At 62.8% G+C, this 114,505-nt stretch carries 95 protein-coding genes, 3 tRNA genes, 3 rRNA genes, 1 other RNA gene, 1 CRISPR repeat array and 1 riboswitch (2 of these 104 running past the window's edge); of the genes, 39 read left to right on the forward strand and 63 right to left on the reverse strand.

Going from position 1 to position 114,505, the window contains the following annotated elements:
* Positions 1-1,899, reverse strand: partial view of a DNA polymerase III subunit alpha gene (gene dnaE / locus KI612_RS17275; protein ID WP_226441300.1) — the 5' portion only. The gene continues 1,551 nt to the left of window position 1, outside the view; 1,899 of the gene's 3,450 nt are visible here — the first part of the coding sequence; its start codon is at positions 1,897-1,899; its stop codon lies beyond the left edge, outside the window.
* A gap of 105 nt (positions 1,900-2,004) precedes the next feature.
* Between dnaE and KI612_RS17280 the strand changes: the two genes are divergently transcribed.
* On the forward strand, positions 2,005-2,793 hold the full coding sequence (locus KI612_RS17280; RefSeq protein WP_226441301.1) for an enoyl-CoA hydratase: 789 nt from the start codon (positions 2,005-2,007) through the stop codon (positions 2,791-2,793).
* Here the strand turns inward: KI612_RS17280 and KI612_RS17285 are convergent.
* A complete protein-coding gene (locus tag KI612_RS17285) occupies positions 2,790-5,348 on the reverse strand; it encodes a bifunctional diguanylate cyclase/phosphodiesterase (protein WP_226441302.1) in 2,559 nt (852 codons plus the stop codon). The two genes, KI612_RS17280 and KI612_RS17285, sit on opposite strands and share 4 nt — an antisense overlap.
* Positions 5,349-5,541: 193 nt before the next feature.
* Between KI612_RS17285 and KI612_RS17290 the strand changes: the two genes are divergently transcribed.
* A complete protein-coding gene (locus tag KI612_RS17290) occupies positions 5,542-6,609 on the forward strand; it encodes an exo-alpha-sialidase (RefSeq protein WP_226441303.1) in 1,068 nt (355 codons plus the stop codon).
* Entirely contained in the window at positions 6,606-7,148 is a 543-nt protein-coding gene (locus KI612_RS17295; protein WP_226441304.1) for a hypothetical protein, read from the forward strand. Before KI612_RS17290 ends, KI612_RS17295 begins: the two co-directional genes overlap by 4 nt.
* Here the strand turns inward: KI612_RS17295 and KI612_RS17300 are convergent.
* Complete coding sequence (locus KI612_RS17300) at positions 7,126-7,929, reverse strand: response regulator (protein WP_226441305.1); 804 nt, start codon at positions 7,927-7,929, stop codon at positions 7,126-7,128. The two genes, KI612_RS17295 and KI612_RS17300, sit on opposite strands and share 23 nt — an antisense overlap.
* A gap of 224 nt (positions 7,930-8,153) precedes the next feature.
* On the opposite strand from KI612_RS17300, the gene KI612_RS17305 reads away from it, so the two are divergent.
* Entirely contained in the window at positions 8,154-8,525 is a 372-nt protein-coding gene (locus tag KI612_RS17305) for a cyclic nucleotide-binding domain-containing protein (RefSeq protein WP_226441306.1), read from the forward strand.
* Between the two features lie 21 nt (positions 8,526-8,546).
* On the opposite strand, the gene arfB is transcribed toward KI612_RS17305, so the two are convergent.
* The 5 genes from arfB to KI612_RS17330 all read right to left on the reverse strand — a co-directional run bounded on the left by arfB (position 8,547) and on the right by KI612_RS17330 (position 14,187).
* Positions 8,547-8,942 carry an alternative ribosome rescue aminoacyl-tRNA hydrolase ArfB gene (arfB, locus tag KI612_RS17310; RefSeq protein WP_226441307.1) on the reverse strand — a complete coding sequence of 132 codons (396 nt, stop codon included), beginning with the start codon at positions 8,940-8,942 and terminating at the stop codon, positions 8,547-8,549.
* A 68-nt stretch (positions 8,943-9,010) separates the two neighbouring features.
* Positions 9,011-9,637, reverse strand: coding sequence for a ParA family protein (locus KI612_RS17315; protein ID WP_226441308.1), 627 nt, complete (start codon positions 9,635-9,637; stop codon positions 9,011-9,013).
* On the reverse strand, positions 9,634-10,959 hold the full coding sequence (locus KI612_RS17320) for a TAXI family TRAP transporter solute-binding subunit (RefSeq protein WP_226441309.1): 1,326 nt from the start codon (positions 10,957-10,959) through the stop codon (positions 9,634-9,636). The genes KI612_RS17315 and KI612_RS17320 overlap by 4 nt, the downstream gene beginning before the upstream one ends.
* Positions 10,956-11,930, reverse strand: coding sequence for a quinone oxidoreductase family protein (locus KI612_RS17325; protein ID WP_226441310.1), 975 nt, complete (start codon positions 11,928-11,930; stop codon positions 10,956-10,958). The genes KI612_RS17320 and KI612_RS17325 overlap by 4 nt, the downstream gene beginning before the upstream one ends.
* Positions 11,931-12,045: 115 nt before the next feature.
* Positions 12,046-14,187 (reverse strand): UvrD-helicase domain-containing protein, encoded by a 2,142-nt coding sequence (locus KI612_RS17330; protein WP_226441311.1) that lies wholly within the window; start codon positions 14,185-14,187, stop codon positions 12,046-12,048.
* Positions 14,188-14,436: 249 nt separating this feature from the next.
* Here KI612_RS17330 and KI612_RS17335 point away from each other — a divergent pair, with 249 nt between their 5' ends.
* The 4 genes from KI612_RS17335 (at position 14,437) to holA (ending at position 19,992) form a co-directional block, all read left to right on the forward strand.
* Positions 14,437-14,778 carry a hypothetical protein gene (locus KI612_RS17335; protein WP_226441312.1) on the forward strand — a complete coding sequence of 114 codons (342 nt, stop codon included), beginning with the start codon at positions 14,437-14,439 and terminating at the stop codon, positions 14,776-14,778.
* A gap of 988 nt (positions 14,779-15,766) precedes the next feature.
* The gene (gene leuS, locus KI612_RS17340; protein ID WP_226441313.1) at positions 15,767-18,448 is read left to right on the forward strand and encodes a leucine--tRNA ligase; all 2,682 of its coding nucleotides are present in this window, start codon (positions 15,767-15,769) and stop codon (positions 18,446-18,448) included.
* A 12-nt stretch (positions 18,449-18,460) separates the two neighbouring features.
* The gene (locus tag KI612_RS17345) at positions 18,461-18,985 is read left to right on the forward strand and encodes an LPS-assembly lipoprotein LptE (protein WP_226441314.1); all 525 of its coding nucleotides are present in this window, start codon (positions 18,461-18,463) and stop codon (positions 18,983-18,985) included.
* Positions 18,985-19,992 carry a DNA polymerase III subunit delta gene (holA, locus tag KI612_RS17350; protein ID WP_226441315.1) on the forward strand — a complete coding sequence of 336 codons (1,008 nt, stop codon included), beginning with the start codon at positions 18,985-18,987 and terminating at the stop codon, positions 19,990-19,992. The genes KI612_RS17345 and holA overlap by 1 nt, the downstream gene beginning before the upstream one ends.
* Positions 19,993-19,999: 7 nt before the next feature.
* Here the strand turns inward: holA and KI612_RS17355 are convergent, their stop codons facing one another.
* Complete coding sequence (locus tag KI612_RS17355) at positions 20,000-20,257, reverse strand: hypothetical protein (protein ID WP_226441316.1); 258 nt, start codon at positions 20,255-20,257, stop codon at positions 20,000-20,002.
* A gap of 114 nt (positions 20,258-20,371) precedes the next feature.
* Between KI612_RS17355 and KI612_RS17360 the strand changes: the two genes are divergently transcribed.
* Genes KI612_RS17360 through KI612_RS17370 form a run of 3 tightly spaced genes read left to right on the forward strand, consistent with a single transcriptional unit; the run spans position 20,372 to position 23,295 of the window.
* Entirely contained in the window at positions 20,372-21,628 is a 1,257-nt protein-coding gene (locus tag KI612_RS17360) for a glutamate-5-semialdehyde dehydrogenase (protein ID WP_226441317.1), read from the forward strand.
* Positions 21,629-21,663: 35 nt separating this feature from the next.
* Positions 21,664-22,119: a bacteriohemerythrin gene (locus KI612_RS17365; protein WP_226441318.1), complete on the forward strand. Its 456-nt coding sequence runs from the start codon at positions 21,664-21,666 to the stop codon at positions 22,117-22,119.
* The gene (locus tag KI612_RS17370; protein WP_226441319.1) at positions 22,120-23,295 is read left to right on the forward strand and encodes an acyl-CoA dehydrogenase; all 1,176 of its coding nucleotides are present in this window, start codon (positions 22,120-22,122) and stop codon (positions 23,293-23,295) included.
* Here the strand turns inward: KI612_RS17370 and KI612_RS17375 are convergent.
* Positions 23,255-24,448 (reverse strand): MFS transporter, encoded by a 1,194-nt coding sequence (locus KI612_RS17375; RefSeq protein WP_226441320.1) that lies wholly within the window; start codon positions 24,446-24,448, stop codon positions 23,255-23,257. The two genes, KI612_RS17370 and KI612_RS17375, sit on opposite strands and share 41 nt — an antisense overlap.
* A 68-nt stretch (positions 24,449-24,516) precedes the next feature.
* On the opposite strand from KI612_RS17375, the gene KI612_RS17380 reads away from it, so the two are divergent.
* Positions 24,517-24,996: a methylated-DNA--[protein]-cysteine S-methyltransferase gene (locus tag KI612_RS17380; protein ID WP_226441321.1), complete on the forward strand. Its 480-nt coding sequence runs from the start codon at positions 24,517-24,519 to the stop codon at positions 24,994-24,996.
* Entirely contained in the window at positions 24,974-25,882 is a 909-nt protein-coding gene (gene xerD / locus KI612_RS17385) for a site-specific tyrosine recombinase XerD (RefSeq protein ID WP_226441322.1), read from the forward strand. Before KI612_RS17380 ends, xerD begins: the two co-directional genes overlap by 23 nt.
* A gap of 6 nt (positions 25,883-25,888) precedes the next feature.
* Here xerD and KI612_RS17390 read toward each other — a convergent pair whose 3' ends face one another.
* On the reverse strand, positions 25,889-26,224 hold the full coding sequence (locus KI612_RS17390) for a FlxA-like family protein (RefSeq protein ID WP_226441323.1): 336 nt from the start codon (positions 26,222-26,224) through the stop codon (positions 25,889-25,891).
* A gap of 167 nt (positions 26,225-26,391) precedes the next feature.
* On the opposite strand from KI612_RS17390, the gene ybaK reads away from it, so the two are divergent.
* Both ybaK and KI612_RS17400 read left to right on the forward strand, forming a co-directional pair.
* The gene (gene ybaK / locus KI612_RS17395) at positions 26,392-26,883 is read left to right on the forward strand and encodes a Cys-tRNA(Pro) deacylase (RefSeq protein WP_226441324.1); all 492 of its coding nucleotides are present in this window, start codon (positions 26,392-26,394) and stop codon (positions 26,881-26,883) included.
* Positions 26,884-26,975: 92 nt separating this feature from the next.
* Positions 26,976-27,851, forward strand: coding sequence for a ZIP family metal transporter (locus KI612_RS17400; protein WP_226441325.1), 876 nt, complete (start codon positions 26,976-26,978; stop codon positions 27,849-27,851).
* Positions 27,852-27,911: 60 nt separating this feature from the next.
* Here the strand turns inward: KI612_RS17400 and KI612_RS17405 are convergent, their stop codons facing one another.
* Positions 27,912-28,262, reverse strand: a complete 351-nt coding sequence (locus KI612_RS17405; protein WP_226441326.1) for a dihydroneopterin aldolase — start codon at positions 28,260-28,262, stop codon at positions 27,912-27,914.
* Between the two features lie 67 nt (positions 28,263-28,329).
* On the opposite strand from KI612_RS17405, the gene plsY reads away from it, so the two are divergent.
* Positions 28,330-28,926, forward strand: coding sequence for a glycerol-3-phosphate 1-O-acyltransferase PlsY (gene plsY, locus KI612_RS17410; protein WP_226441327.1), 597 nt, complete (start codon positions 28,330-28,332; stop codon positions 28,924-28,926).
* 435 nt (positions 28,927-29,361) lie between these two features.
* Here plsY and tsaD read toward each other — a convergent pair whose 3' ends face one another.
* A complete protein-coding gene (gene tsaD, locus KI612_RS17415) occupies positions 29,362-30,393 on the reverse strand; it encodes a tRNA (adenosine(37)-N6)-threonylcarbamoyltransferase complex transferase subunit TsaD (RefSeq protein WP_226441328.1) in 1,032 nt (343 codons plus the stop codon).
* A 137-nt stretch (positions 30,394-30,530) separates the two neighbouring features.
* Between tsaD and rpsU the strand changes: the two genes are divergently transcribed.
* From rpsU to KI612_RS17440, 5 genes are all read left to right on the forward strand, one after another.
* The gene (gene rpsU / locus KI612_RS17420) at positions 30,531-30,743 is read left to right on the forward strand and encodes a 30S ribosomal protein S21 (RefSeq protein WP_119490453.1); all 213 of its coding nucleotides are present in this window, start codon (positions 30,531-30,533) and stop codon (positions 30,741-30,743) included.
* Between the two features lie 160 nt (positions 30,744-30,903).
* Positions 30,904-31,350 carry a GatB/YqeY domain-containing protein gene (locus tag KI612_RS17425; RefSeq protein ID WP_226441329.1) on the forward strand — a complete coding sequence of 149 codons (447 nt, stop codon included), beginning with the start codon at positions 30,904-30,906 and terminating at the stop codon, positions 31,348-31,350.
* Positions 31,351-31,356: 6 nt separating this feature from the next.
* Positions 31,357-33,090: a DNA primase gene (gene dnaG / locus KI612_RS17430; RefSeq protein WP_226441330.1), complete on the forward strand. Its 1,734-nt coding sequence runs from the start codon at positions 31,357-31,359 to the stop codon at positions 33,088-33,090.
* Positions 33,091-33,142: 52 nt separating this feature from the next.
* Positions 33,143-35,122, forward strand: coding sequence for an RNA polymerase sigma factor RpoD (gene rpoD, locus KI612_RS17435; protein WP_404818063.1), 1,980 nt, complete (start codon positions 33,143-33,145; stop codon positions 35,120-35,122).
* 8 nt (positions 35,123-35,130) lie between these two features.
* A tRNA-Ile gene (locus tag KI612_RS17440) sits at positions 35,131-35,207 on the forward strand.
* 57 nt (positions 35,208-35,264) lie between these two features.
* Here KI612_RS17440 and KI612_RS17445 read toward each other — a convergent pair.
* Positions 35,265-37,547, reverse strand: coding sequence for a M10 family metallopeptidase C-terminal domain-containing protein (locus tag KI612_RS17445; protein ID WP_226441332.1), 2,283 nt, complete (start codon positions 37,545-37,547; stop codon positions 35,265-35,267).
* A gap of 58 nt (positions 37,548-37,605) precedes the next feature.
* Positions 37,606-37,695, reverse strand: a riboswitch (cyclic di-GMP riboswitch).
* A gap of 111 nt (positions 37,696-37,806) precedes the next feature.
* On the opposite strand from KI612_RS17445, the gene leuE reads away from it, so the two are divergent.
* The gene (gene leuE, locus KI612_RS17450) at positions 37,807-38,454 is read left to right on the forward strand and encodes a leucine efflux protein LeuE (RefSeq protein WP_226441333.1); all 648 of its coding nucleotides are present in this window, start codon (positions 37,807-37,809) and stop codon (positions 38,452-38,454) included.
* Positions 38,455-38,481: 27 nt separating this feature from the next.
* Here the strand turns inward: leuE and KI612_RS17455 are convergent, their stop codons facing one another.
* The 4 genes from KI612_RS17455 to KI612_RS17470 form a co-directional block, all read right to left on the reverse strand.
* Positions 38,482-39,621 (reverse strand): 50S ribosomal protein L11 methyltransferase, encoded by a 1,140-nt coding sequence (locus KI612_RS17455; RefSeq protein WP_226441334.1) that lies wholly within the window; start codon positions 39,619-39,621, stop codon positions 38,482-38,484.
* A 99-nt stretch (positions 39,622-39,720) separates the two neighbouring features.
* Positions 39,721-40,113: RNase P RNA component class A (gene rnpB / locus KI612_RS17460), an RNA gene on the reverse strand.
* Positions 40,114-40,224: 111 nt separating this feature from the next.
* Entirely contained in the window at positions 40,225-40,905 is a 681-nt protein-coding gene (locus KI612_RS17465; protein WP_226441335.1) for a class I SAM-dependent methyltransferase, read from the reverse strand.
* A 156-nt stretch (positions 40,906-41,061) separates the two neighbouring features.
* Positions 41,062-41,532 (reverse strand): Lrp/AsnC family transcriptional regulator, encoded by a 471-nt coding sequence (locus KI612_RS17470; RefSeq protein WP_226441336.1) that lies wholly within the window; start codon positions 41,530-41,532, stop codon positions 41,062-41,064.
* A 173-nt stretch (positions 41,533-41,705) separates the two neighbouring features.
* On the opposite strand from KI612_RS17470, the gene leuA reads away from it, so the two are divergent.
* Complete coding sequence (gene leuA, locus KI612_RS17475) at positions 41,706-43,397, forward strand: 2-isopropylmalate synthase (RefSeq protein WP_226441337.1); 1,692 nt, start codon at positions 41,706-41,708, stop codon at positions 43,395-43,397.
* Positions 43,398-43,473: 76 nt separating this feature from the next.
* Here leuA and KI612_RS17480 read toward each other — a convergent pair whose 3' ends face one another.
* The 7 genes from KI612_RS17480 to rsmI form a co-directional block, all read right to left on the reverse strand.
* Positions 43,474-44,109, reverse strand: coding sequence for an EXORDIUM family protein (locus KI612_RS17480; protein WP_226441338.1), 636 nt, complete (start codon positions 44,107-44,109; stop codon positions 43,474-43,476).
* Positions 44,110-44,193: 84 nt separating this feature from the next.
* Positions 44,194-44,640, reverse strand: a complete 447-nt coding sequence (locus KI612_RS17485; RefSeq protein ID WP_226441339.1) for an acyl-CoA thioesterase — start codon at positions 44,638-44,640, stop codon at positions 44,194-44,196.
* A complete protein-coding gene (locus KI612_RS17490) occupies positions 44,621-45,436 on the reverse strand; it encodes a DUF3025 domain-containing protein (RefSeq protein WP_226441340.1) in 816 nt (271 codons plus the stop codon). The genes KI612_RS17485 and KI612_RS17490 overlap by 20 nt, the downstream gene beginning before the upstream one ends.
* On the reverse strand, positions 45,433-45,870 hold the full coding sequence (locus KI612_RS17495) for a hypothetical protein (RefSeq protein WP_226441341.1): 438 nt from the start codon (positions 45,868-45,870) through the stop codon (positions 45,433-45,435). Before KI612_RS17495 ends, KI612_RS17490 begins: the two co-directional genes overlap by 4 nt.
* An 11-nt stretch (positions 45,871-45,881) precedes the next feature.
* Positions 45,882-46,913 (reverse strand): dihydroorotase, encoded by a 1,032-nt coding sequence (gene pyrC / locus KI612_RS17500; protein WP_226441342.1) that lies wholly within the window; start codon positions 46,911-46,913, stop codon positions 45,882-45,884.
* A gap of 59 nt (positions 46,914-46,972) precedes the next feature.
* Positions 46,973-47,530 (reverse strand): SRPBCC family protein, encoded by a 558-nt coding sequence (locus tag KI612_RS17505; protein ID WP_226441343.1) that lies wholly within the window; start codon positions 47,528-47,530, stop codon positions 46,973-46,975.
* A gap of 40 nt (positions 47,531-47,570) precedes the next feature.
* Complete coding sequence (gene rsmI, locus KI612_RS17510) at positions 47,571-48,407, reverse strand: 16S rRNA (cytidine(1402)-2'-O)-methyltransferase (RefSeq protein ID WP_226441344.1); 837 nt, start codon at positions 48,405-48,407, stop codon at positions 47,571-47,573.
* Here rsmI and KI612_RS17515 point away from each other — a divergent pair.
* Genes KI612_RS17515 through KI612_RS17540 form a run of 6 tightly spaced genes read left to right on the forward strand, consistent with a single transcriptional unit; the run spans position 48,406 to position 52,541 of the window.
* A complete protein-coding gene (locus KI612_RS17515) occupies positions 48,406-48,780 on the forward strand; it encodes a YraN family protein (protein WP_226441345.1) in 375 nt (124 codons plus the stop codon). The genes rsmI and KI612_RS17515 overlap by 2 nt on opposite strands.
* Positions 48,758-49,123, forward strand: a complete 366-nt coding sequence (locus tag KI612_RS17520) for an HIRAN domain-containing protein (protein WP_226441346.1) — start codon at positions 48,758-48,760, stop codon at positions 49,121-49,123. Before KI612_RS17515 ends, KI612_RS17520 begins: the two co-directional genes overlap by 23 nt.
* 42 nt (positions 49,124-49,165) lie before the next feature.
* Positions 49,166-49,756: a phosphoheptose isomerase gene (locus tag KI612_RS17525; RefSeq protein WP_226441347.1), complete on the forward strand. Its 591-nt coding sequence runs from the start codon at positions 49,166-49,168 to the stop codon at positions 49,754-49,756.
* Positions 49,756-50,418, forward strand: a complete 663-nt coding sequence (locus tag KI612_RS17530) for a BON domain-containing protein (RefSeq protein WP_226441348.1) — start codon at positions 49,756-49,758, stop codon at positions 50,416-50,418. The genes KI612_RS17525 and KI612_RS17530 overlap by 1 nt, the downstream gene beginning before the upstream one ends.
* A gap of 27 nt (positions 50,419-50,445) precedes the next feature.
* Entirely contained in the window at positions 50,446-50,829 is a 384-nt protein-coding gene (locus KI612_RS17535; protein ID WP_226441349.1) for a DUF6394 family protein, read from the forward strand.
* Positions 50,830-50,843: 14 nt separating this feature from the next.
* Complete coding sequence (locus tag KI612_RS17540; RefSeq protein WP_226441350.1) at positions 50,844-52,541, forward strand: potassium channel family protein; 1,698 nt, start codon at positions 50,844-50,846, stop codon at positions 52,539-52,541.
* Here KI612_RS17540 and KI612_RS17545 read toward each other — a convergent pair.
* From KI612_RS17545 to KI612_RS17555, 3 genes are all read right to left on the reverse strand, one after another.
* On the reverse strand, positions 52,538-54,349 hold the full coding sequence (locus tag KI612_RS17545) for a TRAP transporter large permease subunit (RefSeq protein ID WP_226441351.1): 1,812 nt from the start codon (positions 54,347-54,349) through the stop codon (positions 52,538-52,540). The two genes, KI612_RS17540 and KI612_RS17545, sit on opposite strands and share 4 nt — an antisense overlap.
* 240 nt (positions 54,350-54,589) lie before the next feature.
* Positions 54,590-55,597, reverse strand: coding sequence for a TRAP transporter substrate-binding protein (locus KI612_RS17550; protein WP_226441352.1), 1,008 nt, complete (start codon positions 55,595-55,597; stop codon positions 54,590-54,592).
* A gap of 18 nt (positions 55,598-55,615) precedes the next feature.
* On the reverse strand, positions 55,616-56,518 hold the full coding sequence (locus KI612_RS17555; RefSeq protein ID WP_226441353.1) for a TRAP transporter TatT component family protein: 903 nt from the start codon (positions 56,516-56,518) through the stop codon (positions 55,616-55,618).
* A 225-nt stretch (positions 56,519-56,743) separates the two neighbouring features.
* Between KI612_RS17555 and KI612_RS17560 the strand changes: the two genes are divergently transcribed.
* Complete coding sequence (locus KI612_RS17560; RefSeq protein WP_226441354.1) at positions 56,744-57,889, forward strand: GGDEF domain-containing protein; 1,146 nt, start codon at positions 56,744-56,746, stop codon at positions 57,887-57,889.
* On the opposite strand, the gene KI612_RS17565 is transcribed toward KI612_RS17560, so the two are convergent.
* The 10 genes from KI612_RS17565 to KI612_RS17610 all read right to left on the reverse strand — a co-directional run bounded on the left by KI612_RS17565 (position 57,886) and on the right by KI612_RS17610 (position 66,336).
* Positions 57,886-58,308, reverse strand: coding sequence for a nuclear transport factor 2 family protein (locus KI612_RS17565; RefSeq protein ID WP_226441355.1), 423 nt, complete (start codon positions 58,306-58,308; stop codon positions 57,886-57,888). The two genes, KI612_RS17560 and KI612_RS17565, sit on opposite strands and share 4 nt — an antisense overlap.
* A 1-nt stretch (position 58,309) precedes the next feature.
* Positions 58,310-59,065 carry an SDR family NAD(P)-dependent oxidoreductase gene (locus tag KI612_RS17570; RefSeq protein WP_226441356.1) on the reverse strand — a complete coding sequence of 252 codons (756 nt, stop codon included), beginning with the start codon at positions 59,063-59,065 and terminating at the stop codon, positions 58,310-58,312.
* Positions 59,066-59,070: 5 nt separating this feature from the next.
* Positions 59,071-59,595 carry a DUF3833 domain-containing protein gene (locus KI612_RS17575; RefSeq protein ID WP_226441357.1) on the reverse strand — a complete coding sequence of 175 codons (525 nt, stop codon included), beginning with the start codon at positions 59,593-59,595 and terminating at the stop codon, positions 59,071-59,073.
* Positions 59,592-60,839 carry an MFS transporter gene (locus tag KI612_RS17580; RefSeq protein ID WP_226441358.1) on the reverse strand — a complete coding sequence of 416 codons (1,248 nt, stop codon included), beginning with the start codon at positions 60,837-60,839 and terminating at the stop codon, positions 59,592-59,594. Before KI612_RS17580 ends, KI612_RS17575 begins: the two co-directional genes overlap by 4 nt.
* A gap of 6 nt (positions 60,840-60,845) precedes the next feature.
* Positions 60,846-61,430 carry a chalcone isomerase family protein gene (locus KI612_RS17585; protein ID WP_226441359.1) on the reverse strand — a complete coding sequence of 195 codons (585 nt, stop codon included), beginning with the start codon at positions 61,428-61,430 and terminating at the stop codon, positions 60,846-60,848.
* Positions 61,423-62,619 carry an SAM-dependent methyltransferase gene (locus KI612_RS17590; RefSeq protein WP_226441360.1) on the reverse strand — a complete coding sequence of 399 codons (1,197 nt, stop codon included), beginning with the start codon at positions 62,617-62,619 and terminating at the stop codon, positions 61,423-61,425. The genes KI612_RS17585 and KI612_RS17590 overlap by 8 nt, the downstream gene beginning before the upstream one ends.
* Positions 62,616-63,383, reverse strand: a complete 768-nt coding sequence (locus KI612_RS17595; RefSeq protein ID WP_226441361.1) for a DUF1365 domain-containing protein — start codon at positions 63,381-63,383, stop codon at positions 62,616-62,618. Before KI612_RS17595 ends, KI612_RS17590 begins: the two co-directional genes overlap by 4 nt.
* Before the next feature lie 241 nt (positions 63,384-63,624).
* Positions 63,625-64,932, reverse strand: a complete 1,308-nt coding sequence (locus KI612_RS17600) for an NAD(P)/FAD-dependent oxidoreductase (RefSeq protein WP_226441362.1) — start codon at positions 64,930-64,932, stop codon at positions 63,625-63,627.
* A gap of 24 nt (positions 64,933-64,956) precedes the next feature.
* A complete protein-coding gene (gene folE2, locus KI612_RS17605) occupies positions 64,957-65,757 on the reverse strand; it encodes a GTP cyclohydrolase FolE2 (RefSeq protein ID WP_226441363.1) in 801 nt (266 codons plus the stop codon).
* 21 nt (positions 65,758-65,778) lie between these two features.
* Entirely contained in the window at positions 65,779-66,336 is a 558-nt protein-coding gene (locus tag KI612_RS17610) for a glutathione peroxidase (RefSeq protein ID WP_226441364.1), read from the reverse strand.
* Between the two features lie 107 nt (positions 66,337-66,443).
* Here KI612_RS17610 and KI612_RS17615 point away from each other — a divergent pair, with 107 nt between their 5' ends.
* Positions 66,444-67,352: a MerR family transcriptional regulator gene (locus KI612_RS17615; RefSeq protein ID WP_226441365.1), complete on the forward strand. Its 909-nt coding sequence runs from the start codon at positions 66,444-66,446 to the stop codon at positions 67,350-67,352.
* A gap of 130 nt (positions 67,353-67,482) precedes the next feature.
* Here KI612_RS17615 and rrf read toward each other — a convergent pair.
* From rrf to KI612_RS17640, 5 genes are all read right to left on the reverse strand, one after another.
* Positions 67,483-67,596, reverse strand: a 5S ribosomal RNA gene (gene rrf, locus KI612_RS17620).
* A gap of 106 nt (positions 67,597-67,702) precedes the next feature.
* Positions 67,703-70,583 (reverse strand): 23S ribosomal RNA (locus KI612_RS17625).
* Between the two features lie 206 nt (positions 70,584-70,789).
* Positions 70,790-70,865 (reverse strand) — tRNA-Ala (locus tag KI612_RS17630).
* 96 nt (positions 70,866-70,961) lie between these two features.
* Positions 70,962-71,038 (reverse strand) — tRNA-Ile (locus KI612_RS17635).
* Positions 71,039-71,100: 62 nt separating this feature from the next.
* Positions 71,101-72,638: ribosomal RNA gene (locus KI612_RS17640) — 16S ribosomal RNA — on the reverse strand.
* The 16S, 23S and 5S rRNA genes sit together here with 2 tRNA genes alongside, the layout of an rRNA operon.
* A gap of 421 nt (positions 72,639-73,059) precedes the next feature.
* Here KI612_RS17640 and rfaE2 point away from each other — a divergent pair.
* Positions 73,060-73,548, forward strand: a complete 489-nt coding sequence (gene rfaE2 / locus KI612_RS17645) for a D-glycero-beta-D-manno-heptose 1-phosphate adenylyltransferase (protein ID WP_226441366.1) — start codon at positions 73,060-73,062, stop codon at positions 73,546-73,548.
* A 45-nt stretch (positions 73,549-73,593) separates the two neighbouring features.
* On the opposite strand, the gene KI612_RS17650 is transcribed toward rfaE2, so the two are convergent.
* From KI612_RS17650 to KI612_RS17665, 4 genes are all read right to left on the reverse strand, one after another.
* The gene (locus KI612_RS17650) at positions 73,594-75,489 is read right to left on the reverse strand and encodes a potassium transporter Kup (protein ID WP_226441367.1); all 1,896 of its coding nucleotides are present in this window, start codon (positions 75,487-75,489) and stop codon (positions 73,594-73,596) included.
* An 85-nt stretch (positions 75,490-75,574) separates the two neighbouring features.
* A complete protein-coding gene (locus KI612_RS17655; RefSeq protein WP_226441368.1) occupies positions 75,575-76,423 on the reverse strand; it encodes an HDOD domain-containing protein in 849 nt (282 codons plus the stop codon).
* Between the two features lie 89 nt (positions 76,424-76,512).
* Positions 76,513-76,980: a single-stranded DNA-binding protein gene (gene ssb, locus KI612_RS17660; protein ID WP_226441369.1), complete on the reverse strand. Its 468-nt coding sequence runs from the start codon at positions 76,978-76,980 to the stop codon at positions 76,513-76,515.
* 12 nt (positions 76,981-76,992) lie between these two features.
* Positions 76,993-78,201 (reverse strand): MFS transporter, encoded by a 1,209-nt coding sequence (locus KI612_RS17665; RefSeq protein WP_226441370.1) that lies wholly within the window; start codon positions 78,199-78,201, stop codon positions 76,993-76,995.
* Positions 78,202-78,460: 259 nt separating this feature from the next.
* On the opposite strand from KI612_RS17665, the gene aspA reads away from it, so the two are divergent.
* The 6 genes from aspA to KI612_RS17695 all read left to right on the forward strand — a co-directional run bounded on the left by aspA (position 78,461) and on the right by KI612_RS17695 (position 85,717).
* The gene (gene aspA, locus KI612_RS17670) at positions 78,461-79,885 is read left to right on the forward strand and encodes an aspartate ammonia-lyase (RefSeq protein WP_226441371.1); all 1,425 of its coding nucleotides are present in this window, start codon (positions 78,461-78,463) and stop codon (positions 79,883-79,885) included.
* A gap of 42 nt (positions 79,886-79,927) precedes the next feature.
* Positions 79,928-81,232, forward strand: a complete 1,305-nt coding sequence (locus KI612_RS17675; protein ID WP_226441372.1) for a dicarboxylate/amino acid:cation symporter — start codon at positions 79,928-79,930, stop codon at positions 81,230-81,232.
* Between the two features lie 103 nt (positions 81,233-81,335).
* The gene (locus tag KI612_RS17680; protein ID WP_226441373.1) at positions 81,336-82,088 is read left to right on the forward strand and encodes a sulfite exporter TauE/SafE family protein; all 753 of its coding nucleotides are present in this window, start codon (positions 81,336-81,338) and stop codon (positions 82,086-82,088) included.
* A gap of 30 nt (positions 82,089-82,118) precedes the next feature.
* Positions 82,119-83,990, forward strand: a complete 1,872-nt coding sequence (locus tag KI612_RS17685; protein WP_226441374.1) for a sensor histidine kinase — start codon at positions 82,119-82,121, stop codon at positions 83,988-83,990.
* Positions 83,983-85,317 carry a sigma-54-dependent transcriptional regulator gene (locus tag KI612_RS17690; RefSeq protein WP_226441375.1) on the forward strand — a complete coding sequence of 445 codons (1,335 nt, stop codon included), beginning with the start codon at positions 83,983-83,985 and terminating at the stop codon, positions 85,315-85,317. The genes KI612_RS17685 and KI612_RS17690 overlap by 8 nt, the downstream gene beginning before the upstream one ends.
* Positions 85,318-85,459: 142 nt before the next feature.
* Positions 85,460-85,717 carry an addiction module protein gene (locus KI612_RS17695; protein WP_226441376.1) on the forward strand — a complete coding sequence of 86 codons (258 nt, stop codon included), beginning with the start codon at positions 85,460-85,462 and terminating at the stop codon, positions 85,715-85,717.
* A gap of 464 nt (positions 85,718-86,181) precedes the next feature.
* On the opposite strand, the gene KI612_RS17700 is transcribed toward KI612_RS17695, so the two are convergent.
* The 11 genes from KI612_RS17700 to KI612_RS17750 all read right to left on the reverse strand — a co-directional run bounded on the left by KI612_RS17700 (position 86,182) and on the right by KI612_RS17750 (position 102,549).
* Complete coding sequence (locus KI612_RS17700; protein WP_404818064.1) at positions 86,182-86,430, reverse strand: transposase; 249 nt, start codon at positions 86,428-86,430, stop codon at positions 86,182-86,184.
* Positions 86,430-87,467, reverse strand: a complete 1,038-nt coding sequence (locus KI612_RS17705; protein ID WP_226440294.1) for an IS630 family transposase — start codon at positions 87,465-87,467, stop codon at positions 86,430-86,432. Before KI612_RS17705 ends, KI612_RS17700 begins: the two co-directional genes overlap by 1 nt.
* Before the next feature lie 38 nt (positions 87,468-87,505).
* Positions 87,506-92,902: direct repeats of the CRISPR family, unit length 29 nt; unit sequence GGGCCTATCCCCGCGAACGCGGGGGAACC.
* 67 nt (positions 92,903-92,969) lie between these two features.
* Positions 92,970-93,266: a type I-E CRISPR-associated endoribonuclease Cas2e gene (cas2e, locus tag KI612_RS17710; RefSeq protein WP_028995711.1), complete on the reverse strand. Its 297-nt coding sequence runs from the start codon at positions 93,264-93,266 to the stop codon at positions 92,970-92,972.
* On the reverse strand, positions 93,238-94,131 hold the full coding sequence (gene cas1e, locus KI612_RS17715; protein ID WP_226441377.1) for a type I-E CRISPR-associated endonuclease Cas1e: 894 nt from the start codon (positions 94,129-94,131) through the stop codon (positions 93,238-93,240). The genes cas2e and cas1e overlap by 29 nt, the downstream gene beginning before the upstream one ends.
* Entirely contained in the window at positions 94,125-94,862 is a 738-nt protein-coding gene (gene cas6e, locus KI612_RS17720) for a type I-E CRISPR-associated protein Cas6/Cse3/CasE (protein WP_226441378.1), read from the reverse strand. Before cas6e ends, cas1e begins: the two co-directional genes overlap by 7 nt.
* On the reverse strand, positions 94,859-95,572 hold the full coding sequence (gene cas5e / locus KI612_RS17725) for a type I-E CRISPR-associated protein Cas5/CasD (RefSeq protein ID WP_226441379.1): 714 nt from the start codon (positions 95,570-95,572) through the stop codon (positions 94,859-94,861). The genes cas6e and cas5e overlap by 4 nt, the downstream gene beginning before the upstream one ends.
* 1 nt (position 95,573) lies before the next feature.
* Positions 95,574-96,773, reverse strand: a complete 1,200-nt coding sequence (gene cas7e, locus KI612_RS17730) for a type I-E CRISPR-associated protein Cas7/Cse4/CasC (protein ID WP_226441380.1) — start codon at positions 96,771-96,773, stop codon at positions 95,574-95,576.
* A 21-nt stretch (positions 96,774-96,794) separates the two neighbouring features.
* On the reverse strand, positions 96,795-97,379 hold the full coding sequence (gene casB / locus KI612_RS17735; RefSeq protein WP_226441381.1) for a type I-E CRISPR-associated protein Cse2/CasB: 585 nt from the start codon (positions 97,377-97,379) through the stop codon (positions 96,795-96,797).
* Positions 97,366-98,955: a type I-E CRISPR-associated protein Cse1/CasA gene (gene casA / locus KI612_RS17740; protein WP_226441382.1), complete on the reverse strand. Its 1,590-nt coding sequence runs from the start codon at positions 98,953-98,955 to the stop codon at positions 97,366-97,368. The genes casB and casA overlap by 14 nt, the downstream gene beginning before the upstream one ends.
* Before the next feature lie 20 nt (positions 98,956-98,975).
* Complete coding sequence (cas3, locus tag KI612_RS17745) at positions 98,976-101,585, reverse strand: CRISPR-associated helicase Cas3' (RefSeq protein WP_226441383.1); 2,610 nt, start codon at positions 101,583-101,585, stop codon at positions 98,976-98,978.
* Positions 101,578-102,549, reverse strand: a complete 972-nt coding sequence (locus KI612_RS17750; protein WP_226441384.1) for a helix-turn-helix transcriptional regulator — start codon at positions 102,547-102,549, stop codon at positions 101,578-101,580. The genes cas3 and KI612_RS17750 overlap by 8 nt, the downstream gene beginning before the upstream one ends.
* 319 nt (positions 102,550-102,868) lie before the next feature.
* On the opposite strand from KI612_RS17750, the gene uvrA reads away from it, so the two are divergent.
* Positions 102,869-105,694, forward strand: coding sequence for an excinuclease ABC subunit UvrA (gene uvrA, locus KI612_RS17755; RefSeq protein WP_226441385.1), 2,826 nt, complete (start codon positions 102,869-102,871; stop codon positions 105,692-105,694).
* On the opposite strand, the gene KI612_RS17760 is transcribed toward uvrA, so the two are convergent.
* From KI612_RS17760 to KI612_RS17780, 5 genes are all read right to left on the reverse strand, one after another.
* Complete coding sequence (locus KI612_RS17760) at positions 105,674-107,005, reverse strand: GGDEF domain-containing protein (protein ID WP_226441386.1); 1,332 nt, start codon at positions 107,003-107,005, stop codon at positions 105,674-105,676. The two genes, uvrA and KI612_RS17760, sit on opposite strands and share 21 nt — an antisense overlap.
* Before the next feature lie 4 nt (positions 107,006-107,009).
* Positions 107,010-107,804, reverse strand: coding sequence for a substrate-binding periplasmic protein (locus tag KI612_RS17765; protein ID WP_226441387.1), 795 nt, complete (start codon positions 107,802-107,804; stop codon positions 107,010-107,012).
* A gap of 138 nt (positions 107,805-107,942) precedes the next feature.
* A complete protein-coding gene (locus KI612_RS17770; protein ID WP_226441388.1) occupies positions 107,943-111,329 on the reverse strand; it encodes a UvrD-helicase domain-containing protein in 3,387 nt (1,128 codons plus the stop codon).
* A 16-nt stretch (positions 111,330-111,345) separates the two neighbouring features.
* A complete protein-coding gene (locus tag KI612_RS17775) occupies positions 111,346-112,188 on the reverse strand; it encodes a putative RNA methyltransferase (RefSeq protein WP_226441389.1) in 843 nt (280 codons plus the stop codon).
* A gap of 43 nt (positions 112,189-112,231) precedes the next feature.
* A protein-coding gene (locus KI612_RS17780) for a PD-(D/E)XK nuclease family protein (protein ID WP_226441390.1) crosses the window boundary here: on the reverse strand, positions 112,232-114,505 show its 3' portion. The gene runs 402 nt beyond the window's last position; 2,274 of the gene's 2,676 nt are visible here — the last part of the coding sequence; its start codon lies off the right edge, out of view; the stop codon is at positions 112,232-112,234.

Here is a 114,505-nt window from a genome sequence, read left to right on the forward strand (position 1 = left end):
TTCGAAACGGTCGGGGGCCAGCTTCTTGAGCAGCTTCTTCATGCCCTCCGATTCGACCTGGAAGATCGCCGTCGTATTGGCGTCTTTCAGGATCTGGTAAGCGGCCGGGTCGGTGAAGCCGAGGCTCATCAGGTCGAGCTTCTCGCCGGTCATGCGGCGGATGTACTCGACGGCGAGCTCGATAATGGTCAGATTTCGCAGACCCAGAAAGTCGAACTTGACCAGACCGACCTTCTCGACATCGTCCTTGTCGAACTGCGACACCGTGGACGCATCGCTGCCGGTCGCCTGGTAGATCGGGCAGAACTCGGTAATCTTGCCCGGTGCGATCAGCACGCCGCCGGCGTGCATGCCGACATTTCGCGTCAAATCCTCGAGTCGACCGGCGAGGTCGAACAGCTCGCGGATGGTTTCGCCGTCGCCGTCGCCTTCCATCATTTCCTTGAGCTGCGGCTCCTGCTCCAGCGCCTCGGCCAGCGATACCGGCTTGTTCTGGACGATGGGGATGAGCTTGGAAATGCGGTCGCACATCGAGTACGGCAGGCCGAATACCCGGCCGACGTCGCGGATCACCGCCTTCGAGGACATGGTACCGAAGGTGGCGATCTGGCTGACCGCATCCTCGCCGTAGTGTTGACGCACGTATTCGATGACGCGCCAGCGGTTGTCCTGGCAGAAGTCGACGTCGAAGTCGGGCATCGAGACCCGCTCCGGGTTCAGGAAGCGTTCGAAGAGCAGTGCGTAGGCGAGCGGATCAAGGTCGGTAATGAGCAGGCTGTAGGCGACCAGCGAACCGGCACCGGAACCCCGGCCCGGCCCGACCGGCACGCCGTTTTCCTTGGCCCACTTGATGAAGTCCGCCACGATCAGGAAGTAGCCGGGGAAGCCCATCTGCAGGATGGTGTTGCATTCGAACACCAGACGCTCGTCGTACTCCGGACGGCGCTTCAGGCGCTCCTCCGGGTCCGGATAAAGCTGTTCGAGACGGAACTCCAAACCCTTCTTGGCTTCTGCGACGAGGAATTCGTCGATGGTCATGCCTTCCGGAATCGGGAAGTTGGGCAGGAAGTTCTTGCCCAGGGTCAGCTCGATATTGCAGCGCTTGGCGATTTCCAGCGTGTTTTCCAGGGCTTCCGGCAGATCGGCGAAGAGTTCGGCCATCTCGGCCTGGGTCTTGAAATACTGTTCTTCCGTGTAAATCTTGGGCCGCCGGTGATCGCCCAGCACGTAGCCTTCGGCGATGCAGACGCGTGCCTCATGCGCCCGGAAGTCATCGCGGTTCATGAACTGGATGGGGTGCGTCGCGACCAGCGGAATGCCGGTCTCGCCGGCCAGATCGGCCGTCTGCTGGACGATGGCTTCCTGCTGCGGCTGACCGTAGCGCTGCACTTCGAGATAGAAGGCGCCGGGGAAAATCGCTTCCCAGGCCTTGGCGCGCTCACCGGCCAGATCGAAATTGCCGTTGATCAGCGCTTCGCCAACATCGCCGAGATGCGCACCGGACAGCGCGATCAGGCCATCGCAGCCGATTTCCGCAAACCACTCGCGGCGGATTTCGGCGCGGTCGCGCCGGCCTTCGACGAGGTAGGCCTTGCTGAGCAGTTCGCACAGTTGCTGGTAACCGGCACGGGTCCGCACCAGCAGCAGCAAGCGATAGGCATCCTCGGGCGATTCCGGGTTGGCGATCCAGACATCGGCGCCGGCCACCGGCTTGACGCCCTTGCCGCGCGCGCCGCTGTAGAACTTGACGAGACCGAACAGGTTGGCGAGATCGGTCAGCGCCATGGCCGGCATGCCATCGCCGGCGGCGCGCTTGACGGCGTCGCCGATGCGGACGATGCCGTCGGTCACGGAGTATTCGGAATGGAGGCGGAGGTGGACGTAGCGCGGCGAATTCATGGGCGCAATTTTACCGCGCCGGGCAGCCTCCTCCGGTCTGCCAATTACATTTTCTCCGGGCATCGGCTAGATTAGCGAACCCGAATAAAAACCATGGAGACCCAGATGACCGCTGCAGAACCCCTCGTCCTCCGGCACGACCGCGCCGACGGCCTGACCACGCTGACCCTGAACCGTCCGGGCCAGTTCAATTCGCTGTCAAAAGAGATGTTGACCGCCCTGCAGGCCGAGCTCGACAGCATTGCCGCCAACGACGCCGTGCGTGTCGTCGTGCTCGCCGGTGCCGGCAAGGCCTTTTGTGCCGGCCACGATCTCAAGGAAATGCGCGCCAATCACAGCAAGGAATTCATGCAGGCGCTATTCAAGCAGTGCGGCGACCTGATGCTCAGCATCACGCGCATGCCGCAACCGGTGATCGCGCGCATTCACGGCATCGCCACCGCCGCCGGCTGCCAGCTGGTGTCGATGTGCGACCTGGCGGTCGCCGCCGATGTCGCCCGCTTTGCCGTCTCCGGCATCAATGTCGGGCTGTTCTGCTCGACGCCGGCAGTCGGCCTGGCGCGCAATCTCGGGCGCAAAAATGCCCTCGAAATGCTGTTGACCGGTGAGTTCATCGACGCGCTGGAAGCCAGGGCCAAGGGCCTGGTCAATCGCGTCGTCCCGGCCGACGCGCTGGATACGGAAATCGAGCGCCTGGCCGGCAGCATCATTGCCAAGAGTGCCGTCGCCGTACGCATGGGCAAGGGGATGTTCTACCAGCAACTGGAAATGGGCCTGGACGAAGCCTATGCCTATGCCGGCGAAGTCATGGCCTGCAACATGATGAGCGCCGACGCCGGTGAAGGCATCGACGCGTTCATGCAGAAACGCCAGCCGGTCTATACCGGCGCTTAAGCCGGCCGCTGCCAGTCCACCGGCAGCAAGTCGCGGGCCGGACGGCCGATGTAGTAACCCTGGGCGCACTGGATTTCAAGCTTGACCAGTTCGTCCAGGACCTCGGCCGACTCGACGTACTCGGCCACCACCGTGATGCCCATCTCGCGCGCCAGCGAGCGGATGCTGGTGACGAAGGTACGGTCCTTCTCGCTGTTCAGCATGTTGGCGATGAAGTCACCCTCGATCTTCAGGTAGTCGATCGGGAAGCGGCGCAGGTAGTGGAAGGACGAGAAGCCTGAACCGAAATCGTCGATCGCCAGCTTGAAGCCGTCGGCCTTCAGGTCGTTCAGGAAGCGTTCGAGCACGGCCAGGCTCTTCACGGTATCGCGCTCGGTAATCTCGAAAACGATGTTGTGCGGCGCAATGCCGCTCGCCTCGATCAGGCGGCGCAGGTCGCGGGCAAATTCCTTGAGCACCAGCGCGCGCGGCGACAGGTTGATGAAGATTTCGCCGGCATGGCCGCGGGCGGCCAGCGTGGTCAGCGCCTGTTCGATGACCAGCATGTCGAGGCGATGGATGACCCCCATCTTCTCGGCAATCTCGACGAATTCGTCGGCCCGGATGACATCACCGTTGAGCTCGATGCGCGACAGCACCTCGTAGGCCACGATGCGGTTTTCCGCCACCGCAAGAATCGGCTGGAAGAAGGGCACGACGCGGCGCGCCTCGATCGCTTCGAGCACCATGACGCTCTTCAACGAAATGTCGCGGAAGATATCGACGACGTCTTCCTGGGTCGGAATCGCGACCTGATCCTTGCCCGCCGCCTTGGCGCGATACATCATGTTGTCGGCAAAAAGCAGCAGGTCCTTGGCGCTGTCGGCATGATCCGGATAGACGGCCAGGCCGATCGAGGCCGTGCCGCGCAAGCGGATGCCATCCGGCGTCATCACCTCGATTGCCTCGATCGCCATGCGCACGCGCTCGGCCACCATCGCCACGGAGTCGGCCGCCGCTTCCGGCAGCAGGGCGACGAATTCGTCGCCGCCATAACGCGCCAGGATGTCGCCATCACGTAGCGCCGCCTGCACCTGGCGGGCAAAGTGCTGCAGATAGGTATCGCCGACCGCGTGGCCGTAGTTGTCATTGACCAGCTTGAAGTTGTCGAGGTCGATCAAAAGCAGGCCGAAGCTGTAGCCGTGGCGCTGGGCACGGCCGATTTCGTAGGTACTCAGTTCCCAGAATACGCGCTGGTTGAAGAGATCGGTCAGCGGATCGCGCGTCGCGTAATACTCGAGATCGCGCGTGTATTTGTAGATGGCCTTGACCGAGCCGACAACGTTGAGCAGCGTGGACAGGATGCTTTCCATGACCAGGTAGCGGGTCTCGTCCTCGAGCATGCCGGCATGCACGCCGATACCGACGATGCCGCCGATCTTCGGCCGGTCGACAAAGAAGGATTTGACGCGCACGGCCACCTCGGCCTCGCTCAACTCGACCACCGGCGCCGTCGGATCGGCGACGTGATGGTGGATATTGCAGGCGCCGATATCGGCAAAAGTCGGGACGTTCTTCAGCTCGCGGCGGATATGGCGCTCCATCATCGCCCGCGTCTCCGGCGAGGTCGGGCCGCGCCAGAAGATTTCCAGGTCGAACAGCTCGTCGTCGATCTTGAATACCGAGAACAGCGTATGCGCCGTAATCACGCCATTGATCTCGGTGAGCAGGCGGCCGACGTAATCGCGCCAGTCGCGCACCACTTCGGAGGTGATGACGAATTTCTCGAGCAGGCCGATCTCGAAGGTCAGGATGTCCTTGTCGACGGCAATCGCGCGCAGCTTTTCGAGCAGGCGGCCGAGGGCGGCAACGACACGATTGAGTTCGACGAAGCCGAGATCGGTCTTGTCGAGCGCGATATGGCGCAGGTCGCCAACCGCATTGACCTGCTCGAAGCCGGCCAGCAGCCGCCCGACCGAGCCTTCGATGCGACGCCCGACCCACCACACGGCGGCCAGCGCAAGCAGACCGACGATGGGCAGCAGCACCGCGAAAGCGAGCATCAACTGGTGCCGCGCATCGGCCAGCAGGCCGGCGTATTCCTGGCGCACTTCGACGGCTCCGAGCACCGAACCGACCTCGGCATTGGTATGACACCCCAGGCAGCGCGTTTCGGCGACCAGCGGGTAAACGTGGCGGGCATAATCGAGGGTATCGCGCCGCAAGGGCTGACCATTGGCGAAGACGCTGCGCAATTCGTCGTCGAGCGGCGGCTGCTCGATCTCTTTGTAAAGGGCCTCGACCACCGGGCCGCGATAGATCTGCACGGTCAGGCCGCTGTCCTTGCCCGATTCGGCCATCGCCGAGAGGAAGGCCGTCGCCTGGCTGCGCTGCCAGCCCTGGCTCATCAACTGGTACATCGAGGCAAAGGCAATCCGGCTGGTTGCCTCCGAGGTACGCGCCGCGTTGGCCCGCACCAGACTGTCGAAAACCCGCTCCAGCGACCAGTAGGCGCCACCGAAAAACAAGGCGGCGACAACCGCCGACGCCGCGAACAGAAAATGTTTGATCCGCATGATCCATGCCTTGTGTTGATAGCGTGATTATCCCGGAATTGATAGCGTCACAAATTCGCAATAACCCGTAATTCCACCGGCAATAACCGGTAATTCACACTAGCCGCTAGAATCGGGCAATCCTGTTCGGCCTCTTTCCGATGACGCAGCCCCAACACCTCGTACTGCCTAGCCCGTGAGCCCTGCGCAACCCATGCTCCGCTGGCTGGCTGGCGCCCTCTTTCTCGGCGCGCTGGGCGCTGCCGCCTGGCGCATGCCGCAGCCCGCGGCGCTGACTTTTGCGCCGCCGCCCGAGGCCCGGCAGCAGCAACTGCCCACCCTGTTTTTGGCACAAAATCTGCCGTCGACCGCCGAGACCCCGCGCCACGCCAGCCTGACCGAGCTCCCCGGCGGCCGCCTCGCCGCCGCCTGGCTGACCGGCGACGACGACAATACCGGCATCTGGTTCAGCACCTTTGGCCGCGACGGCTGGCGAGCCGCGCGCCGCATCGCCAGCCGCGAAAGCACGGCGGGCGGCACTTTTGCCTGGAGCAGCCAGGTCGGTCGGCCGCTGCTCCACGCCGAGGGCAGCTGGCTGCATCTCTGGTACGCCAGCCACAACCCGCTCGGCGGCATTTTGCTCAATCACAGCCAGTCGACCGATGGCGGCGCCACCTGGTACAAGCCGAGCCGCCGGCCGACCTCGCCGCTCGCCGGCAGCGGCGGCGAGCCGGGCGGACCGCCGCTATTGCTCGCCGATGGCGGGCTGCTCCTGCCGCTGGCGCGTGAATTCATGACGGCCCGCGGCGAATGGCTGCGTCTGGCGGCGACCGGCGAGGTGATCGGCAAACAACGTCTGCCGGCGGCAGCACCGGCCAGCATCGCCCTTGATGCGCAACAGGCCCTCGCCGTGCTGCGCGCCGCCGGGCAGGACCAACTGGCCGGCAGCCAGGATGGCGGCCAGACCTGGCAGAACGTCGCCGCGCTGCCCGGGCTCGCCCCCGCCGCACCGCTCGCGCTGCTCCGCCTGCACAGTGGCAAGCTGCTGCTCGCCGGCCAGACGCCGTCGGGCACGCTGATGCTCTGGCTGTCGGACGACACCGGGCTGACCTGGCGGGTGAGTCGCACGCTGGAACAGGCGACCGACGCTACTGCCGATCTTGCCGAACCGGCCCTGCTGCAGGCGCGCGATGCGCGGATTCATCTGCTTTATCGCGGGCCGGCGCAGCACCTGCACCATGCCGTCTTCAGCGAAGCCTGGCTGAACGGGGGTAAGCCATGAATCTGCCGGCCGCTTACGGTCTACTCGCCCACGCCGTCATTTTTGCCGCGCTGTTCGCGCTCATCCCGTTTGGCGAATTCCGCACCCGCGCCGTGCTGACCGCCAGCATCACGGCGCTGCTCGCCGGCATCGCGCCCTTCCTGCATGGTGTCTTCGGGCCGCCTTCGCTGACCCTGTTGCAACTGGCCATCCTGCAGATTGCCGGGCGCACACCATCGCCGCTCTCGCATCGAGCGGCACTCGGTCTACTGGTTTTTGCCCTGTGTTTTTATCCGCTGGCGCTGGGCTGGGGGCCGTTCGACCCCTACGCCCTCGGCTACCAGCCGCTCGCCCTGCTCGCCGCACTGCTGCCGCTGGGCGGCCTGCTCTTCTGGCGCCGCCAGAGCCTCTGGCTGTTCATCCTCGCAGTCGACCTCGCCGGCTATGCCGGCGGCCTGTTCGCCAACCTCTGGGACGCCCTGCTCGACCCCTTGCTGCTCCTGCTCGCGCTGGCCGTCGTGGTGCGCCGCTGGCGCGCTAGCGGGTCAGCGAATCGCTGATCAGCTTGCGGATATTGCCCGCCTCGAAGGGCTTGTCGCAGATCGCCGAAACACCGGCGCGCTCGACCGCCGCCAGGCGACCCATATTCTGCTCGCTGGTCACCATCAGGATGGGCACGGTGTTCTGCCAACTCTGCGTGCGGATGTACTCGGTCAGCTCGCGGCCGTCCATCTCCGGCATGTTGTAGTCGGTGATCACCAGATCGACCATGGTTTCCTGCAGCAAATCGACCGCCTGCTTGCCGTCGACCGCCTCGGTAATGCGCTGAATGCCCAGTTCTTCAAGCAGCCGGCGCAGGTGGTGGCGCGAAGCCATGCTGTCATCGACAAGCAGCACGCGCAGGCTCTCGACTTCGGCGATATCCATGTCTTCCGGCGGATTCAGGTAGTCGGCGGCGGCATACAGGGCGCGCGACAACTGCTGCTCGTTGAAGGGCTTGGCGACGATGCTGCAGGCGCCCGACTGGCGCACCGGCTCAAGCACCTGCGGCCGCGTCTCGCTGGAGACGAGGATGAAAGGGATGGTTTCCAGATCGGGATCGCCGCGCATCGCGCAGACCAGTTCGGTACCCGCCATGTCCGGCAGGTAGAGGCTGCTGATCACGACCCGGCCGACCGCAGCATTTTCGGTCAGTGCAGCGAGCGCCGCGGCAGCGCTGTCGACGACCTTGATCTCGATGACGCCCTGATGTTCGAGCATGCGCGTGACCAGATTGGCCTGCATGTGGGAAGGCTCGACGAGCAGGACGGACAGGTCAGCCAGCGAGGTAGTCATTGCCATGCGCACACTCCGGAAAGCGGGGTAATGCACGCACTATAGCAGCCGGCGGGCGGCAAGGCGCTCGCCTGGTTTCTCGAAGAATTGGCGAAAAAGGACGAAATCGAGGCGTTGACCGCCCGGCTGTGAAGGAACTTGCGCCAGAAAGCATTGAAGCAGCGCGATCGCGGGAGGAAAATGGCGCATTGCCTTTTCCCCCACCCGCTGTCCATAACAAAGAGACAACCATGATCCCGATCGAACTTTTCTCGCACAAATCCGAAACCGTCCATGTCGCCGCCGGCGAAGCGCTTTTTCGCGAAGGCGATGAAGGCAGCCTGATGTACGTATTGAACACGGGCAGCGCCGAGGTCTTCATCAAGAGCCGTCTGGTCGAGACACTCGAGCATGGCAGCATCGTCGGCGAGGTCGGGCTGGTTTCACCGGGGCCGCATTCGGCCAGCGTCATCGCCAAGACCGACTGCGAGTTTGTCGCCGTCGATGAAAAGCGCTTCCAGTTCCTCGTCCAGCAGACGCCCTTCTTCGCGACCCGGGTCATGCGCATCATGGCCGAACGCCTGCGCGCCACCGACAGGTTGCTCGACGCGGCAAACGCCTGAACGGCGAATGCCGGCGGCGCATCAAAACTCGATCTTGCCCCGCCCCTGCTTGATCGCGCCGCGCTTCACCTTGCTTTCCAGACGCCGTTTCTGCGAGCCGTAGGTCGGTTTGGTGGCGCGGCGCGGGCGCTGCACGGTGGCGGCGGCTTCGACCAGTTCCTGCAGGCGGGCCAGGGCGGCAGCGCGGTTCTTTTCCTGGGTGCGGAATTCCTGCGCCTTGATGACCAGCACGCCGTCCTTGGTCAGGCGCTGGTCGCCGAGGGCGAGCAGGCGGGCCTTGACGGCGTCGGGCAGCGACGAGGCGGCAATGTCGAAGCGCAGGTGCACGGCACTCGACACCTTGTTGACGTTCTGGCCGCCGGCGCCCTGGGCGCGCATGGCGCTGAATTCGATTTCGCCGAGCGGGATGTCGATCATGTTTTTGCTTTCCGCCACCGGTCGACCGGTGAAAAATGGCCTTTTTGCGGCGTTGACCGGCTGGCGCCCTAGTCGGCCTCGACCCAGTCGATGATCGCCCGCCACTGCTCGAGATCGCGCTCGGCGCGCGACGGCGGCAGATCGAAGATGGTCATGCCGGCCGCCGTGGCCTGGACGTAGGTCTGCGTGTCGCGCAGGTAGGCGAGCACCGGCAGGTCGAAGGTGGCGAAGAATTTTTCCAGCTCGCCGGCGGCGCGGGTGCGGGCATCGACGCGCATGCCGATCACGGCGACATCAGCCTTGCCCTTGCGCACGGCCTTTTCCGAGAGCAGCTCGGTGAGGAAATGGCGCGTCGCCAGCATGTCGAACATCGACGGCTGCACCGGCACGATGACGCGCGTCGACAGCTTGAGCACCTTTTCCAACAGCTTGCCGTGCAGGCCGGCCGGCGTGTCGAGCACGACATGGCTGGTGCCCTTGGGCGGGCGCGCAATGTTGTCATGACCGATGTCCCAGGTATCGATGCTGGGCAGCTCGAAGGGGCGGATCGCCAGCCATTCGCGCGAGGATTGCTGGCGGTCGATGTCGCCGAGCATCACGTCATGGCGTTTCGAGGCGAAATAGCCGGCCAGGTTGGTAGCCAGCGTGCTCTTGCCGGAACCGCCCTTGGGATTGGCGACGAGAAAGGCTTTCATGCGGTCTTTTCCAGTTTGTGCAGGGCCTGGCGCACCAGGTTGACGTGTTCGCGCAGGGTGTAGACGAGGTCGGTGAAGCCGAGCGGCACGTGCAACTGGCTGGCTTCGTCTTCCAGCGTATCGAGGCGCAGGCGGTATTCGCCGGCTCGCTCGATATCGGAATGCTGCTTGATGTCTTCCTCGAGGAATTTCAGCTCGCCGTAGATGCGGAAGATCTTCGAACGCACGCGCCAGGTGTAGATCGCCGGGGCGATCTTGAGCAGCGGGATGAGCAGGGCGATGATCGGCACCAGCAGCACGATCAGGCGGTCGATCAGCACCGCCAGCCAGAACGGCAGGTAGCGCTGCAGGAAGGGCGAACCGGACTTGAAATAGCGCGCCGCGTCGGGCGACAGCGGCAGCATCTGGTCCATGTAGGACGGGAACTCGCCGGCATCCTGGAAGAAGCCGGACTTGCCATGCACGTCGCTGAGCGCCTGCAGGAGCAGGGTTTGCAGCGCCGGATGCAGGTCGTCGCGGATGATCAGGTTGGCAGTCGGCGCCAGCACCTTGATGTCTTCCGGCGGATAGTCGCGCACCAGGTCGGCAACGCCCTGCGGCAGCGTCAGCCGGGTCAGGAAGGGAAAGCGGCGCTGGTAGGCGTTGGCCTGGGCGAAACTCATCAGGCGCACGCCGGGCGAGCGCAGCAGCACCTGCACCACCGGCGCGCTTTCGGCGGCAATGATGAAGGCGGCGTCGATGCGGCCCTGCTGCAGTTCTTCGGCGGCCTTCAGGCCGGCGACCGGCACCAGGTTGCGGCCGAGCGGAATTTCGTTGGCGACCAGCAGTTGCTGCGCCAGCTGGCGCACGCCGGAGCCTTCCTGGCCGATCGCAATGCGTTTGCCGCGCAGGTCGGTCAGGCGGTCGAGCTTTTTCTCGCCGCGATAGAACACCCAGACCGGCTCGTAGAACAGGCTGCCCAGCGAGAGCAGGCCGGAATCGTCTTCGGCATCCGGATCTTCCTTGGGCGGCACGACACCGCCCTGGACGAAACCGATCTGCGCCTCGTCATTCTTGAGACGTTCGAGATTTTCCAGCGAGCCGGCCGAGGTCTTCACTTCCAGCGTGATGCCGTTCTTGGCGAGGATCGCGGCGTAACGGTTGGCGAACTGGTAGTAGGCGCCGGACTCGCTGCCGGTGGTGATCACGATGTGTTTGGGCGGAGCCGGCTCGACGAACTGGTAGGCGACGACGAAACCGATGCCGACGATCAGGAAGATCCACCAGGCGGTGGCAAACAGGTCGCGCAGCGACAGCAGACTGGCTTTGATCCTGGCCATCATGGAAGCAGTATGGTGGAGCCGGTAGTGCGGCGGGCTTCCAGGTCGCGATGTGCCAGTTCGGCGTCTTTCAGCGCATAGCGCTGGTTGACTTCGATGCGCACGCGGCCGGAACCGACCATCGCGAACAGCTCGGCGCCCAGCGCCTCGAGATCAGCCCGCTTGGCGGTGTAGTTCATCAGCGTCGGCCGGGTCACGAATAGCGAGCCCTTCTGCGACAACAGCAGCAGATCGAGCGGCGGCACCGGACCGGAGGCATTGCCGTAGGCGACCATCATGCCCATAGTCCGCAGGCTGTCGAGCGAGCCGATGAAGGTGTCCTTGCCGACGCCGTCATAAACCACCGCGACACCTTCGCCGCCGGTGATCTCACGCACGCGCTGGCTGAAATTCTCGCTGCTGTAGTCGATGACGTGGCCGCAACCGTGCGCCTTCGCGAGTTCGCCTTTGGCGGCGGAGCCCACTGTGCCGATCACCGTCGCACCGAGCGCCTTCGCCCACTGGCAGGCGATCAGGCCGACGCCGCCGGCGGCGGCGTGAATCAGCACGGCATCGCCGGGCTGCACGCGGTAAGTCTTGCGCAGCAGGTAGGCGGCGGTCAGGCCCTGCAGCATCATCGCGGCGGCCGTTTCGAAGGAAATCGTGTCGGGCAGCTTGAGCAGGCGATGCGCCGGGATGTTGCGCACTTCGGCATAGGCGCCGACCGGGCCGCCGGCATAGGCGACGCGATCGCCGACCCGGAGATCCGTCACGCCGTCGCCGAGCGCCTCGACCACACCGGCGCCTTCCAGGCCAAGCCCGGCCGGCATGATCTGCGGATAGAGGCCGGTGCGGTGATAGACGTCGATGAAATTGAGGCCGACCGCGGCATGGCGGATGGTCGCTTCGCCCGCGGCGGGCGCCGGGACAAGGACTTCCTCCCAGCGCAGGACTTCCGGACCTCCGGCCTGATGGATGCGTATGGCGTGGGGCATGGGGATCTCCGCGTTATCTTTTTTCAAGACAGCGAGATTATCACCCTGCCGATCTGCGATCTAGCGCGGTCGACGCCTGAAAACAGGCATTTTTCCGGCGTCGACCGGGTAAAAATCAAACCGGCGTCAGCTTGGCGTACTCCAGGGCCAGCCATTTCATGCCGGCACCGCCGAAATTGACCTGGACGCGCGCATCGGCGCCGCGCCCTTCGGTCGATACGATGACGCCGAGACCGAACTTGGCGTGCTCGACGCTCATGCCGATGCGCAGGCCGCCGCTGACCGGCTCGGCATAGCCGCCGCCGAACTGGCCGAAGGCCGGTACCGATGACGCCGGCTCGGCCTTCTTGTTGAGCTTCTTGAGCAGGTTTTCCGGGATTTCGTCGAGGAAGCTGGACGGCACGCAGTAGCGCGTCTGGCCGTGCAGCATGCGGGTCTGGGCGCAGGTCAGGTAGAGACGCTGGCGGGCGCGGGTCACCGCGACGTACATCAGGCGACGCTCTTCCTCCAGCCCGTCGCGCCCCTGGTTCACCGAATTCTCGTGCGGGAACAGGCCCTGCTCGAGACCGGTGATGAAGACGACGTCGAATTCCAGGCCCTTGGCGGCGTGCACCGACATCAGCTGGACAGCCTCCTGGCCTTCGCCCGCCTGATGCTCGCCAGCTTCGAGCGAAGCCAGGGTGAGGAAGGAGACCAGCGCGCCGCCCTCGCCGATCGCGCCTTCGTCATCGACGAAGGTGGCGGCGGCATTGATCAGTTCGTCCAGATTCTCCAGCCGGTCCTGGCCTTCCTTCTCGGTGCGGTAATGCTGTGCCAGACCGGACTTCTCGATGACATGCTCGACCACTTCCGGCAACGGCAGGCCTTCCGTCTCGACACGCAGTTGCTCGACCAGGCGGATGAAGGCACCGACTGTCTGGCCGGCCTTGCCGGTCAGCGAAGCGGCCGCGTTGTAGAGGCTGGAATTCATCTGGTGCGCCGTGGCCTGCAGGTTTTCCAGCGAACGGGCACCGATGCCGCGCGTCGGGAAATTGACGACGCGCAGGAAGGCGGTGTCGTCGTCCGGGTTGCCGAGCAGGCGCAGGTAGGCCAGCGCGTGCTTGATTTCCTGGCGCTCGAAGAAGCGCAGGCCGCCATAGACCTTGTACGGCACGTTCTTCGTGAACAACTCGTTTTCGAGCACGCGCGACTGGGCGTTGGAGCGGTAGAGCAGCGCGATCTGGGTCGGCGAAATGCCGTCGCGCACCAGTTCGCGGATTTCCTCGACGACGAAGCGCGCCTCGTCGAGGTCGGAATAGCCCTCGAAACAGCGAATCGGTTCGCCCTCGCCGGCGTCGGTCCACAGGTTCTTGCCGAGGCGCTCGCGGTTGTTCTTGATCAGCGCATTGGCGGCGGCCAGGATGTTGCCGTGCGAGCGGTAGTTCTGCTCGAGGCGGATGATGTTGTCGCCGGCGTATTCGCGCTCGAAATCGCGCATGTTGCCGACCTCGGCGCCACGGAAGGCGTAGATGCTCTGGTCGTCGTCGCCGACCGCGAAAACCTTGGCGCCGCCACCGGCCAGGAGTTGCAGCCAGGCGTATTGCAGCTTGTTGGTATCCTGGAACTCGTCGACCAGGATGTAGCGGAAACGCTCCTGGTAATGCCGGCGCAGCGGCTCGTTGCGCTGCAGCAATTCATAACAGCGCAGCAGCAGTTCGGCGAAATCGACGACCCCCTCGCGGTTGCACTGGTTTTCGTACTCGGTGTACAGCTCGACGCGCTTCTGCGTGAAATTGTCGTAAGCCTCGGCCTGCGCGGCACGGATGCCCTGCTCCTTGTGCGCATTGATGAAATGCACCAGTTCGCGCGGCGGATATTTCTCGTCATCAATATTGAGGTTCTTCAGCAGGCGCTTGACCATCGCCAGCTGGTCGGCCGTATCGAGAATCTGGAAGGTCTGCGGCAGGCCGGCTTCGCGGTAGTGCGCACGCAGCAGGCGGTTGCACAGGCCGTGGAAGGTACCGATCCACATGCCGCGCGTGTTGATCGGCACCAGCGCTGCCAGGCGCGCCGTCATTTCCTTGGCCGCCTTGTTGGTGAAGGTCACGGCCAGCAGACCGTGCGGTCCGACCTGGTTGGTGGACATCAGCCAGGCGATGCGCGTGGTCAGCACGCGCGTCTTGCCGCTGCCGGCGCCGGCCAGGATCAGGGCATGCACGGGGGGCAGCGTAACGGCCTGCAGCTGCGGGGAATTCAGGTTGGCGAGGAGATCGGACATGACTCGATTTTCAGTCGGAACTACAGGCGCTTCAAGCGCCACGAAATACCACTTGGATAATTGGTATTACCAATTTGTTGCAATTGTGCAACGCAGCAATTCTCACCTAACGTTTTTTTACGCACGATGAAAACCGCGCAAGTATACTTGGCAAAAAATATATTGCAGTGCACAAAACTTTTTGCCCACAAGGCAATCGAAGCAACTAGTGGTCACCCCCCACGAGAATGTAATAAAAGGAGTAACAGCATGAAAGCACCAAAAATACTGCCCTGGATCGCCCGCAAGGCCGGCATCAGCGACGAGCTCGCACTCAAGCTGTGGCGTCGCGCCGTCTCGGAAGCAGAACACATCACCGGCAAGACCGAAGGCTCGGAATACTGGGGCCTGACCGTCGAACGCTTCCTCTCCATCGTCGAGAACGAAGTCGGTGGCACACCGCAATACGCCCTGACCCCGGCGCCGCAACTGTCGTGGATGTGGCACCACCAGACCCGCATGTCGCTGCTCTCGCTGGCCGCGGCCGAGAATGCCTACCGCTTCTGGCAGACATCCTGGGAAACGGTGTACCCGCAAAAAAAAGCGGCCTGACCGGACGCCGCTGAAACCGGTCGCCGGTTGGCGGGAGCGTGCAGGCTCCGGCTGACTGCGGCGGTTTCTGTAGTGGTTGTTCGGTCTTGATGGACGCCGGCGTCCGGGGGAAGAGTCTTGATGACCGCCCCCGGAGGCTGGGAGTTCATGGGTTGATGGCTTATTCCTGGGCGGTCGACCTTGGTTTTATAGCGATTTTTCCGGGCCTTGACGCTGTTCGTCTCGGCTACGGGAGATGTTGTCCTTGTTTGGCGGCTGGGTTCCGCCTTGCGGGCGGGCATACTTTCTTTTGCTTCGCCAAAAGAAAGTAGCCAAAGAAAAGGCGACCCCAGGCTACGCGGTCGGCTGCGCCGACTCCCCTGCGCTACTCGAAGTGCCGGGCGGCTGCGGAACTCGGCCCTGCGGGCCTCAGACAGTCCTCGCCGACTTCCCCCGGCCCTTCTCCGTTGCTCGGCGCTCCACATGGGGACCCGGAAAGACGTCGCCGCCGAACCGGTGAAAATGGTTTTGGCCTGTTTCAAGCGGTCGACCGCTAAAAAACACCCTTTTTGCTTTTCCAGGGCAGAGCCGTTGTTCCGAGACACCTTTCGGGTCCCCCTGAGAGGCGCTGAGCAACGCAGGACGGCCGGGGGCCTTCGGCTTGCGTCTGTCTGAGCCGCAGGCGAGTTTAGCAAGCCGCCCGGACGGCCGAGTAGCGCAAGGAACCGGGCAAAGCCCGGCGCCGACCCGGGGGTCGCCTTTTCTTTGGCTACTTTCTTTTGGCGAAGCAAAAGAAAGTACGCCCGCGCCGCAGCGCGGAAAGCAGCGGTTAAGCGCGCAACGCTGCCCGCCCGCAAGGCGGAACACAGCCGCAAAACAAGGGCAACTTCTTCCGGAAGCGAGACACAACGGCAGCCCCCAACAGCCAAACAAGCCCCCTCCCCCCAAGCGCCCCCCGCCCCCAACCGGTATAATCCCGCCCTTATTCAACGATTTTCAGCGGAACCCCATGCAGGACAAATACACCCCGGCCGATATCGAACGTGCAGCCCAGAGCCACTGGAACAAAACCGGTGCCGCCCGCGCCGTCGAGGACGCCACCAAGCCCAAGTACTACTGCCTTTCGATGTTCCCGTATCCGTCGGGCAAGCTGCACATGGGGCATGTCCGCAACTACACGATCGGCGACGTGCTGTCGCGCTTCCACAAGATGCAGGGCTTCAACGTGCTGCAACCGATGGGCTGGGACGCCTTCGGCATGCCGGCCGAGAATGCCGCGCTGCAGAACAACGTGCCGCCGGCCGGGTGGACCTATTCCAACATCGACTACATGCGCAAACAGCTGCAGTCGCTCGGTTTCGCCATCGACTGGGAACGCGAATTCGCGACCTGCACGCCGGAGTATTACCGCTGGGAACAATGGCTGTTCACCCGCCTTTATGAAAAGGGCCTGGTGTACAAGAAGCTCGGTACCGTGAACTGGGACCCGGTCGATCACACCGTGCTCGCCAACGAACAGGTCATCGACGGCCGCGGCTGGCGTTCCGGCGCGCTGATCGAGAAGCGCGAGATCCCCATGTACTACATGAAGATCACCGCCTACGCCGAAGAACTGCTGGCCGAGCTCGACAACCTGCAAGGCTGGCCCGAGCAGGTGCGCCTGATGCAGAAGAACTGGATCGGCAAGAGCACCGGCGTGCGCTTCGCCTTTCCGGTCGTGGCCTCCGGCGCAGCCGCACCAACCTCCCCGCCCCTTCAAGGGGAGGGGTCGGGGGTGGGGATGGGTTCTGCTGACGACGCCAACGAAAAGCTGTGGGTATTCACCACCCGCGCCGACACCATCATGGGCGTCACCTTCGTTGCCGTCGCCGCCGAGCATCCGCTGGCGCAGCGCGCAGCGGTGAACAACCCGGAACTGGCCAATTTCATTGAAGAATGCAAGAAGGGCGGCGTTGCCGAGGCCGACATCGCGACGATGGAAAAGAAGGGCATGCCGACCGGCATTTTCGTCACGCATCCGCTGACCGGCGAGCAGGTCGAAGTCTGGGTCGGCAACTACGTGCTGATGAGCTACGGCGACGGTGCGGTGATGGCCGTGCCGGCGCACGACGAGCGCGATTTCGCGTTTGCGCTGAAGTACAACTTGCCGATCAAGCAGGTCGTCGCCGTCGAAGGTGAAACCTTCAGCGACCAGGCCTGGGCCGAGTCCTACGCCGACAAGGTCAAGGGCAAGCTGGTCAATTCCGGCAAATACGACGGTCTCGGCTACGAAGCCGCCGTCGACGCCATCGCCGCCGACCTCGCCGCCAAGGATCTCGGCGACAAGAAGGTGCAGTTCCGCCTGCGCGACTGGGGCATTTCCCGCCAGCGTTACTGGGGCTGCCCGATCCCGATCATCCATTGCAAGACCTGTGGCGACGTGCCGGTGCCGGACGAGCAATTGCCCGTCGTCCTGCCCGAGAACGTCGAGATCACCGGCGCCGGTTCGCCGCTCGCCAGGATGCCCGAGTTCTACGAGTGCAAGTGTCCGAAGTGCGGCGGCGACGCCCGCCGTGAAACCGACACCATGGACACCTTCTTCGAGTCGTCCTGGTACTTCCTGCGCTACGCCTGCCCGGACAACACCACGGCCATGGTCGACGAGCGCGTCGCCTACTGGTGCAAGGGCGGCATCGACCAGTACATCGGCGGTATCGAGCACGCCATCCTGCATTTGCTGTACTCGCGCTTCTTCACCAAGCTGATGCGCGATGTCGGCCTGATCGGCGACTTGGGCGAGCCCTTCGCCAACCTGCTGACGCAGGGCATGGTCGTCGCCCCGACCTTCTACCGCGAACTCGACGGCGGCAAGAAGCAATGGATCAACCCGGCCGACGTCGATGTCGTCACCGACGAGAAAGGTCGCCCGACCGGCGCCACCTTGCGCGCCGACAGCCTGCCGGTGGTCATCGGCGGCACCGAGAAGATGTCCAAGTCGAAGAACAACGGCGTCGATCCGCAGGCACTGATCGACCAGTACGGCGCCGACACGGCGCGTCTGTTCATCATGTTCGCCTCGCCGCCCGATCAGTCGCTGGAATGGTCCGACGCCGGCGTCGAAGGCGCCTACCGCTTCCTGCGCCGTTTGTGGAAGACGACTTACGACCACGTCCAGGCCGGTCTGGTCGACGCGAAAATCGAGCAAAATTCGTTGTCGACCGCCCAGGCCGACCTGCGCCGCAAGCTGCACCAGACCATGGGCAAGGTGGCCGACGATTACGGCCGCCGCAAGCAGTTCAACACGGCGATTGCCGCGGTCATGGAACTGTTGAACGCCTACGACAAGTGCGAGCTGTCCGACGCCACCGGCCGCAAGCTCGCCCAGGAAACCCTGGAAAGCATCGCGCTGCTGCTCTTCCCCATCGTGCCGCACATCGGCCAGGCGCTCTATGCCGAGCTGAAGCCGGGCCAGGATGCCGGCAACCAGGCCTTCCCGAAAGCCGATCCGGCCGCGCTCAAGCAGGATGAAATCGAGCTCATGGTGCAGGTCAACGGCAAGCTGCGCGGCTCCATCCGCGTTGCCGCCGAGGCCGACAAGGCGAGCATCGAAGCCGCCGCGCTGGCTTCCGAAGGCGCCGTCAAGTTCATGGAAGGCAAGCCGGCCAAGAAGGTTGTCGTCGTGCCCGGCCGCCTGGTCAACATCGTCGTTTAAGGAAAAACCGCCATGCGCGTCCCGTTCAGGCTACTGCTCGCAGTGATCATCGCCGCCGTCCTCACCGGCTGCGGCTTCCACCTGCGCGGGACGGTCAGCGGCAATCTGCCCTACAAGACCTTTTACATCGCGCTGCCGGACACCTCCGAAATCAACGTCTGGCTGCAGCGCTACATCAAGGCGAGCGGCAATACCGAAATCGTCAGCGATGCGCAGAACGCCGAAGCCATCTTCCAGCAGGTCAGCGACGGCCGCCAGAAGACCATTCTCAGCGTCAATGCCCAGGGCCGCGTGCGCGAATACCGCCTGCAGATGAATTACACCTTCCGCGTCGTCAATGCCAAAGGGCAGATTCTCGTTGCCCCGAGCGAGATCAACCTGATCCGCGACATTACCTACAACGACTCCGCGGTGCTCGCCAAGGATCTCGAAGAAGCCATGCTGTGGCGTGACATGAACACCGACCTGGTCAACCAGATCATGCGCCGGCTGTCGCTGATCAAGCCGAAGAACCCGGACCAGGAAGAAGACGAGTAATGCTGCTGCGCGGCGAACAGCTCGCGGCGCACCTCGAACGCGAGTTGCGCCCGCTCTACGTGCTTTATGGCGACGAGCCGCTGCTCGTCATCGAGGCGGCCGACGCCATCCGCGCCCGCTCGCGCCAGATGGGCTACAGCGAACGCGAAGTGCTGACCGTGCTGCCGCAATTCGACTGGGGCCAGTTGCTCGCCGCCGGCGGCAACATGTCATTGTTCGGCGACAAGAAACTGATCGACCTGCGCATTCCCACCGGCAAGCCGGGCAAGGAAGGCAGCGCGGCGCTGCAGCAGTGGTGCCAGAACCTGTCGATGGACAACCTCCTGCTGATCACCCTGCCCGAACTCGACTGGCGCGAGGAAAAGGCGGTCTGGTTCACGGCCCTGGTCAATGCCGGCGTCGCGATCAAGCTGATGGCGCCGCCGCTCGCCGAACTGCCGGGCTGGATTGCCGGTCGCCTGCGCCGGCAGCAGCAGAGCGCCGATGGCGAGAGTCTCAAATTCATCGCCGAGCGCGTCGAAGGCAATCTGCTCGCCGCGCACCAGGAAATCCAGAAACTCGGCCTGCTCTATCCGGCCGGGCAGTTGAGCGCCGCACAGATTCGCGATGCCGTGCTCAATGTCGCCCGCTATGACATCGAAGGCCTGCGCGAGGCGCTGCTCGCCGGCGACATCGCCCGCCTGACGCGGACGCTGGACGGCCTGATGCAGGAAGGCGAAGCGCCGCCGCTGGTGTTGTGGGCGATGAGCGAGGAAATCCGGGCGCTGACGATTATTCGTGCCGGCATGGATGCCGGCCGGCCGGTCGATCAACTGCTCAAGGATGCGAAAGTCTGGGGACCGCGCGCCAACCCGGTGAAAAAGGCCTTGCAGCGCCTGTCGACCGCTGGCCTCGAAGCCGCACTGCGCCACGCCGGCCAGATCGACCGTCTGGCCAAGGGCATCGGCCAGGGCAACATCTGGGAAGAATTCTTGCGACTGGGCCTGCGCCTGAGCACCGGCCGCTAGTCGTTCATTACTTGCCGGCGGCCTGTTTCGCCACCTCGGCCACGTCGGCCGGCTCGTCGGGATCCAGGTCTTCCCAGATACAGGTGTGCTCGCCGCGCACGTCGTGCAAGCCCGGTTTGGGCGTTTCCTGCACCAGGCATTCGCCCCGGCACTCGTCGGAAACCACCACCACTTTCATCTCAGCATCGACCTGGCGTTCGCCATCCCAATAGCTGCATGTTGCGCAAACCTTGACCTCGTTTGGCAATATCAATTTTTCTGCCATCTTGTCCTCGATGGAAACCTCGTTGTCGTAGCGAATAAGAGTTTACCCGGTTCCGGAAGTTCCCTGTTGTTTGTCTGGCTATAATGTTTCTTTGCGCTGAAATCCCGGAACATCATGGACATCAAGGAATACATGCAGACCGTGGGCCGCCAGGCCCGCACCGCTTCCCGCCGGCTGGCCGGTGCGACGACGGCTGAAAAGAATGCCGCCCTGCTCCACATTGCCGCCGCCATCCGTCGCGAAAGTGCCGCACTGGTCGCCGCCAATGCCGAAGATCTTGCCGCGGCGCGTGCCGCCGGCCTCGAAACCGCCATGCTCGACCGCCTGACGCTGTCGGCCAAGGGCGTAGAAAGCATGGCCGAAGGCGTCGAGCAGGTCGCCAAGCTGCCCGACCCGATCGGCGAGATGACCGACATCAAGTACCGTCCGTCCGGCATTCAGGTTGGCAAGATGCGCGTGCCGCTCGGCGTCATCGGCATCATCTACGAAGCCCGCCCGAACGTCACCGCCGACGCCGCTGCGCTGTGCCTTAAGTCCGGCAATGCCGCCATCCTGCGCGGCGGCTCGGAAGCCATCCGCTCCAACCGCGCCATTGCCGCGCTGGTCCAGGAAGGCCTGCAAGCGGCCGGGCTGCCGGCGGAATCGGTGCAGGTCATCGACACCACCGACCGCGCCGCGGTCGGTGAGCTGATCACCATGCGCGAGTTTGTCGATGTCATCGTGCCGCGTGGCGGCAAGGGCCTGATCGCCCGCCTGCTCGCCGAAGCGCGCGTACCGATGATCCAGCACCTCGACGGTAACTGCCACGTCTATCTGGAAGAAGAAGCCGACCCGAACAAGGCCCTGCGCATCGTCGAAAACGCCAAGACGCAGCGCTACGGCACCTGCAACACCACCGAGTCGCTGCTCGTCGACCGTTCGGTCGCCGCCATGCTGCTGCCGCCGATTGCCCACATGCTGACCGGCAAGGGCGTCGAAATCCGCGGCTGCGCCGAAACCCTGGCGATCGTGCCGAATGCCGTCGCCGCGACGGAAGAGGATTACTACACCGAGTACCTGGCACCGATCATTTCGGTCAAGGTGGTGGCCGGCATCGACGAAGCAATCGCTCACATCAACCAGTATTCGTCGCATCACACCGAAGCCATCGTCACCGACAACCATCCGAAGGCGATGCGCTTCCTGCGCGAAGTCGATTCGGCCTCGGTCATGATCAATGCCTCGACGCGCTTTGCCGACGGTTTCGAATACGGCCTGGGCGCCGAGATCGGCATCTCGACCGACAAGATCCACGCGCGCGGCCCGGTCGGCCTCGACGGCCTGACCAGCCAGAAGTGGGTCGTCCTCGGCGACGGTCACGTTCGCGCCTGAATAATCCACAAAAACAATATTCTGGAGAAAGCAGCATGACCATCACCTGGACGCCCGACCTGAACACGGGCATCGACATCATCGACCACCAGCATCGCCGCATCGTCGACTTCATCAACGATCTCGAAGCCGCGCAGGTTCTTGGCGACAAGAAGCAGATCCGGCAGGTGATCTACGACTGCGTCGATTACACCCTGTCGCATTTCGCCTTCGAGGAAAGCATGCAGGAAGAGGCGGGCTACCAGTACTGCAAGCCGCACAAGAAGGTGCATGAACTGTTCACGCGCAAAGTCACCGAGTACCAGGAACGCATGGAGCTGGGCGACGATGTGGCCGAGGAGTTGCATGCCATGCTCGCCCGCTGGCTGGTCAACCACATCAAGCGCGACGATGCCGACTACGTCAGCGTGGTCAAGGCCAACATGAAGACCGAAACCCCGCCGACCGAAGCAAAGAAGCAAACCGGCTGGTTCCGCAAGCTGTTCGGTTAAATGAGCCAGGCCGCCTTCAGCTGGGAAGATCCTTTCCGCCTCGACAGCCAGCTCGCCGCCGACGAGCGCCAGGTGCGCAATGCGGCGCAGAGCTTCGCCCGCAAGGCGCTGGCGCCGCGCATCCGCGATGCTTTCCGGCACGAGACGGTCGACCCGGCGATTTTCCGCGAAATGGGCGCCATGGGCCTGCTCGGCTCAACCTTGCCGCCGCAGTACGGCGGCGCCGGGCTGAACTACGTTTCCTACGGCCTGATCGCGCGCGAAATCGAATACATCGACTCGGGCTACCGCACCATGCTCAGCGTGCAGTCCTCGCTGGTCATGCTACCCATCTTCGCCTTCGGCAGCGACGAGCAGAAAGAGAAATACCTGCCCCGCCTCGGCCAGGGCGAGTTGATCGGCTGCTTCGGCCTGACCGAGCCGGACTCCGGCTCCGACCCCGGCAGCCTGAACACGCGCGCCCGCGCCGTGCCCGGCGGCTGGAAGCTGTCCGGCAGCAAGAACTGGATTTCCAATGCGCCGATTGCCGACGTCTTCATCGTCTGGGCCAAGGACGATGCCGGCAAGATCCGCGGCTTCATCCTGGAAAAAGGCATGGCGGGGCTGTCGGCGCCGGTCATTCACGGCAAGGTCGGGCTGCGCGCCGCGATCACCGGCGAGATCGTCATGGACGAAGTCTTCGTCCCGAACGAGAACCTGCTACCCGGCGTCAGCGGCCTGAAAGGGCCGTTTACCTGCCTCAACTCGGCGCGCTACGGCATCGCCTGGGGTGCCCTGGGTGCCGCCGAAGCCTGCTGGCACACGGCGCGGCAATACACGCTGGAGCGCAAGCAATTCGACAAGCCGCTCGCCGCCAACCAGCTGATCCAGAAAAAGCTGGCCGACATGCAGACCGAAATCGCCCTCGGCATCCAGAGCGTGCTGCGCCTCGGCCGGATGATGGATGACGGCAGCGCCGCGCCGGAAAACGTCTCGATGCTGAAACGCAACTCCTGCGGCAAAGCCCTCGACATCGCCCGCACGGCGCGCGACATGCTGGGCGGTAACGGCATTTCCGACGACTTCGGCGTCATCCGCCACCTGGTCAATCTGGAAGTGGTCAATACCTATGAAGGCACGCACGACGTGCACGCCCTCATCCTCGGCCGGGCCCAGACGGGAATTTCGGCCTTTTGAGCACGTAGACCGCCAGGCAAAAGCCTGCCGCCAGCAGCAGGGCGGCAGGCAGTTCAAACCGGACCGGCTGCAGTAGCGGCAAATACTGCGTCGCCAGGGCAATGCGGGCAAAACTGCTGATCGCCAGCACGGCAAAAAAGCTGCCCATGAACAAGCCCTCCGCCCCCCGCCTGCCATCTACGCCAGCCTGCTCCATCAGTCCGCCGAAGACCATGGCCCACCCCGCTCCGGTCAGCAACTGCAGGCCAATCAGCCCGGCCAGCCCGCCGCTCAAGCCGGCACCATAGCTGGCCAGCGCGGTCAGCAACAAACCGGCCGCAACCACGGACCAGGCGGCAAAACGCTTGACCAGCGCGGACACGGCCAGCAGCGTCGCAAAGAATCCCAGCCAGAGCAGCGGCATCAACCAGGGCAGGCTGTCCTTGCCGACATGCAGCAAGTACAAGGGCGCGGCATTGACGAAGGCATGCACCTGGAAACCGAAGGCAGCCAGCCCGAGAACCGCCAGCAGGGGCAGGTAGCTCGCAAACGCAACGGGCTGCTGCCCATCATCTGCCTCGAGATCAGGGGGAACAGGCGCAAGCCGCAGCAGGACCAGCACCGCCCCCAGCAGGGCCAAGCCGGACAGGGCAAAAACCAGTTGCGGATCAACCCCTTTAAGCCACAACCCGAGGAAAGGCGAAAGCGCCGAAGCCAGCGCCATGCCGCCGGCGTAGCACAAGACCAGTTGCCCCTGCTGCGCCGCCTTGGCCCGCTTGGCCAGCAACACCATCGTCGGCGCGCGCACGACCGAAGCCGAAATGACCCAGATGGCGAGCACCAGCAGCAACAAGCCCGGCGACACAGGCGCCAGCGAGGGCAACAGGAGAAAGGCCACGGCCGACAGCGAGGTCAGCCACAGAAGCAGGCGGGCCAAGCGGCGATAAGTATCGGCCATGCGGTCCGCCGCAATGCCGAAGGCAATGTCCATCGCCGCAAAAATCAACTGGTCGACCATCAGCAACCAGGGCAGCCAGCTCGCCGCGAGCCCCGCCCCTTTGAGCAAATCCGGCAAATAGAGGGCGTAAACCGTCCAGCCCAGCGTGAAGAAAAACTGCACGCCCGCCAGGGCCAGGCCGCGGCTCAAACTGTTTTTCCCTGTGGCTACGCTCATGGCTTTCTCATTTCAAGGTCGCTACCGGCGCATGATAATCTAGGCGCCCACGCTGCCAAGGGGCTGCCATGAGTTCCGTTCATTATCAAGCCATCGTCGCCGCCCCCGGTTTCTGCCTCGGGGTGCAATGTGATGCCGACGAAATCACCGGCATCGATTTTCTCGAACCCTGCCCGGCGCAGGAAGCAGGCAGCGCCCTGGCCGCCGAAGCGGTGCGCCAGCTGGAAGCCTATCTGGCCGATCCGGCGTACACCTTCAACCTGCCGCTGCGGCCGGCCGGCACCAGTTTCCAGCGTCGCGTCTGGCAACAGATCGCGGCGATTCCCGGCGGCCGGACCCAGACTTACGGTCAACTGGCAAAAAACATCAAAAATGCGCCGCGTGCCGTCGGCCAGGCCTGTGGTGCCAATCCCTACCCGGTCGTTGTGCCCTGCCACCGCGTCATTGCGACCGGCGGCGGCCTCGGCGGTTTTGCGCGTGAGCGCGGCGGCTTTCTGCTCGACGTCAAACGCTGGCTACTGCAGCATGAACACAGCCTCCCCGGCTGATCTCGCCGAGATCGACAATTTCTGCGACGCCCTGTGGCTGGAAGACGGGCTGGCCAGAACGACGCTCGACAGCTACCGTTCCGACCTCGGCCGCCTGGCGCTGTGGCTGGCCACGCACAGCCACGAGGCCCTGCTCGATTGCCGCGACACGACGCTCACCGGCTTCATCGCCGACCTGTCGCGGACAACGCGCGCTACCTCGCAGGCACGCTACCTGTCCACGCTGCGCCGCTTCTTTCGCTGGCAACTCGGGCGCGGCCGCATCTTTGCCGATCCGACCCTGAAGCTGGCCAACCCGGCCCGACCGTCGCGCCTGCCCAAGGTGATGTCGGAAAAGCAGGTCGACCACCTGCTTGCCGCGCCCGACCTCGATACGCCGCTCGGCCTGCGTGACCGCGCCATGCTGGAAACGCTCTACGCGACCGGCCTGCGCGTTTCCGAACTGGTCAATCTGAAAATCCATGAAGTCGGCTTCAACGAAGGCGTCATCCGCGTCCTCGGCAAGGGCAGCAAGGAAAGGCTGGTACCGCTCGGCGAAGTCGCCATCGACTGGCTGCAGCGCTATCTCGACGAGGCGCGCAACGACATCCTGAAGAACCAGCAAAGCGAAGCCCTGTTCGTCACCGGCCGCGGCGGCGCCATGACGCGTCAGGCCTTCTGGCAGTTGATCAAGCGCTATGCGCTGCAGGCCGGCATCGACCCGGCCAAACTGTCACCGCACGTACTGCGCCACGCCTTCGCCACCCATTTGCTCAACCATGGCGCCGACCTGCGCGTCGTCCAGCTGCTGCTCGGCCATGCCGACATCACGACAACACAGATCTACACCCACGTCGCGCGCGAACGGCTGAAGAGCCTGCACACGCTGCATCATCCGCGCAGCTGAACGTTCTCAGGCATAAACGTCGACTTCAGTGCCAAGTTTGTCATCGGCCGACCTGGCCGGTGCCGCGGCAGGCGACTGCTCGCTGCTTGCTGCTGCCTTGTCCGCCTCCTGCTTCTGCAATTGCGCAATCCGCGCCTGCAAGACCTCGATCTGTTGCTGGATCAGTTCGGCCTGCTTGGCAGCGTCTTCCGAGTCGCTCTCCTGCAATTTGGCCAATTTCTTTTGCAATGCGGCAATCTGCTTTTCCAGCGCGGCTATGCTGTTCGCCGAACTGCTGCCACCCGCACTGACAGGACTGCTGCCACCACTCCCGCTATTGGTAGGAACGCTGATATTGCTCATGCTGTTTCTCCTGATTGATGGATCTGCTCCTGTTATCGGCCGGCACCGCGAAAAACTTGGCAGCTGAAACGGTAAATCCACGTAAAGACAGGTAAAGATGGCCGCTCAGCGGTCGACCTTGTCCGACGCGGTAAAATCAGCCGTCGCCCGCATCCACCGAACTCGCCATGAGCAAAACCGAACACGCCCCCGAAACCCAGGCCACCAAGTTCCTGAAAGCGCACAAAGTCGCCTTCTCCAGCCACCTCTATGCCTACGAGGAGCATGGCGGCACCAAGGTTTCGGCGCGCGAACTCAACGTCGACGAGCACGCCGTGGTCAAGACCCTGATTTTCGAGGACGAGAACGCCAAGCCGCTGATCGTGCTGATGCACGGCGACTGCAAGGTGTCGACCAAGGAGCTGGCACGCCAGGTTGGCTGCAAGAAGATCGAGCCGTGCAAGCCGGAAGTCGCCAACCGGCACAGCGGCTTCCTGGTCGGCGGTACCAGCCCGTTCGGCACCAAGAAGGCGATGCCGGTCTTCATCGAGAAAACGATCCTTGACCTGCCGCTGATTTACATCAATGGCGGCCGCCGCGGCTACCTGGTCGGCATTCATCCGCACGACATCCTGCGCACGCTGGCGGCCAAGGCAGTGGACGCGGCGCTGCCGGGCTGATTTGCTTTGGCAATGACTGCCATTTAATCAATCAACTGGAGCTATGGCGACGCAACCCATAAAGTGACACTCATCGAACCAGGAGTGCCAGCATGAGCCAGATCGTCATCCAGCATTACGCCCGCCCCGCCGCCCGCCGCCATTTGTGGGTCGGCCTCGCCATGGCCGGCATCGCCGTCGCTTTCGGCATCGAGCAGATCGCTTTCTGGCTGGCCGCCCACCCGATGGCCGCCAAGGGCCTCGAAGCCAGCCTGTTTGCCGGCCTCGCCACCGGGCTCGGGGCAATTCCGGTGCTTTTCTTGCGTCGACCGTCCGAGCGACTGATGGCGCCGATGCTCGGCCTGGCCGGCGGCATGATGCTCGCCGCCAGTCTTTTTTCCTTGCTCGTGCCGGCCGTGCAAAGCGTCGCAGCCAGCCCGGCTGCATGGCCGCTCGGCGTCGTCACCGCGCTGGCCTTCATGGCCGGGGTCGCGCTCATGCAGCAGATGGACCGCCGCACCCAGCACGCCCACGTCGAGAGCATAGACAGCAACAGCGCCTTGCCGCGGGTCGGCCTCGTGGTTGCCGCGATCGCCTTGCATAACGTGCCGGAAGGGCTTGCCGTCGGCGTCTCGGCCGCCGCCGGCGCCGATCACGGGATGACGCTGGGCATCGCCATCCAGAATGTACCGGAAGGCTGGATCGTCGCCAGTGCGATGCTGGTGCTTGGTGCGACACCCTTGCGCGCCGCCGCAATTGCGCTCGCCACCGGCCTCGTCGAGCCGCTCGGCGGCTTGCTCGGTGTCGTCGCCAGCAGCCTGGCCGGCGAAGCCTTGCCGCTCGCCCTCGCCGCCGCAGCCGGGGCGATGCTCTGGGTGGTCAGCCACGAATTGATCCCGGCCTCGCACAAGCCGGGTCGCGAAGCCGCCGGCACCGCCGGGCTGGCCGCCGGTTTCGCGATCATGACCGTACTCGCCGCGGCATTCTGAGCGCGACAAAAAAGGCCCAGCGGTCGACGTCGACCGCTGGGCCTTTTTGCTTGCTGTCTTTTAGAGCGAGCGCTCGATGATCACGCCGACGCGCTTGACGCCCGGCATCATGCCGAGCTTGGCAATCGAGACGCGCACCCAGTGCACGGCGAAGGTTTCCAGGATGTAGCTGGCGACATGTTCGGCCAGCGCCTCGATCAGGTTGAAATGGCTGCCCGCCAGATCGCTGCGCAGGCGCTCGACGACCACGGCGTAGTCCACGGTATCGCGGATGTCGTCGCTGGCGCCGGCCGAGACGGTCGACACGCCGATTTGCAGAGAAATCTCGACCGTCTGCGACATGGCCTTTTCGCGCGGATAGATGCCTATCCACGTCTCGGCGCGCAGTTCTTCGATGAAAATGATGTCCATACGGGAGTCGAAATGCCTTGGCAGTGTAAAATCCGCCGCGATTGTACTCCAGCCGGGATATCACCTCATGCAAACCGCACTCGCCATCCTTGCCGCTTATCTGCTCGGCTCCGTTCCCTTCGCGATGATTTCCTCCAAGCTGTTCGGCCTCGCCGACCCGCGCACCTACGGTTCGGGCAATCCCGGCGCCACCAACGTGCTGCGCAGCGGCAACAAGAAGGCGGCACTGTTCACGCTGCTCGGCGATGCGCTCAAGGGCTGGGCCGCCGTCTTCGTCGCGCAGCAATACGGCCTGAGCGACAACATGATCGGCCTCGTTGCGCTGGCCGTCTTCCTCGGCCACCTTTACCCGGTCTTCCTCAAGTTCAAGGGCGGCAAGGGTGTCGCCACCGCCGCCGGCGTACTGATTGCGCTCGATCCCGCGCTCGGCCTGGCCGTACTTGGCACCTGGCTGTTCGTCGCCTTCGCTTCCCGCTATTCGTCGCTCGCCGCCGTCCTGGCCGCCGCCCTGGCGCCGGTCTATGCGGCGCTGCTGCATGGCGCTGCGCACCCGAGCATCGTCGTCGGCATCATCGCCATGGCCCTGATCGGCAAGCACTGGCAGAACATTCAGCGCCTGCTCGCCGGCCAGGAGTCCAAAATCGGCAGCAAGAAGAAGGCATGAAACCCAAGCGCTTCCGCCCAAAAGCAATGCCGGTTCGCCGGCATTTTTTTTCGCCCACAACAATAGCTATAGGACATCGATAGCATTCGATCTATTGACTGGATGAATCAACGACCGCCATCTAGACTGCAGGCATCAGGTCAGAACGACCTGCTTTCAGCCAAGGAGGCCACCATGATTACCCGTTTCATTGATCGCTGGTTCGACGAACTTGTCGCCTGGGAACCCTGCATCGACGTGCTCGCCACGCTGCCCGACAATTTCTGAACCGTTTCGACACCTCGCGCCGGATGGCGCGCCACACCATTTCTGGAGAAATCTGATGGGCCGCAAATGCTGCAAGTCCAACCCGCCGTGCAGCAATTGCCCGAAACGCCACAAGAAAAAGGGGAAAAAGGCGGGCGCAGCGGTCGACACCGCGGCATGGCCGATTTTCTACTGCGCCGTCGCCGACATTTCCATCAGCGGCCAGCGCGGCTGCACGGCAAAGCTGCCGGCTTCCTTGGCCGGTGTGCCGGACTGCAGGCGCAGGCAACCGGCCAGCGCGATCATCGCGCCGTTGTCGGTACAGAATTCCAGCTCCGGGTAATAGACGCGGAACTGTTTGCGTTTTGCCTCGCGGTCGAGCGTCGCCCGCAACTGCTTGTTGGCACCGACACCACCGGCCACCACCAGCTGTTTGAGGCCGGTCTGCTTCATCGCCTTCAGCGACTTCTTGACCAGCACCTCGACGATGGCTTCCTGGAAGGCACGCGCCGCGTCGGCCTTGAAGGATTCGGTGAGCGACTCGCCCTGCTCGCGGACCAGTGTCAGCACCGCCGTCTTCAGGCCGGAAAAGCTGAAACTCAGGTCGCCCGAATGCAGCATCGGGCGCGGCAGGCTGTATTTCTCCGGATCGCCCTGTTCGGCCAGCTTCGAGAGCAGCGCACCGCCCGGATACGGCAGACCAAGCATCTTGGCACTCTTGTCGAAAGCCTCGCCGGCCGCATCGTCCAGGGTTTCGCCGAGCAATTCGTATTCGCCAACGCCAGTGACACGCATCAATTGCGTATGACCGCCGGAAACCAGCAGCGCGACAAACGGGAAGCTCGGCGGCGTGCTCGATAACAAGGGCGACAGCAGATGCCCTTCAAGGTGATGTACCGGGATCGTCGGCTTGCCGATGGAGAGCGCCAGGGCTTCGGCAAAGGCGCAGCCGACCAGCAGCGCGCCCGACAAGCCGGGACCGCGCGTGTAAGCCACGGCATCGACCTCGGCCAGTTGCCGGCCGGAGCGCACCAGGGCCTCGCGCAGCAGGGGCACGACGCGCCGGATGTGATCGCGCGACGCCAGTTCCGGCACGACACCGCCGTACTCGGCGTGCATCGCCACCTGCGAATGCAGGGCATGCGACAAAAGGCCGGCTTCGCTGTCGTAGAGGGCGATTCCGGTTTCGTCGCAGGAGGATTCAATACCGAGGACTAGCATGGGTGCGCATTTTAACACTTGGAACTCAAAGGTCTTTTGCAATATACTGCTCGGCTACCCGCAAACCAGCGGAAAAATTTTGCGCGCACTGCCTTCTACTTGACCTGGCAGGCGCCTAACGGAAGGGGGTGATTTATATGCCAAACATTCGTGTCAAGGAAAATGAGCCGTTCGAAGTTGCCATCCGCCGCTTCAAGCGCACGGTTGAAAAAACTGGTCTCCTGACCGAGCTGCGTGCCCGTGAGTTTTACGAAAAGCCCACCGCCGAACGCAAGCGCAAGTTGGCTGCTGCCGTCAAACGCCACCACAAGCGTATTCGCAGCCAGACCCTGCCGCCGAAACTGTACTGATCCAGTACGGTGAATGCCGCACCAAAGAGCCGCCAGCCTCAACAGCCGGCGGCTTTTTTATTTAAATTCAGGATCCAGGATCCAGTCATTAGGATCGAGCAAAGGCAAAACCTCGCGCTTTTACTCGATCCTCGATCCTCATAACTAGCAGCTAAAAAAAATGAGCCTCAAAGCACGCATCACCGAAGACATGAAATCGGCCATGAAGGCCAAGGAAACCGCCAAGCTGGCCGCCATTCGCCTGCTGCTCGCCGCCCTCAAGCAGAAGGAAGTCGACGAGCGCGTCGAACTTGATGACAACGCTGTCATCGCCGTCATCGAAAAGCTGGTCAAGCAGCGCAAGGACAGCGTCAGCCAGTACGAAGCTGCCGCCCGCCAGGATCTGGCCGATGCCGAAAAGGCCGAAATCGCCATCCTCGGCGCCTACCTGCCGGAAAAGATGAGCAGCGAAGACACCGCTGCCGCCGTGGCCGCTGCCGTCGCCGCAACCGGCGCCAAGGGCCCGGCCGACATGGGCAAGCTGATGGCTGTCCTGAAGCCGCAACTGGCTGGCAAGGCCGACATGGCGGAAGTCTCGAAACTGGTAAAAGCCGCACTTGCCGGTTAAAGCGCGATGATCCCGGATTCGTTTATCCAGGATCTGCTGGCCCGGATCGACATCGTCGATCTGGTGGACGGCTATGTGCCACTCAAGAAGGCCGGCGCCAATTACGCCGCCTGCTGCCCCTTCCACAACGAAAAATCGCCGTCCTTCACGGTCAGCCCGACCAAGCAGTTCTACCATTGCTTCGGCTGCGGTGCGCACGGCACGGCGATCAGTTTCGTCATGGAATACCAGGGCATGGGCTTCGTCGATGCCGTCAAGGAACTGGCCAGCCGCGCCGGCATGCAGATGCCGGAAAGCGAAGGACGCGGCTTCAATGATGAAAAGCCCGGCCAGACCCGCGCCCTGATCGAAATCATGGCGCGCGCCGCGCAGTACTACAAGGATCAGCTCAAGGCTACACCGCGCGCCATCGAATACTGCAAGAAGCGCGGCCTGTCCGGCGAAATCGCCGCCCGCTTCGGCATCGGCTACGCGCCGGACGGCTGGCAGAACCTGCAAGCCGTCTTCCCGAACTACAACGCCGACGAACTGAAGACTGCCGGCCTGATTATCGAGAACGAAGCCGGCCGCCGCTACGACCGCTTCCGCGACCGCCTGATGATTCCGATCATCAACCAGAAGGGCGACATCATCGCCTTCGGCGGGCGCATCATCGACCAGGGCGAGCCGAAATACCTGAACTCGCCGGAAACGCCGCTCTTCGAGAAGGGCCGCGAACTGTTCGGCCTGCCGCAGGCCCGTCAGGCATTGCGCGATACCGACACCGCCATCGTCACCGAAGGCTACATGGATGTCATCGCGCTTGCCCAGAACGGCGTCGGCAATGCCGTCGCCGCGCTCGGCACAGCAACCACGGCGACGCACGTAAACAAGCTTCTGCGCCAGGTCGACCGTATCGTCTTCTGCTTCGACGGCGACAACGCCGGCCGCAAGGCCGCCTGGCGTGCCCTCGAAAACTCGCTCGAAGCCCTCGCCGACAACAAGCGCCTCGGCTTCGTCTTCCTGCCCCAGGACGAAGACCCGGACAGCTACATCCGCACCCACGGCAAGGAAGAATTCGACCGCCTGGTCATCCAGGCCATGCCGCTTTCCGACTTCCTGCTGCGCGAACTCGCCCAGCGCTGCGACCTGACCAGTTCGGAAGGCAAGGCACAGCTGATCTACGAAGCCAAACCGCTGCTCCTCAAACTGCCGACGCCGCTGTTGCGCCTGCAACTGGTCAAGCGCCTGGCCGAGGCAAGCGGTTTTGCCCAGAGCGAAGTCGAGCGCCTGTGCGACCTCAAATCCTACACGCCCGCTGCGCCGGCCAAGGCCCGTCGCACCGCGCCGTCGCTGACCCGCAACCTGCTCCGCCTCGTGCTGCACAAGCCGCAACTGGCCTCGCAACTGCAGGTCGATTTGCTGCCCGACACACCGGAACGCCCGGCGCTGATCCGCCTGCGCGAACTGGTCAGCGGCGCCAGCCAAGAGGCCAGCAGCTACGCCGCACTGCGCGAACGCCTGCGCGGCATGCCCGAAGAAGCGCTGATCGAAAATGCTGCAGCGGAACTTCTCGGCCAGCCCTTTGACGAAGCGGAGTCGGAAACGGAATTTCGCGACACCCTGGAGAAACTGCAGGAAGGCGGCCAGAAAAAGGCCTTTGCCGAATTGCAGATCAAGGCACAGCAGTTTGGCGTCGCCGGACTGAGCGCCGCCGAGAAACTGGCTTACATCCAGTTCCTCAGCAACCGGGGAAAATGAAGCTAAGTTATGGTAAAATCGGCGGTTTTCCGCATTTTAAGGGATCGTGTTCATGGCCAAGGCAAAAGATACTGCTAAGGAAGCCCCCAAGGCTCGCGTCAGCAAAGCCAAGGAGAAAGCAGCCGAAAAGGCGCTGCTCGACGGTGCAATAGCAGAAACTCCGGAACCCCTTGACGCCGAAGCGCGCAAGACACGTCTCAAGGCCCTGATCAAGCTCGGCAAGGAACGTGGTTACCTGACCTACGCCGAAATCAACGACCACCTGCCGGACGACGTGGTCGACGCGGAAAGTATCGAAGCCATCATTTCGACTTTCAGCGAAATGAGCATCCAGGTGTTCGACGAAGCCCCGGCTGCCGAAGACCTGCTGATGTCCGACACGGCTGCAGCCGCGACCGACGACGAAGAAGTCGAAGCGCAGGCCGAACAGGCACTGTCTACCGTCGACTCCGAATTCGGCCGCACGACTGACCCGGTCCGCATGTACATGCGCGAAATGGGCTCGGTCGAACTGCTCACCCGCGAAGGCGAAATCGAAATCGCCAAGCGCATCGAAGAAGGCCTCAAGCACATGGTCCAGGCGATTTCCGCCTGTCCGACCACGATTGACGACATCCTCGAAATGGCCGCCAAGGTTGAAACCGAGGAAATGCGCATCGACGAACTGGTCGACGGCCTGATCGACCCGAATGCCGTTGAAGCCGCGCCGGCCGCCCCTGAAGTTGCCGAAGAAATCGAAGAAGACGAAGAAGATGCCGGCGATGACGAAGAAGGTGGTGGCGCAGCCGCTGCCGTTTCCGCCTCGCTGCTGCAGCTGAAGGTCGACGCCCTCGAGCGTTTCGACATCATCAAGGGTCTGCACACCAAGATGCAGAAGCTGTTGCACAGCAAGGGCCCGCAGGACAAGGCCTACCTCAAGCTGCAACAGCAGATTTCCGACGAGCTGATGAACATCCGCTTCACCTCGCGCTCGATCGAGCGCCTGTGTGACAGCGTGCGCGGCATGGTCGAGCAGGTGCGCGGCTGCGAGCGCAAGATCCAGCAAATCTGCGTGGACCGCGTCAAGATGCCGCGCCCGCACTTCATCCAGTCCTTCCCGGGCAACGAAGTCAATCTCGACTGGGCCGACGGCGAAATCGCTGCCGCCCCCAAGACCTACGTCGCCGTCCTGACCCGCAACGGCCCGGCCATCAAGGAAGAACAAAAAAAGCTGCTCGCCCTGCAGGACCGCATCGGCATTCCGCTCAAGGACCTGAAAGACATCAACAAACAGATGTCGACCGGTGAAGCCAAGGCCCGTCGCGCCAAGCGCGAAATGACCGAGGCCAACCTGCGCCTGGTCATCTCGATCGCCAAGAAATACACCAATCGCGGCCTGCAGTTCCTCGACCTGATCCAGGAAGGCAACATCGGCCTGATGAAGGCGGTGGACAAGTTCGAATACCGCCGCGGCTACAAGTTCTCGACGTATGCCACGTGGTGGATCCGCCAGGCTATCACCCGCTCCATCGCCGACCAGGCACGGACCATCCGCATCCCGGTGCACATGATCGAAACGATCAACAAGATGAACCGGATCAGCCGCCAGATCCTGCAGGAAACGGGTGCCGAACCCGATCCCGCCACGCTGGCCAAGAAGATGGACATGCCGGAAGAGAAGATCCGCAAGATCATGAAGATTTCCAAGGAGCCCATCTCCATGGAAACCCCGATCGGCGACGACGACGACTCGCATCTCGGCGACTTCATCGAAGACTCCGGCACTCTGGCTCCGGCCGATGCGGCGATGTACTCCAGCCTGCGTGGCGTCACCAAGGAAATCCTGGACACGCTGACGACGAGGGAAGCTAAGGTCCTGCGCATGCGTTTCGGTATCGAAATGAACACCGACCACACGCTGGAAGAAGTCGGCAAGCAATTCGACGTCACCCGCGAACGCATCCGCCAGATCGAAGCCAAGGCCCTGCGTAAGCTGCGCCACCCGAGCCGCTCCGACAAGCTGCGCAGCTTCGTCGACACCAACGGCAACTAAAGCTTTCCGGGCCCGTAGCTCAGTTGGTTAGAGCAGAGGACTCATAATCCTTTGGTCCACGGTTCAAGTCCGTGCGGGCCCACCAAACAAAAAGCCATCCTTGCGGATGGCTTTTTTCTTTCCGGCAATCGCCGGGAAAATGTCAGATCAGCACGCAGGCGTGTGTCAGTTGCGTGGTTATGCCGATCAGTTGCACTTCAAAATCAGCCTTGGCGTCGCCGTTGGTATCGGCCATCAGGACGCCGGATTTGAAGCACAGGTCACCGGCAACGCCGGTGAAGCCGGCATCGGCCCAGTGCAGGCTTTGGTTGTTGGGCAGGGTGACGCCGGTGAGCAACTGGGTGAGGTCGATGCGGTCGCCCTGGGCGACGCTGAAGTCATAGACGATGTCGCGTGTCGCACCAGCCGAGGAATCAGTCACGCCAAGGAACCTGAAGATATCGGCACCGATGCCGCCGGTCAGCTTGTCGGCTCCCTGACCGCCAATCAGGATGTCGTTGCCGGCACCACCGTTCAGGATATTGCTGGCTGCATTGCCAACCAGGATGTTGACCAGATCGTTGCCGGTGCCGGTGCTGGCGACCAGACCGGTCAGCGTCAGATTCTCGACATTGGCAGACAGGGTGCAACTCACCGACGAGAACACGTTGTCCACGCCCTGATTCAGCAGTTCAACGATCTTGTCGTTTGGATTGTCGAGCAGATAGGTATCGTTGCCCAGCCCGCCAATCAGCGTGTCCGCACCATCTCCGCCATCAAGTACATTGTTGGCGGCATTCCCGGTCAGCGTATTGTTGAGCGCATTGCCCGCACCGTTGACCGCTGCCGTTCCGGTCAGCGTCAGATTTTCGATATTGGCCCCCAGAGTCTGGCCGAATGCCGACAGGACTGTATCCATACCTTGCCCGACCAACTCGACAACAACATCGCGGGTGCTGTCGAGAAGGTAGGTGTCGTTACCGATACCGCCGGCCATGGTGTCGTTACCGGCACCACCATCCAGCAGATTGTTGCCACTGTTGCCGATCAGCGTATTGTCCAACGCGTTGCCGGTGCCATTGATCGAGGCCGTGCCGGCCAGGGCAAGCTTTTCCACGTTGCCGGTCAGGGTATAGCTGACTGCCGACTGCACCAGGTCAGTACCCTGCCCGACCTGCTCGATGACGACATCCAGCGCATTATCGACGACATAGATGTCGTTACCCAGGCCGCCGGCCATGATGTCGGCGCCCGCCAGACCATTCAGGATATTGTCGCCGGCATTGCCGAGCAGACTGTTGGCGACGGCGCTCCCGGTCGCATTGATATTGGCCGAGCCACTCAGCACCAGATTTTCGAGATTCGCCCCCAGGGTCAGCGAAAGCGAAGCAATCACGGTGTCGTTGCCCTGTCCGGCCAGCTCGATGGCCTTGTCCTGCAGATTATCGACAACATAAGTGTCATTGCCCAGGCCACCGGTCATGCTGTCGACGCCAGCGCCGCCATTGAGGATGTTGTCGGCCGCATTGCCGATCAGGATGTCATTGCCGGCACCGCCAACGGCATTTTCGATCACGACATTGCGGGCGATCGAGATGTTGTTGGTCATTGCATCGCAGTTGGAAAAACTGCCGGCAACCAGCGAAATGCGTGAAGCACCGGCAAAGCCGGAGAGGTCGAGCGTGTCGTTGCCGGCCGCATCATAGATGCAGAGTACCGGATGGGCGTTGGCGGCAAAGTCGAAAACCGTACCGGTCAACGTGCTGTTAAAGCCATAAACGGTATTGCCACTGCGCGTCGAGGTATCGACGCCGTAAAGCGCCTGCAGCGCCATGATGTCGTTCATCATCGGCGTTTGCGCGTAGTGCACCTTGTTGTCGCCGGCAATCCAGTCGGAGCCGGTCTTGGCTGCGGTGAAGTAAGACATGATGGTGTATTGCTGGCTGTCCTGCATGTACACCGCGCTCATCTCGTAAGTCGGTGAGCCACCGTTGTAGGCACCGGGATGCGACAGCCCGAGGGCATGGCCGATTTCATGGCCGATCGCCATGCCGCCCCAGTCGCCCAGCGTCGGATTGACCAGGTTGTTGGTGCCCGAGTTGCTACCGTAAGCCGGATTCAGATAAACGCCGGCACCATAGCTGCTGGGGTAATACGAATAGGCGTAAGACGGGGCAGAACTGTTGGCCAGCGTGATGTTGGCCTTCGCACCATCGGCAATGCGCACGATGGAAGCACCGACCACATCATCCCAGGCACGCATCCAGTAATCGGTCATCGCCTGCTGGCTGGCCGTGGCATGCGAAAAGCCGGCGCTCTCGGGTGCGGCAGCCGAAATGCTGGTCGGAAAATTGTAGGTGATGACGCTGCTGTGCCATGCGGCACCACCCGTATTGGTCAGCGAAGTGACAACCTGGGCATCGTTGTAAACCGGTTTGGCGGCCATCGTGAATCCTCAAGGCAAGGAAGACGAATGGCGCAAAGCGAGCAGGAGAAGCATCCATCCTGGCAACCCGGCGAACCTGACATCTCGCGATGCGGTAGTCCCGTGGCTTTGCGTCACCGCCTTTCGAACGGTTTTGCATTTAACTGATATATGCGACAACTTTAGCACTTTTTACATTATTAAAGCAAGCCCGGACAGATCCCCCCCCATATGGTCACCTGGACTTGTAAAATCCACTTTTACCGCACGGGGCAAACCCATGTTCTACGGCATCACCGATCTCGCCACCTTCGTCCTGGGAACCATCGCCATCGTGCTGCTGCCCGGGCCGAACTCACTGTACGTGATGACAATCGCCTCGCGCCTGGGCATTGCGAAAGGCTACCAAGGTGCCTGCGGCATCTTTGTCGGCGATACGGTGCTGATGATTCTCTCGGTGACCGGGATTTCGTCGCTGTTGCAAACCACGCCGGCCCTGTTCATGGCGCTCAAGTACGCTGGAGCCGCCTATCTTGCCTGGCTGGGCATCAACCTGCTGCGGGCGGCCCGGCGCACCTGGCGCGGCGCCGGCAAGGCGCAGCTGGAAACGACAACGCTGGAAACCGCGCGGCCATTTCGCACGGCCTTGCTGATCAGCCTGACCAATCCCAAGGCCATCCTCTTTTTCGTGTCCTTCTTCATCCAGTTCGTCGCCCACGACTATCCGCACCCGGCCTTGTCCTTCCTGATTCTCGGGGTGATTGTGCAGATCCTCAGCGCGCTTTACCTGACCGGACTGATTTTCGGCGGTACGCACCTGGCGCGGCATTTCCGCGAACGGCAACGCCTGGCGGCAGTCGGCAACCTGGCGGTTGGCGGCCTGTTCATCGGCTTCGGCATCAAGCTGGCGAGCGCGACGCTGGGCTAAGGCTGCCGGCACCATCGCCGGAGCGGACTATGCGCCCGCCAGCCCGAGTCGCCACAAGGAGGTGACCTCGGCGGCGCGCGCCGCGTGCAGCGGGTCGCTCGCGTCGCGCGTCTTCGGGTGTTGCGGGCGGGTGTCAAGGCGATCGATGACGCGCAGGCCGCCGGCGGCAATCCAGCCCTGCAGTTCTTCGCGCGAGCGCAGGCCGAGGTGTTCGGCGAGATCGGAAAGAATCAGCCAGCCCTCGCCGCCCGGCGTCAGATGCGCCGCCAGGCCGCCGAGGAAGCCGCGCAGCATGCGCGAATCGGGGTCGTAGACGGCGTATTCGATCGGCGAACTGGGCTGCGCCGGCACCCAGGGCGGGTTGCAGACGACGAGCGGGGCGCGGCCTTCGGGGAAGAGATCGGCTTTCTGCAACTGCACCGCAGCGGCCAAGCCGAGTTTTTGCACGTTTTCCGTGGCGCAGGCCAGTGCCCGGTCGTCCATGTCGGTCGCCACGACCTGCGCGACACCACGGCGGGCGAGGATGGCGGCGATGATGCCGGAGCCGGTGCCGATGTCGAAGGCGAGCGCGCAATCGGCCGGCAACGGCGCGCGCGCGACCAAGTCGACATATTCGCCGCGCACCGGCGAGAAAACGCCGTAATGCGGGTAGATGCGGCCTTCGACGGCAGGCACCGGGATGCCCTTCTTGCGCCATTCGTAAGCGCTGATCACGGCCAGCAGTTCGCGCAGCGCGACGACGCTCGCCGCGCCGTCCGGTTCGCCCCAGGCGGCGCGACAGGCGTCTGCAGTTTCCTGGGCGCGGCGCAGCGGCACGCTGAAATCGCCGGCCACCGGCACGAGCAGGCGCGCCAGCAAGGCAGCGCGTTCGCCCTGCGTCTGGCGATGCCGGGCGAAGGCTTCGGCCGCGGTTTTTGCCGGTTTGCCGCGCCCCGCGCCGAAACGACGGTCGGCGCGCTTGCTCAGCGCTTCCATGAGATGCCGGGCATTGACCCAGTCGCCGCGCCAGAGCAGCGCCGTGCCGGCCTCCATCTGGCGGTAGGCGGCATCGGCCGAGGTGCGATCATCGGCAATGGCAACGGTGGACGGCGCCGCCAGAGCGGCTTCGGAGCGCCAGACGGCGCGCTGGGTTTGGCCGGCTTCCGACCATACAAGAGTGGCATTCATGGCGGCATTGTAAGCCCAGGGCCGGAAACGGCTTTGCCCGTTTCCGTACGGTCGACCGCTGCGGCCGGGCATTTTTCACCGCAACGATCAAGAAAGAAGTTGGAAAGCCGGCCGATAAGCCGGGTTCTGTTCCCCCCTTGCGGGGTTCGGCAATCATTCCTCTAGGCCTGCCATTGCTGACAGGCTCAAGCAACCTACCCGGAAGCAGCGCGGGCCACGCCTAGTGCTTCCCTATTTGGTCTTGCTCCGGATGGGGTTTGCCATGCCGTCCGCCGTTACCGTGGACGCGGTGAGCTCTTACCTCGCCGTTTCACCCTTACCTGATCTCCTTGCGGAGCCATCGGCGGTTTGTTTTCTGTTGCACTTTCCGTTGCCTTGGGTCTTGCGACTTATAGCACCCAGTCGTTAACTGGCATCCTGCCCTGCGGAGCCCGGACTTTCCTCCCGGCAGCGAAGTTGCCCCCGCCGCCCAGCGATTGCCTGGCCGACTTTCCAGGCGCGGATTATACGCACCCCGGCGTCGGCCCGGCCGACTATCGCGCCGCCGGGCGGTCGACCGCAAAAAACAGTGCATTTTCATCTTGCGCAGCAAGCCCGCATCACTCAACTGCTCAGCGCATCGCCGACCCGGTCGACGCGGCGAAAACGCAGGAAATGCCCCTTGTAGGCTTCGCCGTCGGCAAAGATGCAATCGGCGCTGCTTTCGCTGTAGAGATAGCCCTGACCGGCCATGGCTCGGCGAAAGGCCGGCCGGTTGCCGCGGTTCGGGTCGACGATCAGCACTTCCGCCCCCGCTGCTGCGTGGCGCTCGATGAAGGCGGCGAGCACGGCCGGCTGGTCGCGCTCGTAGAGCAGGTCGCTGCCGATGATCAGATCGAATTTGCCGAGCCCGGGATTGGCCGCCGCCCAGTTGCCGTCCTCGTACTTGAGCGGCCCGAGATGGTTGAGCAGCCGGTTCTCCTCGAGAAAGAGGCGGCTCAGCGGATGGCAGTCGCTGGCCGTCATGTCGCCCTGGCGACGATGCACGACCAGGCTGGCCAGGCCGAGGCCGGCGCCGATTTCGAGAATGCGCTTGCCGGTCAGCGCGTAACTGTCCATGACCCCGGCCAGCACCCGCGCCGAGGGCCAGACCTGCCCGAACAGGGACCAGCTGGCCGAGGAGATGCCGAGCCCGGCGGCCTCGCCGAGCGGATCGTCGAATTGCTGACTGTCGAGCAGCGAGCGGATCAGGTAATCCGTGCTGCCGACGCTGATCGTCTGGTAGCGGACCTGGTAGTCGGCCATGGGCATTCCTCCCGGAACAAGGCGTGGTGGCGAATCAGAAAATGTTCTGATCGAACGGGCACGACGCTTGGGGAAGTGGAATGCGGGCCGAAGAGGCAGTCGCTGGGACGGGCCGGCAAGCGGCCTGACGTCAGGGTAACACTTTGCCGGGCCGAATCACTCGGCAGGCAAGGGCAGCGCCGTACGGTCGACGACCTTTCTGAGCACAAAACTGGAATGCACGCCGGTGACACCCTGGATGCGGGTGATCTTGTTGAGCAGCAGATCCTGGTAGGCATCCATGTCGCGGATTACCACCTTGAGCTGGTAATCCGACTGCTGGCCGGTGATCAGCAGGCACTCCAGCACTTCCGGGATTTCTGCAATCGTCGCCTCCAGGTTGGCGAAGCGCTCCGGCGTGTGCTGGTCCATCGAGATGCCGATCAGCGCCATCAGCGACAGGCCGAGCTTCTTGGCGTCGAGCAGCGCGCGGTAGCCGGTGATCAGGCCGGCCTCTTCCAGCGTGCGCACCCGGCGCAGACAGGGCGACGGCGACAGGCCGATGCGGTCGGCCAGATCCTGGTTGCTGATCCGGCCGTCCTGCTGCAACAGGGCGAGAATCTGGCGGTCGTAGCGGTCGAGTTGCATGATATTTCCGGCTTTTTCAACAAGTAGAAATATTAATTCAATAACTAAAAATATAGCGCAATTAAATTGCCAATTACATGCAAAACAAGGCAAACAACGCAAGCACCTGCCGCGCCTTTTTCCGTAACATGACGTCCATCGAATCAATGCTTGCCGCTACAGGAGCTGTCATCATGTTGCCCAACCCCGCCGCCAAATACACCGCTTTTGCCCCCATCCAGCTCGTCGACCGCCAGTGGCCGAGCCGCGTCATCACGACGCCGCCGATCTGGATGAGTACCGATTTGCGCGACGGCAACCAGGCCTTGTTCGAGCCGATGAACGCCGACAAGAAGATGCAGATGTTCAAGACGCTCTGCGCCATCGGCTTCAAGGAAATCGAGATCGCCTTCCCGTCGGCTTCCGAAACCGAATTCGGCTTCGTGCGCCGCCTCATCGAGGAAAAGCACATTCCCGACGACGTCACCATCGAAGTGCTCACCCAGGCCCGCGAACACCTCATCCGCCGCACCTTCGAGTCGCTCAAGGGGGCCAGGCAGGCCATCGTCCACGTCTATAACGCGACCTGCAAGACCTTCCGCGACAACGTGTTCGGCATGAGCAAGGATGAAGTCGTGGCCATGGCGGTCGACGCCGTCAAATTGATCAAAATGCTCGCCGACGAACTCGAGCGTACCGACGGCACGAAGATCACCCTCGAATACAGCCCGGAACTCTTCACCGCGACCGAACTCGATTTCGCCAAGGAAGTCTGCGACGCGGTGACCGCCGCCTGGGGCGCGACGCCGGAGCGCAAGGTCATCCTCAATCTCCCGACCACGGTCGAGATCGCGACACCCAACATCTACGCCGACCAGATCGAGTGGATGCACCGCAACCTCGCCCGCCGCGACAGCGTCATCATCAGCCTCCACCCGCACAACGATCGCGGCACCGCCGTCGCCGCCGCCGAACTCGGCCTCATGGCCGGTGCCGACCGCGTCGAGGGCTGCCTTTTCGGCAACGGCGAGCGCACCGGCAATGTCGACCTGGTCACCGTCGCGCTCAACATGTACACCCAGGGCGTGCATCCCGGCCTCGATTTTTCCGACATCAACGCCGTCGCCCGTACTTTCGAACACTGCACCCAGCTCCCGATCCATCCGCGCCACCCGTACGTCGGGGATCTCGTATTCACGGCCTTCTCCGGCTCCCACCAGGACGCCATCAAGAAGGGGTTTACTGCTCAAGAGGCAGTCGAGCAATGGGCGGTGCCCTATCTCCCGATCGATCCGGCCGACGTCGGCCGTTCCTACGATTCGGTGATCCGGGTGAATAGCCAGTCGGGCAAGGGCGGCATCGCCTACCTCATGGAAACCGAGCACGGCGTGGTCATGCCGCGCCGCCTCCAGGTCGAGTTCTCGGGCGTCGTGCAGCAGCACACCGACACGCATGGCGGCGAAGTCAGCGCCGACGACATCTGGAACCTCTTCGCGAAAAACTACCTCGACAGCGTGGCGCCGGTGCGTTACCTCGGCCACCATCTCTTCGAGCACGGCAGCGCCCAGGGCATCCGCCTCAATGTCGAAATCGACGGCACGCCGCACTTGCTCACCGGCGAAGGCAACGGCCCGATCAACGCGACGGTGCACGCCTTGCAGAGCGCCGGCATCCGGATCCAGGTGCGCAGCTACGAAGAGCGTTCGATGGTGCCGATGGGCGAGGACGGCAATGCCCGCGCCTGCGCCTTCATGGAAATTGCCGGCAACGGTAGCGGCGACTGCTACGGCGTCGGCATGGATGCCAACATCGTCACCGCCTCGATCAAGGCCTTGCTCAGCGGCATCAACCGGATCGGCGTCGCCCGCAACGAACAGGCCGCCTGATCGGGTCAGACAAAAAAGGCGGGGCGGTCGACATGACCGCCCCGCCTTTTTTCACGAGCATCGTGCCGAGGTAGCGTCAGCCAGCCCGACAGCCCAGATTGGACAGGCAGAGGAGTTGTACCTGCTGGCCTTCCTTGCATTCGAACAGGAATTTCTCCTTGCCGCTATTCAGGCCTTCGACCGCCGGCCGGCCGAGCGGTGTACAGCGCAATTCGGGCAGTTTCTGCCGCGCCGTGTAATCATTTTTCGAAACCGGATAAGCACGGGTTTTCTCGACGATGGCCGTTTCGCGCTCCATTGCCACCAGATCCTCACCGGTTGGCTCCAGCTCGGCTTCGATCTCGCGCGGCAGCAGGTTGTACATTGCGCCGGTCAGCGGATCGACAATCACCATGCCGACAAAGCCGCCGAGCAGCAGGTTGCCGAAATACCAGCCGTTCAGCGAAGGATTCACTTCCAGCGTCTTGTTCTGGTAGCCCGGCTTGGTGAACTTCACCTTGTAGGCGTGCGGACTGAAATAGCCGGCACCACGCACCAGGTTGACCGTCCCCTCGGTTTCGCCGCTTGCCACCTTGCGACCGTAGGTGTCGGTAACCACGAACTTGGCGCCCGGCGTGGCACGAATCGCCACATCCTGGGTCGATCCGGAAAAAATCGATGCACATCCCGACAGCGCCAGCGCGGCGAGGACTATCGTTGCCCGCATTTTCATGAAACTCCCCTGTCTGCATATTGGAAAAACCGCATTATCGGCATTTCCAACGTCATCAACAAATGACTTTTGCTTAATTCCTCATCATGCAAAGGCCAGGGCGTGCAGCACGTCGGCCTCGCTGGCGACAATCTCGAAGGCCGCACGCAGGATTTCGGGAATCGGCAAGGGGCGACCGCTCTTCAGATCGACATAGCTCCAGCGGGTTTCGGCGCGCGCCAGGATGCTGCGATCGGCGTCGCGCAGGAACAGCGTGCGGCGCAAGGAATTGCGCTTTTCCAGGTCGGCGACCCAGGTGCAGATGCGGATTTCGTCATCGAGCAGCGCCGGCCGCAGGTATTCGATGAAATGCGAACGCACGTACCAGGAAGCGCCGGCTTCGAGATAACGCGGTAACGGCCAGCCCTGCAGCGTCGAGTGCTCGATCGCCACTTCCTGCATCCAGCGCAGGTATTCCTGGTTATTGACGTGGCCATGTACATCAATGGCATCGTTGCCGATCTGCATGGACTTAACGTGGATGGCCGGCATCGGTAGCCTCCTGATTTTGGCTGTTTTTGCGGCGTCGACCGGGGCGGAATTGCCAGGTGTCGGCGTAATAGGTCGGGTCTTCGCTGGCCGGGGTGAGGCCGGGAATACCGAGCAGCGGCAGCGGCTGGAAATCGCCGGGACGGGCATAACGCCCGCTCGCCAGATCGTTGGCCAGGCGGGCATCGAGGGCGGCCAGCAGCGGCTCCAGCGGCTGCGCCAGGAAGTCCGGCGCGACGTCGTAGAGAATCGCCTTGGCGGTCAGGCCGCGATAGGGATCAAGCAGGGCCTCGTAAGTCGCATGCCCGAAGACAATGAAACGCATGGACGCGATGACGGCGGCACGCTGCTCGACGAACAATTCCTGCCACTGGAAATTGCGCAGCAATTCGAGCAATTCCGGCCGGCTCGACAGCACGGCGATGCCGCATTCATCGAAATGGGTCAGCGCATCGCGCACCGTGCCGCGCGCCGCTCCGGCCGGCGTCATCGCGCCGACATGGCGGGCGCTGACGGCGATCTTGGTCAGCGGAAAGGTCAGCCAGACCAGCGCGTTGAAGAAGTCATGCCAGTTGTCGGGCCGCGTCTCGACCTCGCCGTTTTCCCAGATCCGGCATTCGTAGACCAGGCCATCGGCCTGCGGCGGCACAAAGCGCACCGGCCGGCCATTGCCGACAAGAATGGGGAAGCGTTCGGCCAGTTCTGCGACGGCGCCGGTGGCCGGGCCGGGCGGCAACAGGTCCAGCCAGCGACGCAGCGGCTCGAACAGCGCGCCGCTGCAGCTTGAATCGGGGCTCACTGCGTGGCGCTGGCTTCGCCGCTTTCTTCCTTGACGAAGACCAGCTCACCCTTCTTGACCTGGAAAGTGCCTTTCAGCTCGCCCATGCCTTCGGCCGGCTCTTCGCTGAGCTTGGCAAAGCCTTCGCAGGTCTGCGTCTCGGTCACGAACATCCGCTTGCCGACCTTGATGATGAAGGCGCCGGACGGCACCTGGTACACCTCGACCTTGCTCACCGGCGACCCGGTACCCAGGCTATGCCGGCGCATGCAGGACGGCATGCGCGACACGACCAGGAAGAGATCGACCTTGCTGTCCCAGAACAGCGGCTGCTCGCGGATCAGCGACAGCACGTGCTCGCGGGTGTTGTCGATTTCATACGTCGCGCCGTCATTGACACAGGCGGTGAGCAGCGGTGCCGCCAGCAGCGGCAGAATCAGATGACGCAGACGCATGATGTTTTTCCTCAGAGCATTTTCCAGGACAGCGTTTCACCGGCACGCAAGGGCACGATGCGCTCGTCGCCAACATAGGGGTAATCGGCCGGCACCCTCCAGTCCTGCCTGACCAGCGTGATCTTGTCAGCGTTACGCGGCAGGCCGTACCAGTCCGGACCGTTGAAGCTGGCGAAGGCTTCCAGCTTGTCGAGCGCACCGGCCTGTTCGAAGGCCTCGGCATAGAGCTCGATCGCGGCATACGCGGTATAGCAGCCGGCGCAACCGCAGGCAGCTTCCTTGGCGCCCTTGGCATGCGGCGCCGAATCGGTGCCGAGGAAGAACTTCGGACTGCCGGAAACGGCCGCGGCAAGCAGCGCCTGGCGATGCGTTTCGCGCTTCAGCACCGGCAGGCAATACCAGTGCGGCCGCACGCCGCCCAAAAAGATGGCATTGCGGTTGTAGAGCAGGTGATGCGCGGTGATCGTTGCCGCAACGGTAGACGGCGCCGCAGCAACGAATTCCGCCGCATCCTTCGTCGTGATGTGTTCCATGACCACCTTGAGCTTGGGAAAGCGCTGGGTCAGCGGCAACAGCACGGTATCGATGAACACCTTCTCGCGATCGAACAGGTCGATCGCCGGATCGGTGACTTCGCCATGCACCAGCAGCGGCAGGCCGACGCGCTCCATCTCGGCCAGCGTGGCGTAAGCCTTGGCAATGTCGGTCAGGCCGGCGTCGGAATTGGTCGTCGCCCCGGCCGGGTAAAGCTTGACCGCCTTGACGAAACCGGAGGCAGCCGCCCTGGCAATCTCGCTGGCCGGCGTGTTGTCGGTCAGATACAGCGTCAGCAGCGGCTCGAAAACCGCGCCGGCCGGCAGTGCCGCGACGATGCGGTCGCGATAGGCGGCGGCCTGCTCGACGGTGGTGACCGGCGGCTTGAGGTTGGGCATGACGATGGCGCGGCCGAACTGGGCGGCGGTGTGGGCGAGAACGGAAGCCAGGGCTTCGCCATCGCGCAGGTGAAGATGCCAGTCGTCGGGGCGGGTAAGAGTGATTTGCATGCGGGTTCTCGAAATGACTTTTCGCGATTTTAGCAGGCCGCGCGGCTCCAGACCCTTGCCTAGTTCGGGCGCGGGTAACGACGCAGCATTTCCGCGGTCATTTCGCGAAACTGCTCTTCAATTTCGTGGCGCACGATGGTCGCGCCGAACATCCGGGCCAGCACGGAATCGGGCACGGCTTCGGCGTGGTAGCGAATCTCGACGCCATCGGCCACGGCCTTCAACTGCGCTTCGCTCGCCATGCGCTTCATGCTGCCGGACAGGCTTTTCGCGAGAATCCGCTTCTTCGGTTCGAGGCGGATTTCGCGCTCGGACTTGAAGGGCAGCGAAAACGGCCCGTACTCGATGACGCCATCCTGATGCACCCACAGGGTATTTTCCTCTCGGCGCACGACGCTGCTGCCCTTGAGGTTGCCGACAAAGAGCGCCATGTGCTCGAAATCGGTCAGCACTTCCCAGGCCTCAGCCTGGGAGACGGGTGCCGTGATCGTCGCATCGACCACGAAGGCCTCGCCGATCTGGGTCACGGTTGCGACGATCACCGGCTCGATGCCCAGGGCTGCACCACAAGCCAGCGACAAGATGAGCAGAAGGATGCAGGACAAGCGGGAGAACATGGCTTTTCCTCTCAAAAACGGGGTTGACCGCTAGCGGCGCTCAGTCCTTGAGCGCCAGCGCCCTTTCATAAAGTGCGTTCTTGGCGGCGCCGGTGATCGCCGCCGCCAGTTTGGCGGCCTGCTTGACCGGCAAACCATCGGCAAGCAACAACTTGAGCACCCGCTCGCCTTCGCCGTCATCGGCATTGGCCGGGGCGCCGGACACCATCAGCACGAACTCGCCGCGCTGGCGGTTGCTGTCTTCCTTGAGCCAGTCGAGCGCAGCGGTCAACGGGCAGGAATGGATGGATTCGAACATCTTGGTCAGTTCGCGCCCGATCACCAGCGTGCGCTCACCGAGCACCGTCGCCAGATCGGCCACGGTTTCCAGCACGCGGTGCGGCGCTTCGTAGAAGACCAGGGCGCAGGGCTGGTCGCGCAAGTTCTCGATCGCCTGCCGGCGCTGACCTCCCTTGGAAGGCAGGAAACCGTAGAACAGGAAATGCTCGTCGAGCAGGCCGGAGCCGGACAGCGCCGTGGTCGCGGCGCACGGGCCGGGCAGCGGCACGACCGTACAGCCGGCGGCGCGTACGGCGGCGACGACGCGTGCGCCGGGATCGGAAATACCCGGCGTGCCGGCGTCGGAAATCAGCGCCACGGCTTCGCCGGCCTGCAGTTTGGCGACGATCCGTTCGGCCGCTTCGTGTTCGTTGTGCTGGTGGGCCGGCAGGGTGCGCGCCTGCGAACCGAGCTGCTTGAGCAGCGGGCCGCTGTGCCGCGTGTCCTCGGCGGCGACCCAGGGCACCGTGCGCAGGATCTCTTCGGCGCGGCGCGTCAGGTCGGCCATGTTCCCGAGCGGTGTCGGGACGACATACAATACGGCATATTCTTTTGTCATGTTTATTGGCATGCAGGCAAAGACCAACGATACCACCACGACCCGCGGCCGCGAAGCCGAAGCGCTGGCGGCGCAGTATCTGACACGCCATGGCCTGCGCATCATCGCGCGCAATTTCCGCATTCGCGGCGGCGAAATCGACCTGGTCTGCCGCGACGGCCGGACGCTGGTCTTCGTCGAGGTCCGCCTGCGCAGTCGTGGCGATTTCGGTGGTGCGGCCGCCAGCATCACACCCGACAAGCAGCGCCGCATCATTCTCGCCGCCCGCCACTATCTGGTCGGCCAGGGCGACTGCGATTGCCGCTTCGACTGCGTGCTGCTCGACGGTCAACGCCTCGAATGGCTCAAAAATGCGTTTTCTGCTGACGCTTAGCCTGCTCGGCTGGCTCGGCCTCGCCAGCGCCGGCGGCATGCGCCTGTTGCTGCAAAGCTCGCCGCTGGCCGGCAGCCAGTATTACGCCTTCGCCGAATTCTGGCCGCAAATGCGGGTCGGCGATCGCCTCGAGCTGATCCGCGAACCGGACAACCGGCACGATGCCAACGCAATCCGCGTCGAATGGCAGGGTCACATGATCGGCTATGTGCCACGCGCCGGAAATCGCGTCATCGCCGAAGCGCTCGACGCCGGCGAGCGGCTGAGCGCCCGTCTGTCGTCTGTAAGCGACAACAAAAATCCGTGGCGCCGCCTGGCATTCGAAGTCTTCATCGAGCTGTAAGGTAGAATGCTGCGATCAACTGCCCTCATACCGCCGAAAAATATGGATCTGATTGCCCGCGTCACCAAGCATTTCGAAGACAGCGCCCACACCAAGCTGAACGCCATCGAGATGATGGCCGCCCCGATTGCCGCGGCGATTGAAACCCTGACCGGTTGCCTGATCAACGGCGGCAAGATTCTCGCCTGCGGCAACGGCGGCTCGGCCGGCGATGCGCAACACTTTGCCGCCGAACTGATCGGCCGTTTCGAGGCGGAGCGCCAGGAACTCGCGGCGATTGCGCTGACCACCGACAGTTCCATCCTGACTGCAGTCGGTAACGACTACGGCTTCGACTACATCTTTTCCCGCCAGGTGCGCGGTCTCGGCCATGCCGGCGACGTGCTGCTGGCGATTTCGACTTCCGGCAATTCCGCCAACGTCATCGAAGCCATCACGGCCGCCCACGACGCCGACATGCACGTCGTTGCGCTGACCGGCAAGGGCGGCGGCATGATCGGCGAAATGCTGCGCGACGACGATATTCATCTTTGCGTGCCGGCCGACCGGACGGCGCGAATTCAGGAAACCCACCTGCTCGTCATCCATTGCCTGTGCGATGGCATCGACGCGCTCCTTTTGGGAGTTGAATGATGCAAAAAACGAAACTGAGCCTGGCTGCCGCCACCCTGATCATCGCCCTGCCCATGCTGCAGGGCTGTGTGCCCGCCGTCATCGTCGGCGGTGCCGCGGTCGGCGTGATGAGCGCCAGCGACCGCCGTTCGACCGGCACCCAGGCCGACGACGAAACCACCGAGTGGAAGGCGGCCAACCGCATTCCGGTCCAGTTCAAGGACGGCTCGCATGTCAATTTCACGTCCTACAACCGTAACCTGCTGATCACCGGCGAGGTGTACAACGAGGATGGCAAGCAGGCGATCGGCGAAGCCGTGAGCAAGATCGAAGGCGTGCGCCAGGTGTACAACGAGTTGCTGGTCGGCCCGACCACCTCGCTGACCGCGCGCAGCAACGACAGCTTCATCGACTCCAAGGTCAAGGCCCGCCTGGTCGACTCGAACCAGATTTCGGCCAACCACATCAAGGTTGTCACCGAACGCGGCACGACCTACCTGATGGGCATCGTCACCGAGCGTGAAGCCAAGGTTGCGGTCGCCGTTGCCCGCACCACCGATGGCGTGCGCAAGGTGGTCAATGTGCTGGAAGTCCTGTCCGATGACGAGATCCGCCGCATCGACAACAGCGCGCTCGGTTCGCGCAGCCGGCCGCCGGCTTCGGCACCGGTTGAAAATCGCTAAAAACAAGACGTCGACCGGGAGAGGATCATGAATCTGGAAAAAGTCATTTTCGGTTTTTTCATCGTCCTCGCCGCGACGCTCAATTTCGGCTTCTTCATCGGCGACATCGAGCGTCCGGAACTGCACCACGTCTATGAACTGGCCGCGGCGCTGGTCGTCAGCCTGATCGCCACGGCGCTCAAGTTCGGCGACCGCACGCAGATCGGCGCCATCCACCTGTCGACCAGCCTGGTCGCCGACCTGCAACTGGTCGCCGCCGCCATCACCTGGACCATTGCCGTGCATGTCACCGGCGAAGGCATGACCGCCTCGGTCACCTCCAGCGTTGTCTCGCTGTCCGGCGGCGCCCTGTTCGCCAACGTCGTCTCGGTCATCATCCTGATCGTCGAAACCGTGATGTTGCGCCGCTGAAGCGGAGCGCCACGGTGAACAGCGCTTTTTTCCTCGTTTTGCGGCGCATGCGGGCGCCGATCATTGCCCTGATCGTCATCTACGCGATCGCCGTCTTCGGCCTGACCCTGGTCCCCGGCGTCGACGCCGAAGGCCATCGCGCACCGCCGCTCAGCTTCTTCCACGCCTTCTATTTCGTCAGCTACACGGCAACGACCATAGGCTTCGGCGAAATTCCCGGCGCCTTCTCCGATGGCCAGCGGCTGTGGGTCACCTTCTGCATCTACCTGACCGTGCTCGGCTGGTCGTATTCCGTGGTCACGCTGATCGCGCTGCTGCAGGACAAGGGCTTCCAGAACACCCTGACCAGCAACCGCTTCGCGCGCCGCGTAATGCGCCTCAAGGAACCCTTCTACCTGATCTGCGGTTGTGGCGAGACCGGCAACCTGATCTGCCGCACCTTCGACCAGACCGGCCAGGCCTTCGTCGTGCTCGAAAAGGACGAACTGCGTGTCCAGGAACTTGACCTGCAGGATTTCAAGACCGACACCCCCGCCCTGGCGGCCGATGCGCAACACCCCGAAACGCTGTTGCTGGCCGGCCTCAAGCACCCGAAATGCCGCGGCGTGCTGGCCGTCACCAATGACGAGGAAGCCAATCTCGGCATCGCCATCACGGTTCGCCTGCTCAATCCCGGCATTCCGGTCATCGCCCGCGCGCGCAGCGAGTCCACCAGTGCCAACATGGCCTCCTTCGGCACCGACCACATCATCAATCCCTATGTCCGCTTCGCCGAGCATCTGGCGCTGGCCGTTGCCGCGCCGGAGCGTTTCCGCCTCATCGAACTGCTCACCAGCCTGCCCGAATCGCCGCTGCCCGAGCCGCACCGGCCGCCCGGCGGGCACTGGATACTGTGCGGCTACGGCCGTTTCGGCCAGGCCCTGGGCAGCCGCCTGCAGCAAACCGGCATCCACCTGACCATCATCGACCCCAAGGCGGCAGGCGCCGACCGCAGCATCGCCGGCGACGGCACCGAAGCCGCCACCCTGCGCCAGGCCGGCATCGAGCGCGCATCCGGCATCATTGCCGGCAGCGACAACGACATCAACAACCTGTCGATCGCCGTCACCGCCAGTGAACTCAATCCGCAGCTATTCGTCGTGGCACGCCAGAACCACACCGCCAACGGTGCACTGTTCGATGCTTACGCTGCCGACTTCACGATGGTCCCGAGCCGTATCGTCGCCCAGGAAGCCATCGCCATCCTGAGTGCACCGCTGCTCGCCCGTTTTCTTGAACGCCTGCGCAACGCCGATGAAAGCTGGAGCCAGTCGCTGGGCGAGCGCCTGCAGGCACTGTGTGCGCCGCTGACCCCGGCCATCTGGGACATCCGCCTCAACATCAGCGAAGCGCCGGGCGCTTACCGCGCGCTGATGCGCGGCAGGGATTTCCGGCTCGGCGACATCCTGCGCGACGGCAGCGAGCGCGAGCGGGCGCTGCCCATCCTGCCGCTGTTGCTCGAACGCGGCGAAAACATCATCGTGTTGCCCGACGAACGCTACAAGCTACAGGCCGGCGACCAGCTGCTCTTTGCCAGCTCGCTCGCCACCCAGCGCAACCTGACTTGCACGCTGCGCAACGAGAACGAACTGGCCTACGTGCTCGACGGCGAAGAATCGAGCAGCTGGCTGTGGCGCAAACTGCGCCGCAAGGGCGCCGGGCAAGCTTCCTAAATCAGGCCGAACAGGCCGGGCAACCAGATGGCCAGCGCCGGCAGCAGCGAGATGACCAGCGCCCCGCAGAACATCGCCAGCAAGGCCGGCAATACTGCCCGCGCCACCTGGCGCAGGGGCTTGTCGAACATCGCCGAGGCAAAGTAGATATTCATACCGGCCGGCGGGCAGAGAAAACCCATCTCGATGTTGGCCAGGAAGATGATGCCGAAATGCACCGGGTCGATGCCGTAGGCGAGCGCCACCGGCAGCAGCAGCGGCACCAGCACGACGATGGCCGCAAAGATTTCCATCAGCGCCCCGGCGAGCAGCAGGAAGACATTGAGCGCAACAAGGAAGGCCCACTTGTTGGGCAATACCGCCTGCGCCCAGTCGATGGCGCGATCCGGGATACCGGCATCGACCAGGTAATTGGTCAGGCCGAGCGCCATGCCGAGGATCAGCATGATGCCGCCGATCACCTGCACGCATTCGACCAACGCCCGGCCGACGCCGCGCCAATCGAGTTCGCGGTGGAAGAATGTTTGCGTCAGCAGCGCGTAGGCTGCGGTCAAGGCGGCACTTTCGGTCGGCGTGGCGAAGCCGCCGGCCAGCGAACCGATCGCCACCACCGGTGCCAGGATTTCCCAACGCGCCGCCCAGGCGGCCTGGCGGGCAGCGCTGAAATCCGGCCTTTTTACCGCGTCGACCGCTACGCCCTTGAGAAAGCCGCCAACCACGAGCAGGAAGAAAATCATCACCAGCGCCGGCAGTACACCGGCCAGGAACATCGTGTTGATCGGCACGCGGGCGATGATCGCGTACATGATCAGCGGCACCGACGGGGCGAGCAGCACGCCGAGCGCGCTGGCACTGGTCACCAGGCCGATGCCGCGCTGTTCGGGAAAGCCGGCCCGCGTCAGCAGCGGCAGCAGCAAGCCGCCGAGGGCCAGGATGGTGACGCCGCTGCCACCGGTCAACGCGGTAAAACAGGAACAAAGCAGCGCGCCGGCGATCGCCGTGCCGCGCACGCCGCCACCGAACAGCGCGGTGAATAAAGTTCCCAGGCGTGCCGCTGCACCGGTCCGGGCGAACACCAGACCGGCCAGCGTAAACAACGGCAAGGCCGGCAGCGAAGGATTGACCGTGATCTGGTAATGGCTGAGCGGCACCGCGGCGAGCGGCTGGCCTTCGCTCCAGAACAGCGCCAGCGCCAGACCGCCAAGCACGGCAAAGACCGGTGCGCCGCAGAACAGAATGGCGAGCAGCCACACCGCAAACGGCCAGAGCGGCAGCGTTTCGCCATCGAAATGCGCGGCAAACAAGGCGCCCAGCAGCGGCAGCAGCACGGCCGGCAAGAGGCGCAGCCAGCCGGTCGACGCCATGCGCCAGGCCATTTTGCCAGCCAGCAGCAGAAAGCCGACCGGCATCGCAAGCTGGAAGAACCAGCCGGGAATCTCGTAGGCGATGGCATGCGGCACCGCCATTTCGCTGGCCACGAAAGTCCAGCTGGCTTGCGCCAGCATGCCGCCGAGCAGGGCCGAACTGCCCTGGGCAAACCAGCGGGCGGCCCGCCTCAGCGCCGGATTCTTGCTGCCGGCCAGACCGGCGCCGAGCGAAGTCAGATGGCCGCCGCGTTCGGCGACCAGCGCCCCGAACATGGCCAGGACCAGCCCGAGATGCTGGACGAAGAGCGGCGCATTGGCGATGCCCTGACCGAACAGCGGGCGCAGCAGCATTTCGGCCAGCGGCAGGAGCAGCATCAGGCCGAGCGCGCCGGCCGCGAGCAACGCATCGAAGGCGCCGAGCCGGCGCAGCAGCGGCATCATCCTTGAAACCCCAGTTGGACGCGGCTGTTGGTGCGTTTGGGCGGGATGGCCGGCGCGAAGCGACGCCGCGGCAGGCTCATGCCTGCAAGAAGGAGCGACAAAGCCGGGCGCCCGCCCGGACGTGCCAGCGGCCGCGTAGCGCTCTCACCTGTTGGGTGAATCACCTCGAAGGCGCAAAAGTCAGTGCCCATGCAGCTCGCCAGAGATGGATAAGCGGTCAACTGAGGTTTCAAGGATCACTTATTTCTTGCCGGCGCGGAAGGCTTTCAGATGGCCGACCACTTCGTCAAAGGTGGTGGCCGGCACCAGCTTGCCGCGAATCTGCGGGTACAGCTTGTCGGCCAGCTCGTTCCACTCCTGCATTTGTCGGGGATTGGGCTGGTTGACCGTCAAGCCGCGCTTTTTCATCGCCTCGACCGCCTCATCAACCTCTTGGCGCGCCTTGCTGCGGATCTGGGCACCGGCCCTGGCGCCGGCTTCGCGCACCACGGCCTGCGCTTCCGGCGTCATTTCATCCCAGGCCTTGCGGGTGATGACCAGGGCGCCGACGATGGGCGCCCAGTTGAGGTCGAGCATGTTCGGGGCGCTGTTGTAGATCTGCGTCGCCAGCGCGAAATACGGCGTGGACGGCACGGCATCAATCATCCCGGTCTGGATGGAGGGCAGGATGTCGCCGGTTTCCAGCGGCACCGGCGTATAGCCGAGGCGCTTCATGATTTCCTGCTGCTCGACCTCGCCGCCCCAGGCAAAGAACTTCATCGCCTTGTAGTCGTCCGGACGGAAAGCCGGCTTTTTCGAGAAGAAGCGCACCCAGCCGGCATCGCCCCAGGCGAGCACGACAAAGCCCTGGTCGAGGAATTTCTTCTCCATCGCCGGACGCATCTTCTCGCGCACGTAATCGACTTCCTCCCAGTTGCGGAACATCAGCGGCATGTTCTGCAAGGCGGCAATCGACGGCTCGATCTCGCGCAGGCCGACCACCGAGAGCAGCCCGCCCTGCAACTGGCCGATGCGCATGCGGCGCACCATGTCGGTCTCGCCGCCCTGGCTGCCGTCGGGGTAGACCAGATATTTCGCGCTGCCGCCCTGTGCCGTGCGCCAGGCTTCGCCGAGTTCCATCAACTGGCGGTGATACAGCGAATTCTTCGGGGCCAGGGTGCCGATGCGCAACTGCTTGTCGGCGGCAAAGGCGCTTAATGCAAGCAGGCTGGCGAGCAGCAGGGCGGCCAGTTTTCCGGGTGTTTTCATTGTTTTCTCCGTCGCGTTTCAGAACAGGTCGTCGGCTTTTTCCAGCAGCCAGGCTGCGCGCCGGCGCATGACTTCGTTTTGCATGGCCAGCGGGCTGTCGGGCGCATCCTTGATGGCCAGGGCCTGGCGCAGCAATTGTTCGAACAGGGCGCGCTCGCCGGCCGGCTGGGCATGGCCTTCGGCCTTGGCGAGCAGCGCCCCGGCACTGCGCCCGGCCGACTGCGCAATTGCCTGATCAAACAAGGCCAGGGCGCGGGCCGGACTGCCGCCCGGACGCGCCACTTCAAAAGAGGCAAGCAGGCTGGTCAGCGAACCCTGCCCCCAATCCGGATCGCTCGCCCAGGCCAGTTGGGCCAGACGAACGGCGAGCGGCAGATCGGCGACGACTTCGGGATCATCCTTGCTCAGCGAAATCCAGCCGCCCCAGGAGGCCGCCGCCCAGTAGGCGAGACCGACCTCTTCCGGTTTCAGGCGCGGCCAGTCCTCCGGCTGCGAGCTGGCCAGCCGCCGGACAAAACCGGAATTTGCCAATTCCAGGGCGTTGACCGCATGGCGCTGCGCCCGCTGGTAGAGACGGGCCGCGCGCTGGCGCATGCGCTCGGCGCCCTTGCTGTCGACCGACTCCAGGCGATCCGCCTCACTGGCGACAAAGGCATAGGCGTACTGGGTGAAGCCGCCCGCCACCGACTCGGCCAGTGCCAGGTGGCCAGGCTGCTGCTGCAATACCGATTCCGACAGTTTCAGATAGAAAGGCGCCGCATCGCGCGCCAGTTCGAGATCGTTTTCGCTGACCCGCCCCTGCCCGGCCAGCGCATCGGCCATACTGCCGACCACCAATTGGCGCGGCGTACAGCCGGCCAGCAACAGCGACGCCAACACCGCCAGCAGCAGGCCAGCCAAGCGGCGCGCTGGCGCAATCATGGGGATTCGAGGGTAACAGGCCATAGGCGCAGCACCTTAGCCGGCACTTGTTACAACGGGATGACGCACTGCCCTCCGGGCAAGTCGGCAAAGCGCCGGATTCCCTTGTCACTCCAGCCATGCAAGGTGCCAAGCTTTGCTGGCCAACGGGCGCTTTCTGATTAGAATGTCTGTCATGTGTCTTGGCGCACACAACGCTGGCCCGCCACCTGGAGACTTGTCGTCTTGAGTCAAACACCCCGCATTGAAGCGGCCCTGTTCCGCCACTTGCTCGATAACGCCGCCATCCCGCTGATCGGCAGCGGCATCGGCAGCCTGCTGGTGGCCTGGGCCCAGTACGGCATGCTCCCGGGCAAGCTGGCGCTGGCCTGGCTGGCGGCTGTCTATCTGACCATCGGCCTGCGCCTGCTGATCATCCGGCATTACCGGGCGCGTCAGGCCAAGACCGAGCCGAGCCCGGCTGAAGCAATGCGCTTTGCGCTCAGCGTCGGTCTGTCAGGAATCGTCTGGGGACTGGCCGGCCTGTTCCTGATCGACACTTCGCCGATCGGCATGGTGGTGACGATCACTGCCATCCAGGCCATGGTGATGGGCGCTGCGCTGACCCTGAGCGCCTTCCTCCCGGCTTTCTACGCCTTTACCGTGCCGGCGATGCTGCCGCTGATCGTCGTCCTGGCCAGCCGCGGCGGTACGGCCGACATGGCACTGGCGCTTTACAGCGCGATCTTTCTGATCCTGATCATCGGCAATGCCCGGCACTTCAACAACACCTTGCGGCAAACCTGGCAACTCAGCTTCGACAAGGAAGACCTGGTCAGCGCCCTGACCAAGGCGCACGACCTGCAATCAACGCTGGCCCAGACCGACGGGCTGACCGGCATTGCCAACCGGCGCCGCTTCGATGCCGCCCTGCAGCAGGAAATCTCGCGTCACCAGCGCTCAGGCGGACAACTGGCACTGCTCATTCTCGACGTCGACCATTTCAAGAATTACAACGACACCTACGGCCATCTGGCCGGCGATGCCTGCCTGCAACGCATCGCCCAGGTGCTCGGCAAGCACCTGCACCGCGGCACCGACCTCGCGGCGCGTTACGGTGGCGAGGAATTCGCCGGCATCCTGCCGGCCACCGAACTGGCCGGCGCTCTCTGGCTGGCGGAACAGATCCGCAGCGATGTCGAGAAGCTCAATATCGAGCACGCCGCCTCGGCCAATGCCGACCACATCACCGTCAGCATCGGCGTTGCCAGCCTGCCCGGCCGCCAGCTCGGCGCACCGGGCGAACTGATCGATCTCGCCGACCAGGCGCTGTACGCCGCCAAGCAGGACGGGCGCAACCGGGTAGTCAGCGCACCGGAAAAGCCGGCTTAGGCCGCCAGCATCCGGCGCAAGCCACGCATCAAGGTGCCGATGGCTGGTAACTTCATGTACAACTCCTCGGCCGTGTCCCAGTAATCGCGGTGATAACAGACCTTGCCGGCGGCGTCGAATTTGAGATGCGACACACCGCGCATGAGCTGGGTTTCGCCCTTGCCCCAGCGCTTCACCCGGAAGCAGAACTCCCAGACCAGCATGGCGCCGTTCGCGTCGACGACTTTTTCGGTAACGCTGAAACGCGGTGCGTCGACCTGCGTGAACATGTGCATGAAAATATGCTGGATCGCTGCAATGCCGCGCACCTCGTTGAACGGGTCCTTGAACCAGGCATCGTCACTGTAGAACTCGGGAAAGCGCGCCACACTGGCTGGCGAAAAATCGTTGTAGAACTGGATCAGTGCATCGAGTTGCATCTCAGCCTCCGGTCAGGCGGCGCATCAGCGGGAAATACCAGGCGTAGGGCAGGCTGGCGAAAAATTTCATCAGGCGGGTAAAACGTTTCGGATAGTGGATTTCGAAATTGCCCGTTTTGAACCCGTCGACCGTGGCGCGCGCCGCCTGTTCGGGCGTTTGCAGGGCCGGCATGCTGAAATCGTTCCTGGCGGTGAGCGGCGTCGCGACGAAGCCGGGATTGATCAGCCAGACACCGATCCCCTTGGGCAGCAGGTCGAGATGCAGCACTTCGGCAAAATGGATCAGCGCCGCCTTGCCCGGCCCGTAGCAAAGCGCCTTGGGCAGGCCGCGATAGCCGGCGACGCTGGCCACGAAGGCGATGCCGCCGCCCGGCTGGAGATCGGCCAGAACGGTCGCCGCCAGACGCATCGCGCCATTGAAATTGACCTCGACGACACGCTCGGCGACCGCCAGATCAAAGCTGTCGGCACGCATCGGCACGTAGTCGCCGGCCAGATAGACGACCAGATCGACGCCGCCCCAGGCGGCGATCAACGCCTGACGAGCCGCCAGCAGACTGGCCGCATCGGTTGCATCGCAGGGCAGCAGCAAGGCATCGCTCAGGCCAAGGGCCTGCAATTTTTCCCGACCGCGTGCGGAGAGCGCCAGGCGTGCACCACGCCCGGCCAGTTCGCGGGCCACGGCCGCGCCGATGCCGCTCGAAGCGCCGACCAGCCAGACGCGCTTGCCGTGCCAGTCGGTGATTTTCGGGTTCATGGCGCTTACGGCCGCTTGACGAAGGTCAGTGTCACCTCGCCCAGGTTGAAGCCCCATTTCGACATGTAGGAGCGATTCATCATGACTTTGTCGTCCATCAGGAACATCCAGTCGTCGAAATCGACGTTATAGACCTTGCCATCGACCGGCAGCGCCAGCACGTAGCGCCAGCGCAGCGCATTGCCGGCAACTTCGCCAATCGCCTCGCCGACGACATCGTCGGCCGTGCCGCGGAAAGTCCCGTCGGCCTGTTTGACCAGGGTCCAGACACGGCGCGAGGTCGTGCCGTCCGACCATTTGAACTGCTCGTCGAGGACGCCGGTATCGCCGCTCCACTTGGCGTCGATGACGACCTGGAAGCGTTTCTTGACCTCGCCCGAGCGCCCCTGGAACATGCCCCAGGCGTCGAGCGTGCCGTTCAGATAAGTCTTCAGATCGAGGGCCGGCTGTTCGGCGCGGTACTGTTCGACACCGGTCGAGGCACAAGCGCTCAGGCCAAGGGAAAGGGCAACGGCAGCGAGTAGTTTCATGATTGAAGCTCCAAAGAGGTACGCCAGCGCCAGAGCAGCGCGCCGGCCAGCAACTTGAAGGCGAGCGGCAACAGGGCGTAAGCGAAAACAAGGGCCGCCAGGCCGGTACCGCCACCCGGCACATAGCCGAGGGCACCGATCAGCGGCAGGGAAAGCCCGGCGGCGAGCGCCAGGTTGAGTTTGGCAACCAGATTCCACACCCCGAAGCAGGCGCCGGCCTGGCCCTGGCGTTCGCCAAGATCGGCGGCAATCGCCACCGGCAGGGCGAGGTCGGCGCCGAGCGCCAGTCCGGAGGCCAGGCAGATCGCCGCGAAAGCCCACAGATCGCCGGGGCCGAGCAAGCTGGCACCGGCAAAGGCGGCAATTGACAGCGCAATCGCCAGCAGCCAGGCGACGACCCGGCCATGCCGCGCTGCCAGTCGCACCCAGAGCGGCAGGGAAGCCGCCCCGGCGATGAAATACAGGGCGAGCAGCGGGCCGCTCGCCGCTTCGGCCTGCAACACATCGGCCACGAAGAACAGGAAGAGCGTCGCCGGCAGCGCGGCGGCGATGCCGTTGGCGACAAAGACCAGCAACAGACGGCGAAAAGCCTGCTCGGCAAAGACCCGGCGCAAGCTGGCCAGCAACGGCTCGCGCGACATCGGCGCCGCCGGCCCAGCCGGCACGCCGTAGAAACTGACCGCCGCCGCGAGCAGCAGAAGCGGCGGCAGCAGCCAGCTCAGGCGGGCGATGCCTTCGTTCATGCCGGCAGCCAGCACGGACGGCAAGGCGGCAGCGAGCACCACGCCGAGCAGCCCGAAGCCCTCGCGCGCTGCGGTCAAGCGTGTGCGCAGGCCGGAATTGCTGCCGACGTCGGCGCCCCAGGCCTGGTAGGCGACGGTCGCCGCCGAGAAACCGAGATAGGTCAGCGCCAGGGCCCCGAGCAGCCAGAGCGCGGCGCCCTCAGCGGGCGGATTGAGCAAGGCGACGAAGCCCAGCCCGAACGGCAACAGCGCCAAAGCCAGCATGCGCCGGCGCGGCACCCTGTCCGCCAGCCAGCCCAGCCACGGATCGATCCCGGCATCGAGCAGACGCGCTCCGAGCAGGATCAGACCGAGCAGCGCCAGCGACATGCCCGTCACCTCGGCATAAAAGCGCGGCACATGCACATAGATCGGCAAGGCCGCGAAGGCCAACGGCAGGCCAAGCGCGCCATAGGCGAGGATGCGAGCCGTGTTCATCGGCGCCCGGCCTGGTGTTGGCATGCGAACTCAGCCACGGTCGCTGCCCCGCTGCAGCAGGGCCGCCCGCAGATCCGGCGCGCTGGTGCGGGCATCGAGCCAGATGGCGAAGAAAGCGCGGGCGAAGGCCGCTTCGTCGATGCGGCCGAGCAGACGTCCGTTGAAGTGAAAAATCGCGCTGCCCGCACGGTATTCGCCGATGATCGCATCGCCCGGCCGGACATCCGGAAACAGCCCGGCCATCAGCCCGCCCCAGCGGGCCAGCGTCGCCTCGTCGGCCAGGCCGAGCTGGCGGATTTCCTTGACGCTGGCTTCGGCAATCGCCGCGCCGGCGATGTTGCGCTTGTAGGTCAGTTGCAGCGCCAGCGGCGGACGCAGCGGATCTTCACCGGCCCACAGGCTGGCCGCATAGACGAGAAAGCCGAAGCGACGGAATTCGCCGCTGCCCCAGCGTTGCAGGCCGGCGGTCGGATCGGTCGTTGCCCAGGCGGCAAACGGCGCCCCGGCCAGGCCGAGCAGCAATTCACGGCGGCGCGCCGAGGCCGGCCGGTTTTGGGCGATTTTTGCCGGTTGACCGTCGGCCAGCGGTGCGCCGGGTGCCACCAGGCTAAGCATGCGCAAGTTCAAACTGGACGACATCGACGTTCCCGGCCAGGAAGCCGGCCTCGCAGTAACAGAGATACATGCGCCACAGACGGCGGAAATTTTCATCGAAACCGAGCTTCTGGATTTCCGGCCATTTCGCCTCGAAAGCCAGCCGCCATTCGGCCAGCGTGCGGGCGTAATCGAGGCCGAAAGCGTATTCGCCCTGCACGCGCAGCCCCTGCTTCGCCGCCGCAGCGCGGAAGGCCTGACGCGAAGGCAGCATGCCGCCGGGAAAGACGTATTGCTGGATGAAATCGGTGCCGCGCCGGTAGCTGGCGAACAGGTCGTCGCGGATGGTGATGCTCTGGATCATCGCCTTGCCGCCCAACTTCAGCGCGCCGGCCACGGTCTTGAAATAGCCCGGCCAGAAACGCTCGCCGACCGCCTCGAACATCTCGATGGACACCACGTGATCGAACTGTTCGCGGTTGTCGCGATAATCCTGCAGGCGCAAATCAGCCTGCGGCACGCGCTGCTGCGCCCAGGCCAGTTGCGCCGGCGACAGCGTCAGGCCGGTGACCTGCAGGCCCGAATCGACGGCCAGTTCGGCGAAACCGCCCCAGCCGCAGCCGATTTCGAGCACTTTCTGGCCGGTCCTCGCTTTCAGATGATTGAGGATGCGCTGGTACTTGGCGTGCTGTGCCATTTCCAGCGAGCCATCATCGACCTCACGATAGATCGCCGCCGAATAGCTCATGCTCGGGTCGAGCCAGAGCTGATAGAAATCGTTGCCCAGATCGTAGTGGGCCATGATGTTGCGCTTGCTGCCGGCCTTGCTGTTGCGGTTCAGCCAGTGCCGGACACGCGCCGCGAGCAGGTTGCGCCACGAGCCATAGACCGCCTTTTGCAGCACGGCGCGGTTCTTCGCGAGCAGCGCCAGCAGGCCAGTGACATCGGGCGAATCCCAGTAGCCGTCAAGATAGGCTTCGGCCAGGCCGATGTCGCCACGGGCCAGGACCATGGCGAAGGTCGCCTCGTCATGCACCTGCATGCTGATGCCGTGCTCGCCATCGCCAAACAGGGCGCAGGAGCCGTCGGGCAGGCGGATTTCGAGCAAGCCGCCGGTCAACTTTTCCAAAAGCGCAAAAACCAGGCGGGTATCGCGGTTGGCATGGGCTTGGGTGTGGGTGCTGCCGCGCAGGGTCAGAGTATTGTTCATTTGCTTGATTCCGGAAGAGGTTGGGAAACACGGGCGCCGCGAAACGGCACCCCTTTCGCCCAGAGCTTCAGGGCTTGCCAGTGAATGCGGAAAATCACGCCGGCAGTGAGGAAAGGCATGCGCAGGAAGGCGCCGAGCAGGCCGCTCGCGGTCCACGCCCGCGCCTTGCCGGAAATCGAGGTGAGCAGCAGTTCGCCCTCGGCATCGTCGTAGTCGATGCGGGCCAGCGGCACCGGCCGCTCAAGGTGGAAGCGGAAGCGATAGCCGCCCTCGATCTCGTTGAAGGGCGAAACATGGAAACACTTGGCGGCGCGCATTTCCGCACCATCGACCAGCGGCTCGCCGGCGGCATGCAGCAGGTAGTTGTGACGCCCGCCGAAGGTGTTATTGACCTCGGCCAGCACGGCGATCAAGGCGCCGCTGCGATCATGGCAATACCAGAAGCTGACCGGATTGAAGACCATGCCGCAGACGCGCGGGAAGGTCTGCAAAACGATCTCGCCATCGGCCGGCAGACCGTTGTCGCGCAGCAGATTCTCGATCCAGGGCAACAACGGACTGCCGTCGCGGGCGCCGTGGTCGCGCTGGCGGAAACTCAGCACATTCCAGCGGTCGACCGAGAAAATGCCGCAATTTCCAGCGGCCAGATTGCGGACTGGCAAGGCCACGTAGAAAACCGGGTAAACGAAGGCGTTGACCGCCGGGCGCAAGCGCCGGTGCATGACATGGCCGAGGAAGAGTTGCGGCGCGAAGTTCATGATCATTGAAACCTCGGTTGGACGTGGCTGTTGGCGCGTTTGGGCGGGATGGCCGGCGCGAAGCGACGACGCAGCAGGCTCATGCCTGCAAGGAGGAGCGACAAAGCTGGGCGCCCGACCAGACGTGCCAGCGGCCACGTAGCGCTGTCACCCTTTGGGCACATCACTTCGAAGGCACAGAGGTCAGTGTTCATGCGGCTGGCCTGAGATCGACAAGCGGTTAACTGAGGTTTCAAGGATCACGACCTCAGGCGCTTTCGGTTTCGCGCAGCAGTTCGGCAACGCCGTCTTGCCATGGCGCCTTGACGCCCATGCCGTTGACCACGCGCAAGGCCGACTTCAGGCCGTCTTCGTGAAAGCCGTAGCTGCCCCAGGCGCCTGCCAGCCAGATGCCGTTCTCGCCCTGCACTTCGGCGAGCTTCTGCTGCGCGGCGATGGCCGGGCCGTCGAAGATCGGATGCGCGTAGTCGAATTCGGCGAGCACCTTGGCCGGATCCGGCTCGCGCGCCGGGTTCAGGGTGACGACGACCGGTGTCTTGAAGGGCAAGGGCTGCAGCTTGTTGATCAGGTAGGAAACGCCGACCGGCTGCTCACCCGGATCGCCCTGCCCGGCAAAGTAATTCCACGCCGACCACAGCTTTTCATCGCGCGGCAGCAGGGCCGGATCGGTGTGCAGCACGGCGCGGTTGGGCTGGTAGCGGATGGCAGAGAGCACGTCGCGTTGGCCGTCGCTCGCCGTGAAACCGAGAATGGCCAGCGACTGGTCGCTGTGGCAGGCCATCACCACTTGGTCGAACAGTTCGCTGCCTTGCGCATGTGTCACGCGCAGTTGCTCGCCATCGCGCGTCACCGCGCTCACCGGGCAGGCCAGGCGGATATCGTCGAGGCGCTCGGCGATCTTGCGCACGTATTCACGTGAGCCACCCAGCACGGTACGCCACAGCGGCCGGTCGAAAACCTGCAGCAGGCCGTGGTTCTGGCAGAAGCGGATGAAGGTGGCGAGCGGCATGTCGCGCATCTGGCCGGTCGGGCAGGACCAGATCGCGGCGGCCATGGGCAGCAGGTACCAGTCGGCAAAGGCAGATGAATAGCGGCCGGCCTCGAGGAAATCCTGCAGGCTGCGTTCATTGTCGGGATGCGTCGCCAACCAGGCCGTGCTCTCGCGGTTGAAGCGCAGGATGTCGGAAAGCATGGACCAGAAGCTCGGGCGCAGCAGGTTGCGCTTCTGGCCGAAAACGGTGGCCAGACTGCTGCCGGCCCATTCGAGATCGGGGTTCTCGAGGCTGACGGCAAAAGACATCTCGGTCTCGACGCTGGCTACGCCCAGTTGCGCGAACATCGCGATCAGGTTGGGATAAGTCTTCTCGTTGAAGACCAGGAAGCCGGTATCGACCGGATGCGTTTTGCCCTCCAGGGTGACGTCGACCGTATTGCTGTGGCCGCCGAGATAGCTGCCCGCTTCGAACAGGGTCACGTCATGTTGGCGGCTCAGCAGCCAGGCACTGGCCAGTCCCGAGATGCCGGCGCCGACGACGGCGATGCGTTGTTTTTGCATGTCTAGTCTCCTCCGCCCAGCGGTTCAGGCATTGACGCCGAACAATTCGGCGTAGGCGGAATGGTTGTGGATGGATTCGAAGTTCTCCGAGCTCACTTTCCACTCGGCGATACGCGGCTCGTGCATGAGCCGCAGCGCAATGTCACGCACCAGATCTTCGACAAACTTCGGGTTGTCGTAGGCGCGCTCGGTAACCCATTTCTCGTCAGGACGTTTCAACAGGCCAAATACCTCACATGAAGCTTCCTCTTCAGCAACCCTGACCAATTCCTCGATCGCCATCGGCTGACGCAAACGCGCCTCCAGGGTGATGTGTGAGCGCTGGTTGTGAGCGCCGTAAGCAGAGATCTTCTTCGAGCAAGGGCACAGGCTGGTCACCGGCGCGACCACGCGCAAGCTCAGGCGGGCAGGCTCGCCGCAACGCTGCTCGAGGATCAGCGTCGTATCGTAATCAAGCAGACTTGAAACGCCGGACACCGGGGCCGACTTGCGAATGAACCAGGGGAAGGCCAGTTCGATCCGCCCGCTTTGCGCTTCCAGACGGCGCAGCATGTCGGCGAGCAACGCAAAAAGGCCATCCTGGGTCAGTGGACCGTCCTGCGCCTCGATCAACGCAACGAAACGCGACATGTGGGTTCCCTTGACCTCCGGCGGCAGGCCGACGGTCAGGGCCATGGTCGCCACGGTTGCCTGCACGACACCTTCTGCCGTTTCGAGCTGCAGCGGATAGCGCATTCCCTTGATGCCGACCTGCTGGATGGCAAGACTGCGGGTGTCGGCAAAGGCCTGCACATCGGGCAGGAAAAAATGATCGGGAGCATTCATCGCGGTTTCTCCTGCAGCGGCTTATTTGAGGAATTCATCAATCTTGGCGAGCAGCGCCTTGCTGTCCGGCCGGGTCATGCTGCCGAATGCAACGACCTGGGTGGCATCGCGATTGATCAGGTATTTGTGGAAGTTCCAGCGCGGCCGGCTGTCAGTGATCTGGGCCAGCTGCAGATAGAACGGATTCGCCTCTTTTCCCTTGACCGTGCTCTTGGCCACCATCGGAAACTGGACGCCGTAGGTCAGGCGGCAAAAATCGGCGATTTCCTTGCTGTTGCCGGGCTCCTGGTCGCCAAAGTCATTGGAAGGAAAGCCCAGCACCACCAGCCCCTTGTCCTTGAGGCGTGCATAGAGCTTCTCCAGACCGTCGTACTGCGAAGTAAAACCGCAGTAGCTCGCCGTATTGACGACCAGGATGACCTTGCCCTGATATTGGCAAAGAGGCATCGGCTTGCCGTCGAGCAAATTGGCAAAGCTGTGATTGAGCAGAGCCGGACACTCGCCAGCAAGTGCTGGCGGTACAACACCGAGGGAAAGCAGGCCGGCGATGCCGAACAAGCGCTTGATCCGGGAAATCATGTCCAACTCCTTTGCTGTTTGTCCTAGACAAATAGAACGTTTGTCCGTAAGATAACCAGCAAAAGTTTGCTTGTCAACGGTTTGTCGAACATTTGTACTGGACAAATATGAACACCATCAATTTCAGCATCGCCGCTGTTGAACGCGACACCGGGCTATCCAAGGATGTGTTGCGCATGTGGGAACGGCGCTATGGCTTCCCCAACCCGGGCCGTGACGCTAACGGCGAGCGGCTTTATCCGGCTGCCCAGGTTGAACGGCTGAGCGCGATCAAACGCCTGATGGATCAGGGACATCGACCAGGAAAGCTGATGCTTGCATCAACCGAAGAGCTGGCACTACTGGCACCGAAAGCCGGGAAAAGCAGCCTGAAAAAAGCCGGTGGTGGCGCAGATGAGCTAGAGGACTTACTCACGCTGATCAAACAACACGATGCAAGCGGCTATCAACAAGCGATGCAGCAGCGACTCGCCAGGCAAGGATTCCAGTTGTTTGTCCAGGACACGATTGCCCCGTTGACGACCGCCGTTGGCCAGGCTTGGGAAGAAGGCAGATTTGAGGTTTTCGAAGAGCACCTATTCACCGAACTGACCAAACGCCTTCTGCGCCAGGCAATTTCAACCCTGCCCGGAGGCAAGCGCAGCCCGCGTATCCTGCTGACCAGCGTCGCGGATGAACAGCATGTCCTCGGCTTGTTGATGGCAGAAGGACTTTTCTCGCTGGAAGGCGCCGAATGCATCCCGCTCGGCACCCAGATGCCATTGCTCGAGATTTGCCGGGCGGCGATAGCCCATCGTGCCGACGTTGTCGCACTGTCCTTCTCGATCGCCTTCCCGCAACGCCAGATTCCCGGACTGCTGCAACAACTGCGGCAGATCCTGCCGGAAACGACCGCACTCTGGGTGGGTGGCGGCGGCGTCAGCAAACTTGGCAAGATGGAAGGAGTCCGGGTTCTCACCACCCTCGATGCGGCGATGAACGCCGTAACTGACTGGCGCGCTGACAAAAGCCTCTGAACCGCCAAAAAGCCATTAAAAACAAGGCCTCCTTTGCCCGGGATGGCTCGCACCCCTGACTTCCGCAATTTACCCCGGTAGACGCGCAAAAGCCCCGCTAGCTTGTGCTAGGGGGGCTTTTGAAATGGGAGCCTGGCGGTGACCTACTTTCGCGAGCGAAATACTCACTATCATCGGCGCTTTGCTGTTTCACGGTCCTGTTCGGGAAGGGAAGGGGTGGGTCCAGCAGGCTATTGCCGCCAAGCGTAACTTGTGTGCTGCGTCGCATTGCTGCGCCGAAGCAAAATTGGGAGAGAAGGTTGATTGTTGTGACTGCTATGAGTGTTGCTTGCAGTGTATTACAAGGTTATAGGATCAAGCCGTACGGGCAATTAGTATCAGTTAGCTTAACGCATTACTGCGCTTCCACACCTGACCTATCAACGTCGTGGTCTTCGACGACCCTTTAAGGAGTTCAAGACTCCGGGAAATCTCATCTTAAGGCGAGTTTCACGCTTAGATGCTTTCAGCGTTTATCTCTTCCGAACATAGCTACCCGGCGATACGACTGGCGTCATAACCGGTACACCAGAGGTTCGTCCACTCCGGTCCTCTCGTACTAGGAGCAGCCCCCTTCAAATTTCCAGCGCCCACGGCAGATAGGGACCAAACTGTCTCACGACGTTTTAAACCCAGCTCACGTACCTCTTTAAATGGCGAACAGCCATACCCTTGGGACCGGCTACAGCCCCAGGATGAGATGAGCCGACATCGAGGTGCCAAACACCGCCGTCGATATGAACTCTTGGGCGGTATCAGCCTGTTATCCCCAGAGTACCTTTTATCCGTTGAGCGATGGCCCTTCCATACAGAACCACCGGATCACTATGACCTGCTTTCGCACCTGCTCGACTTGTGGGTCTCGCAGTCAAGCACGCTTTTGCCATTGCACTTTATGGACGATGTCCGACCGTCCTAAGCGTACCTTCGTACTCCTCCGTTACCTTTTGGGAGGAGACCGCCCCAGTCAAACTGCCCACCATGCACGGTCCCCGATCCGGATTCACGGATCAAGGTTAGAACCTCAAATAAATCAGGGTGGTATTTCAAGGTTGGCTCCACCGAAACTAGCGTCCCGGTTTCACAGCCTCCCACCTATCCTACACAGACCGATTCAAAGTCCAATGCAAAGCTACAGTAAAGGTTCATGGGGTCTTTCCGTCTTGCCGCGGGGAGATTGCATCTTCACAAACATTTCAACTTCGCTGAGTCTCAGGAGGAGACAGTGTGGCCATCGTTACGCCATTCGTGCAGGTCGGAACTTACCCGACAAGGAATTTCGCTACCTTAGGACCGTTATAGTTACGGCCGCCGTTTACCGGGGCTTCGATCAAGAGCTTGCACCCCATCACTTAACCTTCCGGCACCGGGCAGGCGTCACACCCTATACGTCCACTTTCGTGTTTGCAGAGTGCTGTGTTTTTATTAAACAGTCGCAGCCACCATTTCACTGCAACCCCATCGGGCTTTCGTCGCGAGGACTTATACCCTACCGGGGCACACCTTCTCCCGAAGTTACGGTGTTAATTTGCCGAGTTCCTTCTCCTGAGTTCTCTCAAGCGCCTTAGAATTTTCATCCTGCCCACCTGTGTCGGTTTGCGGTACGGTCAATTCTAGACTGAAGCTTAGTGGCTTTTCCTGGAAGCTTGGTATCAATCACTTCAGCACCGTAGTGCCTCGTCGTCACGCCTCAGATAATTCCCCCGGATTTGCCTAAGGGACACTCCTACACGCTTAAACCACCTATTCCAACAGATGGCTGACCTAACCTTCTCCGTCCCCACATCGCATCTAGAATCGGTACAGGAATATTGACCTGTTTCCCATCGACTACGCATTTCTGCCTCGCCTTAGGGGCCGACTCACCCTACGCCGATGAACGTTGCGTAGGAAACCTTGGGCTTTCGGCGAGGGAGCTTTTCACTCCCTTTATCGCTACTCATGTCAGCATTCGCACTTCTGATATCTCCAGCAACCTTCTCAAGTCACCTTCACAGACCTACAGAACGCTCCCCTACCATATCTTTCGATATCCGCAGCTTCGGTGCACAGTTTGAGCCCCGTTACATCTTCCGCGCAGGACGACTCGACTAGTGAGCTATTACGCTTTCTTTAAAGGATGGCTGCTTCTAAGCCAACCTCCTAGCTGTCTATGCCTTCCCACTTCGTTTCCCACTTAACTGTGTCTTGGGGACCTTAGCTGGCGGTCTGGGTTGTTTCCCTCTTGACAATGGACGTTAGCACCCACTGTCTGTCTGCCACACTCGCACTCAACGGTATTCAGAGTTTGCCATGGTTTGGTAAGTCGCGATGACCCCCTAGCCATAACAGTGCTTTACCCCCGTTGGTGATATGTGACGCACTACCTAAATAGTTTTCGGGGAGAACCAGCTATTTCCGGATTTGTTTAGCCTTTCACCCCTATCCACAGCTCATCCCCTAATTTTTCAACATTAGTGGGTTCGGACCTCCAGTACCTGTTACGGCACCTTCATCCTGGCCATGGATAGATCATCCGGTTTCGGGTCTACGCCGTGCTACTAAACGCCCTTATCAGACTCGCTTTCGCTACGCCTCCCCTATTCGGTTAAGCTCGCAACACAACGTAAGTCGCTGACCCATTATACAAAAGGTACGCAGTCACCGAACAAGTCGGCTCCCACTGTTTGTATGCATGCGGTTTCAGGATCTATTTCACTCCCCTCCCGGGGTTCTTTTCGCCTTTCCCTCACGGTACTAGTTCACTATCGGTCGATCACGAGTATTTAGCCTTGGAGGATGGTCCCCCCATGTTCAGACAAGGTTTCACGTGCCCCGCCCTACTTTTCGCTAACTTAGTACCACGGATTGGTTTTCATGTACGGGGCTATCACCCACTACGGCCGGACTTTCCATTCCGTTCCATTAACCATTCCGCTATCACTAGCAGGCTGCTCCCCGTTCGCTCGCCACTACTTGGGGAATCTCGGTTGATTTATTTTCCTCCGGCTACTTAGATGTTTCAGTTCACCGGGTTCGCCTCCCTGACCTATGTATTCAGTCAGGGATACCTCATAAGAGGTGGGTTTCCCCATTCGGATATCGGGGGATCAAAGCTTCATTGCCAGCTCCCCCCCGCTTTTCGCAGGCTTGCACGTCCTTCATCGCCTGTGATCGCCAAGGCATCCACCACATGCACTTAGTCGCTTGATCCTATAACCTTGTACTCTCTTAACGAGAGCGGCTACAGGCAAACTCATATTTGTGCTGTATCGTCCGAAGACGTTACAGATGCAATCACAACGCATCACCCATGCCTCATCAGCACGAGTGACACAACCTTCTTCCAATTTGTTAAAGAGCGTAGCAATTGATTCCTCAAAAGCTAAAGATAAACATCGCTGCTTATCTTTAGGTTCTGGTGGAGGATAACGGGATCGAACCGTTGACCCCCTGCTTGCAAAGCAGGTGCTCTCCCAGCTGAGCTAATCCCCCGTTAAGCTTCGCATTACGTCGTTGCTCAACATCTTGCATACCAAGGTATGCGGCGATGTCTCGCGCCTCGTACTGCTCGCTTACTTGATTTGACGTTGGTGGGTCTGGTTGGAATCGAACCAACGACCCCCGCCTTATCAAGACGGTGCTCTAACCGACTGAGCTACAGACCCTCGTCTGTTTGCTACTCATTGAACAACCGATAGGTTGTGGGTGCCAGAGATGCTTTCTCTAGAAAGGAGGTGATCCAGCCGCAGGTTCCCCTACGGCTACCTTGTTACGACTTCACCCCAGTCACGAACCCCGCCGTGGTAAGCGCCCCCCTTGCGGTTAGGCTACCTACTTCTGGCGGAACCCGCTCCCATGGTGTGACGGGCGGTGTGTACAAGACCCGGGAACGTATTCACCGTGACATGCTGATCCACGATTACTAGCGATTCCGACTTCACGCAGGCGAGTTGCAGCCTACGATCCGGACTACGATCGGCTTTCTGGGATTAGCTCCACCTCGCGGCTTGGCAACCCTTTGTACCGACCATTGTATGACGTGTGAAGCCCTACCCATAAGGGCCATGAGGACTTGACGTCATCCCCACCTTCCTCCGGTTTGTCACCGGCAGTCTCGTTAAAGTGCCCAACTAAATGATGGCAATTAACGACAAGGGTTGCGCTCGTTGCGGGACTTAACCCAACATCTCACGACACGAGCTGACGACAGCCATGCAGCACCTGTGTTCCAGTTCCCTTTCGGGCACACCCAAATCTCTTCAGGCTCCTGGACATGTCAAGGGTAGGTAAGGTTTTTCGCGTTGCATCGAATTAATCCACATCATCCACCGCTTGTGCGGGTCCCCGTCAATTCCTTTGAGTTTTAACCTTGCGGCCGTACTCCCCAGGCGGTCAACTTCACGCGTTAGCTCCGGTACTAAATGGTTTTACCCACCCAACACCTAGTTGACATCGTTTAGGGCGTGGACTACCAGGGTATCTAATCCTGTTTGCTCCCCACGCTTTCGTGCATGAGCGTCAGTATTGGCCCAGGGGGCTGCCTTCGCCATCGGTGTTCCTCCACATCTCTACGCATTTCACTGCTACACGTGGAATTCCACCCCCCTCTGCCATACTCTAGCCTTCCAGTCACAAGCGCAGTTCCCAGGTTGAGCCCGGGGATTTCACGCCTGTCTTAAAAAACCGCCTGCGCACGCTTTACGCCCAGTAATTCCGATTAACGCTCGCACCCTACGTATTACCGCGGCTGCTGGCACGTAGTTAGCCGGTGCTTCTTATTCCGGTACTGTCATCCACACCAGGTATTAACTGATGCGATTTCCTCCCGGCCGAAAGAGCTTTACAACCCGAAGGCCTTCTTCACTCACGCGGCATGGCTGGATCAGGGTTGCCCCCATTGTCCAAAATTCCCCACTGCTGCCTCCCGTAGGAGTCTGGACCGTGTCTCAGTTCCAGTGTGGCGGATCATCCTCTCAGACCCGCTACAGATCGTCGCCTTGGTGAGCCTTTACCTCACCAACTAGCTAATCTGATATCGGCCGCTCAAAGAGCACAAGGTCTTGCGATCCCCTGCTTTCCCCCTCAGGGTATATGCGGTATTAGCGTAACTTTCGCTACGTTATCCCCCACTCAATGGTACGTTCCGATACATTACTCACCCGTTCGCCACTCGCCACCAGGATTGCTCCCGTGCTGCCGTTCGACTTGCATGTGTAAGGCATGCCGCCAGCGTTCAATCTGAGCCAGGATCAAACTCTTCAGTTCAATCCAACATTACTACTCACAATTCACTGACGGTAGAATTTAACTTCTACCTCGATGGATCTCTCCATCCGTGTGATTGCCTTTAATACTTTTGTGTGACCTAAGCCACTAGCATCAAGGCACCCACACCTATCGGTTGTTCAAATTGTTAAAGATCGCTTGCTTCGCTGCGCCGTTTGTTTTGTTTCGTCAGCAGCGAAGGGGGCGAATTCTAACGAGCACCAAACACCTCGTCAACAACTTTTTGCATTTTCCTTTAAAAAAGTTGAAAACACCGACTTTTGCCCACTCTTGTCCTTGGCGCCAGCCAGCATCACACAGAGACTGACAACCCGCCCTATCTGATCAACAAACTTCAAACCACACCTATCCGAACACCCTCGCACTAGAATAAGCGCCTGTTTTCACATTGAACCCCACCATGACCTACGCCCCCCCCTCCTTCGAATCGAAAATCTGCCCGCCGGAACAGTTGACCGCCCGCGCATCACAGATTGCCCGCCCACTGGTCTTTACCAACGGCTGCTTCGATATCCTGCACCGCGGCCACGTCACCTATCTGGCGCAGGCAGCAGCGCTCGGTGCCAGCATGATTGTCGCGCTCAACAGTGATGCGTCGGTGAAACGCCTGGGCAAAGGCGATGACCGCCCGGTCAACGCACTGGAGGACCGCTTGGCGGTAATGGCATCCTTGGGCTGCGTGGCCCTGGTCACATGGTTTGATGAAGACACACCACTGCAGCGCATCCTTGAGTGCAAACCGGAAGTCCTGGTCAAGGGCGGCGACTGGCCGGTGGAAAAGATCGTTGGCTGCAACGAGGTGCGCAGCTGGGGAGGCACGGTGCATTCGATTCCCTTCATTCACCAGAAATCGACGACCGCCCTGCTCGAAAAAATCCGCAGGCTCTAATGCACAAAGGCGCCAAGCGGCGCCTTTGTCCTATCTGGATCCCGCCTAGAGAACCACCTGCGTTCCCAGCTCCACCACCCGGTTGCTCGGGATCTTGAAGAAGGCTGTGGCCGATCCGGCGTTGCGGAACATGGCGATGAAAATCTTTTCCCGCCAGAAGGCCATTTCGGAATTCAACCGGGGAATAAGCGTTTCGCGACCGATGAAGTAAGACGTCTCAAGGGCACTGAATTCAAGCCCGGAATCCGCACAGAGCAGCATGGCCGCAGGAATGTCGGGCTCATCCTTGAAACCGTACTGGACGATGACGCTCCAGAAATTTTCCTTCAACTGCCGAACTTCGACACGATCGATATCCGGCACATACGGCACATCGTAGAACTGCACGGAGACCAACACGACCCGCTCATGCAGCACCTTGTTGTGCATCAGGTTGTGCAACAAGGCATGCGGCACGCCTTTCGGGTCGGCATTGAGGAACACGGAGGTACCGAATACCCGGGTCGGCATCGAGGTTGCCAGCGAATCAAGGAACATTGAGAGTTCGAGACGCTCGCCCTTGAGGCGATCGGATAGCAGTTGCCGGCCGCGCTTCCAGGTCGTCATCAGCACAAAAACAACCATCCCGGCGACCAGCGGGAACCAGCCACCGTCAGGAATTTTCAGGACATTGGCCGCCAGGAACACCAGTTCGACAGCAAGGAAGCAAGAGAACAACAGGACAGCCTTGGTCCAGCCCCACTTCCAGGAACGGGCAACAACGACGGTGGCAAGAATGGAGGTGATCACCATGTCGCCGGTCACCGCGATGCCATAGGCCGCAGCCAGATTATTCGAAGACTTGAATCCGAGCACCAGGATCATCACGGCCAGCATCAAGCCCCAGTTCACCGCCGGCAGGTAAATCTGCCCGGCTTCCTTTTCCGAAGTGTGCTGTACCTCCATGCGCGGCACGAAACCGAGCTGCATGGCTTGGCGGGTTACCGAGAAGGCACCGGAAATCACTGCCTGCGAGGCAATCACCGTCGCCACGGTGGCAAGAGCAACGAGCGGATAAAGTGCCCAGTCCGGGCCAAGGTGGAAAAAGGGATTCTTGGCCGCCTCCGGTTCGGCCAGGATCAGCGCCCCCTGGCCAAAGTAATTGAGGACCAGAGCCGGCAGCACGAAGGCGAACCAGGCGCGCTGGATCGGCTTTCGCCCGAAATGTCCCATGTCGGCGTAAAGTGCCTCGGCCCCGGTCACGGCGAGCACGACGTTCCCCATCGCGACCAGCGCCAGGGCCTTGTTGGAGAGCAGGAAATCGAGGCCATACAGCGGGTTGAGCGCAGTCAGAATGGCCGGATGCTCGACGATGCTGTACAGGCCAAGCAAAGCCAGCGTGCTGAACCAGAGCACCATGATCGGTCCGAAGAAGGCACCGACCACGGCCGTGCCGCTGCGCTGTACGAAGAACAGGCCGAACAGCACCACCATGGTCAAGGGAATGACGAAAGGCTTGAAGGCAGGCGTTGCGACTTCCAGCCCCTCAACGGCGGAGAGCACCGACATCGCCGGCGTCACCATGCCGTCACCGTAGAACATCGCCGCCCCCAGGATGCCGACAATCATGATCAGCTTCATCTGCAGCGGTTTGCCCTGCGCATCGTGCAAGGCAAGGGCAATCATCGCCATGATGCCGCCCTCGCCGCGGTTGTCGGCACGCATGATGAAAATCACGTACTTGATCGAGACGATGATGATCAGCGCCCAGAAGAACAACGACAGGCTGCCGAAAATATTGGCCTCGGTTACCGGAATCGGATGATTGCCGGCAAAGACTTCCTTGACCGCGTACAGCGGACTGGTACCGATGTCGCCATAGACCACCCCGAGGGCGGCCAGGGCCATGACGGCGAGGCGCTTGCCGGTGAGTTCTCCGGCCTGTTGGTGACTGCTGCTCATATTTACCCCAGAATCGCCGGCGGCTTCGTGGCCGCTCTATGCACTCCAAATAACAAGGGCGCCGAAAAACGGCGCCCCGAGAGCGTCAACCGCCCAGTGCAGACTTCAGCGACTGCACTTCTTCCTGCGACTCCTCGATGATCGAGGCCAATGTCTCGGGATCAAGAATCGACTCCAGCATTGATGTATCGACAACACCATCCAGCTCGGGATCGCGCCAGCAGGCAGCCCGGTTGGCAATCTTGTTGGCGACATAAAGCACATCGGAAAGCGAATGGATTTCCTTGATTTCGCGATCGGTTTCATGCTCCTGCACGGCCACCAGCACCGACTCCGGCAGGTTCAAGGCCGAGAGCAGCGCATGCCCGATGTTGTCGTGCCAGCCGACGAGCAGCGCGTGCAACTCCGGCTTGTCGTTGACCAGCTCAGGGAAATTGGCAGCACGCGACATCAGGTAGAAAACACCGATATCGTGCACCAGGCCGGCAAACATCGCCTCGTCGCCGTTGATCTTGGCAATCTTGCGCGCCAGCACGCGGCACAGCGCGGCAACGTGCGAAGTGTGTTCCCACAGGCGCTGCGAAATCCCCTCGAACGGCTGCATCTGCTTCGACTTGAGCAACTGCTCCATGGCCACGGCGAAAGAGACCGTGCGCACCGCTTCCATGCCGACCCGGACGATGGCGCTCTTGACGTCGGCAATCTCGCGCCCGGACGGGTTCATCGCGACCGAGTTCGACATGCGGATGATCTTGGCGCTCATCAACGGCTCGGCCCCAACCAGCTTGGCCAATTGCTCGACGTTCAGATTGGGGTCCTTCAGTGCCGTCCGCACCTGAAAGGTGATATCGAGAAAGGTCGGAAAAGAAATCTCGTTGCCGGACAAATCCCTGGCGATATCTTCGAGAATCTTGAAAGTGACGGCGTTGGACATGGTGAATTAACCCTTAGATAAAAACGACGCCCGGCGCAGGCCGCCACAGGCGGGCGGCCGATACGACGGGCACAAGTCGCACCAATCGTTCAGAACGGGATGTCGTCACCCAGATCATCGAACGAAGGTTTCGGCTTGTTGCGGGCCGGGGCCGGGGCGTAATCGGTCGGCTCGCTGTCGTAACCACCACCGCCACCGGAAGACGCCGGCGCACCCATGCCTTGACGCGAGCCGAGCATTTTCATCTCGTCACCGCGGATTTCGGTGGTGTAGCGTTCCTGGCCATCCTTGTCGGTCCACTTGCGCGTGCGCAGGCTGCCTTCGATATAAACCTGCGAGCCCTTTTTCAGGTACTGGCCGCAGATTTCAGCCAGCTTGCCGAAGAAGGAAATGCGGACCCATTCCGTCTGCTCCTTCTTTTCGCCGGTCTGCTTGTCCTTCCAGCTATCCGTGCAGGCAATGCTGAAATTGCAGATTGCCTCGCCGCTGGCCGTATAGCGCATCTCCGGGTCGCGACCCAAATTACCGATACCGATCCATTTATTAACCGAAGCCATACCCACGTCTCCCTAAACAGTTTGAGCCGCAGCCGGCGGCACGCGCCGCTGCGGGAAATTCATCGAATTCGTCACCACCAGCCAGATCAGCAGCAATCCGGCGCACATGGCAAAAACGGCATTATCGCCTAAATGCTGCGCAAGATAACCGCCCAATGCGCCACCGGTGAACAAGCCCAGTGCCTGGGTCGTGTTGTAGACGCCCAGAGCCGCCCCCTTGGCCGCTGGCGGCGCGGTACGCGAAACGAGCGAGGGCAGCGTTGCTTCCAGCACGTTGAAGGCAACGAAGAAGAGCAGCAGCCATAACGCCAGCCCCCACAAGCTCTGGCCGAAGGCGAGCAGGCCAAGCTGGACGACGATGAGCAGGGCGACGGCGGCACGGAAAATCGGCCGCATCTTGTCCTTGCGCTCGGCAGCAATGATCGCCGGCACCATGATCGCGAAGGACACCAGCACCGCCGGCAAATACACCATCCAGTGCGACGCGGCCGGCAGGCCGCCGTGATTGACCAGGGCGTGCGGCAGCACGACGAACATCGCCATCTGCACCAGATGCAGCACGTAGATACCGAGATTCAGGCGCAGCAGGTCGGGATCGAACACCACCCGGCGCAGCGGCAGCTTTTCGTGGCCATGCGGCGGCGGCGCCGGCGGCACCGCCTTGAGCAGCAAGACAATGGCGGCGAGCGCCAGGCCACCGGTCATGCAGAACAGGCCGCCCATGCCGATCCAGCCATAAAGCAGCGGAGCGCCAACCAGCGACAGCGCAAAAACGAGACCGATCGACGAACCGATCATCGCCATCACCTTGGTGCGGTGCTCCTCACGCGTCAGATCGGCGGCGAGCGCGGTGACTGCGGCCGAGATCGCACCGGCGCCCTGCAGCACGCGACCAACGATGATCCAGGTCATGTCCGGCGCCCAGGCTGCGACAAAACTGCCCAGCGCGAAGATCAGCAGGCCGATCACGATCACCTGCTTGCGTCCGAAGATGTCGGACGCGATGCCGTAGGGAATCTGGAACACGGCCTGGGTCAGGCCGTAGGCACCCAGCGCGAAACCGACCAGGGCCAGGTTGTCGCCGCCGGGCAGGGTTTTCGCATAGACCGAAAACACCGGCAGGATCAGGAACAGCCCCAGCATGCGCAAGGCAAAGATGGAAGCCAGCGAAGCGCCGGCACGGCGCTCTTCGGGACTCATGCGATCGGAAGGGGAGGTCATTTTGACTTGTAATTGTTGCGTTGCAGCGAAGCGGGAATCTTAACAGATAGCAAAGCACCGCCTTCGCGGCAAACGTGTTCGGAAATCCGAACAGCCCGAATGGCAAGAGGGTCGGAAACCCGTAACGGGCGCGCCGCCACCCATCAGAAAACCCCATCAAATCAAGGTCCGGCTAATTCCCGAAGACTGGCACGCGACGTGCGAAAGAAAAGCTGCTGTCGGGTCATTCCTGGCGGTCAACGACAACACAGGAGACAAAATGAACACGCCCCCCACCAGCCGCATCGAACACGATCTGCTCGGCGACCGCGAGATCCCGGGCACCGCCTACTACGGCGTCCATACCCTGCGGGCGCTGGAAAATTTCGCCATCACCGGCATTTCGATTGCCGTCTATCCCGACCTGATCCGCGCCCTGGCCCAGATCAAGCAGGCAGCCGCCCAGGCCAACCACGAACTCGGCCTGCTCGATGGCAAACAGGCAGATGCCATCGTCGCCGCCTGCAAGGAAGTGATCGACGGCCAGTGGCATGAGCATTTCGTTGTCGACGTCATCCAGGGTGGCGCCGGCACCTCGACCAACATGAACGCCAACGAGGTGATCGCCAACCGGGCGCTGGAAATCCTCGGTCACGCCAAGGGCGAGTTCAAGCACCTGCACCCGAACGAACACGTCAACATGAGCCAGTCGACCAATGACGTCTATCCGACGGCCCTGAAGCTGGCCACCTATGTCGGCATCTTCCGCCTGGTCGACGCCATGGCCTATCTGCGCCGCGCCTTCGAGCGCAAGGCAGAGGAATTCGCCGACGTGCTCAAGATGGGCCGTACCCAGTTGCAGGATGCCGTGCCGATGACGCTCGGCCAGGAATTCTCGACCTATGCCGTGATGCTCGGCGAGGACGAGGAGCGCCTGAAAGAGGCTGCCATGCTGATCCGCGAGATCAATCTCGGCGCCACGGCGATCGGCACCGGCATCAATGCCCACCCCGACTACGCCCCGCTGGTCTGCCGTCGCCTGATCGAAATCAGCGGCGTACCGGTCTTCACCGCCCCCAACCTGATCGAGGCGACGCAGGACTGCGGCAGCTTCGTGCAACTCTCCGGCGTGCTCAAACGCGTTGCCGTCAAACTGTCCAAAGTCTGCAACGACCTGCGTCTGCTTTCATCCGGTCCACGTGCCGGTTTCGGCGAAATCAACCTGCCGCCGCGCCAGGCCGGCTCGTCGATCATGCCGGGCAAGGTCAATCCGGTGATCCCGGAAGTGGTCAACCAGATCGCCTTTGAAGTGATCGGCAACGACACCACCGTGACTTTCGCCGCCGAAGCCGGCCAGCTGCAGCTCAACGCCTTCGAGCCGATCATCGCGCACAGCCTGTTCAAGAGCGTGCTGCACCTGCGCAAGGGCTGCAAGGCGCTGGCCGACCATTGCGTCGACGGCATCACGGCCAACCGTGATGCCTTGCGCGCCAGCGTCGAACGCTCGATCGGCATCGTCACCGCGCTCAACCCCTACATCGGCTACGCCAACGCCACCGAAATCGCTGCCGAAGCCCACTTGAGCGGGCGTGGTGTCGCCGAGATCGTGCTTGAACGCAAGCTGATGAGCCCCGAGCAACTGGCCGAAGTGCTGCGCCCGGAAGTCCTGACCAAGCCGCAAATGATTCCTGTCCATACCGCCTGAGCGGACTGTTCCCAATTCAATGCACACCACAAGGAAAACATCATGAAAATGAACCGACTGACGACCCTGATCGGGATCGCCATGGTGCTCGGCGTCATTGTCGGCTACGCGTGCCACACGCTCGCCGGCAGCCCCGCCGAAGCCAAGGAGATCGCCGGCTATTTCGGCATCCTGACCGACATCTTCCTGCGCCTGATCAAGATGATCATCGCGCCCCTCGTCTTCGCCACCCTGGTTGCCGGTCTGGCCGGCATGGGTGACAGCCGCACGGTCGGGCGCATCGGCGGCAAGGCGCTCGCCTGGTTTGTCGGCGCCTCGCTCTGCTCGCTGCTGCTCGGTCTGGTCTTTGCCAATCTGCTGCACCCGGGCGAAGGACTGAGTGTGCCGCTGCCGGAAGTGGGCAGCGCCGTGAATCTGAAAACCAGCGCGCTGAACCTCAAGGATTTCATCACCCACGTCTTCCCGAAGAACATCTTCGAAGCCATGGCCGCCAATGAAATCCTGCAGATCCTCGTCTTCGCCGTCTTCTTCGGTCTGGCACTCGGCCACCTGCACAACCAGATGGCACGCAGCCTGGTCGGCACCATGGAAGAAATCGTCCATGTCATGCTGAAAGTCACCGACTACGTCATGCGCGTCGCCCCGATCGGCGTCTTCGGCGCGGTGGCCGGCATCATCACGACCCAGGGCCTGGGCATGCTGCTCGTTTTCGGCAAGCTGCTGGTCAGCTTCTACATCGCCCTCGCCGCACTCTGGCTGGTCTTGATCGCGGCCGGTTATTTCGTGCTCGGCAAGGATGTCTTCCGCCTGCTCAAACTGGTGCGCGGCCCGATGCTGGTCGGTTTCTCGACGGCAAGCAGCGAATCGGTCTACCCCAAACTGATGGAACAGCTGGAAAAATTCGGCATCAAGAACCGCGTCATCGGTTTCGTACTGCCGCTCGGCTATTCCTTCAATCTCGACGGCTCGATGATCTACACCACCTTCGCGGCGCTGTTCGTCGCCCAGGCCTACGGCATCGAGCTCAGTCTCGGCACGCAGATCACCATGCTGCTGGTGCTGATGGTGTCCTCCAAGGGCATCGCCGGCGTACCGCGTGCCTCGCTGGTCGTCGTCGCCGCCGTGCTGCCCATGTTCAACCTGCCGGAAGCCGGCCTGCTGCTCGTGCTCGGCATTGACCACTTCCTCGACATGGGGCGCACCGTCACCAACGTGCTCGGTAATGCCATCGCCACCGCCGTTGTCGCCAAGTGGGAAAACGCCATCGACCCGGTCGATGCGTCACTGGCCGAGGCCGATGATGCACTGCCGGTACCGGACGACGAGTTCCTGACCCAATCCGCCTGACGCAACCTCTCCTCCGGGTTCGCTCAGGCACAATATGGGCGAACCTTTTTGCCAACCCGGTGCCCTGCACCGGGTTCTTTTTTTCCCGATTGCTGAAAAGACCATGATCGACTGGTACATCCTCGCCCCCGCTGCCTTCTTCGCCGGCATGGTCGACGCCGTGGTCGGCGGCGGCGGCCTGATCCAGATCCCGGTGCTGCTCTCCACCTTCCCGCAAACCGCCATCCCGACGCTGTTCGGCACCAACAAGGTATCGAGCATCGCCGGCACCGCCTCCTCGCTGTGGCGCTACGCGCGCAGCGTGCAGATTCCCTGGCGCCTGGTGCTGCCCGCCACCGCTGCCGCGCTGCTTGGCGCCTGGATCGGCGCCGCGCTGGTCGCCTGGATTTCGCGCGAGGCGATGCGCCCGCTGATCGTCATCCTGATGCTGGTCGTAGCGGTCTACACCTTCAAACGCAAGGATTTCGGGCAGAGCGAAACGCACGAGATGCGCCCCGGCGATCCCTGGCGCGGCGCCCTGTTCGGACTCATCATCGGCCTCTACGACGGCTTTTTCGGGCCGGGCACCGGCAGTTTCCTGATCTTCGGCTTCGTCCGCGTCTTCGGCATGGATTTCGTGCGCGCCTCGGCCAGCGCCAAGGTCATCAACGTCGCCACCAACATCTCGGCGATCGGCTTCTTCGCCAGCCACGGACCGATCATGTGGACGGTCGGTCTGGTCATGGCCGCCTGCAACCTGGCCGGAGCGCAAGTCGGTACCCATCTCGCCCTGAAGCACGGCGCCGGTTTCATCCGCAAGGCCTTCCTGCTCGTCGTCGCCATCCTCATCGTCAAGCAACTGGCCGACCTCTTCTGACGCTACCATAGGCCCCACCGCCGACCGATCATGCCCAGCCACTCGCCCCTGCGCTACCTGACGCTGTTCCTGCTGCTCGCCGCCCTTGCTGCGCTGAGCGGTTTCGGCACGCACCGCGTCGCGCAGCAGCTGGGCATCGCCGACCTGCAGACCACCGGCCTGCACCGCCTCGACCTGTACACCGCCAGCCTCGAACGCGAAATCGGCAAGTACGCCTTCCTGCCCGGCACCCTCGGCCTCGAACCGGATGTCGTCGAACTGCTCCGCCAGCCGCAGGACAACAAGCGCCAGCCGGCGGTCAACGCCTATCTCGAACAACTCAACGAACGCGCCGGCACGCTGTCGATCTACGTCATCGACGCCGGCGGCCGGGTGCGCGCCTCGAGCAACTGGCAGCGCGACGACAGTTTCGTCGGCGAGGACCTTTCCTTTCGCCCCTATTTCCGCGATGCGATGAACAACGGCAGCGGCCGCATCTTCGGCATCGGCACGACGCGCGGCGAACCCGGCTACTACCTGTCGTCGCGCCTCGCCGACCGCGGCCAGACGCTGGGCGTCGCGGTCATCAAGGTCAGCCTCGAGCAACTGGAAAAATCCTGGAGCACGGGCGAGGCACCGGCCATGGTCAGCGACGAGAACGGCGTCGTCATCCTCGGCTCGGTCGCCGACTGGAAATTCACCACCCTGCGCCCGCTAGACGAGGCGACGCGCAGCGCCTTCGACCAGACGCAGCAATACAACCGGCGCGCCCTGAAACCGCTCGGCCTCAAGGAAATCCGCGAACTCGACCACGGCGCCCGACTGGTCCGGATCAGCGGCGACAGCCCGGAAATGGTCTCGGTGTACCCGGTGACCGGGCGCTTTCTCGCGCAATCGCGGCCGCTGCCCGGCACGCCGTGGACGCTGACCGTCTTCTCGCATCTCGAACAGGTCGACGATATCGCGCAGAGCCGCGCCACGGTCGCCGGTGTTGTTGCCGTGCTGCTCTTCATGTTCGGCCTGATGCTCGTCGAGCGCCGCCGCCACCTGAAAGACCGGCTGGCCGCGCAGCAGGCGTTGCAACAGGCGCACGACGAACTGGAACGGAAGGTCGACGAACGCACGGCCGATCTTTCCGCCGCCAACCACCTGCTGCAGGACGAGATCGCCGAACGCATCCGCGCCGAGCGCACCTTGCGCGCCGCCCAGGACGAACTGGTCCAGGCCGGCAAGCTTGCCGTCATCGGCCAGTTGTCGACCGGCATCGCGCACGAACTCAACCAGCCGCTCGCGGCGCTGCGCACGCTCTCCGGCAACAGCGTGCGCTTCCTCGAACGCGGCGACCTGACGACAACACGTACCAATCTCGAACGCATCGCCCAGCTCGTCGACCGCATGGGGCAGATCACCGGCCAGCTGCGCAATTTCGCCCGCAAGTCGAGCGGCCAGTTGCAGCCGGTGGCGCTCTGCCACGCCATCGACAACGCGCTGGCCCTGCTCGAACCGCGCCTGCGCCAGGCCAACGCCGAGATCGTGCGGCATTGCCCGCTGCCCGAACCGCGCGCCCTGTGCGACGCCAACCGCCTCGAACAGGTGCTGATCAACCTGATCGGCAACGCCCTCGACGCGATGGCCGGCCAGGCCGCGCCGCAGATCGAAATCGACTGCCGCGGCGAAACCGGCAGCGCCCGCCTCGCCGTGCGCGACCACGGCCCCGGCCTCGACGATACGGCGCAGGCCCACCTCTTCGAGCCCTTCTTCACGACCAAGCCGGCCGGCGACGGGCTGGGCCTCGGCCTGACCATTTCGGCCGGCATCATCCGTGATTTCGGTGGCACACTGACAGGCAGCAACCACCCCGCCGGCGGCGCCGTATTCACGCTGGAAATGCCCCTTTTTGACGAGTCGACCGCTGATGACTGAAGCGCTCAAGGTATTGATCATTGAAGACGACCCCGATGTCGCGCTGGGTTGCGAACAGGCGCTGCAGCTCGAAGGCATCGCCGCCGAATGCGCCGGCTCGGCCGAACAGGCGCGCAAGAAGCTCGGGCCCGACTTTCGCGGCATCGTGGTCAGCGACGTGCGCCTGCCGAAAATGGACGGCATGGCCTTCCTGCGCGAACTGCTCGCCCTTGACCCGGAACTGCCGGTCGTCCTGATCACCGGCCACGGCGACGTGACGATGGCCGTGCAGGCGATGAAGGACGGCGCCTACGATTTCATCCAGAAACCCTTTGCGCCGGAATTTCTCGTCGACGTCGTCCGCCGCGCCCTGGAAAAGCGCCGCCTCGTCCTCGAAGTGCGCGACCTGCGCCGCCAGCTCGCCCAGCGCGACCAGCTCGAAGGCAAGCTGATCGGCCGCTCGCCGGGCATGCAGAAGCTGCGCCAGATGCTCACCGGCCTCGCCGACAGCGCCGCCGACGTGCTCATCCACGGCGAAACCGGCAGCGGCAAGGAACTCGTCGCGCGCAGCCTGCACGAAGCCAGCCCGCGCCGGAACGGCAACTTCGTCGCCATCAACTGCGGCGGCCTGCCGGAAACCCTGTTCGACAGCGAAATCTTCGGCCACGAAGCAGGCGCCTACACCGGCGCTGGCAAGCGCCGCATCGGCAAGATCGAACACGCCAACGGCGGCACGCTCTTCCTCGACGAAATCGAGAGCATGCCGCTCGCCATGCAGATCAAGCTGCTGCGCGTGCTGCAGGAACGCACGCTGGAGCGCCTCGGCTCGAACACGACCATCGCCATCGACTGCCGCGTCATCGCCGCGACCAAGACCGAGCTGCTCGAACTCTCGGCCAAGGGCGGCTTTCGCGCCGACCTCTACTACCGGCTCAACGTCGCCACGCTCAACCTGCCGCCGCTGCGCGAACGGCGCGAAGACATCCCGCTGCTCTTCGAACACTTCCTCCTGCTCGCCGCCGCCCGCCACCAGCGGCCGGTACCCGAGATCCCCGCCGCCCGCATCCAGCAACTGGTCGGCTACGCCTGGCCGGGTAACGTGCGCGAACTTAGAAACGTCGCCGACCGCTGCGTGCTCGGCATCGAAAGCGGCTCGCCGCCCTTCGGCCAACCCGCCGCCGACGGCCCGACGCCGCTCGCCGCCACCGTCGAAGCCTTCGAACGCGCCCTGATCGCCGACGCCCTGCGCCGCCACGGCACCCTCGGCCGCACCGCCGAAGCCCTCGCCGTCGCCAAGACGACGCTGCACGACAAGATCAGGAAATACGGGCTGGACGAGCTGGGCTGAGAACAACACTTCAGCGCGACTCAAGCCAGCAAGGCAGTTCAGGCAATCAGATCAAGTGCGTCGGCACACATCGCTCAACACCACTTATGGCGCGACCAACATCCTTGAGGTAGCCTTTCTTGAGATAAGCGGAGGTTGCACCATGATCAATTTATCTTTTGAAGACATCGAAGCCGCTGCTCTGCAACTTTCACCGGCCGAGCGCACTAGATTGGCATGGTTTCTACTACTCAGTCTGGAGCAGGACGATGTGGAGCTGGACGACTCAATCCTCGCTAGCTGGGTCGAAGAAGCCGAACGTCGCGGAGACGCTTACGATCGAGGCGAAATGGGCGCTATCAACTTCGATGAATCAATTGCCCGAGCCCGTGCAAGGATCGCCAAGCGCAAGACAGAATGACAGCAATTTTTTCGGAAGACAGCGCAAACCGAATTTGATGCCGCTATCGATTACTACGTCGAACACACCAAGCAGCGTATCGACAGAGCTTTTCTGCAAGACGTTCAACACTTACGCCAGCCTTAACGAGCGCACTGAAGTACCCATACCTTCTTAAACCACTCACATGCCATCCATTTGCGCAATTTCCCCTACACGCAGATATAGCAATCTTTCCTCCTGCGCATGGAAAACCGGTTTTGTGGATCGTAGCCAGCAAGTCCTTAAAGCTCGGAAATAGCTGAACACCCATTGCAGCCAGACGACCGACGGACCTACCCCCGCGCTAGCGGGGGAACCTTATCCATATCAATCGGGATGTATTTTTCGCGGGGCCTATCCCCGCGAACGCGGGGGAACCTCCGTGGGGCGTCACATTTAACGATTTATTAGGGGCCTATTAACCCGGCAATCCAATAGGTTCATTACGCGGCATATTGGATTTTTCGGTGTCTAAAATAGGACATAACCCGTTTTGGGCGATTCTGTATTTTCATCATTGCACCTCGCACCTTTGATTCCAGTTCATCCCGATTCCTGGCAGGCTTTCCGCCATGAACCAAGGCCTTCAGGTCGCAATTCAGATACTCGTCCGGATTGAGTTCCGGGGCATAGGCGGGCAAGAAGAACAACTCAATGTGCTCGGTATTAACCCGGCAATCCAATAGGTTCATTACGCGGCATATTGGATTTTTCGGTGTCTAAAATAGGACATAACCCGTTTTGGGCGATTCTGTATTTTCATCATTGCACCTCGCACCTTTGATTCCAGTTCATCCCGATTCCTGGCAGGCTTTCCGCCATGAACCAAGGCCTTCAGGTCGCAATTCAGATACTCGTCCGGATTGAGTTCCGGGGCGTAGGCGGGCAAGAAGAACAACTCAATGTGCTCGGTATGTTTTTCCAACCAGTCCCGAACCTTGTTGCTGTGATGCACTCGCAGGTTGTCGAGAATCAAAAACACTTTGCGTCCAGCATCACGAACCAGGCGTGCAAGGAATCGAATCAGGACAGTGGCCGTCATCGTTTCCCGATAGAGCATGAAGCGCACTTTCCCCTGGTTGGTGACCGTGGAGATCATGTTCGTGGCAAACCGGCTGCCGGGCACCCTTTGAACAGGTGTTTTTCCCGCTGGCGCATAGCTCCGGCCATGTTGGCAATCGCTACGGATGCCCGTTTCGTCACCCCAGTGAATCTCCGCCCCTTCGTCCTTGGCGCGCCGGGCGATGCGTGGGTAACTCTCCTTGAGCCAAGCCTCCACCAATTCAGGTTTCTGCTCATAGGCCCGCTTCAACGGCTTCTGCGGTGTAAAACCCCAGCGCTTGAGATACTCACCGACCGTCCGAATCGGCATGTCGATCTTGAAACGACGATGGATCAACTCCTGAACTGCTGCCCGTGTCCAGAGCGCGAAGGAAAGCTTGAGTTGGTCAGGCATTTTCTCGCTGATCAACTGCTGCACTGCCCACTCCTGTTCCACGCTGAGTGTGCGTCGCTCACCAATCTCCGTGCCTCTTTTGCCGCCTTCTACCGCCGACTTGAGGCCTTCTGCCTGGTAGCGCGACCACCAATATTGGACCGTACGGGAATGTACTCCGACCGCTAATCCAATCTCGGCAAATTCGCGTCCGTTCATTCGCATGCGAAGCGCTATCTTGCGCTTCTCCTTTTGTTGCTCTGGCCTGAGCTTGCGGGCATCTTCTTTATCCATGCAAATATCATAACATAAACGCCCTATCTATTTGCCAGGTTAATATCCCCGCGAACGCGGGGGAACCGCCGCCGGCTTTTCCATTCAAGCCGATGGCTGGGGCCTATCCCCGCGAACGCGGGGGAACCATCAGCGATTACCTGCTGCCCCGATCTGGCGTGGGCCTATCCCCGCGAACGCGGGGGAACCTCGCCGGACATCATCGACGCGATGAGCTTCGCGGGCCTATCCCCGCGAACGCGGGGGAACCGTTGAGCTGCCCGCCAGCCTCGTCGACGTCGCGGGCCTATCCCCGCGAACGCGGGGGAACCCAGTTCCTGCCGTTCCTGCCCCTGCTCCATCCGGGCCTATCCCCGCGAACGCGGGGGAACCGCCAATATCCGCGTGCCGCTGTTCTATGCCGAGGGCCTATCCCCGCGAACGCGGGGGAACCGCCAAGCTCTCCGATAACCTGCGGCCCGCATCGGGCCTATCCCCGCGAACGCGGGGGAACCCTTGAGGAGGCTGACCCTCGCACGACAGCCGAGGGCCTATCCCCGCGAACGCGGGGGAACCCTTGAGGAGGCTGACCCTCGCACGACAGCCGAGGGCCTATCCCCGCGAACGCGGGGGAACCTAGTCGCCATCGTCCGGCACTTCGATCAGGCCGGGCCTATCCCCGCGAACGCGGGGGAACCGCCCTGGGGGATATCTACTCGGGCGCGGATGAGGGCCTATCCCCGCGAACGCGGGGGAACCCTTCTATACCGGCCGGCGTCGATCTGGGCCGAGGGCCTATCCCCGCGAACGCGGGGGAACCTCGCCCACGCCGATCTGCTGAGAGACCGTCGTGGGCCTATCCCCGCGAACGCGGGGGAACCATTTCGGTTCCTATTCTTTTATTTATCGCATGGGGCCTATCCCCGCGAACGCGGGGGAACCTAGACCGAACCGATTGCAACCGCTTAACAGTCGGGCCTATCCCCGCGAACGCGGGGGAACCGGCAGACCATCGTGCCGCATGCCGGCGCCTGGGGGCCTATCCCCGCGAACGCGGGGGAACCCCGGAGTACTCCCAGCAGCGACCGCGCGTCGAGGGCCTATCCCCGCGAACGCGGGGGAACCTTCGCGGTCGGGCTGCCGCCGATCAACTCGAAGGGCCTATCCCCGCGAACGCGGGGGAACCCATGGCTCCCAGTGCACGTGATAGCCCAGGACGGGCCTATCCCCGCGAACGCGGGGGAACCGCCCCGGTAGCGCTAAGCGATGGATCTGACCAGGGCCTATCCCCGCGAACGCGGGGGAACCCACGCCGCCAGGATGCCGCGCAGCACGGGCGTGGGCCTATCCCCGCGAACGCGGGGGAACCTTGAACTCGATATACGCAGGCGATGGCGGCTCGGGCCTATCCCCGCGAACGCGGGGGAACCACGACGCCCGCGGCGATGGCATTCGTCTGGCTGGGCCTATCCCCGCGAACGCGGGGGAACCGTGTCCCATGCTGCGGCGAAGTCGGCGTCATCGGGCCTATCCCCGCGAACGCGGGGGAACCACGACGCCCGCGGCGATGGCATTCGTCTGGCTGGGCCTATCCCCGCGAACGCGGGGGAACCGTGTCCCATGCTGCGGCGAAGTCGGCGTCATCGGGCCTATCCCCGCGAACGCGGGGGAACCGCTCCAAGGCTAAACCTGCACAAGTCGTTCTCGGGCCTATCCCCGCGAACGCGGGGGAACCGCTGCTTCAGCCAGCGGCCGATGATGTCTTTCGGGCCTATCCCCGCGAACGCGGGGGAACCTTCCTGCTATGCGAACAGCCTTTTCAATCGCCGGGCCTATCCCCGCGAACGCGGGGGAACCCAGCCCGCAAACGTGCCGGCCAAACCCTTGAGGGGCCTATCCCCGCGAACGCGGGGGAACCCACTCGGTAAAGCAAAACCTGCCCGAGCGCTCGGGCCTATCCCCGCGAACGCGGGGGAACCGAGACATCACCATCGAGGACGATTTCGGGACGGGGCCTATCCCCGCGAACGCGGGGGAACCGCCCTGGGGGATATCTACTCGGGTGCGGATGAGGGCCTATCCCCGCGAACGCGGGGGAACCAAACTGACCAGCGTTTGGCGGCGTAACCGTAAGGGCCTATCCCCGCGAACGCGGGGGAACCAGGCTCGGGCGGCTTGCCCGCAGCCCCCCCGAGGGCCTATCCCCGCGAACGCGGGGGAACCAGATCGTCGCGGCGCATCACGTCCGGCTGCCGGGGCCTATCCCCGCGAACGCGGGGGAACCGTTAAGCTTTTCTTGCCGAATCATGCGCTGCAGGGCCTATCCCCGCGAACGCGGGGGAACCCCGTGCGGCAGGCAGCAGACCTTGGGGACAAAGGGCCTATCCCCGCGAACGCGGGGGAACCCGCCACCGTCCGCCGACTTGATGTAGTGACTGGGGCCTATCCCCGCGAACGCGGGGGAACCTGTTCTATGCTCCTAAGATGATTGTTCGATAAGGGCCTATCCCCGCGAACGCGGGGGAACCCCGATCGGGTCGCCGTACATCAGCTCAATGGCGGGCCTATCCCCGCGAACGCGGGGGAACCGAGAATATGCTACCGCTTTTTCTGCACCTTCAGGGCCTATCCCCGCGAACGCGGGGGAACCCCCAGCCACGCCGCCAACGAGCACGTCATCAAGGGCCTATCCCCGCGAACGCGGGGGAACCGCCATCTGCTGCATGTAATCCAGCATCCCGAAGGGCCTATCCCCGCGAACGCGGGGGAACCGTGACGGTGTACCCGGCCAGCAGCTTGGTGAAGGGCCTATCCCCGCGAACGCGGGGGAACCTTCGTGGCAGTGCCGCGAGATCGTTTCGTCCCCGGCCTATCCCCGCGAACGCGGGGGAACCGGCGCCCCGCTGATCGAGCGCGGCGAGATCACGGGCCTATCCCCGCGAACGCGGGGGAACCTATCAGGGTCGGCAACCAGAGGAAGCGCCGAAGGGCCTATCCCCGCGAACGCGGGGGAACCTTCGCCGGCCCCTGCGCGTTCCTCTCGCGACAGGGCCTATCCCCGCGAACGCGGGGGAACCATTACATCGGGGCAATTGGGGGGATTCCCCAGGGGCCTATCCCCGCGAACGCGGGGGAACCGAGCACATTGCTTTTGAAGCGATAGATGACAGGGGCCTATCCCCGCGAACGCGGGGGAACCGCAGAGCATCAGCCGCCATGGGTGAGCCGCATGGGCCTATCCCCGCGAACGCGGGGGAACCTCCATCAAACGGGCGTGGGTTTCGATTACCAAGGGCCTATCCCCGCGAACGCGGGGGAACCGTCTGGATGCAGTCCGGCGATGAAAAGATCAAGGGCCTATCCCCGCGAACGCGGGGGAACCAGAATAAAACTAATCGACCCAGGAACCAGCGTGGGCCTATCCCCGCGAACGCGGGGGAACCCTGCCCTAATCATCGGCGACATGCATGCGCGTGGGCCTATCCCCGCGAACGCGGGGGAACCCCGAGACGATGCCGACCGATGCGGCCGGAAATGGGCCTATCCCCGCGAACGCGGGGGAACCGGCATCAGCTCGGCGGCGGCGACGGCCGGTGCGGGCCTATCCCCGCGAACGCGGGGGAACCGTCAAGGGCTACGACTGGGGCAATAGCGCATCGGGCCTATCCCCGCGAACGCGGGGGAACCGTGATTATTCCTGGTGAAGATATTGACGGCGTGGGCCTATCCCCGCGAACGCGGGGGAACCGGGATTAGATTCCGAGCGCCGCTTTTATTCCCGGGCCTATCCCCGCGAACGCGGGGGAACCCGAACTTGATGCCCAATACCCCGCCGTCGGCGGGGCCTATCCCCGCGAACGCGGGGGAACCGGCCACATTGGCCAGCTCGGCGGCTTCGCTTGGGGCCTATCCCCGCGAACGCGGGGGAACCCACGCTGGCCGCGCTGCGCAAGATCAAGGATGGGGCCTATCCCCGCGAACGCGGGGGAACCGGGCATGAAGAAAGGAAACAATCATGGCAAAAGGGCCTATCCCCGCGAACGCGGGGGAACCAGCATCGAGGGCGGCGCGCTGCTCGGCTTTGAGGGCCTATCCCCGCGAACGCGGGGGAACCACTCGCTTGAATTCGATGACCCAGACCCATGGGGGCCTATCCCCGCGAACGCGGGGGAACCGATTTTGTCGATAGCTTGAAGTGGTGTATCGAGGGCCTATCCCCGCGAACGCGGGGGAACCTGGGCAGCACCGCCCCGGACTGGATGGAGCGCGGGCCTATCCCCGCGAACGCGGGGGAACCTTGCCGATTCCGGAGTATCCGCCGGACATCATGGGCCTATCCCCGCGAACGCGGGGGAACCGATGACGGCGTGCTCGGCGATGCAGGCATGCCGGGCCTATCCCCGCGAACGCGGGGGAACCCTTCTACAACGGATTAACGCCGAACGGGTACAGGGCCTATCCCCGCGAACGCGGGGGAACCCCCACAACATCGAGCTTCAATGGGTGCAGCAGGGGCCTATCCCCGCGAACGCGGGGGAACCAACGGCAGGGCAAGCTTGCCGGAGACACAGCGGGGCCTATCCCCGCGAACGCGGGGGAACCTCCGGGCCGCACCAATGATCCGACTCGCCGAAGGGCCTATCCCCGCGAACGCGGGGGAACCGCCGAAAAGTACGCGACGACGATGCCGGGCCAGGGCCTATCCCCGCGAACGCGGGGGAACCCCCATCGCACGGTTGCGGCCATTATGGTGATGGGGCCTATCCCCGCGAACGCGGGGGAACCTTGACTTCGTGCAGCCAGGCGCGAGCGCAAGGGGGCCTATCCCCGCGAACGCGGGGGAACCCCGGCGCCTCATCAAGCGAGGAATAGACTGGCGGGCCTATCCCCGCGAACGCGGGGGAACCGAGCGCAATTGCCCTTCATCGCCCGACCCATACGGCCTATCCCCGCGAACGCGGGGGAACCGGTTTCATTACTGTCTGATTGTCGCGGTCCTCGGGCCTATCCCCGCGAACGCGGGGGAACCTTGGCGGCTCATCTCTTGGCGTAGTGAAGAACGGGCCTATCCCCGCGAACGCGGGGGAACCCCAACAGGAGATGCGCCGGCAGTCCGTCAATCGGGCCTATCCCCGCGAACGCGGGGGAACCGTTTCTATCGTCTGCATCGCTGCTATCGTATGGGGCCTATCCCCGCGAACGCGGGGGAACCATGGGCAAAGACGACGACAAAGCAATCGAACTGGGCCTATCCCCGCGAACGCGGGGGAACCCCGCCAGCGCCGTGCAGGTGCGGAGGTATCGCGGGCCTATCCCCGCGAACGCGGGGGAACCGAGCGCGACCGACTCATGGCGAAAGGCATTCCGGGCCTATCCCCGCGAACGCGGGGGAACCTTGCCTTGTTTGAACAAGTCTGTCCCTGGCCGGGGCCTATCCCCGCGAACGCGGGGGAACCTCTTGTAGATAGCCCTATGATCTACAAAAGAAAACATCAAAAGTGATCCGAATTTTTAAAGAGCACTCTACAACATCCGTTTAACCAGCCAAAGGCCATCTACCTCTACGAGTTCTCTTGGGGGCTCACCCAGGGTTTTGATGCCAACCCCACCCGTTTCATTCATATCACGCCAGACCATCACAACGCTTCCTTGAGGCTCAGCCGAAAACCAGCTCTCCAAAGTCTCCCAGGCTCTCGACCTCACGCCGGGATTCATTCGAGGAGAAATATAAACAGTGGGTGCGATCTCAAGCATCACAGAAGCCAGAAACCCTCGAAACCGATATGGCACATCACGCGTCACGATCACTACCAGCGCCATCGTTTTCCTCCGTCCGCAATACCTGTTTGATCTTGTCGATCATGCTGGCAATGACATCCTGCTTCCGAAACACCGTAGACGCCTCGCGTCTGACCAGGCGGTCAATGCTGGTTTGGTCCCCGTTGATCGCTTTTTTTGCCACCGAGAAAGCAATTTGCAGCGTGATCGTGTCGCGAAACAGATCGGCAATATCCAGCACAAACGCCTGCCCGGAATCTTCGTGGATAAAGCCTAGCTGGGGAATGGCAGCCAGCGACTGAACAGCGATGGCGGCGGCTCCCTGAACGGCCGTAGCTGCATGATTGATCGCCTGATTTGGTATGTCCGTGGCCTCTGGATTGTTTCTGTCGTAATGCCGCCCATCCCAGGGAATACCGTATTTATCCGCCATCAATCGATAAATCGCCTTCACCCTCGCCCCCTCAATGCCGCGCAGCGTATCCAGATCACGATGCGGCAGGATTTCGCCCAAGCGCAAGGCATACATATGCCGCGCAACGCTGACGCGGCGACGTGGATTCCCCCATAGCTCGGCCTGACGACGAGCCACGTCTGAGCGATCAGGCAGCAATGGCGGCGCCGTGTAAGTGCGAACCCCATCCTGCCCGACAGCTGCCATCAGGGTTCCGTGTCTTGCCAGCAGGCGCAGAGCGTCATGCGTCACGCTACTGCCTGGCCCGAGCAGGATCATCGAAACCGCCTGATGTGGCACCTGCAAGACATAAGGCGTCAACGATTCCTTGCCTGCCATGAAATGCAGGCAACCATCAATCACGCAAAGTTCACCGCGCTCCAGCCAGATCAGCCCATGTCGATCCGCATGGGGAACGCGGGCCGTTTCCAGCCCGAGTCGCCCTTTCAACATGCGCTGGCCGGCCTGAGCAACAACATGCCAAAACCGAAAGCGCGATGTCGCCCTACCCCTCTGGCTAACAGACGGTTAAATGCCTCGGGATCACCGACCAGCAACTGCCCCTTGAAAACGACATCCGGCCCACTAATGCTGGCAGTTTTTCGTTTGCCGTTTTCACCGTTCCCCGTTTTGCGCAATACACGCGTGAGCTTGAACGATTCCATCCGGGTCTCGACAATTTCGGCGGCACCATCGACAGCCAGTTGTTTGAGCAGCCAGTCCGTATAAACCGCTGTTCGCTCCGCCAAGCTTCCATTTTTTGCGTCTTTTTCGCTGTCGACCGCAGGATTTATGGCGTGCAGGAAGGCATCGCGCTCCCCGCCTTCCTTACTACGCACGACCGGACGAATCCTTAACTCAAAGCCCAACCGCTGTCCCGTTTTCCAAGCTGAGGGGAATGGGCGCGCATCCAGCACATCAAGCCCCAAGGCACGGGCCACATCCGGAGTCGCCAGCGCGGCATTCAAACGCAAGCTTTCCAGATCGGCTGAGGTGTAAGCCAGCAAGCCCTGCCGCCCTCCCAGATAATGGAAAGGCTTCGGTGCCAGATCGCCGAAAGCGGAACAAAGCAGGGCGTGCAGCGCATAGCCGAAATCACCATCCGGTGACAGCAAACCATGACGCGTGGCCCACGGCGCCAGGGCTGCCGGGTCCGGTTGCAAACGCAATAACTGAAAAGTCATGTTGTCACTCCCGGCGCATCAAATACCCCTTCCCGTACGGGCCGCCACCCACCGTGGACACCGCTGGTCCAATTGCGCTCATCGCACAAATCCAGAACGTGATCACCCGGCAGAACGCCCTCGCCGTCCGGCCATTGCAAGCGCAAACGGATAGGGCTATCGGGAAACGGAACGACTTTCAGGGCTTCAAGAATGTTCGTTGCATCCTGCCAACCGGCAAACACTCGCCGACTGGGCAAACAGGTTTTCCGGCCGATGAACAAGGGGCGCGCCGGGCGATCAAGCGCTTGCGCAAGATCATCCAGCGTTGGGGTCTCTGCTGCTGGCTCCAGACGTAAGGCGACAAGAACTTTCAGGCCGGCGTGGTAATCACGGTAACGAAGGTGCGGGGAGGAATAGGCATCTGGCCCACCCCGCCGTCCCTCGGGTGTTCCCCATGTAGTCCACCCCAAATCGTCCTTGCCTAGTTGCGCAGTCTGGAAATCGGTTAGCCGCTGAACATCGCTGTCCAATCTTGCTCCGATTAACAAACGTGATTGGAGACGTTCATGCAACCCGCTCTCCTCCCGCCCATACCCCAACGCATTTGCCAGCAGGCCGGTCACCATGGAAAGCGCAGGAAAATCCCGTATTACGCCAAATTTATCGATGGTTTCCCCACCGAAGGCGATCAACGGAGCTTCCAGGCGCATCAAAAGATGGCGTGGCATGTCAACAAGCCCCTTGCTCGACAATTCCCTTCGCCCAATCGGCCAATTGGGTCAGGTTCAGGCGCTCGGCGCCCGGCACACTGACGGGATCAACAGACAGGAAACGACGAGCCAGCGGTGCGCCGTAGGCATCATCCATGGCGGCGATTTCCGCAGTCAGCTTGCCCACCGCCCGTTGCCGAATAGGCGCGCTGTTGTCGTCCAGAGACAAGGCGTTGTGAAAGGCTGCGGCCAAACTGCGCGGTTGCCAGTCGCCTGCTTCCACCAGCATGAACTTCGCCCAGTCGAAGGGTGCTGTCGAGCCGCGTTTGGCGCCGGGACTGACTGTGGCAATGAGGTGAAGCAGATTTTGCACAACGCGGGCAGCCAAGGCTCGCTGTTCTGGAGATGCGCCATCTGCAAAGCACTTCTTGAAATCCACACCTTCCAGGTTCTGCACCAGTTGCGGCACATCCACGACCACGTAACCGTAATAAAGCCCCGAGGCGAGTTCAGTATCGAAAATCCCGGCTGAACCCAACTCGCCAGCATCCTGAAGAAGGTCGTCCACCACCGTGAAGTAATCGTTTTCAACCTGAGCCTGATGCACCGTAAAGGCATGGGCAACGTAGACGGCTGCGTCACGGCTCGTCAGCAAATCAGAGGTCACCATGCGGCCAAACAGGGCTGACTCCAGACCGCTGCCATGCTTCAAGGCTTCAATGTTCCTCTTTTCGTCTTTGCCTTTGAGCCATTCGCCAATTGCGGCTTTCAGCGTTTTTTCCTCGGCATTTCCCGCAGCCAGTTCTGTGCAGCGATTCACCAGGTAATCAATTTCCGGCTTGCCAAGCAATACCGCCTGCCCGGTTTTCAGGGCATCTTCACCCTTCTTGTCTTTGCCACCTTTATCGAGCAAGCCGGCATCCCGCAGGGCTTCGGCAGCGGCCTGCGCCAGCAGTGCGGTCAACCCGTTTTCCTGCAAACGCTTGGCGATCAACTCCAGCGTACCTCGTGACCGAATGCCCATAGGCACATCGAGATTCGCCAAGGCAAAGGCATCTTCGGTCACGCGCCAATGACGTTTCAAACATTGCGAGGAAATCCGGGTACGAACGGCGTCCCCCAAGGGAAGTCGCTTGGCGAGACCGGCATCGTCACGGTTCAACAGCGCAGCCGGGTAAGTGTGCAGGGTGTGAATTTGAATAAAACGCGGGATTTGCATAATCAGGCTCCAATAAGTGAATTAGTGCTTCGGTTTCTTGGCTTCGGCAGAAAAATAACTGCCGGCAATACGTAGTCGTGTGGCTTCGGCGGCCTCTTCATCGCGCCCCTGATGAAGTACCAGATCGCCTAGATCGAACCAGTTCGGCGCTTTGCCTTTGCTTGCAAGCAGGCGAAGCAGGCGGGGAAGAAGCTGGCGGAAGGCATCACCGCGGGCGGTCAGCAGCTTGGTGACACGCGATTCGGAAACATCTGCATCGCTGAGTTGTTTTCCCAGCCTATGGCTTCCATCGTGGCCTGCCAGCGCCATACCATGCGCAATCGTTCCCCAGCGTTGCCAGGTCTCCGGTTGCCAGGTTTCGGGTGAAAACCCGGCATACACCAAAGCCCGCGAAAGGGCCGCAATCTGATGGGGACGCAACTCCGCATCCGGATCGAGTCGGGCCAGCGCCGCCCGTTCGCCGTTATCCAGACCATGCGCATCGCCTTTGAAACGTGCAGCCTGGGTAATGATCTGAGCGAGTTTCTCGAGCGGACTTTCCTGCCTTGGGGCAGCACTCGCCTCGGGCAAAGGTAATTCCGATGAATCGGCATCATGGATGCTCATGGGCAAGCTCCTTGTTGGTGGATTGTTGGCGGTAGTACTCGGCAAGTACCGGTAGGGTTTTCGTGCTGCGCAAACCGGCATAAAAACGGGACAGCGCGGCCGCTTGGGCGCGATAGCGTTGCTCGCCGCACTGAGGTCCGGCGGCAAAGGCACGTTTCAAAATGGTTTCGGCGGAAGAAGCCATGGAGAGCAACCAGTTCAAATGCTCGGTTTCTGGTTGATCTGACTCAACCTCGGCATTCAGCGCATCAAAGAAGCGGGCGTCTTCCGCTTGTTCAAACGGCTTAACAAAATCACTTGCCTTGTTTTTGGCGCTGTCAGAAAACTTGTCTTTAGGCGCTCCTTGATCAAACAGGGTAGCTAGCGCCGTCCAGAGCACACTTCGAATCTGCCCAACGGCGCTCACCCGCTCGCCTGCAATTTTTCCAAGGCGATCCGTCTGTTTTTGAATCAGCAACTGGCGCACTTTGGGAGAAATAGGGATTCGGCGTTCGTGGTATTTCTCGGTTTTCCCTTGTCCCCGCGTCACCCCCTGGGCGAGAACTACCAGTCCATACGAACCATCATTGGTATCGGGTATTTGTGCGACTGAGCGGCGATACTTTCCACCAAAAAGCAGTTCAGCCGCCAATCGGTAGTGAAAGCCTTCCGCACTGATGGTCAATGCCTTCCCTGCAGTAGCATCAATCGGGGTCCAGGGATCGCCGGTCATCCCGTTTCGCTCTTTTGCCTCAATTCGTACAGCCTTGCTTCCGGTACCAATTGAAAAGATCGATTGCGATCCATCAAGACATTCCAGCCGAATACGACGGCAAATCTCGATGTAAAAAGGATCTAGCGACGTAAATGCAAGACTGCTTTCGCCGTTCCATGGCTCAAGCCACAACAACCCGATACCCCCTGCACTTTGCACCCCTTGCTGTTCGACGATGGCAACGCGACTGGCTAACAAGGTCTGAATGTCTCTCTTCCAACGTGATCCCCAATGTCCTTGAGGAACAACCCCAATCGCCGGACGACTGGCGAAGCCACCATTCATTCGAGAAATACCGTAGTTCCCTGCGCCAAGAAAACCTTCCTGCGTCTGTAGACTGATCAGTGCCATTAACCAATCATCGACCTCAGCCTTCCGCATCCTTGCAGCCTTCAGATCGTGGTTCTTTGAGGTGACCAGCATATCCAGTTCGTCCGCCGCCTCAATCCGGTTCTTCCAGCTATTGACGGAGCCTCCCGATACCGGCGCCTGCATGAAAGCCGGCCGGTCGTGTGGCGAAATCAGGCACCAGGCGGCGCCATCCGGATCGTCAGGCGTCAGTCCCAACAATGCCTCTTTCCAGGCTGACTCGGTATCGAATACTTCCTCTCGATCCGCCCGGTGCAAAGCCATCGCCGCGAGCTGCACCAGAAAGGCATGCCATGGGTGGCGCTGGTGTGGGCGTAACGCGGTGAAGTCGCGTACTTCATCGTTTGCCAAGGCAACAAACAAAGCCGGCAGACTGAAAGACTTGGGCTGCCCATCGGCAACTAGGCGAGTTCGGATCAATGGTTCATCCAGCAGGTTGTAACGTAGTGTCACGGCGTATCCTCCGGCAGTTTTCATTCATCCTTGAGGCGTTCGAGCCCCAAGCGGCTATAGCGAAAAGAAGCAGAACCCAAACGAAATGTAATGCAATTGTCCTGACGGGACACATCGCTTGGCTCGGCATCGAGCGGCAACTCCTTCGGCAACAGGTAATGCCGTATCGGTAGTTCCTTGAGCGGAAAGCCAAAGGGACCGATCACGCCGAAAAAGCGTGCCGCTCTGTCTTGCGCACCCAGACGCGTTGCGACTAGCACATCGTGAGGAAACTCGACTTCGCCAAACTCCTGCTCAATGTCCAGCGAATGCAGATAGCCCAAGGCTTTCTGAGCCCCCGTGTCTCCCTCGATTTTCTGGGCCAGCCCTTGCCAAGCCTCTCCCAATTGCGTTTCGAGTACGCGCAAGTTGTCCGGGTGAGTTGCCGCCTCAACGAGATAGCGATTGTTCTCAGGAATCACGACCTCCGGCTTTTCGAGCAGCAGTCGTCGCGTTGCTTCAAGAATGCTCAGGTCGGCATAAACCCCGCCACCGTTATGGAATCGGCCCAAGCCATGTTGTGGTCGGGCGAACATGGGCGAGAGGTCATTTCCTGCTGGCGTCAGCACAATTGCCTGTGCTTGGCGAAAGGCTTCCGGGCGTTCGTTTTCATGACGATGCAAACGCCCGAGCCGCTGCAACAGCACATCCATCGGGCACAAATCGGTGATGAGGAAATCGGCGTCAATGTCCAGGCTTTGCTCCAGCGTCTGGGTGCCGACAACTATCAAGGGGCCTGCCGGCCGTGCTTTTCCTAGCTGCCGCTCGATGGCAGCATCAAGTTCCGGTCTATCCTGACGGCTGAAACGACTGTGGTGCAGCGTTCTCACGCCTTTAACGCTGAACAGCCACGCCAGTTCGGGAACCTGCTTTTCCAGAGCGTTCAGCGTAGCCACCGCGGCCGGGACCGTGTTGCGGATAATCAGCACCTTGGCGCCCTGCGCTGCGGCTTCAATGGCCAATTGCGCGATTTTTTCAGGGGCTGCGATACAGTCACGGGGGCTCCAGCTCACTCGCTTTGAGCGCCCTGTTCCGGGTGTAGCCCGAATGCCATGGCAATCCGAAATTGCCGGATACGGCACGGCACAAGCCTGCTCGAACGACATGTTCCGGATCAAACCGGACTGCCCGGTCGGCGCCAAGGCCAAATAGCGACTACGGGCGCTCGAACCCAGCGTGGCCGACAGCAGCAAGGCATGCCCACCACAACCCAGATGCGCTTTCAGCAAACGCTCCAGCAGTACCGTCATGTAGGCATCGGAAGCGTGAACCTCATCCACGACCAGCAGACTGCGGGCCAGCGTTGCATGGCGTAGATGTGCGTGACGAACTTGCAGGGCGCCCAATAGCGCCTGGTCAATGGTGCCAACCGCGACCGGCGCGGCAAGGAAACGCTTGGAGTTTTCCGCGGCCCAGCGTTGGTGCGCCTTCTGATCGTCGGGCGAGTCGTTCCAGAAAACCTCGAAATTCGCCATGGCCTTGATCTCTTCGCCATCGGCGGCGACGTAGCCCGGTAGAGCACGCAAAGCAAGGGGCGGATTTTCCGGCCACAAACGCTTCAGGGTGTCCTGCACCCGTTGATACAACTGGGTCGCCGCTACCCGTGTGGGCAAGGCGAAGTAGAGGCTATCCACCAAACCGGAGCGGAAAAGATGAACGTAACGCCACAGCGCCGCTTCGGTTTTGCCACTGCCGGTTTCTGATTCGAGGATGAGCAAAGGGCCGAGGGAATCATCGCTCATGGCCGCCTGAACGGGGCGAGGATCGAAACCGCCGAAGACATCGGCAAAGCTTGGTGCTAAGGCAACGAGCTTGGCGCGCCAATTGTCGCTATCCAGTCCCAGGCTGGTGATGGCCTTATCAGCCATGGGCGCTGCGGTTTCTGCGCGATTCTCGCCTGCTTCGGAAAACTTGAAAAAGCGTGTATCCGATCCCAGCCAGTCAGCCAACTGAACCAGTCCAGCAAACAGGTGGCCGAAACTTGGAGCGTGCGGCAATACCTGACCGCCGACATGAAAAGCGCTTGGGTAAAGCTCTGGCGCGCGGTACGCAACTTCTTTCAGTACAACAGCAGGGTCATATTTCCCTTCATGGGATTTCCAGATGCTCGAACTGCCACCAGGGCTATCCTTGATCGGCCGTCCGTGATGGCTGATGCTCGCGGTCAACAATGAATCGACCGCATCGCCCCAAGTACAGATTTTTTCGATCAAAGGCTCGATAGCCTCGGCCGATGTCGCGACTTGGAATAGTTTGACGGCCTCAACTCCATGCCCCGCCGTAATCGGCACAGGCCAACTTGGCGGAATTTTTGTTTTCCAGCGCTTGGCCTGGAAACCACTATTTGCCTTACCGATGTCGTGCAGGAATGCCAGCACGGTAAGGCGAGCAACGTCCTGTTCGGCTAATTGTCTCCCTGCGGTTCGCTCAAGCGCCCGTCGAATTGATCGACACTGGACAAGCCGGGTAAAGCACGCTGCCACATCAATCATGTGATCAATCAGCAAATGCCGTCCTTGCATTCTTTCATCAGCATCGAATTCCAGCTTTCCGAATGCTTCGGTGTCTTTAAGTATCACGATCTCACTCATCCCCATACCTCCCCACCGCCGCCTTCAACAAGCCCACCACCTTCTCCCGCAACCCCGCCGGCCCCACCACCTCACAATCCGGCCCATATTTCAGGATGTCCATGATCAACTCCGGATCATTGCTGTACGGCAGCCGTAGCTGGTAGCTGCCGTCGTCGAGAAAGCTGCCTTCCTGCTCCGGGTGCCAGTGTTCGGCGGCGACCCAGCGGGCGCGGTCGGGGGTGAAGAGGAGCGTCGCCCATTGCACTTCGGCGCCGGCGAAGATGCCGTAGCCCGCGCCCAGCGCGGCGTCGAGTTCGGCTTCGGAGATTTCCTGGGCGATGGCGTCCATGGTTTTGACCGTTTTTATCGCGTCGACCGCAAAGCTGCGCAGTTCGTCGCGCAGGTGGCACCAGGCGTCGAGGTACCAGTTGTCGCGGTAGTGCGTCAGGCGTTGCGGCGAGATTTCGCGCTGGCTGGCGTCGCCCTTGCTGCGGGCGACGTAGTCGATGCTGAGCCGGCGCCGTTCCATGAGGGCGGCGGCGATGTGCTGGAAGTGTTGTGGCGCGTAGTGGCGGGCGGCGGCGCTCAGGATGCGGATGCGGCGGGCGATGTCGGCGGCGGAATCGGTGGTGCTTTCGAGCATGCCGAGCAGGCGCTGGCGCAGCGGGCCGACGTGTTCGGCAAGCAGGCCGCCAGCATCGAAGGCGGCGAGCAGTTGCTGCATGCTGAGCAGGGCGTGGATTTCGCCGGCCGAGAACCAGACGCCGGGGAGTTCGTAGCGCTCGACGCTGTTGTCGATGCGATAGGTGCCGGTATCGCGGTCGCAGAGGATGGGAACGTTCATGCGTTCGCGCAGATCCTTGATGTCGCGGTGCAGCGTGGCGCGCGAGACTTCCAGGCGCTGCTGCAATTCGGCGAAGCTGACGCTGCGCCGCGAAAGCAGCATGCGTTCGATGATGCCGAAACGTTCGGATTTGGTCATGCCGCCCTCATTGGTTTTGCCAACATCATAGCCGCCTGTCCTTTTTTAGACCATCCGGCACAGACGGCCTACCAGGGCAGATTGGCGACCAGTGCGCCAAAGAGAAGGGCAAGGAAAACGTAGCGATCAGGGGGATAAGAGGCGTTCATGGCGATCTCCGGCGAGTGGGTTGAAGCCACTTTGCACCAGCCAAGTCTCAACACGTGAGACCGACAATTATTTTTGCCGCGCCTGACTGCTGTATGCCCATACAGTTTCACATGCAAAGCCGCCCGCTTTTGCGTATAGTCTCCCTTCCCCAACCGAGAATAGAACAGCGATGGAAACCATCCGCATTCGTGGCGCGCGCACGCACAATCTGAAGAACATCAATCTCGACCTGCCGCGCGACCAGCTCATCGTGATTACCGGGCTGTCCGGTTCCGGCAAGTCGTCACTGGCTTTCGACACGCTGTACGCGGAAGGCCAGCGCCGTTACGTCGAATCGCTGTCGGCCTACGCGCGGCAGTTCCTGCAGTTGATGGAAAAGCCCGATGTTGATCTGATCGAAGGCCTGAGCCCGGCGATTTCCATCGAGCAGAAGGCGACTTCGCACAATCCGCGCTCGACGGTGGGTACCGTCACCGAGATCCACGATTACCTGCGCCTGCTCTACGCGCGCGCCGGCACGCCCTACTGCCCGGACCACAACCTGCCGCTTGAAGCGCAGACCGTGTCGCAGATGGTCGATACCGTGCTGGCGCTGCCGGCCGAAACCAAGCTGATGATCCTGGCGCCGGTCGTTGCCAACCGCAAGGGCGAACAGATGGACCTCTTCGCCGAGCTGCGCGCCCAGGGTTTTGCGCGCGTGCGCGTCGACGGCACGGTCTATGAAATCGACGCTGTGCCCAAGCTCGCCAAGTCGCAGAAGCACAATGTCGATGTCGTCGTCGACCGCCTCAAGGTGCGCGACGATATGCGCCAGCGCCTGGCCGAATCCTTCGAGACGGCGCTGCGCCATGCCGAGGGCCGCGCCATCGCGCTCGAGATGGACAGCAACGTCGAGCACATGTTCTCTGCCAAGTTCGCCTGCCCGGTCTGCTCGTTTGCCCTGCAGGAGCTGGAGCCGCGCCTCTTCTCGTTCAACAACCCGATGGGCGCCTGCCCGAAGTGCGACGGGCTGGGCGTCATCCAGTTCTTCGACCCCAAGCGCGTCGTCACCAACCCGGCCGCCTCGCTGGCCGGCGGCGCAATCCGCGGCTGGGACAAGAAGAACCAGTTCTACTTCCAGATCATCGAATCGATTGCCGATCATTACGGCTTCTCGGTCGACACGCCTTTCGAGCAACTTTCCGACGAGATCCGCCAGCTGATCCTGTTCGGCTCGGGCAAGACGGAAATCAACTTCCGCTACCAGAACGACAAGGGCACGCGCTTCGACCGCAGCCACAGCTTCGAGGGCATCATCCCCAACCTCGAACGGCGCTACCGCGGCAGCGATTCGCAGGCGGTGCGCGAAGAACTTTCGAAATACATCAGCAACCAGAGCTGCCCGAGCTGCGCCGGCACCCGCCTGCGCGTCGAGGCGCGCCACGTGCGCGTCGGCAGCAAGACCCTGCACGAAATCAGCCGCCTGCCGCTGGGCGAGGCGCGCAACTACTTCAATTGTCTGGAGCTGACCGGCAACAAGGCGCAGGTCGCCGACAAGATCCTCAAGGAAATCACGGCGCGGCTGTCCTTCCTGATCAACGTCGGTCTCGATTACCTGTGCCTGGAGCGCTCGGCGGAAACGCTGTCGGGCGGCGAAGCGCAGCGCATCCGGCTGGCTTCGCAGATCGGCTCGGGCCTGACCGGCGTCATGTACGTGCTGGACGAACCGTCGATCGGCCTGCACCAGCGCGACAACGACCGCCTGCTGCAAACCCTGCGCAACCTGCGCGACATGGGCAACTCCGTGCTCGTCGTCGAGCATGACGAGGACGCCATCCGTTCGGCCGACTACGTCGTCGACATCGGCCCCGGCGCCGGCATCCACGGCGGCGCCGTGGTCGCCCAGGGCACGCCGGCCGAAGTCGCCGCCAACCCGCTGTCGATGACCGGCGATTACCTGTCCGGCCGGCGGGCAATTCGGGCCCCGAAAACGCGTCGACCGGTCAACCCGGACAAGATGCTGCAAGTAGTCGGCGCCAGCGGCCACAATCTCAAGAACGTCACGCTGGAAATTCCCGGCGGCCTGCTCACCTGCATCACCGGCGTTTCCGGCTCCGGCAAGTCGACGCTGATCAACGACACGCTGTACGCCGCGGCGGCGCGCCACCTCTACGGCTCGACGACGGAACCGGCGCCGCACCAGGAAATCGTCGGCCTCGACCTGTTCGACAAGGTGATCAACGTCGACCAGGCACCGATCGGCCGCACGCCGCGCTCCAATCCGGCAACCTACACCGGCCTGCTGACGCCGATCCGCGACCTCTTTGCGCAGGTGCCGGAATCGCGTGCGCGCGGCTACGGGCCGGGTCGTTTCAGCTTCAACGTCAAGGGCGGGCGCTGCGAGGCTTGCCAGGGCGACGGCATGATCAAGGTCGAGATGCACTTCCTGCCCGACATCTACGTGCCCTGCGACGTCTGCCACGGCAAGCGCTACAACCGCGAGACGCTGGAAGTGCAATACAAGGGCAAAAACATCTACGACATCCTCGGCATGACCGTCGAGCAGGCGCGCGAGTTCTTCGATGCAGTGCCGGTCATCGCGCGCAAGCTGCAAACGCTGGTCGATGTCGGCTTGAGTTACATCACGCTCGGCCAGTCGGCGACGACGCTGTCGGGCGGCGAGGCGCAGCGCGTCAAGCTGGCCCTCGAACTCTCCAAGCGCGACACCGGCCGCACCCTGTACATCCTCGATGAGCCGACCACCGGTCTGCACTTCCAGGACATCGAAATGCTACTTTCCGTGCTGCAGCGCCTGGCCGACAACGGCAATACCGTGGTCGTCATCGAGCACAACCTGGATGTGATCAAGACGGCGGACTGGCTGGTCGACCTCGGGCCGGAAGGCGGCGACGGCGGCGGCCGCATCCTGGTCGCCGGCACGCCGGAGACGGTGGCCAAGTGCAAGGCCAGCCACACCGGCCGCTTCCTGAAACCGCTACTCGATCGTAAGGGCTAGCGTCCCCTGCTCCTGCTCCTGCACCGGGGCAAGGCTGGGTGCCAACACGACCCGGTTGCGGCCGTTGCGCTTGGCTTCATAGAGCGCGTCATCGGCACGGTTGAGTGAAACCTCAAGCGATGCGGCGCTGGCATCGGCCAAACCGATGCTCATCGTCACCCGCACGACACGGCCATCGGGCAGCGTGACGTCGTTCCCGGCACAGCGCTGGCGCAGACGCTCGGCCTGGATGTAGGCCTCGGCCAGCGTGCTTTCCGGGAACAGGAAGACGAACTCCTCGCCGCCGTAACGCGCGATCAGGTCGGACTGGCGGAAACTGTCGCGCATCAACTGGGAAACGGCACGCAGCACGGCGTCGCCGGCGGCATGCCCGTAGGTATCGTTAAGGTGCTTGAAGTTGTCGAGATCGGCCATGCCGACCGTGACCGGGCGCTGGTAGCGCTGCGCACGCAACACTTCGGCATGGCCCAGTAGCTGGAAATGCCGGCGGTTGGTCAGACCGGTCAACGCATCCTTGTTGGCCAATTCCTCGAGCGCGAAACGCGCCTGCTCGTTCTGCATCAGCGAGGCATGCAGTTCGCCGATCGCCTCCTCGACCGCATGAATCTCGCGCATCGCCGATGGCTCGAAAGTCGGTGCCGGCTGGTCGACGCTGAGATGCGACAACTCACGGTCGATGCGCTGCAGCGGGTGTATCAGGTGGCGGCGCAGCAAAAACAGGAAAATCAGCAGGAACAAACCGACCAGCAGCAGCGCCCCGGCCAGCTTGTAGCCGGCGAGTCGCATGATCGCGGATACGTCGTTGAGATCGGCATTGGCCAGATTGATCCCCTGGATCGCGACATCATCCACCCGCACGCTGAGACGCGCTGCCAGACGCTGCCATTCGCCGTAATAGGTCGCAAAGACGCTGACATCACCCGCGCCGCGATGCATCAAGTCGCTGAGAAAGCGCTCCGTCTCGCGCGCCAGCGCCGCCGACTCGGCATCCTCCAGCACACTCGGGTGACTGGCGACCAGCATGACGACGAACATCGCCTGCTGCCGGGCCTGCGGCGTTGCCGCGGTAAACACCCGCTCGCCCTCCAGGCGCAATTGTTCGAGATTGCGCGCCAGACGCTGATAGCGAATGATTTCCGGCACCGTTGCATCCTGCAGGCGGCTGGTTGCGTCGAGCACGCGTTGCTGATCGAGGCCGAGCAGCACGACCATGAGCCCGAAGGTCAGCACGAACAGGCCGGCAAGCAGGGCAAAGGCGCGGCCGGCACGAATGCCGTGCAAGGCGGGGAAAGGATTGAGGTTCACATGCATGGCCCTAATCCAGGTTAAACGGGAAATGGCGCCGCATCAGCCGATGGTAGGAACCATCCGCCCGCATCGCCGCCAGCGCCTGATTGACCGCCAGGCGCAAGGAGTCGCGATTCTTCGGCAGCAGGATATGCACGCTGCCGCCGAGGCCGCCGTCGACCATGGCCGGGCCGACGAATTCGAAGCGCCCGGAAACCTCACGCTGCAGGCTGTCATAGGCGGTCAACATCGGCACCAGGCAAAAATCCACCTTGCCATCGCGAAGCAGGGAAATCAATTCATCCATTGCCTTGGCGTACACCACACTCAGTCCCTGGCTCCCCGCCCGGGACTCGACATATGCGGCCTGTTGCGTGGCGGAAACAACGCCGATCCGTTGGCCGTGCAGCTGATCGAAGCGAATTGCATGACCGGAACGCTTCGCCAGTCGCCGAATACCTTCCACACTACCAAGCAGACGCGACGACGAATTCCAGATCGAATCGCTGAAAGCGACCCGCTGCTCGCGCTCGGGCGTGCGCAGATAGTTTCCGAAACCGAGATCGAGGCGTCCGGCCTCGACCGCGGGCAGCATGTCGGGGAAAAGAACATTTTCCATCTGGCAGCGCAGATTGATCCGGCGGCATATTTCGCGCGCCAGTTCTTCGTTGAAAGCGCGTACCCCAAGAGCAGACTGGGTTGCAGCTGCGGGCACCTTGCCATGATCTGCCGCGACCCAGAGGCCGATACGCAATTCGGCCGGCTGAGCCGAAACGCTCCGGAAAAAGCACAGCAGCAGGAGAAGGAAAGCCAGGCGCATCATCAATCCGGTGAAAATGGCAAACAGCTTCGAACAGAGGCATCCCGTAGCGCCTGATCGGCCCGGATGCCAGGGCATGATTTTCTGGTGGCCAAGGTTGCGCCAGCAAAACTACGACGAAAGTATAACCGGCAGCCTCACTTATTGTGTCAGATCCGGCAGGATCTGCAGGCGCGCCTGCAGAGGGAAATAAATCGCCAGGCGCAGCGGCATTTCCTGGCCGGCGAAAAGCGCCGCGTAGCGCGCCAGTTGCGGCCGGAAACCTTCGGCACGCAGACGCAGCGCGGCGTCAACTTCCTCGCCCGGCGCCAGACGCACGGTCTTGTAATCGACAATCCAGCGCACACCATCGGCGATGAAAATCCGGTCGATGACGTGGTTGACCGTCTGGTTGTCGCGTAGGCTGCTCCACGCCTGCTCCGCAGCACCTTGATCATGCGCAGCGAGCACCCAGCGCCCGGCCTCGCTGGCCAGCGTCGCCTGCACGGCCTGCACTGCTTCCGCCGCGCCCGCCGTCGCCGCGGCTTCGCCGTGCCCCTGGGCAAGCAGCCAGCGCCGCCAGGCCGGCGCCAAGGGCACGATACGTTCGACCGGCCAGGCCGCCAGGCCTTGGCCGACGATCAGCTCAAGGCAGCGATGCACCAGCGTGCCGACCGAGGCTTCGAGCGACAGCTCGCTGGCCGTGGCATCGGCGTCGAGCGCATTGCCGGCCGGGCGCACGGCGCCTTCCGGCAATTGCAGCGCGGCAGCCGGCGTGCAATCGCGCAGGCGCAGCAGCGGCGGCGCGAATTCGGCCGGATTGAGCAGGTCGACCGCTGCCGGCGCCACGACCCGGCCGGCCAGCGCGGCGGCAAACGGCACCTGCGCGACGCCCGGCCAGAGCAGCTTCAACAGGCTGCCGGCAGCCGGCGGCTTGAGGCCGTCGTCCTTGCTGTCGTCGGCAACGGCAACGCCGACCAGGTGCAGGCGGCGAATGGCGCGCGTCGCGGCGACGTAGAGCAGGCGCTCGTCCTCATGCCCGGCGCGTTCGTTTTCCAGCTTCTTCAGGTAGTCGTAGGCGCTCGCCGCGTTGCTGCCGGCGCCCTTCTGCTTGAGCGGCGCGACCAGCAGGTGCTCGCGCCCGTCCGGGCCGGCGACTTCGTCCCAGAGCAGCAGGCTGCTTTCGTTCATGCCGGTTTCGCGGTGCAGGCCGGGCAGGATGACCGTCTCGAATTCCAGGCCTTTCGACTTGTGGATGGTCATCATCTGCACCGCGTCGCCCTGCGGATCGGCCGGCGCGTAGAGTTCGGCGGCCTGCGCGGCCAGGGTTTCGGCACTCAGGCTGCGTGCCGCGACCAGCTTGTCGACGAGCAAGAAGAAGGCCTCGACGTCGTTGAGCGCTTCCGGCGCCTCCAGGCAGCGCGCTCCGCCCAGCATCAGCCAGACGCCTTCGAGCCAGCGCCGCGGATGTTGCCGGGCGCGATGCGCGAAGGCCAGGGCCAGGATTTCGCGCACCTGCAGCAGACGCTGCCGCCCATCGGTCGACAGCCGCGCCAGGCGGTTTTCGTCGTGCATCAATTGCCAGACGGTCTGCTTTTTGTCGTCGGCGGCGAGCGCGTGCAGGTCGGCCAGGGTCAGGCCACACCACGGGGCGCGCAGCAGCGCCAGCCAGTACACGCGGTCGGCACGATGCTGCAGGGCGCGGAACAGCGTGAGCAAATCCTGGATGTGCTGGCGGCCATCGAGACCTTCGATATCGACGGCCTGGAAGCGCAGCTCGGGCGCACTGCGGCGGATTTCCGCAACGAGTGCGTCGAGGTGGCTGCGCGCCCGGACCAGCACGGCGATGCGCTCGGCCGGGTAGTCACGCCGCGCGGCACGGATCAGGTCGAGGACGCGGCGCGCTTCGTCGAGCGCCGGGTCGTTGTCGGCATCGGCGATCACCGGATGCACGCCGACGCCGCTGTCGGCATGCGGCGGCCGGGTCGCCGCCGATTCGGCATAGCGCACGGCACCGGCCTCGGGGCTGTCGGCGGCCGGGAAGATCGTCGGGAAGGCCGTATTCACCCAATCGACGATGCCCGGAAAGGAGCGGTTGTTGCGGAACAGTTGCAGGTGTTCGAGGCGGATGTCGCCGATGCCGCGCTCGCGCACGCGCAGGAAGAGCCCGACGTCGGCCTTGCGGAAGCGGTAGATCGACTGCATCGGATCGCCGACCACGAACAGCGTGCGGCCGTCATCCGGCATCCAGCCGCGGGTCAGCTTTTCGATCAGGCCGACCTGGCCGGGGCTGGTGTCCTGGAATTCATCGACCAGCAGGTGGCGGATGCGGTAATCGAGCGCCTGCGCCAGGTCGGTCGGCGCTTCGTCCTCACCGAGCGCCAGGCCGGCACGGGCCGCAATCTCGATGAAATCGACCTCGCCGACTTCCTGGAAGGCCAGCCACAACTGGCCGGCAGCGAGACGCAGCAGGCGCGAGAAGCATTCGACGGTGGCCCATTCGGCAGCGCTCAGTTCCGGCTGCGGCATGCCGGCGAGCAGGCAGAGCTTTTCCTCGAGGCCGGGCAGGCCGGCCAGTTCGTCGAGCAGTTCGCCCATCGCCGCCTTTTGCGCCGCGAATTCCTTGCCGGCCGGGAAGCCAATGTTCTTGGTCAGCGCCTTGCGCAGCGTCCCGGTGCCGGTCAGCAGCAAATTGCCGAGCGCCTGCCAGGTCGGCAGATCGGCGATATCCGCCGTCAGCGTCAGTTCCCAGTCGAGCAGCGGTGCGAGTATCTCCGGCACATTGGCCGCGGCAAAGCGGGCGAGCGGCATCAGTCGCTGCTGCCAGTAGCCGTCGAGCCGGCTGGCGACTTCGGCCAGATCGCGTTCGACCAGGGCCGCGAAACCGGCTTCGACTTCGGCCTGCATCTCGCCGTTCTCGATGCGCGTTGCGTGGTGCAGCCACTGGTCGCGCCGGCCGAGCATCGCGATCAGCAGGCGTTCGAGGCGGCCGGCGTTGTTGTCCATGAAGGCGAGCGCCTGCGCCACCGTCTCGGCCTCGGCGCCCTCGCCTTCGAGCATTTCCAGCGTGCGCCGGGCGGCGGTCGCGTAATGCGCCTCGGCATCGTCGGCGACGCCGGGCTGCGCGCCGAAGCGGCTGAGATAGGGCATCTGGCGCGCCAGGCTGGCACACAGCGCGTCGAGCGTCGTGATGCGCAGGCGGCCGGGATGGCCGAGCAGGCTCCAGGCCATCTTGCGGTCGTGCGCCAGCACCTGCTGCGCCAGGCCGAAGGTGAGCTGCTTGTGCGGCGCTTCCGGCATGACGCCGGCCGCCGCCACTTCGAGGCTGCCAAGAATGCGGTCGCGCATCTCGGTCGCCGCCTTGTTGGTGAAGGTCAGCGCCAGCACTTCTTCCGGGTTGTCGACGACGGCGAGCAGACGCAGGTAGCGCTGCGTCAGCAGTTCGGTCTTGCCCGCGCCGGCCGGCGCCTCGACGATGAAGGAGGCGAGATCGAGAGCGCGCAGGCGCGCGGTTTTGTCCTGTTCTAGACGGTCGACCGCTGGATTCATGGCATTTTCCGCAAGATCAGGCTGCCCTGGCATAACGCGTCAGCCGGACATCGACGGTCAGGCTGAGCGCCGTCAGTGCCGCCGCGCGAGCCCGGCCTTCGGCGCTGGCGCGATAAAGATGCGGCGTCATCGCCAGCAGGTCGGCAATCTGTTCGGCGCCGTTCAACTCCAGCGTAAAGCGCAGGCTTTCATTGGCCAGTTCGGCAAAGCCGGGCGGCGGCGAGGAATCGGCCGGGCGCTCCGGCTTCAGGGTCGGGTAGATGATTTCGCGCAATTCGCGCAGGTGATCCGGCCCGGCATCGACCTGCAGCAACTCGCCGCCCGCCTTGAGGACGCGCGCGAACTCGGCATAGACCGGGAAGCCGAACATGCAGAGCACGCGGTCAAGCGTGCCGGCCTGCACCGGCAGGCGCGCATTGGTGCCGACCAGCCAGGTCGGCTGCTTGTCCTGCTTGGCAGCGGCGAGCACCGCCCATTTCGAGATGTCGAGGCCGAGTAGCGCGACGCGTTGCGCCTCCGGCACGGCGGCCGCCAACTGGCGCAGATAATAGCCTTCGCCGCAACCGGCATCGAGACAACAGGCCGTGCGCCCAGCCGGCAGGTCGGCCAGCACGGCGCGCGCCGCGGCGGCGGCAATCGGCTGGTAATGCCCGGCATTCAGAAAGCGCCGGCGCGCCGCGACCATTTCCTTGCTGTCGCCGGGATCGCGCGAGCGCTTCTGCTGCACCGGCAACAGGTTGGCATACCCCTGGGCGGCGATGTCGAAACTGTGCGCGTTGGCACAGCGCCAGGCGGCGCCCTGGCTGCGCAGCGGCGCGCCGTCGAGCGGACAGGCGAGAGAGGTGAAGGGCAGGATCATGGGTGCGACAACAACGAAATGATTTGAGAGAGCGGCCGACGCATCATGCCTCCGCCGCATGCCGCGCCGCCGCGAGCAGCCGGCGCCGTTCGGGCAGGCGCAGCAGGGGCAGGACTTCGCAGTATTGCAGGGCCTTTTCGTCGGCGAAGACGACGCCGGCGCGACCGGCTTTCACTTCGCGGGCGACGGCGTGCAGCGCCTCGCGCCAGTGGGTGATGACGGCGATCCAGTCGGGGAATTCGGCCGGGTCGAAGACCTTCTGCTTGTCGTCGCCGATGCCCTGGACGCCGGGCAGGATGTCCTTCTCATCGGCCACACCGGCAAAGGCGGGCTTGTCGGGCAGGACCTTGGCAAAGACGACGGCGGCAACATCCTCATTGACCAGCGCGGCGTAGATCGGCAGTTGCGGCTCGGTGATGCGGGCCGCGGCCCAGTTCTTGAAATCGATGGCGGCGCCGGTCTTATAGTCGATGATGATCTGGCGGCCGTCGGCCAGGCGGTCGATACGGTCGACGATCATTTTGACGCGGATTTCCTCGATATCGACGATCGCCTCTTCCTCGCAGGCAATCACCTCGAAGGCGACGCCACGTTTGGCCTCAAGCGCCAGCCAGACGGCGAGCAGTTTTTCCAGGCGCGCCGCTTCCAGTTCGCGGAAACGCGCCGGCAAGGTCAGGCGGCGTTCCTGTTCGAAATGCGCCAGCGCCTGCTGGACGGCGGCGGCGACCGCCGCGCGCTGGCCGGTTTCGCCGAGCGCGGCGAGTGCGGCTGAGCTGCGCACTTCCGACCAGAAGGCTTCGAGCGCTTCGTGCACCAGCGTGCCGCGCGCCGCCGGGTCGAGGCCTTCGACCGCCTCGTCGAGTGCCGCGCCGCCGAGGCGGAACTGGTAATAGGCCCAAGCCGGGCAGATCGCCTGGGCGCGCAGCAGCCAGCTGCCGCCGGCCACCTTTTCGCCCTCGCCGACCGGCGGCGCGGCGTGGTCGGCCAGTTGTTCGAGATCGGCGCCGGCCGTCGCCGCCTGCTGCCTCGCCAGGCTGGGCGGCAATTGCGGGCAGGCCTCGCCTTCCGGCAGGCCGGCAAGCAGCGGGCTTGGCCGCCGGACGCGATTACCGTCGGCACGCGCCCAGGAATAATTGACCACGGGCGCGGCGAGCGCCAGACGCGCCTGGACGCGCGTCGCGAAATCGAGTTCGACCTCGGCGCTGGCATGCGCCGCACCGGCGGCACGCAGCGCCTCGACCGGGAGCAGCGGATTGGGCCGCGGCGGCGGCGGCCACAGGTCGTCGTTCATGCCCATGACCCAAAGTGCGTCGAAGCCGAGGCCGGCGCTTTCGAGCACGCCGAGCACCTGGATCGCCGGCTGGCCGCGCGTTTCCGGCTGGAAGATGCGCTGCCGGCAGAGCTGGCTGAGGCGGCGTACCGCCTCGCTCTGAGTCAGCGGCCCGAGCAGCGCATCGAAACGGCCGAAGCCGTCGAGCACCTCGCCGAAGGCGCGCCGCGCCTGGAATTCGTGGCTGGACAATTCGCGCTCGCCGGGCCAGTCGACCGCCAGCAAGGCCTGCCGGAAGGTGAGCGCCCACTGTCCCGGCAACTGTCGGCGCGGCGCGTTACCGGCCGCTTCGACAAAGGCCTGCAGCGCCGCCGTGCTGCGCGGGCAAAGCGCCGGCTCCTGTTCCGCCAGGCGCTCGGCCAGACGGAGCAAGGCCGGCAAGGTCGTGAAATACGGCAGGTCGCGGCGCAGCGCGGCATCGAGCCGGGCGCGGCCGTCGGCTTCCGTTTCGGCCGCCGACCAGCCGCCGCCGAGCAGCAAGGCCGAAAGGCGGGACTGTTCGAGCTTGGCGCGGCCGCTACCGAGCGCCAGCAAGTCGAGCGCGGTGCGGATCAGCGGCAGGTCAGCCAGCGCCCGGCCCAGCGAGAAATTGAAGCGGCGCGGCACTTCGGCCGCCTCGGGGCGGATCAGCACCGGGTGCAGCAGGTCGTCGAGCATGAACTCGAGACGGTCGCGCACGCTGGCAAGATCTGGCGCGACGATGCCGAGCCGCGCCGCCGGATTGGCCGCCAGTTGCTCGCCGGCCCAGGCGGCGACGGCGGCGCACTCGGCGCTGCTGTCGGCGGCGGCGAAAACCTGTTGTTCGCTACGGTCGACCGGATTTTTCGGGCTATTTTCAACGGCGCAACCGCGCCCTTCGAGCGCCGCCATCAGACGCCTTTCGAGCGGCGTGTAGCGGTCGAAGCCGGCAAAGGAAACGCTGGCCGGCAGGGCGAAATGGCCGGCCTCGATCAGGCCGATCACCTGCAACTGCAGGCCGGCCAGGTC

The organism is Quatrionicoccus australiensis (assembly GCF_020510525.1).
GTDB lineage: Bacteria > Pseudomonadota > Gammaproteobacteria > Burkholderiales > Rhodocyclaceae > Azonexus > Azonexus australiensis_B.

What these genes read in the sequence shown, in the direction of transcription:
- KI612_RS17765 (WP_226441387.1), bottom strand. Translation starts at nt 107,804, where the DNA reads ATGATGCGCCTGGCTTTCCTTCTCCTGCTGCTGTGCTTTTTCCGGAGC.
- KI612_RS17370 (WP_226441319.1), top strand. Translation starts at nt 22,120, where the DNA reads ATGAGCCAGGCCGCCTTCAGCTGGGAAGATCCTTTCCGCCTCGACAGC.
- KI612_RS17750 (WP_226441384.1), bottom strand. Translation starts at nt 102,549, where the DNA reads ATGACCAAATCCGAACGTTTCGGCATCATCGAACGCATGCTGCTTTCG.
- KI612_RS17700 (WP_404818064.1), bottom strand. Translation starts at nt 86,430, where the DNA reads ATGAACCTATTGGATTGCCGGGTTAATACCGAGCACATTGAGTTGTTC.
- tsaD (WP_226441328.1), bottom strand. Translation starts at nt 30,393, where the DNA reads ATGCTAGTCCTCGGTATTGAATCCTCCTGCGACGAAACCGGAATCGCC.
- KI612_RS17345 (WP_226441314.1), top strand. Translation starts at nt 18,461, where the DNA reads ATGCGCGTCCCGTTCAGGCTACTGCTCGCAGTGATCATCGCCGCCGTC.
- KI612_RS17470 (WP_226441336.1), bottom strand. Translation starts at nt 41,532, where the DNA reads ATGCAACTCGACCGCTACGACCGCCAGATTCTCGCCCTGTTGCAGCAG.
- arfB (WP_226441307.1), bottom strand. Translation starts at nt 8,942, where the DNA reads ATGATCGACATCCCGCTCGGCGAAATCGAATTCAGCGCCATGCGCGCC.
- ybaK (WP_226441324.1), top strand. Translation starts at nt 26,392, where the DNA reads ATGAGCAAAACCGAACACGCCCCCGAAACCCAGGCCACCAAGTTCCTG.
- KI612_RS17285 (WP_226441302.1), bottom strand. Translation starts at nt 5,348, where the DNA reads ATGCGGATCAAACATTTTCTGTTCGCGGCGTCGGCGGTTGTCGCCGCC.
- KI612_RS17680 (WP_226441373.1), top strand. Translation starts at nt 81,336, where the DNA reads ATGATCGACTGGTACATCCTCGCCCCCGCTGCCTTCTTCGCCGGCATG.
- rpsU (WP_119490453.1), top strand. Translation starts at nt 30,531, where the DNA reads ATGCCAAACATTCGTGTCAAGGAAAATGAGCCGTTCGAAGTTGCCATC.
- KI612_RS17760 (WP_226441386.1), bottom strand. Translation starts at nt 107,005, where the DNA reads ATGCATGTGAACCTCAATCCTTTCCCCGCCTTGCACGGCATTCGTGCC.
- KI612_RS17305 (WP_226441306.1), top strand. Translation starts at nt 8,154, where the DNA reads ATGATCCCGATCGAACTTTTCTCGCACAAATCCGAAACCGTCCATGTC.
- holA (WP_226441315.1), top strand. Translation starts at nt 18,985, where the DNA reads ATGCTGCTGCGCGGCGAACAGCTCGCGGCGCACCTCGAACGCGAGTTG.
- KI612_RS17465 (WP_226441335.1), bottom strand. Translation starts at nt 40,905, where the DNA reads ATGGCCGACTACCAGGTCCGCTACCAGACGATCAGCGTCGGCAGCACG.
- KI612_RS17585 (WP_226441359.1), bottom strand. Translation starts at nt 61,430, where the DNA reads ATGCTTAGCCTGGTGGCACCCGGCGCACCGCTGGCCGACGGTCAACCG.
- KI612_RS17775 (WP_226441389.1), bottom strand. Translation starts at nt 112,188, where the DNA reads ATGATCCTGCCCTTCACCTCTCTCGCCTGTCCGCTCGACGGCGCGCCG.
- KI612_RS17505 (WP_226441343.1), bottom strand. Translation starts at nt 47,530, where the DNA reads ATGTTCTCCCGCTTGTCCTGCATCCTTCTGCTCATCTTGTCGCTGGCT.
- xerD (WP_226441322.1), top strand. Translation starts at nt 24,974, where the DNA reads ATGAACACAGCCTCCCCGGCTGATCTCGCCGAGATCGACAATTTCTGC.
- KI612_RS17665 (WP_226441370.1), bottom strand. Translation starts at nt 78,201, where the DNA reads ATGACCTCCCCTTCCGATCGCATGAGTCCCGAAGAGCGCCGTGCCGGC.
- KI612_RS17575 (WP_226441357.1), bottom strand. Translation starts at nt 59,595, where the DNA reads ATGAAACTACTCGCTGCCGTTGCCCTTTCCCTTGGCCTGAGCGCTTGT.
- KI612_RS17330 (WP_226441311.1), bottom strand. Translation starts at nt 14,187, where the DNA reads ATGTCCGATCTCCTCGCCAACCTGAATTCCCCGCAGCTGCAGGCCGTT.
- KI612_RS17495 (WP_226441341.1), bottom strand. Translation starts at nt 45,870, where the DNA reads ATGCGTCTGCGTCATCTGATTCTGCCGCTGCTGGCGGCACCGCTGCTC.
- leuA (WP_226441337.1), top strand. Translation starts at nt 41,706, where the DNA reads ATGTTGCCCAACCCCGCCGCCAAATACACCGCTTTTGCCCCCATCCAG.
- KI612_RS17535 (WP_226441349.1), top strand. Translation starts at nt 50,446, where the DNA reads ATGAATCTGGAAAAAGTCATTTTCGGTTTTTTCATCGTCCTCGCCGCG.
- KI612_RS17295 (WP_226441304.1), top strand. Translation starts at nt 6,606, where the DNA reads ATGAATCTGCCGGCCGCTTACGGTCTACTCGCCCACGCCGTCATTTTT.
- cas5e (WP_226441379.1), bottom strand. Translation starts at nt 95,572, where the DNA reads ATGCCACGCCATCTTTTGATGCGCCTGGAAGCTCCGTTGATCGCCTTC.
- leuE (WP_226441333.1), top strand. Translation starts at nt 37,807, where the DNA reads ATGTTCTACGGCATCACCGATCTCGCCACCTTCGTCCTGGGAACCATC.
- KI612_RS17335 (WP_226441312.1), top strand. Translation starts at nt 14,437, where the DNA reads ATGAAAGCACCAAAAATACTGCCCTGGATCGCCCGCAAGGCCGGCATC.
- KI612_RS17375 (WP_226441320.1), bottom strand. Translation starts at nt 24,448, where the DNA reads ATGAGCGTAGCCACAGGGAAAAACAGTTTGAGCCGCGGCCTGGCCCTG.
- KI612_RS17565 (WP_226441355.1), bottom strand. Translation starts at nt 58,308, where the DNA reads ATGCAACTCGATGCACTGATCCAGTTCTACAACGATTTTTCGCCAGCC.
- KI612_RS17280 (WP_226441301.1), top strand. Translation starts at nt 2,005, where the DNA reads ATGACCGCTGCAGAACCCCTCGTCCTCCGGCACGACCGCGCCGACGGC.
- KI612_RS17570 (WP_226441356.1), bottom strand. Translation starts at nt 59,065, where the DNA reads ATGAACCCGAAAATCACCGACTGGCACGGCAAGCGCGTCTGGCTGGTC.
- cas2e (WP_028995711.1), bottom strand. Translation starts at nt 93,266, where the DNA reads ATGGCGCTGGTAGTGATCGTGACGCGTGATGTGCCATATCGGTTTCGA.
- KI612_RS17770 (WP_226441388.1), bottom strand. Translation starts at nt 111,329, where the DNA reads ATGAATCCAGCGGTCGACCGTCTAGAACAGGACAAAACCGCGCGCCTG.
- KI612_RS17615 (WP_226441365.1), top strand. Translation starts at nt 66,444, where the DNA reads ATGAACACCATCAATTTCAGCATCGCCGCTGTTGAACGCGACACCGGG.
- KI612_RS17650 (WP_226441367.1), bottom strand. Translation starts at nt 75,489, where the DNA reads ATGAGCAGCAGTCACCAACAGGCCGGAGAACTCACCGGCAAGCGCCTC.
- KI612_RS17325 (WP_226441310.1), bottom strand. Translation starts at nt 11,930, where the DNA reads ATGCCCCACGCCATACGCATCCATCAGGCCGGAGGTCCGGAAGTCCTG.
- KI612_RS17705 (WP_226440294.1), bottom strand. Translation starts at nt 87,467, where the DNA reads ATGGATAAAGAAGATGCCCGCAAGCTCAGGCCAGAGCAACAAAAGGAG.
- KI612_RS17365 (WP_226441318.1), top strand. Translation starts at nt 21,664, where the DNA reads ATGACCATCACCTGGACGCCCGACCTGAACACGGGCATCGACATCATC.
- KI612_RS17485 (WP_226441339.1), bottom strand. Translation starts at nt 44,640, where the DNA reads ATGCCGGCCATCCACGTTAAGTCCATGCAGATCGGCAACGATGCCATT.
- dnaG (WP_226441330.1), top strand. Translation starts at nt 31,357, where the DNA reads ATGATCCCGGATTCGTTTATCCAGGATCTGCTGGCCCGGATCGACATC.
- pyrC (WP_226441342.1), bottom strand. Translation starts at nt 46,913, where the DNA reads ATGCAAATCACTCTTACCCGCCCCGACGACTGGCATCTTCACCTGCGC.
- KI612_RS17480 (WP_226441338.1), bottom strand. Translation starts at nt 44,109, where the DNA reads ATGAAAATGCGGGCAACGATAGTCCTCGCCGCGCTGGCGCTGTCGGGA.
- leuS (WP_226441313.1), top strand. Translation starts at nt 15,767, where the DNA reads ATGCAGGACAAATACACCCCGGCCGATATCGAACGTGCAGCCCAGAGC.
- KI612_RS17300 (WP_226441305.1), bottom strand. Translation starts at nt 7,929, where the DNA reads ATGGCAATGACTACCTCGCTGGCTGACCTGTCCGTCCTGCTCGTCGAG.
- KI612_RS17530 (WP_226441348.1), top strand. Translation starts at nt 49,756, where the DNA reads ATGCAAAAAACGAAACTGAGCCTGGCTGCCGCCACCCTGATCATCGCC.
- KI612_RS17550 (WP_226441352.1), bottom strand. Translation starts at nt 55,597, where the DNA reads ATGAAAACACCCGGAAAACTGGCCGCCCTGCTGCTCGCCAGCCTGCTT.
- rsmI (WP_226441344.1), bottom strand. Translation starts at nt 48,407, where the DNA reads ATGACAAAAGAATATGCCGTATTGTATGTCGTCCCGACACCGCTCGGG.
- KI612_RS17315 (WP_226441308.1), bottom strand. Translation starts at nt 9,637, where the DNA reads ATGAAAGCCTTTCTCGTCGCCAATCCCAAGGGCGGTTCCGGCAAGAGC.
- KI612_RS17360 (WP_226441317.1), top strand. Translation starts at nt 20,372, where the DNA reads ATGGACATCAAGGAATACATGCAGACCGTGGGCCGCCAGGCCCGCACC.
- KI612_RS17685 (WP_226441374.1), top strand. Translation starts at nt 82,119, where the DNA reads ATGCCCAGCCACTCGCCCCTGCGCTACCTGACGCTGTTCCTGCTGCTC.
- KI612_RS17695 (WP_226441376.1), top strand. Translation starts at nt 85,460, where the DNA reads ATGATCAATTTATCTTTTGAAGACATCGAAGCCGCTGCTCTGCAACTT.
- KI612_RS17675 (WP_226441372.1), top strand. Translation starts at nt 79,928, where the DNA reads ATGAAAATGAACCGACTGACGACCCTGATCGGGATCGCCATGGTGCTC.
- ssb (WP_226441369.1), bottom strand. Translation starts at nt 76,980, where the DNA reads ATGGCTTCGGTTAATAAATGGATCGGTATCGGTAATTTGGGTCGCGAC.
- KI612_RS17595 (WP_226441361.1), bottom strand. Translation starts at nt 63,383, where the DNA reads ATGATCATGAACTTCGCGCCGCAACTCTTCCTCGGCCATGTCATGCAC.
- KI612_RS17355 (WP_226441316.1), bottom strand. Translation starts at nt 20,257, where the DNA reads ATGGCAGAAAAATTGATATTGCCAAACGAGGTCAAGGTTTGCGCAACA.
- uvrA (WP_226441385.1), top strand. Translation starts at nt 102,869, where the DNA reads ATGGAAACCATCCGCATTCGTGGCGCGCGCACGCACAATCTGAAGAAC.
- KI612_RS17580 (WP_226441358.1), bottom strand. Translation starts at nt 60,839, where the DNA reads ATGCCAACACCAGGCCGGGCGCCGATGAACACGGCTCGCATCCTCGCC.
- KI612_RS17525 (WP_226441347.1), top strand. Translation starts at nt 49,166, where the DNA reads ATGGATCTGATTGCCCGCGTCACCAAGCATTTCGAAGACAGCGCCCAC.
- KI612_RS17380 (WP_226441321.1), top strand. Translation starts at nt 24,517, where the DNA reads ATGAGTTCCGTTCATTATCAAGCCATCGTCGCCGCCCCCGGTTTCTGC.
- KI612_RS17600 (WP_226441362.1), bottom strand. Translation starts at nt 64,932, where the DNA reads ATGCAAAAACAACGCATCGCCGTCGTCGGCGCCGGCATCTCGGGACTG.
- folE2 (WP_226441363.1), bottom strand. Translation starts at nt 65,757, where the DNA reads ATGAATGCTCCCGATCATTTTTTCCTGCCCGATGTGCAGGCCTTTGCC.
- KI612_RS17320 (WP_226441309.1), bottom strand. Translation starts at nt 10,959, where the DNA reads ATGATGGCCAGGATCAAAGCCAGTCTGCTGTCGCTGCGCGACCTGTTT.
- cas7e (WP_226441380.1), bottom strand. Translation starts at nt 96,773, where the DNA reads ATGCAAATCCCGCGTTTTATTCAAATTCACACCCTGCACACTTACCCG.
- KI612_RS17455 (WP_226441334.1), bottom strand. Translation starts at nt 39,621, where the DNA reads ATGAATGCCACTCTTGTATGGTCGGAAGCCGGCCAAACCCAGCGCGCC.
- KI612_RS17515 (WP_226441345.1), top strand. Translation starts at nt 48,406, where the DNA reads ATGTTTATTGGCATGCAGGCAAAGACCAACGATACCACCACGACCCGC.
- KI612_RS17690 (WP_226441375.1), top strand. Translation starts at nt 83,983, where the DNA reads ATGACTGAAGCGCTCAAGGTATTGATCATTGAAGACGACCCCGATGTC.
- casB (WP_226441381.1), bottom strand. Translation starts at nt 97,379, where the DNA reads ATGAGCATCCATGATGCCGATTCATCGGAATTACCTTTGCCCGAGGCG.
- KI612_RS17610 (WP_226441364.1), bottom strand. Translation starts at nt 66,336, where the DNA reads ATGATTTCCCGGATCAAGCGCTTGTTCGGCATCGCCGGCCTGCTTTCC.
- cas1e (WP_226441377.1), bottom strand. Translation starts at nt 94,131, where the DNA reads ATGTTGAAAGGGCGACTCGGGCTGGAAACGGCCCGCGTTCCCCATGCG.
- cas6e (WP_226441378.1), bottom strand. Translation starts at nt 94,862, where the DNA reads ATGACTTTTCAGTTATTGCGTTTGCAACCGGACCCGGCAGCCCTGGCG.
- cas3 (WP_226441383.1), bottom strand. Translation starts at nt 101,585, where the DNA reads ATGAGTGAGATCGTGATACTTAAAGACACCGAAGCATTCGGAAAGCTG.
- rfaE2 (WP_226441366.1), top strand. Translation starts at nt 73,060, where the DNA reads ATGACCTACGCCCCCCCCTCCTTCGAATCGAAAATCTGCCCGCCGGAA.
- KI612_RS17445 (WP_226441332.1), bottom strand. Translation starts at nt 37,547, where the DNA reads ATGGCCGCCAAACCGGTTTACAACGATGCCCAGGTTGTCACTTCGCTG.
- KI612_RS17400 (WP_226441325.1), top strand. Translation starts at nt 26,976, where the DNA reads ATGAGCCAGATCGTCATCCAGCATTACGCCCGCCCCGCCGCCCGCCGC.
- KI612_RS17555 (WP_226441353.1), bottom strand. Translation starts at nt 56,518, where the DNA reads ATGATTGCGCCAGCGCGCCGCTTGGCTGGCCTGCTGCTGGCGGTGTTG.
- KI612_RS17590 (WP_226441360.1), bottom strand. Translation starts at nt 62,619, where the DNA reads ATGAACAATACTCTGACCCTGCGCGGCAGCACCCACACCCAAGCCCAT.
- plsY (WP_226441327.1), top strand. Translation starts at nt 28,330, where the DNA reads ATGCAAACCGCACTCGCCATCCTTGCCGCTTATCTGCTCGGCTCCGTT.
- KI612_RS17545 (WP_226441351.1), bottom strand. Translation starts at nt 54,349, where the DNA reads ATGATGCCGCTGCTGCGCCGGCTCGGCGCCTTCGATGCGTTGCTCGCG.
- rpoD (WP_404818063.1), top strand. Translation starts at nt 33,143, where the DNA reads ATGGCCAAGGCAAAAGATACTGCTAAGGAAGCCCCCAAGGCTCGCGTC.
- KI612_RS17405 (WP_226441326.1), bottom strand. Translation starts at nt 28,262, where the DNA reads ATGGACATCATTTTCATCGAAGAACTGCGCGCCGAGACGTGGATAGGC.
- KI612_RS17520 (WP_226441346.1), top strand. Translation starts at nt 48,758, where the DNA reads ATGCGTTTTCTGCTGACGCTTAGCCTGCTCGGCTGGCTCGGCCTCGCC.
- KI612_RS17290 (WP_226441303.1), top strand. Translation starts at nt 5,542, where the DNA reads ATGCTCCGCTGGCTGGCTGGCGCCCTCTTTCTCGGCGCGCTGGGCGCT.
- KI612_RS17390 (WP_226441323.1), bottom strand. Translation starts at nt 26,224, where the DNA reads ATGAGCAATATCAGCGTTCCTACCAATAGCGGGAGTGGTGGCAGCAGT.
- aspA (WP_226441371.1), top strand. Translation starts at nt 78,461, where the DNA reads ATGAACACGCCCCCCACCAGCCGCATCGAACACGATCTGCTCGGCGAC.
- KI612_RS17655 (WP_226441368.1), bottom strand. Translation starts at nt 76,423, where the DNA reads ATGTCCAACGCCGTCACTTTCAAGATTCTCGAAGATATCGCCAGGGAT.
- KI612_RS17425 (WP_226441329.1), top strand. Translation starts at nt 30,904, where the DNA reads ATGAGCCTCAAAGCACGCATCACCGAAGACATGAAATCGGCCATGAAG.